This is a genomic window from Paenibacillus radicis (ex Xue et al. 2023), assembly GCF_024722015.1.
Lineage (GTDB): Bacteria > Bacillota > Bacilli > Paenibacillales > NBRC-103111 > Paenibacillus_S.
This window is the reverse complement of the sequence record NZ_JANQBD010000007.1, coordinates 1-115,343: the sequence shown is the minus strand read 5'-3', so window position 1 is coordinate 115,343 and position 115,343 is coordinate 1. Positions and strand designations below refer to the sequence as shown.

Genomic DNA, 115,343 nt, shown 5'->3' with positions numbered 1-115,343 from the left:
AAGATGAAGAAGTCCCGCAATGGAAAGGGGCTGCCGGTACCGATGATGGATTCTATCATTCCAAGCCGATGAAAGTGACGTTGGATAATGAAGGGAAGGATACGCTGTTTGTTCGTTGGAAGATGAAGCCGGTTACCAAGCCGGATCGTGGAAATACGGGACGAATCCCCTATTATGATTATTCGATGGATTGGAATGAAGCGGCTGGCATGATTACCATCAATGCTACAGTGCCTGTATCGCTGTTAAGTCCTCAGCAGCAGATCGAGTTTGCCCAACAATTCGGCTCAAAAGGCAGCCAGGATTATGTAATTAACTCTCTGCAGTTCATCGTTTCCAATGGAAAAGCTGCAAAAGCCCTCCCGATTGGTCCGTTGAACGGTCTAAGGACTTACGTAATGGACGGCTTGTCTTTAGCCAAGTACGCGGACGAATTGATTAAATTTCAGGATTACGTAATCAATAGTGAGTGTCATGTACCGACCGTTAATAATTATATTAAGGCAACCGATCTTCTTTTTGAGCAAGCTTCCAGAAATTTGGTTGTCAAAAATACGATGATGGGTCTAGGATTAATTGCCGGAACCTTAACGTTGGCAATACCGCCTGTAGGTGCTTTTGTGCTTGGAAGTACATTCAAGCTTATCGGTGATATCGGCATGAACAGCTGGAAAGAAAATTTAGACCAATTAAAGGCGGATTTCGAGAAGGACAAAAAATGGCGCGACGACATGGCTGCCGCTGGTGCCATCGATCGCTGCAAGAAGAAAGATGATGACGATAATAAAAAGAAACGTAAAGAAGATGATAAAGTTGCAGAACCGACATGGATTTGGGATCCAAGCGGCTATGTATATGAAACGCTGTCTGAAAACAGAGTGGAAGGTGTGACAGCTACACTGCTGCAGCAGGATAATGACAGCAAACAGTGGCAAGTATGGGATTCAGCATGGTTTGGCCAGCAAAATCCTCTTGTTACCGACCGTCAAGGCCGGTATGGGTGGGATGTTCCGGAAGGCAAATGGAAGGTGCTCTATGAGAAGGAAGGCTATTTACCTGCAGAAAGCGCGGAGCTAACCGTATTGCCTCCACACTTGGATGTGAATATTCCTATGGTATCGCTGCAGGCTCCACAGGTTACCGTTATAGATGCGGTGTACGGGGATGGGGTTCAAGTGAGCTTTACGAAGTATATGTTAGACGATACTCTAACCGATGCTTCAATCCGAGTGCAGACGGCTGACGGGGACATTATTGCCGGTACAGTCGTTCCTGTCGAACCGAAGACAGATGGCATGCAGCAAACCGTGGCCAAACGATTCCGCTTCATCCCGGATCCCAATGATGATAAGTTCAAACAGGGCAATTCCTACAAGGTTGTCATTGCCGCACAATCGCTAAGCTATGCACAAGTGGCGATGAAAGAGGATTACATTGCGGATGCGGTTGTTGTGAAAGCGGCCAACACAGCCCCAACAGAAGCGGCTTCTGGCTTGAGGGCAGCTGGAGGAAGCAGGCAAATAGCGCTGGAATGGCAGGCTGTAGACGGAACCGATTTCAAAGCCTATAAGCTTTATTGGCAGCCTCAAGCAGGCGGGGCAGCAGGCTCGAAGGTAATTGCTGCGAATCAAACCTTTGCCGTTCTAGATGGATTGGAGCGCAGCAAAGCTTATGAACTGAAGCTTGTGACGGTTGGCCGCAACGATGTGGAATCTGCCGGTGTAAGGGTAACAGCTGAAACGGCTCAGGAGGAAGCAGTGGTAGCGGATACTACCGCACCTGGTGCAGTAACGGAGGCCCGAGTAACGGCCGAGTTGACGGCCCTGAACCTTGCATGGGCGGATCCCGCAGATAACGATCTGCGTAAGGTGCTTGTTTCATGGAAGAAGGAGGACGATACTGGCTTTAGCATTCCGGAATATGTAGATAAAGGTGTTCAATCGATCCGTATCAGCGGCTTACTCCCAGGTACCGTGTATAAAATCCATTTAACAGCTGCGGATACGTATTGGAATGAATCGGATGTAGTGGAGCTTACAGCCCGTACCATGGATACTATAGCTCCTGGCAATGTTACCGCGCCTTCAGGTGTTGGATTAGCTAAATCTATTGCACTTAGCTGGAATGATCCGTCCGATGTTGATTTAAAGTATATTCTTGTTTCCTGGAGAAAGCAGGGAACAACTGAGTCGTTTAGCAGTCCGGTTACTATAGCCAAAGGTGTTAACAGCTACATCATTACAGGGCTCGGTGCGGCAACTGAGTATGAAGTCAAGCTTGTGGCTGTCGATGAGAGCGGCAATCAAGCTTCAGGTGTGACAGTAACAGCGCGTACACTTAGCGAAAATAGTTCAAGCTCCGGACGTGGCGGCGGTGGCGGAAGCGTGGTCCCGGTTGAAACGACAAATCCGGTTACAACGGAAAATACAATAATGGTTGATGTTACGGCTGATCCTCAGCAGTGGAAAGGTTTCGACGGCCGTATCGGGTTGGATATTCCTGCGGGTGCGTTTGCTAATGGACATAAGCTGACAGTTCAACAGGTCGGTGAAAATGAAATTGCGAAGCCGGAAACGAATAATCAATACAGCAGCGTATTTCGGTTGATGTTGGATTCTGGAAGCTTGGCGGGGCCGCTTAAGCTGACATTGAAATATGATGCCAATAAGCATCGTGACTTTGATGAACGTAAGCTGGGACTGTACCGTCAGGACGAAGCTGATCCAACGAAGTGGAGCTATGCGGGTGGAATATTCGATTCCAGATCCAGTTCGATTTCAGCAACGATCGGTCGGCTTGGTACCTATGCGGTCATGGATTATAACAAGCCATTTACCGATCTCGTCGGACATTGGTCGAAGCGGGATACCGATGTTCTCATATCCCGCCATATCGTTGATGGAATGACGGCAGATGAATTCCAGCCGGATCGTCCGGTCACGAGAGCACAATTTACGAAGCTTCTCGTGGAGATGACTATGTCCCAAGAGAAAGTCAATCCTTCTGTTGGAAGCTCTATTGAACAAGAGTCATTCGCTGATGTACCGATTGGCGCATGGCACTATCCGTACATTACAGCAGCGAAGAAACAAGGACTTGTTCAGGGTGGTGAGGATGGCATGTTCCGTCCCGAAGATCCATTAACAAGAGAAGAGCTTGCAGTACTGGTTGTACGCGCACTAGGTCTTGAGGCGCAAGTGAAGGAGCTGGAAGCATCGGGTTCATTGCCGGGCTTCAGTGATGGAAGAGCTATCGCATCATGGGCCGCAGCTTATGTCGAGACAGCACGCAGCCACAAGCTGATCGACGGCGTAGCGGAAGGTGTATTCGGACCGCAAGCTACGGCATCACGTGCTCAAGGCAGCGTTCTGATCCTACGGGCTATGAGCAAGCTAGGATTGATAGGTCAATAATACATCTCGAACGGAGACATCCTCTTTCTAAAAGGAGATGTCTCCGTTTGTTTATTTTCTAGTCTGCAAGCTGTCTAATAGGCTGCAGTAAAAAAGAAGCAAGATAAACGGATCTTGTTGTTTATCTTGCCTTCTTTCTTCCATATCAAACGTTATTTTCGGGAGACTGTTCTTTATCATCCATAAGTTCAAGACGATTTAATACAATTTGAACTGCAATGGCATCGTCCAGATAGCCTATCGGAAATACGTAATCAGGTATGATGTCAGTGGATAAAATGAAATAAAGCAAGGCACTTCCGATTATGGCTTGTCTTTCCGATGTAAGCTCACTTTCGCAAAACAATACATACATTTGCTTCAGCCTGTCAATAAAAGGACCGGTACTGTTCACACTTTCCACTTTCGTTCTAAAGTCCTCAAGAATGGTTCTCCGTCCTTCCTCCGTCAACGCATACTGCTCGTATTTGATCAACTCTTTCCGAACAAGCTCAGTTGTAAACTGAGCATCGAACAGGTTGTAAGAAAGGAGAACCTCATTGATGCTGTCTACGGATGCATGAAAGTCCGAATGCTGATCAACCTGCCTAGTACCGATGTCAAATCCTGCGATCTGAAATAATTGTTCCGTTGAAATGCCAAGATGAACAGCAAAAAGCTGTAAATGGTCCAGTTTGGCGTTTTGCTTCCCGCTAATAATTCGTGAAATTGTAGCTGTATCAATTCCGGTAAGCGAGCTCAATTTACGCATTGACAATGAACGTTCTTTTAGTAATGACTTTAGGGTAGCACCAAGGTCTCTTTGCTTTTGATTCTCATATATCATCTATTATTCACTCCTTGTTAGTTATTGTTGATCAAGGGTGTTGAGTTTTCTCAACAATTCTTGAGATGGATATGCACTTTTTCTCAACATCGTCAATACAATGACAGTAACAATACAGAGGAGTGAACAAATATGGCATGGTTTCTGATTCTGGGTTTTGCAGTTTCGTCGAGCCTGGATAATCTTGGTGTTGGCATATCCTATGGAATTAGGGAAATACGCATCCGTTTTTTATCGAATCTGGTTATGGCTATCATTTGTTTTCTTTTTAGCGAAATAGGGATTTTAGGCGGGCAATGGCTTTCCAATGTTCTGCCAGGAATATTTCCTGTCTTGGTGGGGGCATTTTTACTATTCATCATAGGAATTCGTATCATTTTATTAGCAGTTCCACGTAAAAAGAAGATACCTCTCACCAATGACTTGGGGAGGTCCGAAAGCAAATCGTTGAAGGGCATTTTACAAAACCCTGAAACGGCCGATTCTGATAAATCTGGAGAAATTGGAATAGGTGAAGCTCTGATCCTCGGTGTCGCACTATCTGCGAATGCTGTCACAAATGGTTTGGGAGCCGGTTTGCTTGGATTGTCACCATTGGCGATCTCCTTAACCGCTGCTATCGGCAGTTTCATAACCGTGTGGTTTGGTGTTGCTGTAGGCCGTAAAGTGGCGGGAATTCATATTGGTTCTTTCAACTTGGGCCAATTTGGTACGATGTTGAGCGGCATCATCCTTTTATTAATCGCATGTAATTCATTTTTTAATTGAGGTAAGTTCTGTAGTTACTTGTCTAGATATTTTACGATGTTAGGGTGCTCGTTATGACAAAATAGAAGGTGCTCCTCCTGCGGGCACCTTTTTTATTTCTGGATCATCATAAATACTTCCATGAAATCAATGAGCAATGAGGCCTGCAATTACGAATTCATTTGGCTTGAAGCCTTTTAGATACAAATTGTTTACAAGTTAGAGAAGTTTTATTAACATCTATGATCAAAAATAAAAGATGTTCACAAGGAACAAAGAGCTGGATCAAAGATAAGGAGAGAGATGAGCAAATGAGAAGAGCAGTGATTACATTATTGAGTTTTACTTTAGTTATGACTATGGCCGCTTGCAGCAGCAATCCGACTAACAGCGGCGGGGAAAAAGGAGGCAAGGGGAGCGGAAGCTCTGAGATAACGGAACAGCAGAAAGGCGCTCAATCCCAAGCAGACGAAAAGATTTCATCAAGCGGAGCCCAGCAAGGGAATGATCCATCTTCAAAAGATAAAGCATCGCTTGAAGACAAAACTTCACAATCCGTTGGAGCTGCGACTGAGAGCAAATCGCAACCGGAATTAAAGGGTGAAGCAGCAGCTGAGAACAAACAACAATCTCAGGCTGCAGGTGTCACTATTGAAAGCACAGTCCGAACACCGCAACCTGTAGAAGCAACGACACCTAATAAGGCTAGACCAATACCAGCCACAGAACCTGTACCGGAGAGCAGGCTTCGTCAAGCTCAAGTAGTTGAACCTTCGGCAGTGGCAAAGCCCCAGCCCCAGCCGTCTAGAGTGGAAGCTGTGACTCCAGAGATCAAGTCGCTGCCAACTTCACCTGGTGAGCAGCCTGCAGCTGAAGTTAAACCCCAGCCACAGCCTTCACAGTAAGAGACTCTCGCCTTTCTGATGAAAATGGAGTAATCTAGAGGTAAATCAGGAGGGAGTGAGTACATTTGGATTTAGGGTTACAAGGAAAGGTTGCTCTTATTACCGGAGGAAGTAAAGGGATTGGATTTCACACGGCTCTTACATTAGCGAAGGAAGGTGCCAATGTAGCCATTTGCGCTCGCAATGAGGATGATTTGCAGAAAGCTGCCGCGTACATTACCGAGAATACAGGTAAGGAGGCATTGGTTATTCAGGCGGATATGACCTCGCAGGAGGAATGTGAGCGGGCCGTAGCCGAGACTGCGGCTAGGTTTGGCCGATTGGATATTTTGGTCAACAATGCAGGTACCGCTGCCGCTGACTCGTTTGAAAAAGTAGAAACAGGAACATGGACACATGATCTTGATTTGAAATTATTCGGTGCGATCCATTGTTCTCGTGCGGCGATCCCTCATTTTCGTAAGGCAGGCGGAGGGGCTATTGTTAACTTGGCTACTTCTGCAGCCAAAACACCAGCGGCCTCATCCTTACCTACTTCTGTAAGCCGTGCTGCCGGTTTGGCGCTTACCAATGCTATGAGCAAAGATTTGGCGGCTGACGGTATAAGAGTTAATGCTGTATGTATAGGTACGATTCGAAGTGATCAGATTGAGAAAATGTGGAAGAAGATGGCGCCGGATATGACTTGGGAGCAATTCGCCACGGATCCGAAGCATGCTATTCCACTTGGTCGAATAGGAAATACAGAGGAAGCGGCTAATGTTATCGCTTTTCTAGTATCTGATGCAGCCTCCTATGTAACAGGAACCTCTGTGAATGTTGATGGAGGAAAAGGCGCGGCTCTATAAGCCGGATAAATTTTATTGCTGGCAGGCTTTCTGCTAGAGGTTACATATAAACAGACAAAAACCTTGCCGTTTGACGACAGGGTTTTTGTCTGTTTATATGTAACAAGCAAGGTAATTAAATCGGCAAGCTTTCTTGGATTGAACAGTTCAAGTACTGCTGATATGATTGAGATAGACCAGACTACCCATTGACATAACCGGGGATTAGATTAAGCTATAGCATACATGGATTGAATTGAAATCAAATAAGCGGTATTTTTTTGTATGAGGGGCGAATGTATTATTGAAGACATTAATTATTGCTGAAAAGCCTGATATGGGGCGCAATATTGCGGCCGCTATTGATCCTAAGGCCAAAAATTTCCGGACATATATAGAAGGAGAGCAATATATTATTACATGGGCTATTGGGCATCTGATTGGCTTGGCCGAGCCGGATGCTTATGCCGAGAAGTATAAGAAATGGAATTTTCAAGATTTACCGATCATTCCAGATCACTTCAAGCTGGTGCCCAATGCCAAAACGAAGGATCAATTAAAGGTGATAGCCGATTTGGCCAAGCGTAGTGAAAGGCTTGTTAATGCCTGTGATGCGGGACGAGAGGGGCAGCATATTTTTTCGCTCATTCAAAGGCATTTGAAATTACCGCAACCGGTAAAAAGGCTGTGGATTTCCGATTTGACACCGGAGACTATCCGCAAAGGTTTTGCCGAGCTTCGGGAAGGTGCGGAGTACGAGAATTTAACTAAAGCGGCCCGTGCCCGGAGCGAAGCGGATTGGCTAATTGGGATGAATGGCTCGCGGGCTTTTACTACCAAGCATCAGGTGCTGCTGTCAGTTGGCCGTGTGCAAACACCGGTACTGGCGATTTTGTATGATCGTCAAAAGGAAGTCGAAGCGTTTAGCTCCAACAAATTTTATGATGTAGAAGCGATTTTTACACAAGAAGAAACCGAATATAAAGGGATGTGGCAGGGGGATAGATTGACGGATCCTGAGAAGGCCCAGGCCCTTGTAGATAAATGCAAGAAAAAGCCTGGCACTATCGCCAGCTACGAAGTAAAGGATACGAAGGAATATCCTTTTAAGCTGTATGATTTGACACTTTTGCAGCGGGAAGCGAATGCGAAATTCGGGTTTTCAGCAAAAAAGACGCTGGATGTAGCGCAGGCGTTGTATGAGAAGCATAAAGTTATCAGCTACCCGCGGACCAATTCAAATTACGTGAATGAACAAAACATACCCGAGATGCATCGAGCGTTGGATCAGCTTCGCGGTACTTCTTATGACGAGCTGGTGGCTGGGGCGGAGAAACGTTTTGTGCATAAAAATAATAAAGCGGTTTGCAACCCGGCCAAGGTCGAAGATCACCACGCTATACTACCTACACATAAAAAGGCTGGCGGATTATCGGCGGACGAGCAGCATATTTATGACTTAGTTGTAAGAAGGTTTTTATCCCATTTCTATCCAGCAGCGGAATATAAGGTGCATACCGTTCTAACTTCTGTTGAGCAGGAGTCGTTCAAAAGCACGATCAAACAGCTGCTTTCTATCGGTTGGAAGGTTATTTATGCCGATCAGAAGAAGGATAAGCCTAAAGCAAAGGGCAAGGCTGAAAAAAATGAGGATGAAGACCAAGCCGCCGAAGAGGAGATTAGTACGCCCTTTAGCCTGAAGGAAGATGAAGGTGTACAATGCTCTAAAATAGCCGCCAAAGAAAAGGAGACGCAGCCGCCAAAGTCATATACGGAAGGAACTCTGCTGAAAGCTATGGAGGGCGCAGGCAAGCAGGTTGAAGATGAGGAGCTTCGCGATGCGATGAAGGACTCCGGTCTTGGCACACCTGCAACGCGCGCTTCGGTTATCGAGCGGCTCAAGCATGTAGGCTATATTGTGATGCAGGGGAAACGAATTGTCATTACCCAGAAGGGGCGCATGGCAGTGGAGCTGATCCGCCAAGCAGGCGTCGATCTGTTGACATCGCCGGAAATGACCGGCCATTGGGAACGCAGGCTTAATGAAATTGCGCGTGGTTTGGCTTCGGATGACACGTTCATGGCTAACGTGAAGAAGTTCACGAACCTGATCATCGAGAAGGTTCGCATCCAGTCGAGGGCGGCGAAGCAAGCCTTCGAAAGCGAGGCGCAGCCGGCGGCAGCTGCGGCTAAGCGTGCGCCGCGTAAGCGCAGCGCTGCTTCGGCGGATGCCGAAGCAAGCGAGGGCGACGCAGCCGCGCCTGCGAAGCGCACGCGCGCCAAGCGCAGCAGCGCCGGGCGCGTGCCCGAGCCGGGTGCTGCGCAGCGCGTCGGTATCGCGGCTTGCCCACGGTCGGGCTGCGCGGGCAGGATCATAGCCGGCAAGCGCGGCTATGGCTGTACGGAATACAAAGCCGGCTGCGGCTTTGTAATCTGGAAGGACAGCTTCGGCGCAGACCTGTCGGAGCGGGATGCCCGTCAATTGGTAGAGCAAGGAAGCAGCTCTGCAATGACCTTGACCGACGCTGGAGGCGGCGTTGTGCAGGGAAGGCTTATCTTAATAGATAAGAGCACCGGGAAGGTTGCGCTTGAGCAGGCATAAGCGCAGTGATGGACAATCTCATCATTTATGAAGAAGGTTTCAAATCTATAGCGTTTGATCATAATGAAGGAGGAGGCTAAGCAAAAATGCGTGAAATTCCTGTACCGTATGTTCGGGCGAATCAAGCTGGAATTGTGCTTTTTGTTGTTCTGGCCATCGTATTGCAGCAACCGGTGTTTATCGCCGCAATATGGGCAATTCAAGTAATTGGATTATGGAGAGGCTTTCGAGCTAACTTGATTGTCAGATTGGCAACACCGTTTTTAGCCTCACGTGTGGCAGGAGCCCAAACGGAATCAGCCGAGCTGCTGCGATTTAACAACTCCATTGCCGTTATCCTGTTGACCATTTCCTTATTTTGTTTTTGGGTGATTCATTCTGCTGTTGCTGGATACATTGCTGCCGCTATGGTGGCTATTGCCGCACTAATTGCAATTTGTGGCTTCTGTGTCGGCTGTTTTCTTTACTATCAGTTTAAAAAGCGTTTGCGTTGAAAATTCACTAATCGGGAAGGATTGACGATCTGATGACATCACCGATTTGTTTTCCAGACCTTTCATCTAGACCCTTTACTCTGAAAACGGAGCGTCTGATGGCTGCGTCACCTGACGTACTCTTCAAGGCATGGACCAAGCAATTCGACCGTTGGTTTGCAGCACCGGGTTCAGTGATCATGCAGGGTGAAGTCAATACGGTCTTCTTCTTTGAGACCATTTACAAACATGAGGCGCAAAGCGAGGCACAACGTCATCCCCACTATGGAAGATTTCTTAGACTTGAACAAGATCGTCTTGTTGAGATAACATGGGTTACAGGAGCTGGAGGAACAAAGGGAGCTGAGACGGTAGTCACCGTTGAGCTGGAGCCTAATAGCACCGGTACGCTGCTGCGTCTTACACATGCAGGATTCCCTGATGAGGAATCGAGGGACGGTCACGAATATGCTTGGCCGTTTGTGCTTGAACAGCTGGATAAGCAAATGAGCACAAATGCTCAATAAATATTTATCGGAGCCATTTTTTCGCTAAACGATAAAGGAAGAGCCGTTTGAATCTCATTCGGCTCTTCCTTTTGTGAATTAACTGCTCCTTAATCTTACAACACTTTACTCACTCTTCTTCTACAGTTAAATAACAAGGCTGTGCTGCTTCAGTGGCATGTTTACTTGGAAATAACCATAAGTTCGGCGTATCCTCAATATTAGAGATAGAAAGCTGAAATCTCTCAGGGGGGAAATGACTGCTGCGCAGCAGTATGTTGCTTCCGTCAACTCGGATTACTTCAACAGGCAGTGCGTTATCTGGCTTCCCGTTGCGAATAATTTGAACAGCTTTTACTGCATCTGAAACTTTAACGCGCTTTTGAAAATAAATCATAATTTGCTCTGCTCCAATACGTTTGGCACATAATGGAACGGGGGCCTCGTCATACATATATTTGCCCAAATGATATTCGTAAGCAGTCCAGGTTGAATAACCCAGCTTGGCTGCATTGGAGGCAAAGTCATTTAACCAGGTCCGACTGCGCCTCATTCGTTGAAGAGAGCCAATATCTGCCTGCACCCCAATCGGAATATGCGGATGAATGGCTCTAATTTTAGCGGCAAACGGCTCGTAATGCTTGCAGTAATCGGGTTTAAGAAACGGTCGCATCCAATCCGGCCAATGGGTTTGAATAAAATGTACATCAGGTCTTACCGTTGAGATCATTGCTGCAGCATCAAGTCCCTGAAATTCCCGCAGCTTTTCGACCGAATCAGGACCAGCGTGAATACCAAGTGACCAGGTTGCAATTCTAATGTCGGGCCGGGCCTCGCGAACTCCACCTGGAGCATTAAATAGCTCAAACAAGAATCGGTTCACAGTCCAAACTCTGAATTCGATCCATTGACGATACAGAATGGGATTGTTTTTATAATAATTCGGATTGGAGCGATGTTTGAAATCCGGTATCTCGGAGCCATATTGCTGTTTAAAAGCGGCTCTGGCGTAGGGACCCACGTCTCCGTAAACTCCGTTGGCAAGGCCATTCCACTCAGGAAAATAAGGTTCCGCCACTTCCAGGCCATCAAAGGGATACTTCCGTACCAGCTCTGCAAGTGCCTGCTTCTTCCAAGCCGTATATTTATAGCTGAATGGTGAAAAGCGGAAGTAGCCATCGTTTACAGGCTTAAGCAGCACCATCTGCCAGTCCGGCCAGTCCTTTGGCAAATGTTCAGTTGTATAGGCGCCATTGCCTAATACCATCGCCCACACAGCCATACCTCTATCTTGCAGCTGTTCAATCAGCTTCTGATTTACCTTCGTCTCATCGGTCACAAAGTAATGGATTACCCGGTACCCTGCAAGCTCCAGCTCATCAGCAATGCTTTGCTCAGAACGGTTTAGATAATAGGGGAACGACGGGTCGATTTGAATTGAGGGTCCTAGAAGACGGTTCATGGCATCCTCCTGCAATAGTTCATTAATAAAAGCCATTAGAGTTAAAATGCGGCCACCACTATGCATTTATGTTGTATTGTATCAAATTAGAAGGCTGCTGTTTGAATTGAGTATATAATTGTAAAAATTACTTTTAAATTGACATTTGATCAACACAGGACTACAATTTTCTACATATAAGTTATTGTAAATACATGAAGAAGTAAGTTTTGCTAAAAAAGCAAAACTCCAAGGAGAGGACCACAATGAAACAAGCTGTACCTGTGCATATTTTATCCGGTTTCTTGGGTAGCGGCAAAACAACTTTGCTAACACAAGCGCTGGATTACTACAAGCAAAGCGGTAAAAAGCCGGCCGTACTTATGAATGAGCTGGGTGATGTGAATCTGGATGGAATGCTTGTTGAAGAAGGCGTTCCTATGTCAGAAATGCTGAGCGGCTGTATTTGCTGCACGATTCGCGGTGACTTGGGGCTGGAACTGAGAGAATTGATTCAGGAGAATTCACCTGATGTTATTTTTGTTGAATGTACCGGAGCTGCAAATCCTATGGAAATGTTGGATGGGGTCACTGATGCTTCTTTGCTGACTGAGCTTGAACTCAAATCTGTAATTACCGTAGTAGATGCAGCTCAACTACTGGAGCAGCATCGGAAGGGTGCCGGGAAAACATACCGGCTGATGCAGGAGCAGATTCGCTGTGCCACTCATCTTATTTTAAATAAAACAGACTTGATAGCTCCGGCAGATCTAGGCGAGCTCGAAATTGTGATCCGCGGATGGAACGCTGTCGCTCCAATTACTGCAACGGTACGATGCCATATCGATTTGACATTGTTCGACCGATTGGAGGGGGAACCGGGAGATCTTGTTAATCGTTCCAATAATCCGGATCATTCAGAGTCAGACCACACAACCTGTTCGCATGATCATGAGCATGGAGCGGCATGTACAGATCCTGGCCACCATCATGAGCATGAGGGAGATAGTCCTGCAACCCACAAGGAAGCCGTGACGCATCATTCTCACGATCATGTTATGGTGTACACTCACTATTTTAAAGCCCCCATAGATAGTGAGCAGTTTGAAGCACTTGTCGGAAGGCTTCCTGCCAATGTATATCGTGCCAAAGGAATATTGCGCTTCTCAGATACAACAAGCCCATTTATGTTTCAATATGCTTACCGTGAAATGGATTTCGTTAAAATAACGCCTAAGGAAGAGCTCCCTAGCGTGGCTGTTTTTATTGGAGAGCATTTCTCCAAACAGCAGCTGGCATTGGAGTTAGAGGCTCTGGAGAAGGCGGTTGTAGAGCAAAAAGATTGACTCTCATACCTAGATAGGGCATTATTAAACTAAAGAATGCATAAATTGAGGGATAAATGATGGAAAATCATAATCATAATCATGAGCAGAGTATACAAGAAACCGTTCAAGATATGGTCAAAGCAATGGCATCCAAAGGGTGGAGAATAACCGATCAGCGCAAAAGCCTGGCAACCCTCTTTGCAGAAGCCGAAGGGTACTTGTCACCCAAAGACGTATATGATTCGATGCGCCCCAAATATCCGGGAGTCAGCTTTGATACTGTGTACCGTAACTTACGGCTTCTGAGTGAAATGGGTGTGCTGGAGCAGTTTTATTTGAATGATGGACTTAAGTTCCGCGCAAGATGTCAATCTCACCATCATCATCATATGATCTGTATTCAATGTGAAAAAACGGTTACTTTTGAATTTTGTCCAATGAAGCATGTGCCCCATCTGCCTGAAGATTTTGAAATCATGAATCATCGGTTTGAAATTTTTGGTTATTGCAGTGATTGCTCGAAACAGCCTCATCCTGCAAATAACTAGAACAATAGGGTGAGAACCAAGGCCTCCGTCAGGAGGCCTTTTTTTAAGTTTTTGGAGTTCCCCAAAGGAGTATTTTGAGATGAAGCATAAAGTGATCCCGGGAATTATTGCAGGGCTCCATATGTTTGGCTCGCAGCTGAATTTCAACCCGCATATCCATATGCTAGTGACAATGGGGGGAATGAAAAGTAACGGGGAGTAGAAAAAGTATGACTTCATTCCATTTGAAATGCTGCGAAAGCAGTGGCAAACGGTCGTATGGAAGCAGATAAGAAAGCATGTTAATGCCGAAGAAAAGAAAAAAATACAGCCGCTGTTACAGAAGGCCTATTCAGAAAATGAAAAGGGTTTGCCCTGAAGCAAAAGGGGGATGTGAAGATGCAGCTAGGGTATGCTGGCCGTTATATGCGTCGACCTGCGATCACGATAAGTCGGATCGAGGCCTATGATGGACAGTGTGTGACGTTTCGGTATACAGATAAAACAGATGGAGAAGAACAGCGAGAAACCGTTACGGTAGAAGAGTTTATACCGAGGGTGATTCGACATATTCGAGACGAACAATTTAAGACGATCCGACATTACGGTGTCTACTCACGTAGGACGAAAAGCTTGAGTAAAAAGCTTGTTACGGAATGGCAAAAAGAAGCGATGAAATGGATCGTAAAGGCGAAGAAGGGAGGATGGACGACGGGGATCCTGAGGTGCCGCCGCAGTTTAGGTGCGAAGTATGTGATGGAGAGATGTACCCGGAGTACTACCAAGGGGTACATGGCTATGAATACCGCCTGGCCGATAGGTTAGGAGCAGCAAAGAAAGAGGTAGCAGAAAGCAGTAAAGTAGAACCGTATAGAGGGAACGGGTGTGGGATGGAGGAGCGATAGCGTCCGCCTTTGAAGCTCGTGTTCCAACCGCTGCAAGCCATAAATTCAAAAGGAACACGACTTCAACAGCGGCCGGAATCCCATACCCGATTCCCTCCCAACGCACAAACGTAGATTGTACACCAAGGACCTGGCCATCGGCCAGGTTTCTATTATCTACCTTACTTAGATTAAAATATCGTTAAACCTCAGGATCTTTAATGTACTTAACGACGATCAAGGGAAGGGATTCTTATTATTTGTACAGGTGTGAACCCTAGTAAGAGCTTAGAAGGATTGAACGGAACAGTGAGTTCCATTATTTGATTCCATGCTTCAAATAGAAGGCGATAGCGGAAGACCAACTTCCGTTATTTGGATTAAATGGGGTCAATACACGCAAAACCAGAGAGATAACGGAACTAGCGGTTCCTTTGTTTCTCTGGTTTTTGATCTTTTCAGGTGATAACGGAACAAGTACTTCCGCTGATGTGAATAAAATCTGCAACTCCTGGCACAAAGCCTTTTTCTTGCACAACTTAAGTGAGCTGAGTTAAAGCACAGAGTAGAACAAAAGAGGGAATGGGTGTGGAGTGGAGGGTCCCCCCTACCCATCATCGGACACTGCTCGGGTATGTAACCTACCTTTGAAGCTCGTGTTCCAGCCGCTGCAAGCCTGTAATTCAAAGGAACACGACTTCAACAGCGGCTGTAATCCTTACCATACATCCCTCCAAACGCCACAAACATAGATCGTATCCCAAGGACGCCACAAGACGTTGTGTAGATTGTAATTTATTACAAAAAAACGATTGACACCTTTCGAAGGCGATGATAATATACTGTTTATAAAACATAGTAAACACATCGGAATAAGATTAAATCAACCGGACCACCGGAGATCAAACCAGGATTAACATCCTGATTATCGGATGCGAGTACTAGTTATCATGAGAACCGTATATTTGAGGGGAGAAATATTACATGTCAAATACAAGCCTATTGAATTGGAAAAAATGGTCCGTGCTTAGTCTCGTTAGTTTATCCTTATTAGGTCTATCCGCATGCGGCGGTGGAACAACTGCACCGGCAGCATCCGGAACAACTTCAGGAGCTGCTCCTGACGCTAAGCCTGCGACGACTGCTGCAAAGCCTCCAGTTGAACTACTAAATGTATCCTACGATCCTACTCGTGAATTATACCAAGAATACAATAAAGCTTTCTCCGCCTATTGGAAGGATAAAACAGGTCAAACCGTTACGGTAAAAGCGTCTCATGGCGGCTCCGGTAAGCAAGGCCGTTCAATCATCGATGGGTTAGAGGCTGATGTTGCTACTTTGGCGCTTGCCTATGATATTGATGCGATTGAACAAGCGGGATTAATCCAAAAGGATTGGCAAAAGAAATTGAAGCAGAACAGTACACCTTACACATCAACTATCGTTTTTCTAGTTAAAAAAGGAAACCCAAAAGGTATCAAAGATTGGGATGATTTAATTAAACCAGGCGTGGAAGTAATTACTCCGAATCCGAAAACATCAGGCGGAGCTCGTTGGAACTACATAGCGGCTTGGGGCTATGCTGATCAAAAGTTTGGAAAAGATGAAGCAAAGTCGAAAGATTTTGTGACTAAGCTTTTCAAAAATGTACCTGTACTTGATTCCGGGGCTCGTGACTCCACAACAACATTCGTACAGCGTGGTATCGGTGATGTTCTAATTGCGTGGGAGAATGAAGCTTACCTGTCTATTAATGAATTCGGTAAAGACAAATATGAAATTGTAACTCCATCTTTAAGTGTGTTGGCAGAACCACCGGTTGCTATTGTTGATAAGGTAGTTGATAAAAAAGGTACACGTGAAGTAGCGCAAGCCTACCTTGAGTACCTGTACACAGAAGAAGGCCAAACGATTGCTGCAAAAAATTATTACCGTCCGCGTTTGGAATCGGTAGCCAAAAAATATGAAAGCCAGTTTGGTAAAGTAAACCTGTTTACGATTGATGATTTCGGCGGTTGGACAAAAACGCAAAAAACACATTTCAGCGATGGCGGAGTGTTCGATCAAATTTATAAACCTTAAGAGTCAGAGGAGAGAAATCCATGGCAAAGGCTTGGAAAGAGCGCAGCATTTTACCCGGATTTGGTTTGACAATGGGCTTTACCGTGTTGTATCTCAGCTTAATTGTCCTGTTTCCGTTATCCGCCATTTTTATTAAAACCTCGGGACTTACGTGGGCTCAATTCTGGCATACAATCACCGATACCCGTGTAATTGCGTCGTACAAAATCAGCTTCGGTACGGCGCTCGGTGCAGCATTAGTAAATACAGTTTTTGGATTTATCGTGGCTTGGGTTTTGGCGAGATATACGTTTCCGGGTAGACGCTTTATTGATGCGCTTGTGGACCTTCCTTTTGCGCTTCCGACAGCCGTTGCAGGTATCGCCTTAACGACCATATATTCGAAGAATGGATGGATAGGCAGCTTTCTTGAACCACTTGGTATTAAGGTTGCCTATACTCCGCTCGGTATCATGCTGGCACTGACTTTTATTGGTATTCCATTTGTAGTACGGACGCTGCAGCCGGTTGTACAGGAGCTGGAGAAAGAGATCGAGGAAGCGGCAGTCAGTCTCGGCGCTCAGCGCTTGCGAACTTTTGTCCGAGTAATCTTTCCCCAGCTGCTGCCGGCCTTGCTGACAGGATTTACGCTTGCTTTTGCCAGAGCGGTAGGTGAATATGGCTCCGTTGTATTCATATCGGGCAATATGCCAATGAAAACAGAGATTGCCCCGCTGCTTATAATGACAAAGCTTGAGCAATACGATTATGCCGGTGCTACAGCGATTGCGCTTGTCATGCTCGTGATTTCATTCCTCATGCTGCTAGTTATCAATTACTTGCAGTGGCGTGCCAATCGATTCAACGCATCCGTATAGCATATGCTTACTTAGTAAGCTTCGCTAGAGTGTAATTCAGTAAATGCTAAACGCTAAGGAAGTAAACTTTCCTATGGAAAGTTCTCAGGAGGATCCTCAATGGCCGGATATGTGGCGACCGTGAAAGCAGGTTCGGTAGCGGTAGATAGACCCAAACATATTACTGAACCGACGGTAGTAAAATGGATTTTAATAAGTATAGCCTTACTTTTTCTTGGATTATTATTGGTGCTGCCTTTAGTTTCCATCTTTGTGGAGGCATTCAGGAAAGGTACTGAAATTTATTTCAAGGCGTTAGTTGAACCGGATGCTGCTTCAGCAATAAGGCTTACCTTGTTAACAGCAGCAATTGCTGTACCACTTAATGTAGTGTTTGGAGTTTGTGCAGCATGGGCTATCACCAAGTTTAAGTTTAAAGGAAAAAATTTGCTGATAACTTTGATTGATCTGCCTTTTGCCGTATCACCTGTTATATCCGGTCTTGTATATGTTCTGTTATTTGGTGCAAGAGGCTGGTTCGGTCCTTGGCTTGGAGAGCATGACATCAAAATAATTTTTGCTTTACCGGGAATCGTGTTGGCTACGGTGTTCGTTACTTTTCCTTTTGTTGCAAGAGAGCTTCTGCCTTTAATGCAGGCACAGGGAGTGCAAGAAGAGGAAGCTGCCGTAACTTTGGGGGCCAAGGGCTGGAGAATTTTCTGGAAGGTAACTTTGCCTAATATCAAATGGGGTTTATTGTACGGAATCATCCTTTGTAATGCGAGAGCGATGGGTGAGTTTGGAGCTGTATCGGTCGTATCTGGGCACATTAGAGGTTCAACGAACACGATGCCGCTGCACATTCAGATTTTGTATAACGAATATAATTTTGCAGGTGCATTTGCCATTGCTTCTCTTTTGGTTTTACTGGCTGTAGTTACGCTGATTGTAAAGAGTCTTATTGAGTGGAAGCATGAAAGACAGCAGCACCAGTTGGAAGGGGAGTAAGGGAGCATGCATATTATAGCCAAACACTTGATGAAAAGCTTTGGCAGCTTTCAAGCTACCAAAGATGTAAGCTTCGAGATTGAAAAAGGTAAGCTTATCGGTTTGCTTGGACCGAGCGGTGGCGGCAAAACAACCATTTTACGCATGTTAGCCGGGTTGGAGGATGCGGATTCTGGAGAGATTTTATTTCACGGAAATAAAGTGAACCACTTACCGCCGCAGCAGCGTGGAATCGGGTTCGTATTCCAGAACTATGCGCTCTTCAGGCATATGAGTGTTTACGACAACATTGCGTTTGGGTTAACGGTTCAAAAGCGTTCCAAGCAAGAAATTAAATCACGTGTCAGTGAATTGATTGAGCTTACGGGATTGAAGGGCCTGGAGAAGAGGCTGCCGCATCAACTGTCCGGCGGTCAACGTCAGAGGGTAGCTTTTGCCAGAGCGATTGCTCCTGAGCCGCAGCTGCTGCTGCTTGATGAACCTTTTGCCGCTATTGATGCCAAGGTCCGCAAAGAGCTGCGCACATGGTTGAAGGAAATGATAAACCGGGTAGGAATCACCACGATATTTGTTACACATGATCAAGAAGAAGCGGTCGAGGTGGCCGATGAGATTATGATCATTAACCAAGGAATTCTTGAGCAGAAAGGATCGCCGATTGAGATTTACCAGCATCCTGAGACGCCTTTTGTAGCAAGCTTTATTGGGGAATCGAACCAGATAGAACGAATTTCAGATTTTAGAGGCTTTGAACAAACCGAACATTTTAATTCCAAAGCTATCATTCGTCCAGAATTTGTGGAAATTGGGTACAAAAATGAAATAGCCTATCTATCGGCTGCTGAGATCGGTACAGTGAAGAACATCTATTTCCGGGGGACGAATTGGCAGGTAGAGGTTGAAGTCAAAGGGCAAAAGCTGTACGCATACCGTTCATTGGAATTGGAAACGTTAAAGCTGTCTGATCCCGTATATGTGTTAATCCATCGTGTTTACCTGTTCAATGGTCAGAATCACCGAACGATAGAAAATGGCCTGAAAATTGATCCATTACCTGTGCACATATAAACTTTGCTTACGATGCAGGCTTGCACTTGCAAAGCTTAGACGGCCGCTCCTGTGGCAAGCTTGCTTCAAAGCTCTCAGAAAGGAAGAGTTGCTATGGAACACCAGATTACGATAAAAAGCGATGATGCCGAACTTGCTGCGACTCTGCATTATCCCACATCCACGGGCTCTAAAAACCCAATCATTATTATAGCGCATGGCTTTGTCGGGAATAGAATTGGCGTGGACCGGTTGTTTATTAAATCAGCACGTGAATTTAGTGAGCAAGGCTATATGGTTCTTCGCTTCGATTTTGCAGGCTGCGGAGAGAGTACTGGAGACTACGGTTCTGGTGGACTTGATGCATTGATTGATCAAACGAGAAGTGTGATCGACTATGCGTTAGGAATAGATTGCGTGGATCCTGCTCGTGTTATTTTGCTTGGTCATAGTCTGGGTGGTGCTGTAGCCATTCTAACTGCTGCGCGGGACAAGAGAGTCAAAACATTGGTACTTTGGTCGGCAGTTGCCCATCCATTTAATGATATTGTTAAAATTACCGGAAAAAAGCTATATGAGGATGCTGTACAATTCGGGAACGCTGATTACTTGGGATATTCATTTAAGCCGTCCTTTTTCGAATCATTGCCAAGACATCAGCCTTTTGAGCAAACGAGAAGGTTTAGCGGGGATGTCCTGCTCGTGCATGGTACGAATGATGACGTGATTCCTGTCGATTATTGCTTCTTGTATCAAAAGCTTTTTTGGATGAGATCGCAAGGGCAATGCGACAAAGAAATCATTTTCCAAGCGGATCATACGTTTTCAACAAATCAATCTTATCAACAATTAATTGGAACTACAAAAAATTGGCTGAATTCATTAGAAAAGCAAAAGAGCGAGTGGCATGATTGGACGATATAGGCGTTAAAGGAATGACAGCAAATTTTTTTAAGTGTTAATCCGAGTATACACATAGGAAATATAAAAGCGCGGAGGGATCAATATGGCCAAACCATTAGAAGTAGATGAAATTTGGACAAAGAGAATTCTTGGCTCAGTGAATGGCTTGGAATACGGTACGGTTCAAATAGTTGTTCACGATGGAAGAATTGTCCAAATTGAACGTACTGAACGCAAGCGGTTTGAATCGGAGGTTGCGTTGCGTGACCGCGATTCTTTGGACGGCAAACAAGTGAAATCGAAGTAAAACTATAAATCATAATGGAGTGTTGTCAAATGGCTCGTATTGTTATTATTTCCGGCAGTCCTTCGGCTTCTTCAAGACTTCAAGGTGTATTGGATTTTGTCCAGCAAGCGGGTGTTCAAGCAGGTTTGGATGTTGAATGGGTGCAGGTCAGAGACTTGGCTCCAGAGGATTTAGTATATTCCCGCTTCGACAGCCCTGCTATTATTGAAGCTAATCGTGTAATTGCCGAAGCGGACGCGGTAGTAGTTGCGTCACCTATTTACAAAGCTTCCTACACAGGTGTTCTCAAGAGTTTTCTAGATCTGATTCCCCAAAAAGGTTTAGAAGGGAAGGTAGTTCTTCCCCTTGCGATAGGCGGAACGATAGCTCACTTGTTGGCGATAGACCATGCATTTAAACCCGTATTATCGGCATTAGGTGCACATCATATTTTGTCCGGAGCTTTTATTCTGGATACACAGGTGCAGCGTTTGGAAAATGGCAGCTTCCAGCTTAATGAGGAGATTGCACAAAGACTGTCACAAGTAGTAGAAACATTTATTCAAGAAGCTTCATGGCGTGCAGAAAGGAATCAAACTACCGGCCTATCCCAAGACGTTGCGCTTACATAGGGAAGGTCGGGGAAGCCGAATAAGGAATTATAAATAGATTATTGTTATATAAACTGACCGTCTCAACGGAGGTTCTGTATAGCTGGAGCTTGCTCTGGCTTTATAGGACTTTTTTTATACTTTCAGCGGGGCTGAATATTCTGATACTAATTTTAAGGAGCTGATGCAATTGATTCCAAATAATAACGTGGATCCGGCATTATCAGAGTCAGAAGTACAGCATTTGCCTGATATTCAGTTCGTCAATTACTGTTACCAAACATTCGGCCTAAACAGAGGGATCTACAATACAATTGATCAATGGTTATACGATTTTGGATTCCGGGATATAGTGAGCCGGCGTGAATTGACGATTGCTTTTTTGAATGATATTCAGAAAAAGAACGGGAAAGAGCGAACAGGCACTATTTTACGTTTTGGAAAAGGAGGCTTGACTAAACAGCTGTATGATTTTATCCATTTTCCTCAGCGTATTTTTTTTAAGGATTAATCCGACAAAACATATATGAATAAAAGGAGCGATTCGTATGAGCAAAAATGGTAATGGCAATGTTGAATTTGGATGGTTTATTCCAACGACGGGTGATGGCAAATACATTGGCGTAAAGCCTGAGAGGGAATCGACCTCAGAGTATATGATTCAAGTTGCGCAAACGGCGGAGAAAGCAGGATTTACATTTGCATTGATTCCAACAGGGGGGTCATGCATTGATTCTTGGATCGTTGGTTCAGCGATTGCATCCCATACGAAAATATTGAAGCCTCTTGTAGCGATGCGCCCCGGATTAATAGCACCTGTATTGGCGGCAAGAATGGCCGCTTCGTTGGATTATATATCCAATGGACGTGCATTAATCAATGTTGTTACCGGAGGGTCTCCGCAAGATCTAAAAGCAACTGGAGATCCATTGGCCAACTCCCATGACGACCGCTACGAAAGAACTTTGGAATTTTTACAAATTGTTAAGGGTGTATGGAATGGCTCCAAACAGAGCGGTGAGCGATTTCTGGCAGGCAGTCAAAATTATCAGGAGTCGGAGCCGGTTAACTTCAAAGGGAAATATTATGAGATTGAAGGCGGAGCCAGTCTTCCTGCCCCCGTACAGAACCCGCATCCGCCCCTATATTTCGGAGGAAGCTCGCCTGCCGGTAAGCGAACTGCTGTAGAAACAGCTGATGTTTATCTGATGTGGAGCGAACCGCTTGATTGGATTAAGGAACAGATTGCCGAAATGGAGCAGCTGCGGGCTAATTTGAAGACGGAGAAGGGTATCGATCGTGAGCTGAGATATGGCTTGCGGGCTCAGGTGCTCGTGCGTGAAACGGAGGAAGAGGCTTGGCGGGAGGCTTGGGATATTATAAGCAAAATAGACCGCAAGGCGATAGAGCAATCAGGACAGCGGTTTACACAAACAGATGCTACCAACCAGAAGCGTCAGAACGAGCTTCGCGAGCTGTCTAAGGAGAATGATTATATTTTGGGGCCTAATTTATGGGCGGGAATATCCCTTGTTCGCGGCGGTGGCAGTATGCTTCTAGTAGGTACACCGGAGCAAGTATCGGATCGACTCCTTGAATATATTGATGCGGGCATATCTTCGTTCGTCTTGTCCGGTTATCCGAATTTGGAGGAAGCTGAGACGACTGGACGACTGCTGCTGCCGGAGATCAAACGTAGATTATCGGAGCGGGCTGCTGGCTCGCAGCACATAGACTTTGTAGAAACTAATGCCTGACAGGCCTGATAGAGGCAAAGGAAAGGAGCGAAGTTGATGGCGGACTATACGATAGAAATCGACCAATTAAATAAAACATTTCGGACACCACAAGGACCCGTGCAAGCATTAAAGGAAATTCGGCTTCATGTGAAGCCAGGTGAGTTTGTTACAGTAATTGGTCCCAGCGGTTGTGGAAAAAGCACGCTGCTCAAAATTATTGCCGGCCTCGATACGGATCATAATGGCCAGGTGCTGCTGGAGAAGCACCGGATTGATCGGCCCAGCATTGAGAAAGGATTTATTTTTCAGGAGCATCGGTTATTTCCATGGCTAACTGTTGAGAAAAATATTGCGGCAGATTTACCGCTCAAAAATCCGGATGTGCGTAAGCGAGTGGATGAGATGATAGAGCTGGTAAGGCTGCAGGGTTTCGAGAAAGCTTACCCGCGTGAGCTGTCGGGAGGGATGTCGCAGAGGGTAGCGATTGCAAGAGCGCTTATGCGCAACCCGAAGGTGCTGCTGCTGGATGAGCCGTTTGGTGCTCTCGACGCGTTTACACGTTCCCATATGCAGGAAGTATTGCTGGATATTTGGGTAAGAAACAAAACAACGATGATTTTGGTTACCCATGATATTGACGAGGCGATCTTTCTTGCAAACCGTGTGGTCATTATGAATGCGCGACCGGGAACTATTCGTAAACTTGTACCTATTGATTTACCTTATCCAAGGAAGAAGGCAAGCTCGTCATTCCAAGAGCTTCGGCATCTGGTGTTGAGCGAATTTGAAAAGGTCGAGGAGCTCGAGCTAATTGACAGCTCCGGTATATAGGTACTACAACAACTAACCATTATCCCATGAGGTGAAAAAAATGAATAATTCTGAAGTGCTACAAGGGCGGCCTGCTGTAATTGCCAAAGAGACCAAACCGGCAATTTCCGTACCGGAGGAACCGGGGAAATCCAAGCAGCGGGAGAGGATGAGGACCATCATCCGCGGTAGTATACTTCCTGTGACTGTTCTGCTCGTATGGCAAATTATCGGGTCCACCGGTTTGGTTACTAAGACAATTCTTCCGACACCAGTTGAAATTACAAAATCCTTCATTGAACTGCTTGTTAGCGGAGAACTATACAAACATTTACAGATCAGTTTATTTCGAGCGGCACTGGGCTTTCTTCTAGGCGGAGGGCTAGGTTTATTATTCGGAGTACTGGTTGGGCTGTTTAGACGGTTTGAGGATAGCTTAGACCCAAGCATACAAATGCTGCGAACTATCCCTCATCTAGCCATTACGCCATTATTTATATTATGGTTCGGATTCGGGGAATTTTCCAAAATTTTGTTAATTGCTAAAGGTGCCTTTTTTCCCTTGTACGTAAATACGTTTCTGGGTATTCGAGGCGTTGATTCCAAGCTGTTTGATGTCGCACGCGTTCTGGAGTTCAGCAGGTTTAAGCAAATTACGAGATTGGTTTTACCTGCTGCTTTGCCGAATGTGCTGTTGGGACTGCGCCTATCCATAGGGGTTGCTTGGCTCGGATTGGTTGTTGCAGAACTTATGGGCTCGAGCGAAGGGGTAGGTTATCTTATTTTGGATGCTAGACAATTTTCACAGACCTCTATTGTGTTTGTCGGCATTGTGATATTTGCTTTTGTAGGAAAGGGTTCGGATTCAATTGTACGGTACTTTGAGAAAAAATTATTGAAATGGCGGGATAACTTTAACGGATAAACCGATCATAGAGACCGCTCACACTAATGTGAAGCGGTCTTTTTCGGTTGAATCGATGTCTCTTAAGCTGTTGACTTTTGTTTGCCGGGCCGAATGGCTAGTAGAGCCAGCAGAGCAGCAGCAACACCAGTTCCACTGACCGAATAGAACAGTGTACGGCTAGATATATCCATAAGAATTGAGGCGGCAGGGGGGCCAGCCGCAACTCCGATAAAGCGCATGCTGCTGTATAGGGAAGTGATGGTGCCGCGCTGTTCTTTTTCAATACCTTCGGTGATCAACGCGTCCAGACTAGGTAAAGCGGCACCTACGCCAATACCGGTCAAGCTTAATAAGAGCAGCAATAATATCAATGAGGACGGATTCAGCCATCCACACATAATTAAAGCTCCGCTCAATAACACAAGGCTCCCCAGAGTGATCCATTTCATTAAAGGCTTGTTTTCCCCAATGATTTTTCCGGTAATATAAGAGGATAAGCAAAGGGCAGCAAGTGGAACGGCAAGTAAACAACCCTTGTATACACCTTTTATCCCGTATTGATCTTCCAATAAATTGGACAAGTAAAACAGAGCAGAGAACACAACAAACATACAAATACCGCCTATCGCAAATACAGCTATAAGCCAGCGCCCTTTTTCTCTGAATATAGCTTGAATCGACTTCCAGAATTGAGGGAATTTCATAATCGAATTGGAGTTTTCGGTTTTTGGTACTTTTACCAAAAAGCCTACTAACAGGATCGAAATCAGGCACAGCACAGGGATAGCATAAAAAGGAGCGTACCAGCTGATGATCGCGAGTAATGAACCGAGAATAGGGCTAAGAACCTTGCCGAATGTATTGGAAGTTTCGATAATGCCTAAACCGGTGCTAATATCACTTTCCTTCTTAAACAAATCTCCAACTAAGGGTAAAACGATGGGGGCCGCACCTGCAGCGCCTATTCCTTGAAGAAGTCGGCCCCATATAATTAAACTGTACCCATTACCCGAGAAGAAAGAAGCCATCCCGCATATGGCTCCTCCAGCCCCTGCAAGTATTAGGCTTGGAATCATCACTTTTTTGCGTCCAAAACGATCGGATAAGTAGCCTGCAATGGGAATAAGCACTATAGCAACCAGGGAGTACACGGTAATGATGAGGCTTATTTGAAATGAGCTGACCTGCAGCTTATCGGCAAGCGCCGGAAGAATCGGAATGAGCATAGAATTCCCCAATGTCATTATTAAGGGAACGGAGGATAAGGAGACTAGCGCTCCAGTTTTTCCAGTTTCCATACGGAAGTTAACCACCTCTGCTGACTGTTCGGTTTGAAAGTCAATGCTTCCGGTGATCCGGTCAAACATTGTCAATAATCGTAAGATTCTCAAATCGCTGTTTTACTATACAACCTATTTACTTGGAATTATGGTCTGGACGATATTTGCTTAGTGTCAGCATGGGTTCCTTTAGCGTCCATTTGGATAGGAGCCCCGTCAAAAATAGCGGTTCCTTCTGTCTGACCTTCACAGATAGCTTTCATGGCACCTGTCTTGTCGAAATTAAAAACAAATACCGGCAGTTTAAAATCTCTTGCGAGAATAAAAGCCGATTGATCCATAACTTTGAGATTTTTGTTCAATACTTCATTATAGGGGAGAGAAACATAAGTGTTTGCGTGGGGATTCGTTCTGGGATCGCCATCCATCACTCCATCTACTCCTTGTTTGGCTACGAGGATGGCATCGCAGTTCACTTCAAGTGCTCTTTGAACAGAAGGATAATCAGTTGTTACATAGGGCTGTCCATTACCGCCGGCGAAAATTACTATGTATCCTTTTTCTAAATGATGAATAGCGCGCAAGCGTATATAAGGCTCGGCTACAGCACTTACCGGTATGGAGGACATAACCCGGACTTCCTTACCGGTTTTTTGCTTAAGTACACCCCGCAGCATTAAGCTGTTAATAACGGTTGCCAGAGTGCCTATGTTATCAGCTTCTGCTCGTTCTATGCCCCAATAATCTGCCATATTACCACGGAAAATATTTCCTCCGCCAATGACAATCGATACCTCGATGCCCATTTCTATAACCGAGAGTATTTCCTTGGCGATATGTTCCAGGCGTGCCGGATCAAATCCAAATTCATTACTGCCTGCTACAGCTCCACCGCTGAGCTTAATCAATATTCGCTTATACTGAATCATAATTACATTCGCCTCCAGTTCTTATACGTAAAATAAAAAGAACTAAAGCACAAAGTGCCTTAGTTCTTTCATAATAAATAGGAATAGGGGAGAGGGATACGATTGGCTTTGCAGGTATGTTTATGAGCTTCATCGTCCTCACTCCTTGATTACAATTTCATTTATTTCCCTTTAGAATACCGTAAATTGAAAAAACTTACAATATCTAAGAAAAATAATTGATTTTCATTGCCTCCCGTACTTCTTGCATCGTTTCTTTAGCTGCTGATCGTGCCCGTTGTGTACCTGCAATAAGGATTTCGTCTACATACTTGGCATTTCGGCTGAAAGTATCGCGTCTGTCCCGCATGGGATCAAGCAGAGCATTAATTCGGTCGGCGATCTTCTTCTTGCAATCCTTGCAGCCTATTGTGCCCTGTGAGCAGCTATCATAAATTTCGCTAGCCAGCTCAGGAGAAAACGCTTGGTGATAAGAATAGACAGTACAAATTTCGGGATGCCCCGGATCATGCTTTTGAATACGAGCAGGATCTGTTTTGGCCCTTTGAATTTTCTCGCTGACCTCATCGCAAGTTGAATCCAATAAAATGGCATTGTTTAAGCCTTTGCTCATTTTAGAGCTGCCATCTAATCCCAAAAGTCTGGGAGTTTCACTAATTAGCGCCTGAGGTTCGGGGAAAACTGGAGCATACAACTGATGGAAACGTCGAATAATTTTACATGTCTGTTCGATATGGGGCAATTGGTCTTCACCAACCGGGATAAGCTCTGCTTTGCAAATAGCTATATCTGCCGCCTGACTTACCGGATAACCTAGAAAGCCATAATACATTTGAGTATAGCCTCGCTCGGTCGCCTCCGATTTGATGGTTGGATTATGCCTTAGGGAATTGACGGTCACAAACATGGAGAAGTATACCGTTAGCTCAGCAATTTCGGGAATCATGGATTGAATGTACAGGGTTGATTGATTCGGATCGATGCCGCAGGCCAAATAATCCATAGCTACGTTTCGCAAATTTTCACTTACAATTTCAGGCTTTTCATAATGGGTGGTCAATGCTTGCACATCGGCCAATAAGACAAAGCAATCATACTTATGCTGCAGTTCAACGCGTTTTTTTAAACTCCCGACGTAATGTCCAAGGTGCAGCTTGCCGGTAATTCGGTCTCCTGATAAAAGTCTTGGTTTCATGAGATTGCCTCCTGTTAAATGTAAATTTGATATAACGTTTGTAATAACAGTTCCACCACCAGCCATCGTCCATGGACATCACCTCCTTAAAAAAATGCAAAAAAACCTCGCCGCAAAGGACGAGGTTATCGTGGTACCACCTTAATTCATCTCTACCAAGAGAGATGCACTTATATGTACGGAAAGACAGATTGATGCTTTCGATACAGCTCTCTTTGTTAACGGCGAGAGATCCCGGCTTCACCTACTTATCGTTTCGGCAAAGCAACTCCGAAGTCCATTCATACGTCGGCCGGAAAACGGTTTACACCAACCACCGTCTCTCTGAATTCCGGAAACAACGACTACTTACCCTTCATCATCGTCGATTCAATATTTTAATATTATAGGTTATCGGTCAGGACAACGTCAAGCTATTCTCTGTAGAGTATCATTTAGGTTAACTGAGTGAACTCATCTTTGATAGCGCTCAATAAATTTGGATTGACTATGACATCATAAGCTGTGTTGGCGAGCACCTTGGCTCCGAGCAGCATACCTTTGAAAGCACGGTCTGTCATAGCGAAATCGCGAAATTCCTTGGTGTGAAGCAGATGCTTCTCATCTGTAACCTTGATATAAGGATGGATTGTCGGACATCTTCTTGAGACATTGCCAAGGTCAAGCGAGCCGTGATCCTTACCGATTTGAATTTCATCTTCTTTTACACCCATAACCAGAAGATTTCGAGTGAATTGATCAGACAAATGCTCATTGCTTATAAGCTCGTCGTAAGAGTACTCGTAATTGGATGTTTTGACTGTGCACCCGGTTTGAAGCGCAGCTCCTTCGGCACAGCGCAATACCTTTTGTACAGTTTCGTCGGTGTAAGGCCGATTGGCCGAACGAATATAAAATTGGGCGACTGCATAGTCAGGTATAATGTTAGCCGCAGTACCGCCTTCCGTTATGATACCGTGAATACGTACATGGCTTTGCAGCTGCTGCCGCAGATGATTAATCGATTGGAATAGAAGCAGAACAGCATCTAATGCGTTCACTCCTTCATAAGGGCTTGCTGCAGCATGGGCTGCTTTACCAAAAAATTCAAATTGTATGGCGTCCATCGCTAGCGATTGTCCGGATTTTTCATAAGCATAGAATGGATGAGCCATAAGGGCAAAATCAACATCATCGAACAAGCCTGCCGCAGACATAGGCACTTTAGCGCCTTTGGTTTCTTCAGCAGGGGTACCATAAACGCGGATAGTACCGCCAATCTCGTCTATTACTGATTTCAGACCTATCGCAGCCGCTAGACCCATTGTACAAATTAAATGATGTCCACAAGCGTGACCTAGCTCAGGGAGTGCGTCATATTCACACAGAAAGGCCGCCACAGGACCGGGTTTAGCACTTTCATAGGTTGCAATAAAGGCAGTGGGCAAATCCAAAACAGGGCTTTGTATGCTAAAGCCATGGCTTGTAAGCTCCTCTTTGAGTCTGGCTGACGCTAACCACTCTTCGTGACCAAGCTCCGGATTTTCTCCAATAAACCGGGATAGTCCTACTAGTGCCTCTGTATGCTCATCTATGGTAGTCGCAATTCTTTGTTTCATGTTCGATGGACCTCCTAAGGGTAAGCATGGAATATGTTTATTATATACAAAAAAACCGCTACTGCTCAATTTGAGCGGTAGCAGCTGTGTTGTGGCATTTTATTGAATCGTTTTGCGGTTAGCTTCATGTATAATTTGATCTTCTAGAGAACGCTTTATTTTGCTCATGGCGTCAACTTCAAGCTGGTGGTTTTCACGGAAACGGACACCTGTTAAAGCAAGCGCCTCATTTATCGTTAATTCGACTGAAATCGTTTTTCCCTGTTGGTTCTGAGTCTCGTGAGTCATATTATATCGCTCCTTTACATGATCATTCTGCTGCACCAAGATAGGGGATTTGAGCTACGAGTGAAGGGCGTAAGTTGTGAAAAACCTTGATATTGCTTGATTTCAATATAACATACCATGTAATGTATTGCAAGGGCAAAAGCAGTAATTATATGGTTTATTTTTTAATAGTTATCGTATTTCCAAAACCTCATGAGTTCGAGAGGACGAAACAAAAAAAGCCATATCGTTCATGGGTGGAGACTGGGTGGTGGAGTAACGGGGGGAGGATGAAAGGAGAGTACAAGAAGGTTAAGGGGGAGCGGGTTTCTGATCTTGTCCCAAAAAGGATATTGCCAAGACATAAATGCATCTGCATTGAAAACTTCGAATAAAAGCTTTTCTTAAAAGTTAACCATTTACTGATATGGGCAAGTGAAGCTTTGATTAATGTGGGAGCTACATATCCGGGTACTTGTTCAGCATGCGCTGCATGGCAATGACTAAGTTATCAATTTCTTGACTTAATTCGATGACTTCTGGTGCCAGAAAGCTTCCCTTCTGCTCGACTAATTTATATAACTGATTTTGCATCCGTTCCATGTCTAATCGAAGTTCTATATTTTCTTTTATGTAGTTACCCAATTTATACAACTCCATTCAGTACATATTCAACGGTATCAAGCAATTATAATACGAATCAATCATGAAAAATGTAGCTTTTTGTCGAATCAAATGTAAATTTTATGTGACAAATGCCGAATAATAGAATTTTTACCTGAAATACTAAGTTAAGGGGAGGTGATCCAATCGATGGATGTAACAAAAGCAAATTCCAAAAAGAATCCTAATTATAAAGAAAATAAATTTATAGAAGAAGAAGCCGTTATGCATGCAGACAAAGCCGCAGAGCGATCAGCCAGCTTGAATCAAATTCCGAAGCAGTCGAATCGGCAGTAGAGTAAATCCTAACCAAATTGCCATACTACCGCCACTTGTGTGGCGGTTTTTGTCGTCTTTATATAGACTTGTCGATTTATTGCATGGTACTATTTCATAGAGGTATGCCGATTGTTTTCATCATATTAATTATTTATTCCATTAATTATGTACATAAAGGAGACTCAAAATGTATCGATTCCTTAGCGCTTCTGTGAAGCCTGCTATTCTGTTGAGCACAGCGCTGACAGCCTGTTTAATTATGCCTATGTCGTCGGAGGCGGTATCCGTTACTACCAACCAGCTCAAATTGTACGCTGAAAAAGCTCAAGCATCCTTAAATGGGGTACAAATTAATTTGGATGAGCCTGCTTCAATCATCAATGACCGCTTTTATGTGCCGGCGAAGTGGCTTGCGGATACATTGAACTTTTCGTTGGAGTGGGACAGCCAAGAGGAAAAGATCAAGCTGCTGACTCCCCGAGCTTTTATAGAATTCGATGCACCGCATAATACAATCAAAGTAAATGGGATCTCCATTCCTTTTGATACGGTGGCAGTAATACGAAATGACAGGCTAATGATACATTTATCCTGGCTTGCCCAATATGCGGATATACCTTTTCAATATAAGGAAGAGTCCAAAAGTGTGGTTATGAACTATATAGGAAAGCCCTATGCTCCCTATCCGGAATCTATACTTCATAAGGATGATTCTCAGCCTAATTCGAAGCCAGCGGCAGTATTTGCCTTCGGCAAACCAACATACCGTCTTGGAGAGCCCATAGAATATATCGATTTGAGCTATGACCCGGATGCTGAGGGATTGCCCGAATATGACTGGAAAGGCAAACAGGAAGCTTTTTTCCAACCCGGTGTGTATACCGTAACCTTGCAGGTCAGTGATCGACATGGGAACCGCAGCGAACCGTTCTCCAAATCAGTTACGGTGCTGAATGAGCCATTTGTCAGCAAGAATGATTATCCATTTTATTTCAAACCGGCCGGTACATTGGTAGAACTGAAGAAAGATTGGTTGAAGGGACTACAAACAGCTGCGGATTCGAAGATTCCTGTAGTAGTTCGTCAGCCAGAGGACAAGAAGCTCATAGTTGGCAGCAGTGTCAATCCTATAGTACAGAAGGGATTTCTATACCAGGATTCCTTTAAGCAGCGCGCGCGATTATCATTGCAATATACCAATGGGCGGGAGAAGCCAGCTCAGTTTGCGATTGTTCTGAGAAATGACAGCATTGAAAAGTCTGTACATATCACGACAACCCGAAAAGCGGAAACGCAAGCTTCCATCTACACTCCTATTCTTGCGCATAAGACGACAGAACAATTTCTTATCAGTGGTGCTTTAAATGATGAACTGTCAATTGAGCCTGGAAGGGCAGTGTTTTATACTATCAGCTCGGAAATAGCGCCAGGACAAGGCTACAACGGGATTTATGATTTGGAAACCGACGGCGAGGTGACAGTGTCCTACGTGATGATGGAGCCAGGTGAGACCTTGTATAATCTTGGAGCTTACACGAACAGTGGACAAACAACTGCTGGCAGCGGATCTTATCCTGTAGCAGAGGTTTCTTGGCAGGTTGAAGCCAAAGATATGAAATCTCCTACTGCAATAGGGATTGGAGACTCGGCAATTGAGCCCATTATCAAGGGCATTGACGCAAGGACCAGGAAGGAGCTCACAGTCCAGGGACTCGGGAGCATTCGCTATCGTATCCAACTGAATGTTGGTGATAAAACGACGGTAGCCCTTCACCCGCGATCGGGATTTTTTCAGGGAGCTATACGTGTCAATGGCAACACCATTCCTGTTCCAGCCGGTGGTTTAACATCAAATGACATTTTACTCTTGCATAGAACGCAGGGAACAGAGAAAAAGGTCGATATCGAGCTTATGGCCTCAGAGGGCAGCAGTGCTCCACTTGATCTGGTAATGATTCCGCTTAATAAAACCAAGTGATTTGATTTTATTCCAACAAAAAGGAGTATTTGAGCGAATATGTTTTTGTGCAAAAAACTGACTATAGGTTTAACAGCTCTTCTGGTTTGTTTGCTATCCCTATCTACTGCAGCTGCATCAGCGTCAACACCGGTACCGCAAAGTAAATCCTTTCTTTTATATTTTGGGAAGAACGAGGCCTACATTAACGGATCTAGGGTGATTTTAGAGGCTCCAGCAATTGAGTTAAAGGACAAAGCTTATATTCCTGCCGCCATACTGCAAGAAACATTAGGGATTTCTGTCAAGTGGGATTCTCCAAGTGGAAGCGTTCAGGTTACAACTCCGTCTGCTTTTCTTTCCTTTCAGTTATCAGGGAAAAAGCTATTTATTAACGGTGCTGAAGAGGATTATAGTAAAGCTGCCTTTATCCAAAATGATCGTCTGTACATCGGATTGGATTGGTTGAAACAGTATGTCGGTTATAAATTAACCGTTAATAAAGAGCTTCAGCGAGCAGAACTTGTATATGTCACTTTGCCTGGTTATACAGGTTTTTATAACGACACGATGCCTAACGCCAAGCCAATAGCCAAATTTTCAGTAAACAAAGAGCGGTACCGGTTAGGGGAGCCGATCTATTACTCAGATCTTAGCTACGATCCCGATGGTGATGCGATAACGAAGGTTGACTGGACGGGTAAGGCCGATACCATATTTGAGCCGGGTTTATTTAAGGTATCCTTGAAGGTTACTGATAGCAGGGGAACGGAAAGCAACGTTTTTTCACATAATGTTGAGATTATTAATGAACCGTTCCTCGATCCATTTGAACATAAAGTGTACTATGAGCCGGTAGGGACGTTCGTCAAGGATGAGGAGGCGACTCTGCGTAAATATTTACGCGGTATTCCACAGCTGCCGAATGTTACAAGTCTGTCGGTAGAGCGGCCTTTGATTGTAAGCGATAGCCCGGAAACGTTTGAAAAGAAGGGCTTTTTGTATCAGGAAAAAGTAAACGGAAAAGCAAGATTGTACGCGGATCATGTAAACGGTATGAAGGAAAAGGTACAGTTCGCCATTGTCGCTCGCAACGCCAATCCGAATGCGCCTGTACGAATTACAACGACACGACAAGGAGAGGTCTATCCATCGATTTATGCAAATCTGATCGGAAATGAAGCCTCGATTGAATTTCTGCAAAGCGAGATGGCTCCCGAAACGATGGTAGTAGAGCCTGCACAAACTGTTTATTATAAAAAGATGCCTGAATTTTTCCCGGACCAGGGGATGAATGTCATCTATGATGTGGAAACGGACGGTGAGGTTTATTTCTCCTTTGTTGCGATGGACGCAGGGGCTGGACTGGATACAATCGGAACGTATAAACAATTGGAGTATACAGGAAATGTAAGAGGGACGTTCTCTGGTTCAGATGTTAGCTGGAACGTTGATGCCAAGTCGTTTACGAAGCCTTCCAGTTTAGCTATTGGAGATGGTACAAGTGATATGTTTGTAACAGGGAAAGACTTCTTTACCAAACAGGACTCCTTAAACTTAGGTAATTATGGTGTGGTATATAAAATCCATGTGGATCGCCCTCGTAAAATGTCAGTGCTGCTGCTGCCGCGCGGCGGTGTATTCAGAGGACCGGTAGAGGTGAATGGCCAAATTGTTCAAACGCCTCCTTCTGGCGTCATGATGGACTATGAAGGCTATACCATATTGGCCCGGACGGACGGCACGGAGCCATCCTTGGACATTGAATTTACCCCTGCCGCTGGATCGGCATTCCCGGTGGATGTGATTTTCTACCCGCTGGAAGACAAGTAAACATCAAGAGTTGGTGGGAAGGGGCTGTCTCAAAAGTCATTTTTTTGAGACAGCCTCTTCTTGGCTATTCCCAGCGAAATGTGGAGATGTGGTCACTTTTCAACGCGTGCTAAGCCCTCTCTCGGGTTCGGGGATCGTAAATCGGGAATTGGTAATCGAAAATCGGAAATCGAAAATCGGAAATCGGGAACGGTAATCGGGAACGGTAATCGGGAATCGGGAACGGTAATCGGGAATCGGGAACGGGAATCGAGGATCGGTAATCGGAAGTCGGAAGTCGGTAATCTGGGTTCGGAAATCGGTTACGGGAATGGAAGGTGACCTTACGAGCCCCACCCCACACAAATAACAGGAAAACGTCCTGTTAATTGATCAGGAAAATAGCATTCCTAGCCCTATAGATGGAATTTCTCATGCTAATTTGTGCGTATTTTGGCTAATACCGTCCATATCACCTATATTAGAGTTAGTTTTTCCAGTTAAATTGATTTCAAGCGAAATCCAGGCTGGATTAACGTGAGGATTTCCATCTATTTCCTTTGTATAGGAGCTGCCGATTTTAGATTGCTGATGATACTGATACTGCTGCTGAATATGGGCGGCACCTGCAGTTGTTGTTAACAATAAAACGGTTGCGGACAAGGAGAGCAAAGCCTTAAGACCTGGTCGGTGCGTGATGCTGACTCATCCTTTCTGGATCCTTTATAGATTTACTTTGTGTTGTTAGATGGTTTGTATGTATCGATTTTTGCTTCATTTGCTTATTTTGGTTTTTTGTGGAGCCAAGATGTTATATAATACAAGATAGTGACCGATTAAGGCTGGAGAGGAAGAAGCGACCGAATGATTATTGTACGTAATTTATCGAAATCATTTCCGCCGGATCATCAAATTTTATCCCGGCTAAGCTTTCAAGCGGACGAAGGCGAGCTTATCGCTTTGATAGGAGGAAGTGGCAGCGGCAAAACTACTTTGTTTCGTTGTCTGTCTTTGAAGGATAAATGGGATGAAGGCCAGTACATATACGATGGTAAGGATATATCAGGAGTTGGCGGCCTTGAGCAGTTCAAATATCGTAAGGACTGGGCATTTCTTGAGGAGAAGCCGAATTTGAACCCGCGAAAATCTGCATTGAAAAATGTGTTGAGCGGATTGTTCTTCCATAAAGCATGGTGGCGTATTCTGACAGGTACTACTTCGAGTGACGATCATATGACGGCTATGGATTATTTGGACAAGGTGGGCCTGCTGGAGAAAGCTCACGAGCCTATTGAGAAGCTGAGTGGCGGAGAGAAACAACGTGTGGCCGTTGCGAAAGCGTTAATTCGAGGGGCTAAAGTTATTTTTGCCGATGAGCCGGTATCGGGTCTTGATCCTGAAGCGGCAATGCGCGTCCTGGAGGATTTGAAGTCTATTTGTGAGAAGGACAAGGTTATCATCTTTTGCAGCCTTCATCAAATTGAACTGGCCGAAAAATTCGGTTCAAGGATATGGGGATTGTCCGGTGGACGATTGGTAGTAGATATTGCAGGAAGACGTTTGACGCATCGTGAAAAAGAATTAATATTTTAAACTATAGAGGCTGTCCCAAAAGTCGGTTCTGGATTTTCGAACCCTCACTCTAATGGGAAATTATCTACAAAAAGACGCTTCCATCCCCACTTACATAGTGGTTTTGGAGGCGTCTTTGTACATAGTTTGGGATTGACTCATTCACTGACAACCTTTTGGGACAGCTCCTTATTGTGATCCAAACTACAGGGACGTCTTAGTGATATGGCGGGCAATCATGCCGCCGTGGAGCCGTCCGGTTTCGATGAAAACTTCATTGGCATTGCTTCCGGATGCGGCAACTCCTGCGATAAAAAGACCAGGGACGGTTGTTTCCATAGTTTCCGGATTGTGGACAGGTGCTGTAGAAGCTTCGTTCATTAGGGCGCCAGCTTCCAGCAGCATGGTTCTGTCAGGGCGGAACCCGGTTAGAGCAAGAACAAAGTCATTATCGAGCTCCCGTTCATTGCTATCATGTGCTATAGTGACTGTCCGTTGTCCAATCCGTACCACTCGGGAATTGAAGAGCATAGTAATCCGGCCTTTATTTACCATAGCCTCAAACACGGGTAGTACCCAAGGCTTAATATTGGGTGAGTAAGCTTCCCCACGATATACTACTGTTACTTCGGCGCCTGCTCTCAGCAAGTCCATCGCCGCATCGATGGCGGAATTGTTGCCGCCTATTATGGTCGTCCTTGTGCCGCTATAGGGATGTGCCTCACGGTAGTAATGCGTCACCTTGGGCAGCTCTTCTCCCGGTATACCGAGCAGATTAGGGTGATCGAAATAACCGGTAGCTACGACTACATTGCGGGCGTAAGCAACAGAGGCTTGTCCGAATTGATCAGACAGGCTTAACTCGAACGAGCCGTCAGCTTTTTTCTGTATCCGGTGAACCGTATGATAGGGCTTAACTCGGAGCTTGCTGCGCAATGCAGTATTCCGATAGTAATGCAGCGCTTCCAAGCGTGAAGGCTTCTCGTTTGGAGTTGTAAAGGGAATACCACCAATTTCGAGAAGCTCGGGAGTGCTGAAAAATTGCATATAGGTCGGGTATAAATATATCGAATAGGCGACGCATTGCTTTTCGATGATTAATGGATGGACGCCCAGTTTTTCCAGTTCAATAGCTGTAGACAATCCACAGGGCCCGGCCCCGATTATAATTACTTCCTCCAAAAAAACACCTCGTTTGTCGATTACATTAAGGAGCCCACGCTCCTATGTAAATAGTAACCGATTCCTGTCAGGGATTCCACTTTTCCGTGTTTAAAGATCTTTAAGGTTGAATACTTTTCGTGGGGTCTTTCTTCTTGCAAACATATACAAAAGCTGGAGGAACGTTAAGCAATACAAAATGGATCGTTTGGATGTCAAAATGGCGGCTTAACTGCTTCTTCATTTGCAAGGAGTACTGAAAAGCGACAAATAATCCATTAGGTTTAAGAGAGGCTACAACCTGCTCCATAATTTCATCGCGAAGTCGCTGTGGGAAATTAGCGAAAGGAAGACCGCTTATTACGCAGTCCAAATGCTCAAGGCCCAGCTGCTGGACGGAGCTGCTCAAAGCTCTTGCTTCTGAGTACGTGGTATACTCGGGGTACTGCAGCGCCAATTGTTCGCTAAGATGGCTGTCCTTCTCAAATAATAGGACGCGAGTACCCTTAACGGCTGCATGGTTAATTGCTTCTGTAATGACACCCGTTCCAGCGCCTAACTCGGCTACACTACAGGTATCCTGCCAAGAGATGGCTTCAATCATTTTCTTGGCAAGAAACCGTGAGCTCGGGGTTACGCTGCCTATTGTTTTGGGAGTTCTAATAAATTTATATAAAAAAATCATTTTATCCAAGGCTGATGTTTGGTTTAAACTCAAACTAATTTCCCCCTTTTAACAATTATTTTAATTCTATCATAGCGTATATACATTAAAACAACCTAATTTTTTTATAAAAAAATCCTTTTTATGGGATTTCTCATTCTATTTTTATATAAACTCTATCATGATTTTCTGTTATGATTCATAGAAATACTACTAGGATATGAAATGATTTACTACTCAAGAAGGAGGTTCTATCATGTCGGGGCAAAGCATGTTCACTTATTTGAAATCTATGAAATGGTTAGCAAAACCACGTTTCCAGCTCCTGTTGGCAGGATTTTTAATAGGCAATTTGATAGCCGTGTTTCTTACCGCACTACCGCCCTCATCTCCCTATTATTATCCCAAATATTATACATATCACGAAATGAAGGCTTCCAATGGAGTCAAGCTTCATACGCTGAATACCGTCCCGCAAAATATTGCCTTAAAGCCGATAACGAGCAATGTAACCCTTACTGATGAAACAGGCATAAACGGGGGTTTTTTCTGGAATGGAGATTTACTCAGTATTGCGGTTGTAAATGATCAGCCTCTCAAAGGACAACAGGAAGATTACGGCTCCGGCTGGTACAATATCGACTTGCCCAAAGGTACCTTGGTTTGGGACGAGATTACGAGACGGTTTACTGTACAAGTTGTACAAGACGCACATGAGCTCAAGGTCACCGATAAACAGCATTATTGGGCTCAAGGAGGAATCAGCATGTCATTGCAGGATGATTCTCATTGGGATTTGCAGGCAATTTCGGAGGATATGCCGGCCTTTGATGAGCAGCGGCTGCGATCGGGCGTTGTTTATGATAAACAGCAAACGGTTTGGCTTATTGTAACCGATACTCCCAGCACAGCGGAGCAATTTCGAACAGCTGTAGTTGAGATGATTGGCAGAGGGAATGCTGTAGACGGTGTTTTTTTAGATGGAGACGGTTCTTCACAAATGCGGAGTATGCAAAAGCAATTAAAAGGCGATTCACGTGAAGTGTATCAAATGCTTGCTTTGAAGCAAAAATAAACTGTCGTTTAATTAAAGCAAATAAATACATATGTAAAAATAAACGGATTCCTATAGCGAAAAAGGCGAGCTGCTGTCACATTTTCAGCAGTTTTTTGCTGTCCGCGGCATAGGAATTTTAGAAAAAAAGGAAATGATTTGCAACTTTGTCGCTTTATAAAGCGTATAGGTAAGTGTAGTCATAATGTTTTCAGACGGAGGAACGCTCATGCTGGAGCTGTATTGGGGATTATTAATCACGGGAGTGCTGTTTGCAATTGTAACTGTAATTTTCGGTGATTTACTAAGCAATGCGCTTGACGGCATGCTGGATTTCCTGTCAGGTGAACATTTGCATGCCTTTCAGCCGATGGTTCTTCTGAGTGCAATTACGGTTTGCGGAGGCGCAGGTATTTTGTTGACGCGATATACTTCAATGGGAACATATGCTGTGTTGATGATGGCTATTCTTGTTTCATTGGTTGTCGCGGTTCTGGTCTATTTTCTGTATATTAAGCCGATGGAAAACAGCGAGAACTCGCTAGCCTACTCCATGAAGGAGCTGGTTGGTAAAATCGCTGAGGTTTCTGTTCCGATACCGGCGCAGGGCTACGGGGAAGTGGTGGTTAAAGTGGGTGCAGGCAATACAAACCACATTGCTGCCAGCTTTGAACATGTAGATATCCAAACAGGAGCTAAAGTCGTTACTGTCGAAGTGGTGGATGGTACGCTTTACGTGGCTTGTTTAGATAAGCAGGTGTAAGTAAGAGTTCACCCAGAAATTGACTAACTTATAAAGGAGACATGTTGAATGCCGGATTCTTTGCTTATTCCCGCTATTGTGGTGGGGGTTATTATTGTGCTGGGGTTAGCCTTCTGGGCACGCTACAGAACGGTTAGTCCTGATGAAGCGATGATTGTGACGGGAGCGTTCCTGGGCTCAAGAAATGTAATGACCGACGAGTCAGGAAGAAGTATTAAGATTGTCCGTGGAGGTGGAGCATTCATTCTGCCTATTTTCCAGCAATCACAATTTTTATCCTTACTTTCCCATAAGCTGGATGTGTCCACACCTGAGGTTTATACCGAACAAGGAGTTCCAGTAATGGCTGACGGGGTCGCTATTATTAAAATTGGCGGTTCCGTGGAGGATGTTACAACGGCAGCCGAGCAGTTTATGGGCAAGCCAACCGAAGCGCTTAAGGGGGAAGCACAAGAAGTGCTGGAGGGTCATTTGCGCGCTATACTTGGTTCGATGACTGTCGAAGAGGTGTACCGCAACCGCGATAAATTCGCGCAGGAGGTCCAAGGGGTTGCTGCGAAGGATCTGAAGAAAATGGGATTGCAGATTGTCTCATTCACCATTAAGGATTTGCGCGACAAGCATGGCTATCTGGACGCGCTGGGTAAGCCGCGTATAGCTGCCGTCAAGCGTGACGCCGAGATAGCGGAAGCGCAAGCAGTGCGTGATGCGCGTGTGCAGAAAGCGCAGGCCGAGGAAGACGGGCAAAAGGCGGAGCTGCTGCGTGATACGAACATCGCGGAGGCGGGCAAGGATAAGGAGCTGAAGATTGCCTCCTTTAAGAGGGAGCAAGATCAGGCCAAAGCGGAAGCGGACCAGGCCTATCACATCCAGGAAGCACGCTCCAAGCAAAGCGTGGTCGAGGAGCAGATGAAGGTCGAGATCGTGCGCAAGGAGCGGGAAATTGACCTGGAGGCGAAGGAGATTCTACGTCGCGAGAAGCAATATGACTCCGAGGTCAAGAAGAAGGCGGACGCGGACCGTTACGCCGTCGAACAGGCTGCGGAGGCGGATAAGGCGAAGCGTCTGCGCGAAGCCGATGCGATGCAATACCGCATCGAGGCTGAAGCTAAGGCGATGGCCGAGCAGAAGCGCCTCAACGGGTTAGCTGAGGCGGACGCAGAGAGAGCCAGAGGTACGGCCGAGGCGGATGTCATCCGACTGCGCGGCTTGGCGGAAGCCGAAGCGAAGCAGAAGCTTGCCGAAGCATTCGAGAAGTTCGGCGAGGCAGCGGTGTTGGATATCATCGTCAAGATGCTGCCGGAATTGGCGGGGAAAGTGGCAGAGCCGCTTAAATCGATCGATAAGATTACAGTGGTTGACACTGGACATGGAGAAGGTGCTGCGCGCTTAAGTAATTACGTAACTTCTTTAATGGCTACAGCGCCCGAAATGCTGAAAAGTGTAAGCGGAATTGACCTGGATAAGCTGGTTAAAGGTCTCATTAATCGTGGCGATGACAAGCCAACCAAGGCCCCGGCTCCACAAGCTGAAACCATCGTAACACCCATCGTAACACCGTTGAAGCCGGAAGCATAATCAATACATGGCATAAATAAATGAGCCTGGAGCGAAGCAATTGTTTCGTTTTCCAGGCTTATTTTTTTTGCAGCTTTGTGGTTTTCCTTTTTTAACTATACCTCATCAGCCGCTCCCGCATCCATCATTTTTTCCGTAAATTATATGAACAAAATGAGGTTTATGCGCAGTATTCAACTTATGGAAATAAGCTATTCGATAAAAACGGTTTGATGCTACAATGATTTTGCTCGAGATATTGAAAGCGCATTCAAGCTTATATAAAAATTTGGGAGGTCGTTTTATGATCCAATTATTGACTCGTCAATCTCTGAAAGTAGCTCTAACCGGTCTGCTAGCTGTAAGCCTTACTGCCTGTGCCAGCAATGCGCCCAAGACGGATGGTGCTGCCGCACCTAAAGCAAATGATGCACCTGCTGCAAGCGCATCCAAATATCCCGATAAGCCGATTTCCATAGTTGCTCCGTCTGGAGCTGGCGGCGGCTGGGACTTAACGGCCAGAACGATAGCTAAAGTATTGACAGAAACTAAAGCCGTCAATAAACCAATTACAGTTGAGAACAAACCCGGTGGGGGAGGAGCAGTGTTTCTCGCCGAGTATGCAAGCGGTAAAAAGGATGATTATAAATTGTTCGTAAGCTCACCGCCAATTTTAATCAACAACTTGAAAAAAGAAGCTAACAGTCCATACGGCTATAAAAATTCAACGCCTTTGGCGCAGTTGACTAAAGATTTCGGAGCTATCGCTGTATCGGCGAATTCGAAATACAACGACCTGAAATCTTTATTGAACGATTTGAAAGCGGATCCTACGAAATTAACAATTGCAGGAGGCTCCGCTCCGGGCTCCATGGACCACTTGGTGGCCATTCTACCCGCGTATAAATTCGGCATCGATCCGAAAAAAGTGAAATACGTTTCATACGACGGCGGCGGCGAAGCGCTAACAGCACTGCTTGGCGGTAATGTGGATGTAATTGGAACCGACGCTTCTTCCTTGGACCAATATGTAAAAGCGGGCAAAATCAAAGTGCTGGCAGTAGCTTCTGCACAACGGCTTGGAGGCAGCTTGAAGGACGTTCCGACTATGAAGGAACAAGGCGTGGACGCAGAATTCAATATTTGGCGCGGTATTTTCGGTCCTAAGGATATGAGTGCAGACGCCAAGAAATATTGGGACGATACTTTGAAAAAGCTTAACGAAAACGATGTATGGAAAAAAGAGCTGCAAGCGAACAATTGGGAAAGCGACTTTAAAAATTCGAATGATTTCAATACGTTCCTTGGTCAGCAAGAAGTTATGATCAAAGACATGCTAACAGCATTAGGTATGCAGAAGTAAAGCTAGGCAACCACTATGAAAAACAAGGGAGAACAAAGTTTCTCCCTCGTTTTTATTAAGCAGGGAGGATTATCGTGAATAAAACATTTGACCGCTATGCCGGAATTGTATTCTTGGCCCTTGGATCATTGTTCGTGGTCGAAAGTCAAAAGATTACGGCAAGTGCCTATGGAAGTAACGTCGGATCGAACATATTTCCGCTAGGCTTGGGGATTTTCCTGGCACTGATGAGCGTTCGACTTATATATGAGACGTTTCGATACAAAGATACCGGAAGGGATAAGGAGAAGCTGGATTACAAGAGATTCGGTATTATTTTCTCCGCGGCTGTATTATATGCCTATTTCCTTGAGGATATAGGATTTGTCATCGCTACCTTCTTGTTTCTAATGATAGGTTTTCAAACAATGCAAAGAGGGAAAATTTGGCCCTCCATTATTATTTCAGCAGCATTTTCGTTTGGCGTTTACTATCTTTTTGTCCATGTCATGGATGGAACGCTCCCAGGATTTCCATCATGGTTAGGCTTAGAATAGGGGGTAGAACATGAGTACCGTTGATTATTTGTTACATGGATTAGGCACTGCCATGCAATGGCATAACTTATTGTTTGTTTTTTTCGGCGTATTAATCGGAACGGTTGTAGGAGTTCTGCCTGGTATCGGCCCCATGAGCGGGGTCGCACTTCTAATTCCTATTACTGCAACGATGACGTCTGGTTTAAGTCCTGAGGAATCGGCTACAAGCTCCATTATTTTGTTGGCTGGAGTTTATTATGGGGCGATGTATGGGGGCTCAACGACTTCGATTTTATTAAATACACCTGGGGAGTCCTCATCTGTAGTGACAACCCTGGACGGTTATCAAATGGCTAAACAGGGAAGAGCAGGAGCTGCGCTGGCCATCTCTGCAATCGGATCCTTCGTAGCTGGTATTGTGGCTATGGTCGGGCTTATTTTTCTGGCGAATCCTTTATCGGCAATTGCTATCAAGTTCGGTCCGGCCGAATATTTCTCTTTGATGCTGCTGGGACTTTTAGCTATAAGCGGTTTGGCTGGCAAGTCAATGACTAAAGCGTTGATGATGACGGCTTTCGGACTATTATTGGCAACAATAGGGATTGATAATGTTTCGGGCTCAGCGCGTTTTACTTATGATATTCCGGAATTATTTCAAGGGTTGGAATTTTTAACGGTTGCTGTCGGTATGTTTGCTTTGGGCGAAGTGTTCAAAACGATTTTGGAAAAAGATGAAAATGGCGAGGAAGTTGCTAAAATTACGAGGGTCATGCCGACTAAGAAAGACCTTAAAGACAGTGCAGGCCCAATTACAAGGGGCTCACTGCTTGGTTTCTGTATCGGACTTCTGCCAGGGGCAGGTGCGATATTGGCATCGTTCTTCTCCTACATTGTTGAGAAAAAAATTAGCAAAAATCCGGAGAAGTTTGGTAAAGGAGCGATTGAGGGTGTTGCTGCGCCGGAATCGGCTAACAACGCCGCGGCAGGCTCAGCGATGATCCCGCTGCTAACTCTTGGTATTCCCTCTTCAGGCACAACAGCAATCATGATGGGTGCTTTTATTATGTATAATATCCAGCCAGGTCCATTGTTATTTCAGGATCACCCGCAATTAGCGTGGGGTGTTATTGCCAGTATGTTTGTTGGAAACCTGATGCTTTTAATTCTTAACATGCCTATGGTTAGAGTATTTGCGAAAGTAATCGAGACGCCAGCTAAATATTTACTGCCATTAATTATTGTTTTTTCAGTGTTTGGTGTCTATGCCGTTCAGTACTCTACATTTGATTTGATGATGATTATGGGATGCGGAGTTGTAGGTTACTTCCTGTCTAAAAACGATTTTCCGTTAGCTCCTCTAGTTCTGGGACTCATCCTGGGACCCATGATGGAGAACAATATGAGAAGAGCGTTAACTATTTCCAACGGAGACTTTATGATTTTTCTGCAAAAGCCGATATCTCTTGTTTTCCTCATTATTGGCCTCTTGTGGCTGGCTATTCCGTTAATCTTGAAGATGAAAGGCAAAAAAGTACTTGTCAATGAGGAAGCATAACTATAATGCTGCCTGGCCCCGTCTCCGTTATGCTGCGGGGTCGGGTGTTTTCTTGTTCTTGGGGTTCTGCTACAATGTTACCAACATCTGAGTGGGAGGAAATCCGGTGCGTCTGCAAACAAAGCTGATTCTGATCATCTGCTCCTTGTTATTTCTAGTAATTTCCTTGCTGTGGGCAGTGTTTCAATATATGCTGGTTAATGCACTTGAGGAGCAGACCGGCATACGTGCTTTGGCCGTTGCGGAAGCGTTTGCCGCTATGCCCGAAGTAAGCAAAGCATTCTCGGATCCGGATCCTTCCAAAGCCATTCAACCTATCGCCGAAACGGTGAGGGTAAAAACAGGAGCGGAGTATATTGTTGTCGGCAATCGTGAAGGTATTCGTTATTCCCATCCCTTAACGGACCGGATTGGCAAGGAAATGGTAGGGGGCGATAATGGTCCTGTGCTGGAAGGGCAATCCATCGTATCTGAAGCGATGGGCTCCCTGGGATTGTCGCTGCGTGGCAAAGCGCCTATTCGGGGGAATAATGGCGAGGTAATCGGGATCGTGTCTGTCGGCTATTTAATGGATGAGATTGAGAAACGGGACGATGATTACCAGCTGGAAGTAATGCTGATCTCTTTAGTTGCCTTAATTATAGGCAGCAGCGGAGCCATTATAATCTCACGGGGAGTTCGCCGCTCCATTCATGGACTTGAGCCCGAACAAATCGGAATGTTATATATGGAAAAACAAGCGATTCTTGAATCGATCCGCGAGGGAATTCTATCAATTAACAGCAGAGGGTTTATTACGATGGCCAATAAGCAAACGCTGCGAATGCTGGGCCTGCCAGAAGATACAGATATTACAGGCCGATTGATTGATGAAGTTGTCCCGACGACTCGTCTTCATGAAGTAATCCAGACGGGGGAATCCCAATTCGATCATGAGATGATCTTTGGCGAGCATGAAGTTATTGCCAATCGGGTACCTATTATGGATGAGCATCAGCAGGTTATAGGAGCAGTTTCGAGCTTCCGAAGCAAATCAGAGCTGTATCGGCTTGCAGAAGAGCTATCCCAGGTTACCAGGTTTGCCGAGGGGCTTCGCGCTCAAACCCATGAGTATTCTAACAAGCTGTATGTGATTTCCGGGTTGATTCAATTGGAATCATACCAGGAAGCGATAGAAATGATTACCCGTGAATCGGATGTGCATCAAAATTTAATCCAATTCATTATGCGAGAAATTCCCGACCCGGTTATCGGAGGATTATTAATAGGGAAATACAATCGCGCACAAGAGTTGAAGCTGGTTTTGGAAATCGATAACGAAAGTACTTTTCGTGATGTTCCGGCAACAATAGATAGGGATATGCTAGTAACTATAATTGGCAATTTGATCGATAACGCAATGGAAGCTGTAATTGAATGCGAGCGAGCGGTGGAGAAAAAGGTTAAATTGTTTGTGACTGATGCCGGCAACGATCTGATTGTTGAATGTGAGGACAGCGGCTGTGGAATTTCTGATGAGGTGGCCACACGTATTTATGAAAAAGGGTATTCGAGTAAACAAGGCGAGCGGCGCGGCATCGGGTTGGCGCTGGTCCGGCATGCCGTAGATAAGCTTGGAGGCTATATAACTCATCAACCCAGTGAACAAGGTGGAACTGTGTTTACAGTGGTGCTGCCCAAAATGTCGAAAGATCGGGAAGAGGAATCCTGAAATGACAAAAGAATTACTTGAATTGATTCGAGTGTTAATTATTGAAGATGATGAACGAATTGCTGAAATTAACCGCCGATTTGTTGAGAAGGTCTCTGGCTTCACAGTAGTTGGAATAGCAACAGACAGGCCTCAGGCGATAACTCTTCTTGAAGTTCTTGAACCGGATTTAGTTCTTCTTGATATCTATTTCCCTGATGCTAATGGATTGGAGCTTCTCCAGCATATAAGACAGCTCGATCGTCAGCCTGATGTCATTATGATTACTGCAGCGAAAGAAGTGGATGCAGTAAGGGCGGCGATTCGCGGTGGCGTGTTTGATTTCATTATGAAGCCGCTTTTGTTTAATCGTTTGCAAGAAACACTGCTTCGTTTCAAGGAATACCATAGAACGTTGGAGCGGCTGCATACAGGGCCTGGCCAAGTGAACCAGGATGAGGTTGACCAGCTTCTTCAGGGAACAAGCAAGAAGGAAGCCGTGATCACTTATTTACCCAAGGGGATTGATAAGTTGACACTTGATAAAGTAATTCAAGCCATGAATGACATTATTATACCATTAACCGCGGAGCAGGCCGCGGGACTTATTGGAGTAAGTCGTTCAACCGCTCGTCGTTACTTGGAGCATTTGGTGTCGCAAGGCCAGCTGCGCGCTGATTTGTCCTATGGAGATGTGGGGCGTCCGGAGCGTGTATATAGAAAAATGTAATGTTGCTCCCAGCCTTCTTTGGCCGGGAGCATTTTTTTTCCAGCTGATTAAGAAAGTACTAGAAAGATCGATTCAAACAGGCTATCATTGGAGGTGCACAGGTTAGTAGCTTACATAAAATACTAATTGAGATGGTTTTACTATCAGCAGAGAGGGATGAAGGGTCAGATGTCGGTAAATTTTTGTTCGTCCTGCGGTCATTCGATGGAAACACGCAGTATGGACGGCGTCGAACGGCGTGCATGCACAAATTGCACTTCGGTTCATTGGGGCAATTATAGCATTGGTGTAGGTGCTCTTGTTGTTAAGGACAATAAGGTTCTTCTTGTACGCCGTGCGCAAGAGCCCGGTAAGGGGAATTGGACAAATCCAGGCGGGTATATTGAGCAGTTGGAGCCGATAGAAGAGACCATTGTCCGGGAAGTTCTTGAGGAGGCTGGGGTGCATGCCACAGTTAAAGGAATTGTGGCTGTACGTGATCAGCCGCGTGCAATCCACAATGTTTACATTGCATTTGAAATGCAATATGTAAGTGGGGAACCCATTCCTGACGGCTACGAGGTGGATGAAGCGGGCTTCTTCTCACTGGAGGAAATGAAGTCGATGAAAGTGGCGAGCTTCACCCAATGGCTGGTAGATATCGCATTAAATGGTCAAAGTGACGGTTTGTTGGCGGACCGTGAACCCATCGTGCCTTCGCCAGGAAATGGATTTTTCCGGATTCCTTAAGAAAAAAAATTTTTTACTATAGAGGAATTTGTCGCTCAATTCAGAATATAATAATACATTTGGTAAATTACTTATTTGTTTGAGCCTGGGTTGTCCTTATAGGGACGACCGGCTTCTTCAAATAAAGACCAATTACTCGCAGCAGTTTATTCTCGAAAGGAGTTGTGCAATGGTTACATTACCGAAAAAAAATGAGCTCGGTTTTTTTGAAATTCGACTGGAATCCATAGGGGGTCTTGGAGCCAATCTGGCCGGTAAAATGCTGGCAGAGGCCGGAGTCGTTGGTGCCGGGTTAAATGGAGTCAGCTTCTCGTCATATGGATCCGAGAAGAAGGGCTCAGCAGTTAAGGCTCATATCCGTTTTTGTGATATTAACACAAACATTCGCGATACATCGCCTGTTGAAAGACCTCATGTCGTAGGTATTTTTCACGAGTCTTTGTCCAAAACCGTCAATGTAGTCAGCGGTATTTATGAGGATAGCCTGGTGTTGGTCAATTCGACTAAATCTCCCGATGAATTAAAGGAGAAGCTGAAGATGAGAGGCGGCACAATCGCTGTTATCGATGCTATCGGAATCTCTCTGGAAGAGAAGAACCGGGTTAACATGGCTATGTTGGGTGCATTATTCCGGCTTTGTCCTTTCCTTGATCCTGAAATCATGAAAAATGTTATCCGTAAATCATTGGAGAAAAAGTATCCGCAAGCCGTGCAGCCGGCATTGAACACCTTTGAAAGGGGTTACAACGAAGTTAACTTTCAAACCTTCGTGCTTCCAGAGGGTGAAGAAATGCCATCCTTTATTCGTCAAGATACGCCTGTGCTTGGTTTTGCAACGCAACCAATGGGTGGTGTAATCGTAAATCCAGGGAACAGCATTCTAAAGGATTTAAGCATCTCACGCGCTGGGATGATGCCCAAATTCGAGGATGACAAGTGTATTCATTGTGCCGCTTGCGATAATGTATGTCCGGATTTCTGCTTTGTTTGGGACGAGCAAGCAGACAAGAAAGGCCGCCCGCAAATGTTTCTTCAAGGAATCGACTATCAGTATTGCAAAGGCTGTCTTAAGTGCGTGCAGGCCTGTCCAACGGAAGCACTCTCTAGTTTAAGAGAACCAGATGGTTACGCAGATGAACATCGTGTGCCGCACAGATTCGACTTAGCCGTAAAGTAAGAGCCCACAATTCTCAACAAAAGCAAACTGAAAGGTGGAATTCCAGTTGGCAATCGAGATTAATAAAGAGATTTCTCAAGGTACGGTGGAGCAACGTATTGTTTATGAATCCGGTAATGAGATGGCTGCCTATGCAGCGCACCAAATTAATTATCATATAATGGGGTATTTCCCGATTTCTCCATCAACGGAGGTTGCCCAATTTCTGGATCTGATGAAAGCCAATGGACAGCATGATATTAAGCTGATTCCGGCGGATGGAGAGCATGGATCCGCAGGCGTTTGTTACGGAGCCTCGACAGCAGGCGGACGGGTATTTAATGCAACAAGTGCAAATGGGTACTTGTACATGCTTGAGCAGATGCCAGTACAATCCGGCACTCGGTTCCCAATGGTAATGAATCTGGTGTGCCGTTCCGTATCAGGTCCGTTAGACATTCACGGTGACCATTCTGACTTGTATTATGCATTGAATACCGGCTGGCCGATCTTAATGTGCCGTGATCCGCAAGCCGTCTATGATATGAACATTTTAGCGCTGAAGCTGGCTGAAGATCCTGAGGTTCGACTGCCTGTACTGGTCGCTTCAGACGGTTACTTCACGTCACATCAGAAGCGCCGCGTGCAAACGTTTGCAAAACGTGAAGATGTGCAGGCCTTTGTCGGCGCACAGCCTCCGATGGGCTTCCCGGACACATTGGATCGGAACAATCCCATCACCGTAGGCCCTTACATGAATGAGCCGGATTATATTAACAACTGCTACCAACAATCTGTAGCCATGTACAATGCAGAACATGTATACGACCGGATCCGTAAAGAGTATGCCGAATTGACAGGCCGCGACTATCCGATTCTGGATCAATACAGAATGGAAGATGCAGAGGTTGCCGTATTTTTGATGAACTCAGCTTCTGAGATTATTAAAGACGTTGTTGATCAGCTTCGTGAGAAGGGGATCAAAGCAGGGTCGATTGCACCGAATATGATTCGTCCATTCCCGCAAAAAGCGATTGCTGAAGCATTAAAACACGTTAAAGCAGTAACCGTTTGCGATCGTGCGGACTCTTACGGCGGACACGGCGGTAATATGGTTAATGAGATCAAGGCTGCTTTATTCACATTGGGCAACCATACTACGATGGTTATTAGCCGTATTTATGGACTTGGCGGTAAAGACTTCTACAATGAAGACGGTCACCAGATGTTCCAATTTGCAATTGATGCCGTTGAAAAGGGCAAGGTAGAAGTACCCTTTGATTATTACGGACACACGCCAGGCGATCCTGAGAAGAAACCTAAGCGTGTACTGAATCCGATGAAATATGAAGACCTGAACACCGGTTTGATCACCGTTAAAAAGGATGAAGAAACAGGTAAGCTGAACGTTCGCGTTCCGCCACTGAGAGCTTTGACGAAAAAGCCTAAAAGAATTGCGCCAGGACACGGAGCATGTCCGGGCTGCGGTATTTTCTCTGGGCTTGAGCTGTTCTTCAAAGGAATAGAAGGTGATATCGTTGCCTTGTTCCACACGGGATGTGCGATGGTTGTAACTACAGGTTATCCTTATTCAGCTCATAAAGCGACTTATATCCATAACCTGTTCCAGAATGGTGCAGCTACATTGTCTGGCGTTGTGGAAATGTTCTGGGAGCGCAAGCGCAGAGGCGAGTTGGATTCCTTGAATTTGAAGGATGACTTTACATTCGTTATGATTACAGGCGACGGTGGTATGGATATTGGTATGGGACCGGCGATCGGTGCAGCATTGCGTAATCATAAGATGATTATTTTGGAATATGATAATGAAGGATACATGAACACAGGAGCCCAATTATCATACTCAACTCCAATGGGACATAGAACTTCTACCTCCAACGTTGGTTCCAAGCAAGGCGGTAAAGTGTTCCACCATAAGGATACAGCGCAAATTATGGCTGCTACACATATTCCCTATGTATTTACAGGCTCTGAAGCATTTCCGCAGGATTTGGTTCGTAAAGCAGCCAAAGCCCAATGGTACGCTCAGAACGAAGGACTTGTATTCGGAAAAATTTTGATCGCTTGTCCATTGAACTGGTTATCAGAGGATGAACAGGGCTCTAACATCGTGGGTGCTGCAGTTGACTCCTGTTTCTTCCCGCTCTATGAGGTAGAGCATGGTGTAACGAACATAACCTACAATCCGGAAGAGAAGAGCAAGAAGGTACCTCTTTCTGATTGGCTCGTAACGATGGGCAAAACTAAGCATATGACCAAACCGGAACACGAGGAGACTTACAAAATGTTCGAGACGGAAGTTGAACGCCGCTGGAACATGCTAAAAGCAAAGCATGCCAATGAGTTCCTATAAAATTCGGTCAAATAGCAACGGACGCTTGAAATAGAAACAAGGTACCATCTCCGATGGAGAGGGTACCTTTTCACCTTTTTACAGGAAGTGGGGGAAAGCAATTGCCTTTCGTGCTGAAGCATAAGGAATCGAACCAGCTCTTTACTTGTACTTTGGTTAACGGGTATAAGCTTGCTTATTACGGTACTAAATACTGGGATTACGAAGATGATGCGGCAGAAGGACAGCAACCGTTTCTGGAGTCCCAATCCATTGAAGATAGTAAATTATGGGAGCTTCTGGAGCTAACGGAAAATCAACTTAAAATGTGCAATGTTAAGCTTAAGAATGATCCGCGGCTGTCCTTATACTGGGATGAAGCAAATCGTTCGATTCGTGTAGATGCTTCTCAGTCAGAATCGTGAGCAGGTTAATGCCGACTTCATTATGTCCGCCCTCGGGGATGATGATGTCGGCATATTTTTTGGAAGGCTCGATAAAGGCATCGTGCATTGGCTTTACGGTAGACATGTATTGGTCATATACCGATTGAACAGAGCGGCCTCTTTCTTGTATATCACGCAGTACGCGGCGTAAAATCCGTACATCCGGATCCGTGTCCACAAATACCTTTATATCCAGCATACTTCGAATGGGCTCATCCGACAATACATGCAGACCCTCCAAAATAATAATTGGATTTGGAAGAAGCTCGAGGGTCCGGGCAGAACGCGAGTGATTAGAGAAATCATACGTAGGTGACTGTGTGCGGGTCAATTGCTTTAGCTCGATTAACTGCTGCAGCAGCAAATCATTGTCAAAGGCAAGTGGGTGATCATAATTGATTTTCTCACGCTCGCTAAATTCCAAGTTACCATGGTCTTTATAATAATTGTCCTGTGAAATAAAAGTGACCTGATCACTGCCAAGCTTTTCGATGATGGAACGAGCTACGGTAGTTTTACCGGAGCCGGTACCACCTGCAATACCGATAATAAGCATAATTGTTATTTGATCCTCCTGCTAAATGCTGCGATTAAGCTTCAATTCAAGTATTGTAGCATAATCACAGCGGGAACTCTAGATTGGAATTGTGGCGGACAGGCATAGTTTGTGGTATGCTCTTGAACAAGCAATCCCATCCTGCAACTGTATGCCTTACGAAGCCAGCCTTCTATGGAAAGCTCTGTAAAAGCTTATGAGGTTAGTTTCGCTACAACGAAACTCTCAGGAGGTAATCTATCATGAATGAAAATTTCATTGCTATTAAGACCTATCAAGGAGAGCTGAAGCTTTCTCATAAAAAGGGAGACTTCGGCATCACGGTGTCAACTAAGGAATTGATCTATCAAAAGCCTCACGCCAATTATTACATCAAGCTGGAGGATATTATCAGTATTGTTCCGTTCGACAATTCTAATGTAAAAGCTATCACCTTTCATAACCGCCGCTCCTCCGGTGAGGAAATAATTAAAATGTCCTCCGGAAGTTCACATTACCGTATTTATGTTCGCAGTGTAGTCCTTCATAACCGCAGTGGAATATTCGCAATGGGGACAGCTCAATTTATACTTCCTATTCATAACGAACTGCTAATGGCAATCTCCAAATATGGCGGTTTAAGTGCAGTTATCTGAAGAATAGCATCCCAAAGGTACGAATTACGCTTGTTTCCTTCATAGGGCAGGCGTTTTTTATTGTGCACATTTACCAGGAATTATGATAATCTGGATTTATTGCGTGTAAAAAAATTACATATTAGAAACGCAAAAGAAGGGAAGAGGATGTACGATGGCAGTTGAAGCATCATCAGTAGTTCGCGTAGCGGCTAAAAGCAAGCTTCCGGTTATGATCAGTATTGTGCTGGCTATGCTGGTTGCATCAATGGATACAACCATTGCTAATACGACGATGCCTGTAATCGCCAAAGAACTGGGCAATTTCAATTTGTATGCGTGGAGCTTCGCCTCATACATGATTATGTCTACAGTCATTGCACCTGTGGCAGGAAGAATATCGGATTTATTCGGTCGTAAAACTATTTTTGGTGCAGGAATTATTTTATTTTTGCTTGGATCCATATTGTGCGGCTTTGCCAATTCTATGGTGCAGCTAGTTATTTATCGGGCTGTACAAGGGATAGGAGCAGGCGTAATGATGCCGTTTCCTTCAATTATTGCAGGTGATTTGTTTGCTGTAGAGAAGAGAGGCAAGATTCAAGCCCTATTCACAGGAATGTGGGGATTATCAGCTATATTGGCTCCTATGCTTGGCGCGTTTTTCGTTGAATATGCGAATTGGCGTTGGATCTTTTTTATTAACATTCCGATTTGCCTTGTTTCGTTCATTTTGTTGTCGGCTTATAAAGAAGTGTATGAACCGAAAAAATCAAAGGTAGATGTATTGGGGGCATTGATTTTTGCCGTTGGGATCAGTTTGCTTCTGCTAACTACGATTGTGGAGCAATACACTTTTGCTTATGGTATAGCAGGTATTGTCGTAATGGTCGGCTTCTATCTGTATGAGAAAAATCATGAGTCACCTATTGTTCCTTTAACCTTGTTCCAGAACAAGCCCTTTGCTTGGATGAAGGTGAATACCTTTTTGGCTTGTGTCTCCTTGTTTGGAGCTTCCAGCTTTTTACCATTGTTTTTGCAAGAGGAAGGATATTCTTTGTTTATTAGCGGTGTCGCTCTGCTGGGGATGTCATTCGGATGGATGGCTGTATCGGTGCCCGCCGGGAAATGGATTATGCGTTACGGTTATTCAAAGTTAATTATAGCGGGGAATATTCTCTTGGTGGTCTCGGGATCATTTCTGCTTATGTTGAAGCAGGGCTCGGGCTTCTGGTTTGCCTTCTTTGCAATGGTAGTTCAAGGATTAGCCTTTGGCTTGATTTTTACGGTTTCTACCATTGGTTCCCAACAGCTTGTCGAGCCTCATCAAAAAGGGGTTGCGACTTCGATTCAATTGTTCTCCTCCAACATAGGAACGGCAATTGGGGTAACGATTATGGGAGCCATACTGGCTAAAGCAAGCAGCTTTTATGCCGGGTTTGAGCATTTATTTCTATATGGGTTTATCGTCTGCTTGTTTGCTTTCGCTTCATCCTTTATGATTCGTAAAGTTTAATATGCCTGATGTTTGAAGGGCAGCTTCGGCTGTCTTTCATTCTACATAGAGGAGAGATGAGCATGGCCTATAAGATGAACACTTCACTAACAGATGGTCCAATTGGTAAAAAGTTGATTTTATTCGCGCTGCCAGTGTTAATGGGGAATGTTCTGCAGTCGCTAAACGGTACAATCAATGCTATATGGATTGGTAACTTTCTTGGTGAAAGCGCATTCGCGGCTACCTCTAACGCAAATAACATTATGTTTTTTTTGCTGAGTCTTGTGTTCGGTATCGGTATGGCCGCGACAATATTAATTGCTCAAAGCGTGGGAGCGGGGGATGAGCAGCGGGCTAAACGGGTTGTTGGTACGAGTGCGCTCTTTTTTATTGGAATTGCGGTTAGCATTACGGTTTTGGGTTTTATTTTTTCGCCATTGATTCTTGAGGGAATGCACACACCACCAGATGCACTAGCATTCGCAACAGATTATTTACGGATTATATTTATCGGCCTATTGTTTATGTATGGTTATAATTTTGTGATGATGATCATGCGAGGGGCTGGAGATGCGAAGACACCCTTCTACTTTTTACTGATTTCAACCTTCCTGGATATAGTGTTGAATCCGTTATTTATATTCGGTCTTGGTCCTGTTCCTGCTCTCGGAATTGCCGGTTCTGCGGTAGCGACTGTGATTGCGCAATTCGTCAGCTTAGTTTGCTTGATTATATTTCTATATCGCAAAAAGCATTTCCTGCGCTTAACTCGTGCAGATCTGCCCTATGTCCGATTTGATCGCGCGATTATCGGGTCACTTGTAAGAAAAGGTGTTCCAATGGGCTTACAAATGTTAATTGTGTCTACAAGCGCTCTCGCTTTTATTAATTTGGTTAACAGTTTTGGCTCTGTTGCTACAGCAGCCTTCGGTGCAGCTATGCAATTGTCCAGCTATATCCAGATGCCTGCAATGGCGATTGGAGGAGCAGTCTCTACTGTAGCGGCTCAGAATGTGGGTGCCGGCAAATGGGATCGGGTACATAAGACAACAATTATGGGCATTGTGATTAACTTCCTCATGACCGGTGCGCTTGTGGGCTTGATATACTTGTTTAATCGCCAAGCATTAGGATTATTTCTGCAGGATCAAGCGGCAATAGAGATAGGCATGCGAATTAATTCTATAACGCTGTGGGCATTTATACTATTCGGCATTACCTTTGTGGTATCTGGCGTTGTGAGAGCCACCGGAGCTGTAATGGTACCTCTGCTTACAACCTTTCTGTCGCTGTGGTGCATACGGATTCCACTCTCTTATTATTTAAGCGCCAAATATGGTTTGGATGCGGTATGGTGGAGCTTCCCTATTGCTTTCAGCATCGGAATAATGTTATCTATCAGCTATTATGTGTGGGGCAATTGGCGAAATGCCAAGATGCTGGGGGATAAGCCGCAGCAAGCAGCAGGATGAAGGCTGGAGTGAAGATGGAGCTAATTGGTTAGCTAATAAAGGCGATGAGCGAGCATTCTTCGTCTATGCATAATCAGGGAAGAGTTTTATGAGGCTAGCGGCGCGGTGGCGTAACTACTATGAGGCTTTGAGGAGCTGAACGGAACGGAGATTTCCGTTATTGTATCTGCCTCCTCCAATATGAGGCAATAGCGGAAGTTGGAATTCCGTTATTACCGGAGGATAAGGGAATTATGCACAAAAACAGAGGGATAACGGAAAAGCCAGTTCCGTTATCCCTCTGTTTTTGTGGCTTTCCAGGTGATAGCGGATAAGTTCTTCCGCTATTTTCCATCACTTCTATGCGGCATTAGTTACCATTTTATTTACTTTGGATTTTCTGAAGGTGACAAAGGAATAGACAATCAAGGCGAGCCAGATACACGAAAAGCTTATCAATTGGGCTTCGGCAAACGGTTCGTGAAAAATAAAAATAGCTAACAGCAGGCTTGTTGTCGGAGCAATATACTGGATGAATCCAACCATCGATAAAGGCAGCAGCTTGGCAGCCTGAGCAAACCAGAATAAAGGCAAGGCAGTCGCCGCTCCCGATAGTAGAAGAAGTGCAAGCGAATAGCCGGATAAATTAGAGAGTGTGCCTGTACCGGAACCTTGAATGTAAAATAAATAGCCTAATGCAGCGGGAAAAACAATGATGGTTTCCCAAGTCAGGCTCAGCAGCACATCCAAGCCTGCTATTTTTTTGGCAAGGCCATACAGAGCAAAAGAAATGGCTAAAGAAATTGCAACCCACGGGACAGTGCCGTATTGAATGGCCATAATCAGAACACCTAGGCCTGCAAGTAAGATGGCAATCCATTGGCCTGCCGAAAGTCGTTCTTTCAAAAAGATGACAGCGAAAACAACGCTAATAAGCGGATTCATATAATAGCCTAAGCTCGTCTCGATCACATGACCATTATTCACTGCCCAAATGAAAAGAAACCAGTTGCAGCTTATGAAGATGGAGCAAAGCAATACGGCCGCTTTGCTTTTAAGATTGGGAACAACCGATTTAAGCTGCTTCCAGCGTTTGGCTGCAGTCACCAAAATGGCTACAAAAACTAAGGACCATACAATTCGGTGGGCAAGAATCTCCCAAGCCGGCATCGATTCGAAGAGACGCCAATACAAGGGCAATAGTCCCCAAGAAAAATAAGCTAATATTCCATAAATAACTCCTTTTTTCATTTACACCTGACTCCTTCTTTAAAGTAAGTCTTAGTGTATCAAACTTACCGAAAGAAAGTAACCCTACCTTAGTAATTGATTACGAGAAGGCGGAAAATTACGAAAGGCAGAAGCCGCTTGAAGAATTTGTAAAGGAAATGATTACGCAAAATGTATCGGCAGATTTCTTGTTAAATCCGTTGTGTTCGCGTTATACATGTTTAATTTGCGTTATTTCAGGGGATTTTAAAATGGTTTAAGCTATACATAGAGATCGAGCAGACGATCGCAAGCATATACTAGGAGGGTTCTTACTAATGAAAATAAACAAAAAACGTTGGTTAACTGCTGGAGTGGCAACCATTCTTGCCACAAGCATGCTCGCTGGCTGCGGTAGCAGCACAACACCTGCAAAGCCAGATGCAGGCAATGCAGCAGGAGGAGCAGCAGCCAAGCCTTTTGATGGCAAGAAATTGACTGTGGTTACAGCCAATCATCCATGGGGAGAAGCCATTAAGCCGTTAATCCCTGAGTTCGAAGCCAAAACAGGCATGAAGGTAGAACTGCAAAGCTTCTTCGAGGATCAATTAACGCAAAAGCTGACCGTTCAATTCACTTCAAGCTCAGCAACGCCGGATGTATTCATGTACCGACCTTTGCAAGAAGGCAAGCTGTTCTACAAAAACGGTTGGGTAGCAGCATTGGATGAATACCCGCAAAAGGATGCGAGCTATGATTTCAACGATTTCTCCAAATCAGCTATCGGCTCGACAACTGTAGATGGCAAGCTAGCTGGAATCCCTATCATTACGGAACAGGAGATCTTGTATTACCGTAAGGATTTATTGCAAAAAGCAGGAATTGCGGTACCTAAAACATTGGACGAGTTAACAGCGGCTGTCAAAAAGCTTCATGATCCAAAAAATGAAATGTACGGATTTGTAGCACGTGGACAGCGCTCGCCGCTTGTAACACAAGTATCCTCATTCCTGTTCTCTGAAGGCGCTGACTTTACAACGGGAGATAAAGCAACTGTAAATACACCAGAAGCTATCAAAGCTTTCACAACATACAGCTCCTTGCTTAAAGACTATGCTCCTCCAGGAGTATTGAATATGTCTTGGCCGCAAGCTTTCGGTATTTTTGCTCAAGGCAAAGTAGCTTTTCTAACGGATGCAAATTCACTATATAAAAATGTGACCGACAAGGAGAAGTCAACGGTTGCCGATAATGTAGGCTTTGCTTTATTCCCATCCGGGAAAGCAGGCTCGAAGCCGTACAATATCACTTCATGGGGACTGGCTATGAACTCCAAAACTGCCAACAAAGATGCGTCTTGGGAATTCATCAAATGGGCGACAAGCAAAGACGTTGTTCTGAAAACTCAAAAGCTTGGCAACCCTGGCGCACGTGCTTCTGTGTGGGATAATGCTGAAGGCACGTCAGGCTTCCCGGCAGAAATGGTTCAGGTTATTAAAGAATCCGCCAAAGGCGGCGTAGACCATGACCGCCCGGTATTGATCGGAGTTGGTGAAGCGCGTGATGCGGTAGGTGCTATCGTCTTGCAAGGTATGACCGGAGGCGATATTAAAGCAGCCGCAGACAAAGCGAATTCAGAGCTTCAAACGATCATGGATAAAGAAAAGGGCAAGTAAGCGGTGGAGAGAAGGATCGGTGCTCAAGCCGATCCTTTCTTTTTTCCAGAGACCCATTCGCAATAGAGAAAGGTAGGCCAAGGAAATGAATCATAGCTGGTTTGACCGCAACATCAAATGGATTTATACGATGCCGGCGCTGTTATTTGTTTTGATCATGATGGTATTCCCCATCGTTTACACATTTAGAATCAGCTTTTATGAATGGAGCATGTCTGCAACAACACCACCCAAATGGGTAGGATTGAGCAACTACACAACTTTATTAAGTGAAGGACGCTTCTGGGACTCGGTGTTCAACACGTTTTATTTTACCATCGTTGCACTTGTACTGGAGACAGTACTCGCAATTGCAATAGCGATGCTGCTGTACCGGGAATTTCGCGGTAAAAACATTGTAAAAACAATATTTCTGCTTCCTATGGTGGCCACCCCTGTAGCGATGGGTCTTGTGTGGATGTTAATCTATGAACCGACTATTGGTGTTGCCAATTCGCTGTTGAAAGCTATGGGTCTTGAACCATTGTTATGGCTGGCTTCGCCTAATCAAGTAATTCCATCTCTAATTATCGTGGATGTCTGGGAATGGACGCCAATGATTGCTTTAATCGTTATGGCTGGCTTATCTACTTTACCGAGCGATCCGTATGAAGCGGCCGATGTGGATGGAGCATCAACCTGGCAAAAGTTCACCAACATCACACTGCCGTTGTTAAGACCAACGATCGTTGTTGCCGTAATGCTTCGTCTGATTGATGTACTAAAAACGTTTGATATCATCTACGCAACAACTCAAGGCGGACCGAATTTAGCCTCGGAGACATTGAATTTGTACGGGTATGTGCTAGGCTTCCAGTATTTCAAGCTGGGTATGGCGTCCTCTTTGCTCGTAATCTTCTTTGCTATTGTTATGGGTCTTACACTCGCTTTGATTTATGTTCGCAAACGCATGGAGGTGCAGTAACCTTATGAAAAAGAATGGTGCTCTAAGGTGGGTGTATCCTGTTTTGACGCTGCTCGTCATTATGGTGTTTGCATTTCCGTTTATATGGATGCTTCTTGCGTCCTTTAAGACACAGGCTCAGATCATGTCAAAAGGGCAGTTTCTGTTCTTTACACCAACTATGAAAAACTACGTAAACGTCTTCGGTCAATATGAGTTTATGCGTTTTATTGTGAACAGCTTCATTGTAGCGGTAGGTTCTACAGCCGGATCTCTTCTGTTAGGCTTGCCTGCTGCTTATGCGATTGCCAGGTACAGGCTTCAGGGGCTCGGTTTGGTTATTCTCGTGGCGAGAATTGTACCGGGTATTACGTTCCTGATCCCATGGTTCATCTTGTTTTCCAATCTAAAGCTGGTGGACACCTATCTGGCGCTAATATTAAGCCATATGCTGGTCGGGCTGCCTTTTATAATCTGGATCATGATTTCCTTCTTTGAAGGATTGCCTACAGAAATTGAAGAAGCTGGCTTGATTGACGGCTGCACGCGCTCGCAGGTTTTTCTCCGTATTATTTTGCCGATTTCCGGACCTGGAATCATTACGTCGTCACTTTTGTCGTTTATTTTCTCTTGGAACAACTTTATGTTCTCGATCATTCTGGCGGGAGACAAGACCAAAACATTGCCAATCGCTGTATTTAACTTTATGTCGTACTCAGAAATCAATTGGGGCGCCTTGATGGCCGCGGCTTGCATAATAACACTGCCCGTACTTATAATAGCATTGCTGGCACAGCGTTATATCGTAAGTGGATTGGCAGCTGGAGCGGTGAAAGGATAACCATGCAAGGGCAAACTATACGTATACAGCAAGAATGGGGTGGAGTGGTTAAGATGGCAGCTAAAAAAAACACGTTTCGTAAAATGGTGCTGATCATCTTTCTACTTCTGGTCCCTATTGCCTGCGTGTATATGTATTCGCATCAAGTTAGTATTAATGTGCTGCGCAGTGAGATTCAAGGAAATCTGCTGAACCGTCAGCAATTTTTTATATCACAAGTGGATGCGGCCGTCGATCAATTGGCAATGTTCCCAGTTATTGTCGGCCACGATCCTTTTATACGCGAGTATGTAGGGAAGAAGTACAGCACTGCATTAGATAGACTTCTTTTACAATCAAGAGTTATAGAGAAGCTTGGCTATCAAAGCGCATCCAGTGAATGGACGAATGAATTAAACATATACTTGGCGGAAGAGAAGCAGGTTTTGTCGTCCAACATTTTTGTCACTTACAATGATGCCTATATGAAACAGCCGATTAAAGCTAATTGGACTTATGATCAAGGCAGCGGCAAACCATTATACGACTCATTCGTCCGTCAAATCGCAGAGCCTGCTTCAGCATTAGGATTAGAGAAGACCCACGTCATCTATGAGGTCCGGTTTTCCGCAGAAAATCTCCGGCTAATGCTGGATCATTTTAAAGCGGGGGGCAAAGGGGACCCTTTTTTATATATTCCGGGAATGCCAGGTGTTTATAATCATAGCGTTACTTCACCGCTTGCTGCCATTGTTACACAACAGCTGGATAAGCAGAAGATAGAAGCGGATTCTGGCAACCGTATTCTAGAGCTGGATTCCAAAAAATATTTAATTAACTTCGTTAAATCCAATACTTTAGGCTGGTATTTGGTTGATTATGTTCCGTTAGAGCAAACACTGCTGCCTATCAATAAAAGCAGGAACTTCTTCTATGTAGCCATTAGTTTGCTGCTTGTTGCCGGTATGGTTGCAGCATATTTGCTGTATCGCCATGTTCAAAGGCCAATCGCCAAGCTGCTTCAGGGAGTCATGCTGCTCAAAAGAGGGGTTTATTCAGCGCGAATTGATTATAAGCCGAATAATGAGTTTGATTTCTTAATCCGCCGCTTTAACGAGATGGCCGAAGAAATTCAAGAATTAATTGAGAAAGTGTACGCAGAACAGCTGCGGTCACGGGAGGCAACGCTGAAGCAGCTTCAGGCGCAGATTAATCCTCATTTTTTATATAATTGTCTATACTTTATAAGCAATATGGCGATGCTGGAGGATAAGCAATCCGTCGTAGCTATGGCTAACAATCTGGGAGATTATTATCGGTACACGACCCGGGTGGAGAAGCAGCTCGTAAGCGTTCGAGAGGAGCTGCAGCTTATCACCAATTATTTGACGATTCAAAATTTAAGAATGGAACGGGTTTGTTATGAGATAGATGTTCCAGAAGCCATACTCGCTATGACAATACCAAGACTGCTGCTGCAGCCGTTGGTTGAAAATGCCGTTATTCATGGGCTTGAGCGAAAAGCGGGCAAAGGATTGATTCGGATTAGTGGAGAGTCCGACGGTTATGAACATCGGATTATTATAGAAGATAATGGAGTTGGAGTGACGACTGCACAGCTGGCCGAGCTGCGGCAAACATTGGACGAGCCGATGAGTGAGCAGATGGGCTGTGGGGTGTGGAATGTGCACCAGCGGCTGCAGCATTATTTCGGACCTGCTTCCGGACTGGAATTAATGACAGCCGACGACAATGGGGGCTTTAAATCTATCTTAAAATGGAAGGAGCCCATGAATGTATCAGCTGTTGATCGTAGATGATGAAATGCATGTGGTGGAACGGTTATCAACCACAATGGATTGGTTCGCCATGGGTATTGACACTGTGCACAGAGCATACTCTGCTGATGAGGCATTGGCTATTTTGAGTACAACAACCATAGATATACTGATTACCGATATCCAAATGCCTGGAATGACAGGCTTGGAACTGATTGCAATAGTTCGGGAGAAATGGAAGAAGACCAAATGTATTCTGCTATCCGGTTACGCGGATTTCAGCTATGCACAAGAGGCAATTCAGCATGGAACCGTTGATTATTTGTTGAAGCCTGTGTCTGAAGAGCAGGTTCAGGAAACGGTGCAGCGAGTGCTGGATCAAATCCAGTCCGAATGGCAGGTGGTTCTCTCACATCAGCGTATTCAGCATACACTTAAGGAGCATCTGCCGCTGTTGAAGGGAAACCTGTTGAATGAGCTGCTCCAAGGCCGCCGATATGGTGTGGAGCGTTGGCGGCAAAAGATGGAGGAGTTGAATGTCCCCATCTTCGATAATGGAGTTATTGCGCTCGTATTGGTGCGGATGGAAGAGTATTTCCTGCACTATGATGCGCATAGTTTATCGCTATTTGAATATGCGGTCGGCAACATAGCAGAGGAGCTGTTCGCTCCGCAATATGAGCTATGGCATTGCAAGGATGCCCACGATTATCTGGTATTTATGCTGAAGTGGAAAAGTGTATCTGTGGAGGAGGTTCGGACCCCGATATCCACAAACTTATCTTCCGGAGAATTTGAGGAACGGCAGCAGCATTTAGAGCGTACAGCAAGCGAGCTGCAAAAGGCCGTTAACACTTTTTTGAAAGGAAAGGTGTCTGTGCTTGTAAGCGGATGGGGATCCTTCCCGAGCGACGTCTCAGCGATCTATAATCAAGCCTTGTCATTATTCCGTAAACGGATTGGCAGCGAGCATGATATCTTTATGACTACACATGAGAAGCCTGCTGCCGAATCGTACCGGACCTTGCAGCGGCTTTACGAGCTGCCTTCCTTAACTCAGCTGTTAGAAGCAGGGAGATGGAAAGAGGTCGAAGATAAGCTCAGAGCAGTGTATGAGGAAATCAGCGAAGAATGGGCGCAGTCCCAAGAGCATGTCCTGGAAGTTTTTTATGCAATATCCTCAGCCTACTCGTACATTACTCATAAAAATGGCCGCCAGCTTTCTGAATTAATCGGAGTGGATTATTTAAAGCTAACGGAAGGTGTTCCATTCCGCTCGATTGGTTTGTTAAGAGATTGGAGCTTTCGGGTGCTAGGACAATTAAAGGCTGATATGGACAAAGAAGTACAGGATTCCCGTACGTCTGTAGTGCATCGGGTACAGCAGTTTGTAGAGCTTAATCTGAGCGGGGATGTTTCCTTACAGGCAATTGCCGATCATGTCTATCTCCATCCGGTCTACTTGTCCAAAATATACAAGCTTGAAACCAAACAAAACATCACCGACTATGTATTCCATCTACGGATGGAGAAAGCAGCTTATTTGCTCAAAAACAGCCACGATAAAATATATGAAATTGCAGAAAAGCTGGGTTATCAGCGGGCGCATTCGTTTAATCATGTTTTTAAAAAGCATTATGGCATGACACCTCAAGAATACCGCGACCAGAATGCTGGGACTGGGACGGCTGCAACTGTTAATGGATTGCCTCCTACAGTGTAATTAACAGAGGCAACAATACTTTCTGACATTAAATAAACAGCTCCTGAAATGATTTTTCAACGGGGCTGTTTTTGTCTGTATAATCTGTTTATCACAGAATGCTTGTTCGCATTTTGGGTGATCTCATGTTATGATTAAGTGAACTACTACTTGCTTATAACATCATACGTTCATGAAAGGAAGAATAGCGAGCTTATGACGGGAAGAACCCATTTGATTGTTGGTTCGGGTGTAACGTTGTCTGTATTGAGCTTGATAGGACAGCCTATCACTTTGCCTGCAGCTGTTGTTGCTGTTGTCAGTTCACTGCTGCCGGATATTGACGAACCCAATAGTCTGCTTTTGCAGAAGACCATGCCCAAAGCGGTGCTGAATAAGATTAAGCTTGCTCTAGTCGCAGCTGGCGTTGGATTTATGATTTACTGCTATTTTCAATCGTTTTATGTCCCTTATAGCTATGGTGTCGGCGTACTTATGATCGGCGCATTCCTTATTCATCAAAGGCTGTTTAGGCAGCTGCTAATGATTATTTTAGGGGGATTACTGCTCTATCTTGGTGCTGAAGCGGGACCCTGGTGGGGTACCATAGGGGCGCTGCTTATGGTGTGCGCTGTACTTCCGCACCGCGGATTAACCCATTCTGTTTATGGAGTAGCTATCTGGGGAGCTGTGCTATACTTCGCTTCCATCAGGCTGGGGGAATCGATGTGGATTTCTGGTGTAATGGCTTATACGCTGCATCTGTTGTGCGATATGCTGACTAAGCATGGTATTCACCCGCTGCCTCCGTTCAAGTGGAAATTTCGCCTGCCGCTAATGAGCACAGGGAAATTCAGTGGCTTTCTCGTGGAAAGCATATGCATTACGTTGACTTTTGTTTTGGTATGGCATGCCTTTATAGCGCCGATGGGCGATACGATGTTTGGATTTTTTACACATATTAAAGACAGGGTAAGTGCTTTGTGGAATACATAATTCTGAAAGCAAGTAACGTCAAGGTAAGTTTGTGAATGTTTTTTCAGTCATTTTCTATTAGAGGGTTGAAAGCTATAATGAATCTGTATATGTAGTATCTATATAGCACAGCTTAATTGAGTGCAGAACTTAATGAATGGATGGAGGACCACCTTATTATGAATTCGTTTCAATTTCAAAATCCGACTAAATTATTGTTTGGCCCTGATAAGCTGAACCAATTGGGACAAGAAATTTCTGCTTACGGCAAAAAGGTTCTATTGGTCTATGGCGGAGGAAGTATTAAATCAACAGGTCTATATGACCGCATCTTGCAGCAGCTGCAGGAAATTCAAGCAGAGGTGCATGAGCTCGCAGGCGTTGAACCTAACCCGCGTCTTACGACGGTAAAGAAAGGGATTGATCTATGCCGTCAGCATGGCGTCGAATTTATATTGGCAGTCGGTGGAGGAAGCGTGCTTGATGCTGCCAAAGCAGTAGCGGCTGGAGTACCTTATGACGGAGATGTGTGGGACTTCTGCATAAGAAAAGCACAGATTCAAACTGCTTTGCCGCTTGGTACGGTTTTGACGTTATCGGCTACAGGCTCTGAAATGAATGGTAACTCGGTAATAACGAATTGGGAAGAGAACCTGAAGAAATCGTTCGGAAGCATTCACGCGTATCCGAAATTCAGCATTCTTGATCCTACATTAACGTATTCAGTACCTGCAAACCAGACAGTCAATGGTATCGTTGACATGATGTCGCACGTATTCGAACAATATTTTAGTCCGACTACAGATACTCCTTTGCAGGAGAGATTGTGCGAATCTATTCTTCAAACCGTCATTGAAAATGGCGAGCTAGCCTTACAAAATCCGAACGACTATGCTTCGCGTGCAAATATTATGCTCTGTGGTACCTATGCATTGAACGGCGGCATGATCAGTATTGGTATGCAAAATGATTGGGCGACCCATATGATTGAGCATGAGGTCAGCGCTATTTATGACATCGCACACGCTGAGGGGTTGTCGGTCCTATTCCCGAATTGGATGAAATATGTGTATCAAGAACGAATCGACCGTTTCGTACAGTATGCCGTACGGGTGTGGCAGATAGATCCTAATGGTAAGACGGACAATGAAATAGCATTAGCTGGTATTCAAGCAACTCGTGATTACTTTACTAGAATTGGAGCACCGAGTCGTTTAGGTGATTTGAACATTGATGGCAAGGAGCTGGACCGGATGGCGAAGGAAACAGTCAGATTCGGACCTGTAGGCTCTTTCAAGCCACTTAACGAAAGTGATGTTCGCCAAATTCTAGAGATGAGTCTGTAGAAGTTTATGTGAGCCATCCAAATAAAGAGCCCAGCTATATCAATAGCAGGGCTCTTTATTTGGATGGAAATCATTTAAACTATGCAGGAAATATATAATCATTTCCCGGGCAAGCGCATAACTCGCTAAAATCAGAATTCCTTCGACATATATGTGAGGATGCTTGACAGTTGTAAATCTTATTGTGTCGAGGAAGTCGAACTGTGCGTCCGTTAATAGTACCAAGGACACATAGATGGCTATGATCCAACCTCTATGAACATGTTTTGGATTTTTTGCAGTCGAATATACTCGTTTTTCTCAAGTCCAGGACGGAAGTAGCTGAACAAATAAGCGGCATGGTCAAAGGTCAAGCTCGGATGGCATACAACCTCTTGTATCGTATGCGGATTGTCCAGAATGACCTGCCATTCCCCGTTTCTCTCTTCGACTGGAACTGCTTCCATTAATTGAGTCTTTATCGAAACCATCTCGGACAGCTCTTTCCAAATATGCAGCCATGAAGGGCTAAACAGACCAGGATCAGGAAATAGCCGCTCAGCGGTTTGAAGCCATTCCAATACATTCTGAACCTGTGTTTCGTTCATTTCCTTTATCTGCAGCTTAAAGCCCTCCAGAAGCTGATGAAATGCAGAGTAACCTCCATTTTGAATAGAGACTTGAAGCTCAGCAAGCTCCTGTTCGGATTTGGCTTGAACTAACCGCTCCAGTGCATGTTCATTCATTGTTAGCATTCATCCTCCTGAAAAAAATGAAAATGATTAGATTTTCTTTAATTTAGCATAAATGTTGAATTTAAAAAAGCCAATATGTTATTGTTTTTGATCAACCGTATTATTCCTCTGAGCCGTTTTCTGTATCCGATTGGTTAAGTATACTCCAGCTAACACAAGCACAGCGCCGACCCAATGGTATAGGTGTAAACGTTCCCCTGTAAAAACGGTAGCAAAAAGAGCACTGAAAACTACAATTAAATTCAGAAATCCTGCACATCGGGAGGGTCCGATCAATGCTATTGCCTTATTCCAGGCTGTAAAAGCTACGAGAGATGCAAATATCCCTATATACAGCAGGCCCAATATGAGATTGGCTGAACCGTGAATGACAGGCTGACGTACCGCATACTCGATAATAGATGACGGAATCAAAACGATTATTGTAACGACTATTTGCCAAAAAAATAACGCTTGTGCAGGAAATTGTCCAGCTGCTTTTTTCATCCAGACCGAATACAAAGCCCAGCAGATGATCGCAGCTATCATCCACATATCGCCTTTATTGAATGATAAATGAACAATTGCATCCCAGCTGCCGCGGCTAATAATCCATAGAACACCAACCAGCGACAGAGCAATTGCAGGCAGCACTGCAGCTGTAAAAGGCTCACGCAGCACAATGGCTGAAATTAAAACGATAAGAACTGGTGTAGCAGAATTCATTAGAGCTGCATTAATGGATCCCGTATATTGAATCGCTATGTAGGTTAATGTATTGAAGCCGGCAACGCCAGTCAGTGAAAGGAATAAGAGTGGCTTCCACTTGGCAAACATAAGCGAGCGCTGCTTCCACATGTCACGTCCGATAAACGGCAGCATAGCCAGAAGTGCAATACACCATCGAATGGTAGCCAGTAAAATAGGAGGGATTTCTGTAACCAGTACTTTGCCTACAACAAAGTTTCCTCCCCAGAGGCAGGTGGCCAGCACTAAAAGAATGTAGGGGGAACGCCAAAGCATACAACATCGTGCTCCTTTGTATTTAAAGTCAAGTGACATCAGTTTACATGGGATGCGTATAGGTTACAAGGCCATAATGAATTAAATTGATTAAGTATTAATACGATTAACTAAATTCAGCTGCAAATGAAGCAAATCCAGTTTGATATAGAACGTCATCTGTTTTGACATCTTTAACCATTTTGTGTAGCATTAGTAGTGCAGACAAGCTTATAGACATCATGATTCCAATACTGAGAGGAGATATCCCAAATGTACGATATTGTTGTGATTGGAGCAGGTCCGGCAGGAGCAAGCGCTGCATTGTTTGCGGCCAAAGCTGGAAAGAAAACATTAGTTATAGACAGCGATCAAAGCATTACGAAACGGGCGTGGGTAGAGAATCATTATGGAGTATTGGAAATTAGCGGTCCTGATCTCGTAGAGATTGGCAAGAAGCAGGCTGTCAAGTTTGGGGCAGAGCTGGTTCAGGGTAAGGCTGTGCAAATTACTAAAGGCTCCGAGGGTTTCACCGTTTCAACAGATGCAGGCAGCTATGAGGGAACGCATGTGATTCTCGCTACAGGTGTAATGACGGATCTTGCTGAACAGCTTGGAATTAAGACGAAGCCCGCAACTGAGCCACGGATTAAAACTGTATTCGATGTAACGGCTGATGGCAAGACGTCGGTAGAAGGCATATGGGCTGCTGGAACGGCAGCTGGGGTAAGCGTGCATACGATTATTACATCAGGCGATGGAGCGAAAGTTGCGATAAATATCATCAGTGAGCTGAACGGCGAACGTTATGTTGATCACGATATGATGAAGCAATAATAATTCAACAGTTGATAGTATATAAAAGGGTCAACAGCTTCCGCTGTGATCTAGTAGGGTTGATCCATTCAAAAAAAAGAGGGTGTCTCAAAAGATCAGTTTAAAACGATCTTTGAGACATCCTCATTTTTTATAATATCAGGCTTCTTCAGCTCCGCTGAAGAAGCCTGATATTGCAAGAAAAGCTACAACTAATACACGAATGTATCTTCCTCGAAAGGGCTTCGATCAGAAGCTTTTCTTACGCTGGAAAGTCACTTGCTACCACAGACTCGGAAGTACCTTGATTCGTGAATCCAGCTTAGGCAGGAAGGCATAGCTTGGATTAAATGTAAATATACGTTTGATCTGATAGGTGATCATCACTACAGCCGTAACAGCTTCGCTCAGCGATAGCTGTAAATCCGGACAATCCATAATAAGACGTTTGGATTCATTCTCGAACTCGGGTCTACCAGAAATAACAGTCAGCTTTGATTGAGCGGCGGCTGTCTCCATGGTATCAAGAAAAAATTGCGCATGTTCAAATCCATAGCTGTTTCTAAGCCACTGATGGGTATCAAACATTACATAATTCGTTGTAACCAAGTTACGGTCCAGATCATCCAGATCTATAAATATGGACCTGGCTTTGGAATAGTAGGAAGCCTGCGGATCCATAAAGGAAGTAAGGGCTGATTGATCTACGAACACAGCTTGCTCCAAATTAATTTGTTCATGATTATTCATAATTATTCTCCCCGACTCCGAATGGTTTAAAATTTCGGTGGGCTAGCGCATCCAACAGGAATATTGGGTTTCGATCTATATGTTCCCTCGAAATAGGAGTGGAAAGCTCGTTAGTGCGCTGAAGCCAATATTGTTCCAGTATTTGTTGAACCACATCATCCACGGTAGTTTGTTTATCCTCGGCGAGTACTTTGCATTTCTCCAGCATCACCGGACTAAGTTCAATACGTTCATCGATTTCCTCAGTGCCGGAGATCAGATGATTTGCTTTGTGCTTCCAATGCTCCAGCTGTTTTTGCCAAACTCGTTTCGTAGTACTCAAACTTTATTGCACCTCCGTCGCTAATAATCATTTATTGAGTCGGAATAGCAGGACATCCTACATATTTCGAGTCGAAACGACAATTTTGAGGGGATAGCTGGAAATATAGGCAAGGGAGGGCGGTTACCGTCCTCCCTTTCATTGTGGTCGCTTTTTCAAATAAGCCTGCTTCATTTCTTCTACCATCTGTAGAATGCCTGGCTTAATATCGTTTTCCTTTGCGTTAGAAGCCGTGATCTTCAGAATAGGTAACTTAGTAAATGAGGTTAAATAATTTTTATGGACGGATTCAAGCAGAATTGACTTCTTATGAAGCCGGTTAATGAGCTGAGGAATCGAAACTCTGCTGTCTAGTAAGATATGAGCATGAATACACGGTTGTTTAGGTGAAGGGTAAGTTAATAATTCCCCATTAAGCTCGGATTGCTGCTGCAAAGCATCATTCAATAATCGAGATCTACGGGAATAAGAAGAGCGGATCTTAAGTTTGTGGCGCTCAAACATGCCGCTTTTTAAATAAATGTCTAAAGCTGCTTGCGAAAGCATAGAGCTGTCGATATCGAGAAGACGCTTGTAGCGGTTGAACAATTCCATCAGAGCATCAGGGATCACCGCTATTCCTATCCGCAGCCCAGGGAAGATGATTTTGGAATAGCTTTTGAGATAAATAACATGTGACGAATTATCGTAGGCATATAGAGGATCAGCTTTACTATCTTGCTCGAAATCAGCCAAATAGTCATCCTCGACAATATACACATCATAAGCTTGAGCCAGCTCCACAATTTTCTTTTTTTCCTGCTGAGTGAGCGAACTGCCTAACGGGTTATGGAACCGTGGCATCGTGTAAAAGAATTTAATAGATTCCGTACGAAATAGATGCTCCAGCTCGTCTAAATCAATTCCTGCAGCCGTTCGTTGGATTCCTAAGACAGGAAGCTGCCGCGTTTCCAGATGCTCGATGAACAAGTGATAGCCGGGCTGTTCAATCAAAATCTTTGATTTTCCATTTGGAAAAGGAATGGCCGTCAGCAGAGACAGCGCCTGTTGAATGCCGGAAGTGACGATAATATTGCGTTGATCTGCAAAAACTTGATGATTGGCCAATTGTCCTTTTACCGTCTGGATGAGAGAGGGAAGCCCTTTGGGTGTCCCGTAGACGAACAGATCGTTTTTGTACGTATCTATCGCCTTGTTAATGCAGTGCTGGAAATCCAAATAAGGGAACACGTCGGGGTCAGGAGCGTAAGTGGCAAAATCGATGATACCAGTTTCATTATCTTCCTGAAGATTTGTTCTTTTGACCACGTAATATCCACTTTTGGGAACCGAATAAATCAGATGCTGTTTTTCCAACTCACTTAAAGCACGGATTATAGTGCTTTTATTGCAGCTATATTGTTCAGCCAACGCTCGTATGGAAGGAAGCCGCTCTCCCTCTTTGTAAGGGCGGCTATGGATCAAGCTCTCAAGGCCGTTTAATATTTGCAAATACTTATGCACGAATTCACCTCAATCATTTATTTGTACCGGTACAGATCATCTTTTTTAACATTGTATCATACGGATGTGGGGGTTACTATGAGGATACAACTTCCGGTTAGTTATTAACTTTGCATGCATGCATAAAGTTTGGGGGGGAATACAGATGGAGCTCAAAAACAATAAGCAAACTCAGTACGCGTATCTTGCTGCTGGTTTATATTCTCTGTGCATTGGCTTTTCATTTATTTTTGTTAAATTAGCGTTGCTTACTGCTCATCCTATCGACATTCTGGCGCATCGTTTCACTGTTTCATTCGCGGCTGCTTCGATTCCGGTATTAATGGGGTGGGTACGGATAAATATAAAGCCTAAGGCCATATTGCCTATTCTTCCGTTGGCTTTATTATATCCGGTGTTGTTTTTCACATTTCAAACGTTCGGCTTATTCTATATTTCATCTTCAGAAGCAGGGATCATACAAGCTACTGTACCCATCTTTACGATGATAGCAGCCGCTTACTTTCTTAAGGAGCACTCGAGCCGCAGTCAAAAGCTGTTTGTTCTGCTCGCCGTTGCAGGAGTTATTTATATGGTGCTTATGAAAGGAGTCCGGTTTGAATCTGCCAATATGCCGGGAACGATACTTATGCTTTTAACATCACTATCGTTAGCCGGATATACAGTGCTGACCAGAAAAAAAGCAAAGCTCGGAAATGTACTGGAAATCACTTATCTGATGACAGCCTTCGGCTTCGTAATCTTTAATAGCTTATCTGTTATCCGGCATCTATCGGCAGGCACCTTGAACCTGTACTTTGAGCCTTTTACAAGCCCTTCATTTGTTGTATCCATCCTGTACTTGGGTATATGCTCATCACTCGCTTCATCCTTGCTGTCGAATTATGCTTTATTGCAGATTGAAGCTACCAAAATAAGTGTGTTCAACCATATCGCGACATTAATCACGATTGCAGGCGGGTATTTGTTTTTGCAAGAGAGTCTGGAATATTATCATCTAATTGGAGCCATAATGATCATTGCTGGAGTGGCCGGTACGAACAGCCGTTTCTCAAGAGCCAAGCCCACGCCAAAAAACATTCCAGCCGCATAAGCCGAAATGTTGGTTAACTTATTCCTTAGGGTTGTCGATAGCTTCTGCCATCGTCTTGTCTGTCAAATGAGCATAGATTTGTGTAGTTTCCGGTGAAGCATGGCCCAGCTGCTCCTGGGTTTTGTATAGATCGTTACGCATATAATAGTCAGTGGCGAACGAATGGCGCAGCTTGTGAACGGAAAGGTAAGGCTTGCCGAACCGTTTGGCATACTTGATGACCATTTCCTGAATGGCTCGCTTGGTCATACGTTCTCCCTCTTTTTTGCCGTTTGCAATGGCGAGGAAGAGGGCTTTTTCCTTACGAGGAGCTTTATACTGGGACTGCCGCAGCTCCATATATTTTTTCAAAGCTTCAATGGCTTCCTGGCGGAAATAAACCGGCGTTTTGAAAGAATCGTCATTTTTACCTTTTCGATACACATGTGTCAGCCGCTTTTTCATATCGATGTCATCGACATTCAAATTGAAAACCTCCGACACGCGTAACCCGGAGTTGAGAATAAGACTTACGATACAGCAGTCTCTGACCTTATTTCTTTCAAAGGAAAATAAAGCCTGCTTGTTGTTGACAACCTCTTGTCCGTAACCGGTTTGAATATATTCGAGAAATTCGAGAATTTCTTCCTCCTGCAGCAGTTTTCCCTCCAGCTTGGCGGCCGTATCCTTTGGCTTGTGCATGCGCTTAATCTGTACCTTAGCCATTACGTTTCTCTTCAATAAGGGGTAGAATTGCTCATCCTCCGCTATTTGACTCAAGTAATGAAACAAGGAGCGAAGAGAGGACAGCTTACGGGAAATCGTCGTTCGGCTGTTTGTATTTTCGGTCCGCGTCATCAGAAACATCCGGAAATTATCCACGCTTTCCATGTGCAGCTTCTCTAATGCTTCAATTGGGATTTGTCTTATCGAATCCGCTTCTGCCAAGCCTTCGGCAAGCATCCAGGAGAAAAAGATTTCGTAATCGCGTACATATTCCAATAATGAAGAAGGAGAGAGATCCGGCAGCTTGAAATTAATAAATTTTTCCACATACCAGGGCATAGACGGGATTTTCTTATCAAGCTCCTGCCGGTCTTTCACTTTTATTATATTCATGGGTATGCACCTCAAGATAAATTTGGTTGACGCAAGCATTGTAAATTCAAGTATAGTACAGATGTTCGCTTATGGAAAGAGAACGTTGGCGGTACGCGTAGCTTTTTGACCTTGTGCTGTGGTAAAGTGAAATGAAAACGATTGCAATAAAAATGATTTGATCAAATTTCAAAACTGTATGAAAATGGTAATGAGTTCTTATTAAATAATCAATCATTCACGTAAATCGGGTAGAAAGAGGGACCATGATGGAGCTCTTGCAAATTAAAGAACTGGCAATGAAGATTAAAAGCAATGTCAATCAGGTAGTAGTAGGAAAAGATGATGTGATCGATAAGCTGCTAATTGCAATTATTGCTTCCGGACACGTATTACTGGAGGATGTACCAGGTACTGGGAAGACTTTGCTGGCCAAGGCTATGGCGAAGTCAATCAATGGGAGCTTCAAGCGGATACAGTTTACACCGGATTTACTCCCATCCGATTTAAGCGGAATTAATTTTTATAATCAGAAGCTGTCCGAATTCGAATTCCGGCCGGGGCCGCTGTTCACGAATTTTCTGCTTGCCGATGAAATCAACAGGGCAACTCCGCGGACGCAGTCCAGCCTGCTGGAATGTATGGAAGAGAGGCAGGTCAGCATTGATGGAGAAACGCGGCTGTTGAATCGTCCGTTCATAGTGATTGCAACGCAGAATCCGGTGGAGAATCAAGGCACATTTCCATTACCTGAAGCCCAACTGGATCGGTTTTTATTTAAAGTGAATATGGGGTATCCCAGCACCGAAGAAGGTATCAATATCTTGAAAAGGTTTAAGGAACACAACCCTCTGGATGTGATTACCAGTGTAGCTGAAGCAGAGGAGGTGGCTGCGGCTCAGCAGCATTATGCTAAGGTCGCTGTCAGCGACGACTTGCTTTCTTATTTGCTCGCTATTGTTGAGAAGACACGAACACACGCGGATGTAGCGACAGGGGTCAGTCCCCGTGGCAGCCAAGCCTTGCTGAAGGCGGCTCAAGTGCACGCTGTACTGCGTGGAAGAGACTTTGTAACTCCTGATGACGTAAAAGCAATGGCTCCTTCCGTGCTGGCCCATCGTATTATCGTTAAGGGCTCCTACCGTTCCCGCAATGAGGCGGCGGAAGCTGTAGTTGCCGCGGTACTGCGGGAGGTTGCCGTACCCGCTGAAGACAACCTGCTTTACAGATAGGATGTGACGTATGGCGATCCATTGGTTTCTTATTGTTGCATTCATCATTATTGTCATACAAGCAGCGCTGTTTCGTTATTTTGGCCAGCGTGGACTTAGCTACAAGCGTTATTTTAGCAAAACGGCATGTTATCAAGGCGAGGAAGTGGAGCTGGTGGAACGGATTGCGAATCGCAACTTCATTCCGGTGCCGTGGCTTAGACTTGAATCTTTAATACATGCAAGCCTTAAGTTTCAAAGCCAAACAGGCCTCGATATCAATGATGGAGCGATGTTTCAAAACCATAAAAGCCTGTTCAGCTTAATGCCATTTACCCAAATTACTAGAAAGCACCGGATTGCTTGTACAAGAAGAGGCTGTTATAGACTAAATACAGCAGCTTTAACATTCGGTGATTTGCTGGGGCTGTATCGAAATACGCTGCGGCTAACGCTGGATGTCGAGCTGTTGGTATATCCGAAGATAGCGGAGCTTAATCAGATATCGATTCCGTCTCACAGCTGGCAGGGGGATATGACCGTTCGCCGTTGGATTGTAGAAGATCCTTTCATGATTTCAGGAGTCCGGGAGTACCGTTATGGTGATCCATTGAACGGGATCAACTGGAAGGCGACGGCACGAAGCGGCAGGCTGCAGGTTCACCAGCATGATTATACGGCGGATCATCGCCTTATGATTCTTCTCAATGTGGAAGATCATGAGAAGATGTGGAATCAGGTGAACGATGAGGCATTATTCGAGCAAGGTGTTTCCTATGCTGCCGCATTCGCCCAATATGCCATTGGGCAAGGAATGGAAGCAGGTTTTGGTTCGAATGCCTATTTGATCGATATGCCTAAGCAAACGGTTCATATTGAACCGAGAAGCGGCCCTGAGCAGATGACCTTCATTCTGGAAACTATGGCCAGGCTGGTTGTAGCCCGCAGCATTCCTTTTGATGATTTGCTGGAACAATTTGCTGCACATAATCGTGGAGCCTCGCGAATGGATCTGGTCATTATTTCTGCTTATGTGAGTGCGAAGATGCAAACGGCAATTGAACAGCTTGAGTACAATGGGAATGGTATTCAAGTGGTGCTTCTTCAAAAGGAAGAGAATCATTCGGCCTCAGTGGAACAGGCAGGTGCTGGAGCATGAAGCAATCCTTTTGGAAGGGTATGGGCTCGTGTGTCATAAAGGGTGGCGTGGAGCTGCTGATGGGGCTTCCGCTGCTCATTATGATGGCGGTCTATATTGTGCCAGGTGGTATCAGTATGTGGCTGTGGTTTCTTTTATTGCCGCTATGCTATGCGGCCGGTTACACAGGTGGAAGCTTGCTGTCATTGCGGAAAAGATACCAGCTCTTTTTATTCATTGGCATTATTGGCGCCTTGGCATCGTTTGTGGTTTTTGATACATCTTATGGATTTTACTTGGGACTGCCGATTGCTGCATGGCTCGCAGCACGTGGAGTAAAGCTCGTTACAGTACCCTGGTATGTGCTTTTTCCAGTAACCTTTTATGGGATTGCTCTGGTGGTGTACTTTTTATGTTCTTTGATTTGGTCGTATGTCCCGATTCTTCAACCCTATTCATACTTGTTGTTATGGGGAGGGCTCGCATCGCTTGCAATTACATTGCTTATGACGAATCAGTCGAATATGAAGCAGGAAACTTTATCCGGGGATAAAGAGCCGGTGCTTGCGACTGCCGTTGTTTGGCAGAACCGTATCCTTATTTTTATCGTAATGGCTTTGATTCTTATTGTTGTAATGTTCCGTAAGCTGCAGCAGGCGGTTATATGGCTAAAGGAGCTATTGCTAGCATGGCTGCGGGAGCTGCTTGCCCGAAATCCGGAGCCGCCACCTGTCGATAAGGCCGAGCAACCTCCAATGAATCTCAGCGGGCTAGGGGAAGGTGGTCAAGCTGCGCCTTGGCTATTATGGCTGGAGAAGGCATTCATGATTTTGATTGAAACGGCATTAGTTCTGCTGCTGCTGTATATCCTTTATTTGATTGTCAGAAAGCTTCCAGGGCTATTGAAAGCCTTGTACTTAAAGCTGATGGGCATACTGGCGCGAAAGGAAACTCACAAAGGCGCTGGAGGTTATGAGGACGATGTCGAAAGCTTAATGGATTGGAAGTCGCTTCGTGATCAATTGGCTGCTCGGTTGAAGGGCTGGCTGCCGCATAAGTCTGAGCCGCTTGAGAAATGGGAGGAATTAAAAGATAACAAGGAGAAAGTTCGGTATTTATATCGGGCCTGGATACTAAAAGCAGTTGGTGAAGGCTATCAACTCAAGCGTCACCAAACACCTTTGGAGAATACGAAGGACATACAGAAATGGGATCCTATAAAAGGGCAATCACCCGAATCATTGATTTCATTGTATGAACAAGTTCGCTATGGCGGGAAAGCTGCCGAAGATAGGGAAGTTAACGATTTGAAGAAATCAGTTGAGAAGAAGCAATAAAACAGAAGAAGCACGGAAGTGATGCTTAAAAACGATAACGGTATCCTATGATCATTCATAGGCATACCGTTTATTAATTTCTTATTGATAGTTTAATATTTTAACTAAAGGATTTTGAGCGGATAAATAGAATTTTCTATAGTAGAGTGGTGATAGAGAATACACTAATGAAACCGTAGAGGGATAAAACATGGATATCAATGAGCAGTTGCTGAGCGAGGCCGGTCAAATAGTAACAAAGCAGCCTGGAGAAGTTATTTTTCGTTCGGGTGAGCCAGGTGTGGACATGTATGTTGTACTTAACGGGGAAGTCGATGTTTTTTTGGAACAGGACGGAAGGACGATTCCGGTTGCGAAGCTGGGTAAAGGTGATTTCTTTGGCGAGATGTCGCTGCTCGAAGAGATGCCCCGGAGCGGGACGGTTGTAGCTTCCCGTGCATGTACACTTGTGTTGCTCCAACAAGATTCTTTTCGCAAGCTGATGCAGGAGGACAGCATGCTGGCCTGGCGGGTGATGAAGGGGCTCTCGACGCGAATCCGCGGGTTAAACAGAGAACTGGCGCAAAGGATTGGACATGATTTGCAGGAGGTCTCGAAGCTGCTGCATGAGAATGCGCAAGGTTTGTCAGCAAGCATTACCCATATTGCGGCTTCAGCTCAAGAAATTGATACCAATGAGAAGCATTTGGCAGGACAAATTCAAGAGGTACAGACTATTTCCAAAAACATCAGCGAAATGTTACAATTTATTCGCAACGTAGCGAGTCAGACCCATATTCTAGGCCTGAATGCAGCGATAGAAGCAGCACGAAGCGGCGAACACGGCAGGGGCTTTGGAATCATCGCAGAAGAAATCCGTAAGCTGTCTGCGGTGTCTAAACAAAATGCTGAGAAAATTGCTGAGTTAACGGAGCTGATTAGCATCAAGATGGACGCGGTTACAGCGGCTTCACAGGACAGCGCGAGCAAAAGCAACGAGCAGGCTGACGCCACTCAGAAAATGGTAGCCTCAGTAGGTAAAGTTACAGGTTTAGCTGAGCGCTTAACAGGCATTGCGAACTCTTTGGCCTAATAGGTAAAATGATTTGTAAAAGTTGCATGTTTTGTATGATTAGTAAATGAAAGAAGGATGATTTTGTTGATTACCATTTTGGAATCCAGCATGACGCACAGCAAGGAAGATGGCTACGTAGGTAAAGTAGAATTCCGCGTAGATAACCATAAACAGCCTTATGAGATTACCCTGTACAGAAAGAAAGGTAAAGAGTGGAGCTACAGCTTGAATTTCCTGAAAGACTCCGGTGGGGAAGAAGAGATCGAAGCTGTAGAAGAGCTTCTTGAAGAGAATGATGAAATTTACGAGCTGTTGGTTGAGGCTGCAAAAAGCAAGCTGCAGGAATAGCATAACCCCCGAAGATTCTCTGATGCCGGTTGGCTCAGGGAATCTTTTTTTAACATACAAGAAAGTTCACTCAGATTTTTGGACTTTTCAGGTGATAACGGAACAATTACTTCCGCAATGCCCTTCACTTCCGTGTGGAGCAGTACTGGCGCCGTATGACGCAGCTTATCGGAATTATCGAGTTGACTTGAACTGGAGAAACAGCGATGAGCAGAGGAATGGGGTGGAGCGGATAATTTCATTTAAAGAAAATAATAATAAATGGCAGCGGTTTCTTCTACTTCTCATCTGACGAAATCTGTTGTAACATGTGGATAAGCGCTAGCGAATAGTTTAGTTATTCAACAGGAAGTTACGAACGGAGGCATACAGATGAGAGTACATGAGATTCAAATTTGCAATGACTTGCAGCCCCAATACTTGCAGGAGGTCGCTCATCAAGCAGCGAGGTTCAGCTCGGATATCAAAATTAAGTTTGATCATGACAACTTGCAACTGGATGTGAAAAGCATTCTGGGCATGATGATGATTCCATTGCGTTCTGGTACCAAAATCACTATTCAAACGAAGGGCAGAGATGAGAAAGAAGCAATTGACATTATGTCCGACCTGCTCGAAAACAAATCTTAGAAAAAGGTTCATCAATCAACTACAATAAACTTCAATCGGGGTCGATTAGAAGAAACATGCGGAAGCCTGAGCATTCAGGCTTTTTTTGCACCATAAACTTATCAGGAAGGTGAGACAAGGATGAAAATTTCATTTAAGAACACTGATACGGGCAAGTATGTAAAAGATTTCAAGTTTGTTGTAAAGCATGTATATAAGGTCGTTTACACTGACGATTTACAAGAGGCCTATATTTACAATAAGGAAGACTTTGAAACCCCTAAAGGGGATGAAGCGGAAAGCAAAATGCAGGTTCAATTGAAATGGTGCAAAGAAAAACTTAATCAAAATATTGTGCCGCTCGACGTCACGATCAGTCTATAAGAAAAGCTTCTATTCGAAGCCCTTTCGAGGAAGATACATTCGTGTCTAAGTTGTAGCTTTTCTTGCAATATCAGACTTGCTCAGCTCCGCTGAAAACTTATAAAGTCTGGTATTATAAAATAGTCGACGAAGAACAGCCTTCACCTCTTACCTGGCCTTATGTTAGTTACTCTTACTTAACTAGCGTACTTTTTTTTCATTTCTTGTTGACTTTTGGAAACTCTTCTATAATGAATCAGGAAAGAGGAAAATCCAAATGCTGGGCTAAGGAGCTGACGATTCATGAAATATCGCAGACTGGGGAAAACGGAGCTAAAGGTTTCGGTAGTTGGTGTAGGAACATGGCAGTTCGGGGGAGCTTGGGGGAAGGATTTCACTCAGGATGAAGTGGATGCGATTCTTGATAAAGCTTCGGATGTCGGTATTAATCTGATTGACACAGCGGAATGCTATGGTCATCATCTGTCAGAAAGCTTTATTGGGGAATATGTGGCTCGTCGCAAAAGCAGGGCGGAGTGGATTATTGCAACGAAGTTTGGACATAACCACTCGGATCGGAATAATCCAACAAGAAATGATTGGTCGGCACAAGAAGTGCTTAAGCAGCTTGAAGCCTCTTTATCGGCATTGCAAACGGACTATGTAGACTTATATCAATTTCATTCCGGTTCTAATGAAGAGTTTGACAATGATGAGCTGTGGACCATGCTGGACAAGCAGGTGCAGGCAGGCAAAATAAGGCATCTGGGCATTTCCATCGGCAGCAACGATAATCTGCATCAGACAGATGCAGCATCAAGTGTAGACGCAAAAGCGATTCAAGTGGTTTATAACCGGCTTGATCAAACACCTGAAAATCGCGTGTTTCCTTCCTGCGAACGTCAGGACTTGGGCGTGCTGGCCAGAGTTCCACTTGCTAGCGGTTATTTAAGCGGCAAATATAAGCCTGGAGCTCAATTTGCCGATAATGACGTCCGTTCCAGGCATGATAAGGAAGTCACGGCTTTGAAGCTGCAAAAAGTACAGGAGATCCAGCAGAACGAGCTACCGCAAGGCGTTAACATGGCTGAATGGGCTCTGGCTTGGTGCTTGCAGCATTCTGCTGTTGCCACAGTCATACCGGGCTGCAAAAGCCCTGAGCAGGTAGAAGCGAATGCAAGCGCGGCCAACCTGGAGCTGGTGAGCGAGGAACATCCTTCTGCCTGGAAGGATACGAAATAAAGCCCCTTGAATCAACAAACAAACAAGCCTCTATTCCCACTGTCACAGTGGATATAGAGGCTTGTTTATTTAAGATATTGGGACTGTCTTGTTAGTAGCGGTTCAATGACTGGCCTTCTTTTAAGGCTGACGGCGCAATCTTGCATCGAGCACAAAGGTACCGAACGGTAAAAGAGAAGCAATAAGTGCACCAAGCACACGAAGAAAGGACCAGCGGTTCGTAAGTGTTACATGAGCAAGGGTGAGAATGTAAAGAACAAATAGCAAGCCATGGAGCATTCCGATAATTTTAACCGGCTGCGGAAAACCTGCGTAATATTTTAGCGGCATGGCAATTCCAAGGAGAAGAATAAACGAAATTCCTTCGTACAGACCGATAAGACGAAAGCGCCCTAGCGCAGTTTTTAACATAGCATTCACACCTCTTCTAAAATTATCGACTCTATCCGTATACAGTATATATGAAATAATCAATTTACTATACAGGTAGAAGAGTTTGTTCGAAAAAGGTTCACGTTTCTTATGTTCACAATTTATGATTTTACTCCATTTGCCTGCCGTGCTAAGGTGATAGTAGAGCTAATTTAAGAAAAGTTAGGAATGATATTGTTGAGAGACAGGATTGTATATCTAATTGCAGTTTGCGCTACGATAGTTTTAGGCCTTGGTTCAAGAGCTTACTCGGATCTATTGCCTGTTTTTGTTTCAAGAAATTTTGGAGACGGATTATGGGCAAGTATGATCTATTTTGGCATTCGTGTATGGACGGTCAATAAGAAATTATCGTTGGCTTTTATACTCAGCTTCCTATTTTGTTTCGCCATTGAATTTAGCCAGCTATATCAAGCCGAGTGGATAAATGGGATTAGAAGCAGTTTAATAGGTTCTTTAATTTTGGGAAGAGGGTTTTTGGTAGAGGATTTAATAAGGTACAGTATTGGCATTTTAATTTCATTTTTGATAGATAGGTATGGATTTAAGCGTGTTAAATAAATTATATAGAGGTTATTCCGTCAAAGATGGAGTGTGCATAAAAAGTTAAATATCAAAGGGAAAGTGCAATTTATGCAGCGCTTACAAGATGATGTAAGTGCTTCTATAACAGCCGATTAAGCGCTTTACCTAAAATTTACGCAGAGTTTACAAAAATGGGTTGTAAGAATAATAATACGTATGTATAATAGGAAATGTGAACCAGTTAAACCGGTTTAACGATTTGATAAATCGGTGGATTAAACCAGTTGTAGGAACTGGTTTTTATTGGGAAAATCATTAAACCGGTTTAATGATTTCTTAATAATATCAGGCAGTTTAAGTTTCAGCAGGTGAATGAAAGCTTTTCTTACAAATAACTGAAGTGGGGGATCGTGTGGCAACAATTGATGATGTAGCTAAAGTAGCTGGTGTTTCTAAAGGAACGGTCTCCAGTGTATTCAGCAAGAAACGTCCAATCAGCAAGCAAGTAACGGAAAGAGTGCTTGAGGTAGCTAAAGACATGGGGTATTTTCCAAATCATGTAGCACGAAGCTTAGCCATCAAGAAAACGATGATTGTTGGATTGAAAATGCCTATTTCCAAAGACAGCACAATGTCGGGTTTCGAAATTCAAATGATAAATGGTGTGATTAGAGAATGTTCGAAGCAGGGATACCGAGTATTGCTTGATTCGTTGCCTGAGCACGATGATCCGACCCAATTCTCAATTGATCCCATTGATGGCGTTATTATGCTGAATCCGAGGAAGCATGATCCCCGAATTTCTAGATACAATCAAATGAACATTCCACTGGTGCTGATCGGCAGACCCGATCCCGAGGATGCATCCATCTGCTATGTGGATAATGACAACACCAACGTGAGCCTGCAGGTTGGAAACTATTTATTGCAGAACGGCCATACTTCGATTTTGTTCCTCAATGCTGCAGCAGATATGACGGTGTCAACTGACAGGCAGAACGGATTGTATCAGGCCTTTACCCAGCATGGGAAGCCTCTTAGCAACGTACATGTGGTGAATTATTCGAGAAAGCATCATAGCCACGCAACAGATTACGGGTATAGCGCTCTTAAAGCACTATACGGCAAACAGGAGTTTACAGCCGTAATCACTGACACGGACCGAGTTGCACTTGGGGTACTGAGAGCCGCGAGGGAGTTGGGTATCGATATTCCGGAAGACCTCTCGGTGATTGCATTAAGTAATGATGCGACGTTGGCTCAGGAGATTACACCCAAATTGACTTCTGTCGAGCTATCGGCGGAACGGCTTGGTGCAGAAGCAGCGCAAATTCTTATACAAAAAATGAATGACCTCAGCGTCGTAGAGCAAAGGATCATTGAAGCCAGACTGGTGATCCGTGAATCATGCCGCAAGCTGATCTAAAGCCTCATATTGGGGTGGGCACTTTTTGAAAGCGCTTTATTAAGGAATTGTAAAGGCGGTGATGCCTCAGATTGAATTGGGTTATCAGTTTATCATTAGCCATAAAACAGAACTGTCCAAGAGTAATTAATATTGGGAGGTTAATATGATTAAGAAAACTAAAGCGGTTAGTTCGATGGTAGCATTCATGCTTCTTGGTGGAGCACTTGCAGGCTGTTCCGGTGGAGATTCACCAGCAGCCAATAATTCAGGCACCAGCAATAACAACACCACGACCCCTCAGCCTAAGGCGGATGCCAAGAAAGAAGATAGAGCACTGCGTATGATGTCATCCGTAATCGGCGGTAAAAATCCGGATGAGAATACGCTTTTCGAGAAAGAAATCGAACGGTTAACCGGCATTAAAGCCAAGCTTGATAAGCCTGCATCCGATTACGATCAAAAGCTGATGGCCGCTATTTCATCCGGTGAAAAGTTCGACCTGCTGCAAGTAAGTAAAGAAAGAATGAACCTTCTGGTCGATCAGGGTGTATTAACTCCGCTGACGGATCAAGTTAAGGCTTCCAAAGTATTGCAGGATCCGGATGTACTGCCGACACAGGAATGGGATCAGGTAAAGACGAAGGATGGTAAAATATTCGGCGTATTTACTAAATTCCAAGGCGGCACCATGCCCACAGTACGGAATGACTGGTTGAAGAAGCTGAATTTGCCGGAACCGAAAACATTGGATGATTACTATAAAGTACTCAAGGCTTTCACAGAGCAGGATCCTGACGGTAATGGCAAGAAAGACACGTATGGCTTATCAACTGCGGGCATGTATGAACTGCAAGGATTTTTCAGTGCAGCAGGCTTGAAACAGCGATATGTGGAGAAGGATGGCAAGAAGGACGTTCCTTATTCCACAGATGCTGCTATTCCAGTATACGAGTGGCTGAACAAGCTGTATAAGGAAGGTATCCTTGATCCTAACTTTGCAACTAATGATACCGGCAAAATGCGCAATCTGTTCCTGACGGACCGTGTTGGCATGATTACTTATTGGGATGCATGGGTTGGTATGCTGAACAATACGAGATTGGAGCAGGACCCGAAAACAACATTTGAAGCAAAAGGTCTACCGGGTGCTGCTGGCCCCGATGGTAAATATATGCTGCGTCGCGGAGATCCGGATGTATGGGTAATTCCTGTCAATGCAGAGCATCCCAAAACAGCGTTTGAATTTATCGAATGGTGGCATTCCAAAGATGGAATCATTCTGGGCAGCCTTGGTATTAAAGACAATGACTACACAGAAGCTGGGGGCAAATATGAGCTGACCAAAGCAGGTAAGGAACATGCAATGGATCATGGCGTACCGTTCTGGTACAACAAAAAGGTTCAACCGCCATTCGGCTTGCTGCCAGGAGTTAAAGAAGCTCAGGAGCTTGTTATCAAATATGCTACTTTAGAATTGACGCCGCCAAAATGGGCTGACGCAGAAAAAATTATTAATGAATTTTCCTTTAAAGCAATTCTCGGAGAAATGCCTGCTGCTGAAGCAGTTAAGAAAATGCGCGAGCAATTAAAAGCGAAGCAACTTATCGATTAATAGCATTAAATGCATGGACGAACGGATAAGCTGTTATATCAGCATAAGAGGGGGAGTATGGTTAGCATACTCCCTCATCAATCAACTTCGAATCGGATAAGGTGGTGGCTATCGTTTGAAAGCCGTCTGGAAATATAAAACTTTGTATTTAATGATGGTGCCTATTCTCGGTTATTTCTTGCTCTTTTCCTATTATCCGCTTGTTAGAGGGTTCATCATCAGCTTTCAAAACTTTCGATTAATTGGAAATCGGCCATTCGTTGGCTTCGACAATTACATGGAAGTACTTAAAGACAGCTCTTTCTGGGATGCGCTGCAGAATACGCTCATTATCGGCTGCAGCTCGCTAGTTGTTGGATTTATTATGCCAATCGTATTGGCACTGTCATTAAGCGAAATTTTCTCTACCTGGTTTAAAAAAGTGACGCAAATGGTCGTATACCTTCCTCATTTGTTCTCATGGGTCGTCGTGGGCGGTATGTGGATTATGATGCTCTCACCTGATACGGGGATTGTGAATCAGCTGTTAATGGCGTTAGGGGCAGGCAAACCGATCAGCTTTATGTCCAGCACCATCTATGCGCGAGGGATTATGGTATTCACCTCGGTATGGAAAGAGATGGGTTTTACATGTATTTTGTACTTGGCTGCAATCGTTTCGGTCAATCCTTCGCTTTATGAAGCTGCAAGAATAGATGGTGCCAATCGTTGGCAGCTGGTGCGCTTTGTGACGCTTCCTTCTCTGGTATCCACCATGAAGGTTGTCATTATGTTAAATGTGTTAAGCATCCTTCGTATGTTCGATCAGATTTTCGTCATGAGAAACGGGGCTATTGCCAAGAAAGTGGATGTAATCATGATGTATACGTATCAGAAAGGGATTCTTGAATTCAAAGTTGGTCTTGCGACAGCCTCCGGATTTTTGGTTATTTTTGCAACGTTAATCCTGACATTTGTAACCAGAGCGCTAATTCGTTATGACGATGGGGGAGACAAATAAGATGAATAATCAGTATACAAGTTTGTCGAGCCGCGTATTCGACGTTTTCAATATATTATTCCTGCTCCTGCTGGTTTCAACCATGATTATTCCCTTTATGAATACATTTGCGTTAGCCTTTTCCACGAATTTTGCTTCCATGCAGCCAGGCATTGTTTTATGGCCGAAGGAATTGAGCATAGAGGGGTTCAGTACCGTATGGAACCGGATGCAGCTGTATTTACCTTTTACCAATAATGTCATTGTTACCGCAATTGGTACATTTGGTCATGTGCTGCTGTGTGCAATGGCGGGATATGTGCTGGTTCAACCGCTGCTTCCAGGTAAAAAGCTGATGGTATCGCTTATATTGATTACAATGATGGTTCCGGGAGAAGCGATAATGATCCCGCTCTATGTGGTGAACAAAGAGCTTGGCTTATTAAATACATTGTCAGCGCTCATTATTTCAGGTCTCGTCTCGGGCTTCAGTGTGTTATTAATGCGCAACTTTTTTGCTACAGTTCCTATTGAAATGTCGGAATCGGCGCGAATGGACGGGGCTGGAGATATGCGGATATTCGCTACCATGTATTTGCCGCTAGCAAAGGCAGGTCTGGCGACAGTCACCTTATTTGAATTTGTAAGCCGTTGGAATCAATTTACCCCAGCGCTGCTGTACATTAGTGACCATGCCAAATATACGTTACAAATTGCTTTGAAATCGCTTATTATCGATACGGATGCTACCTCCAGTAACTTTATCATCACCACAAATGTACGTATGGCAGGCATTGTTATTGCCCTAGTTCCGCTCATTATTATTTATCCTTACGTTCAGAAGTATTTCGTCAAAGGGATTATGATAGGAGCTAATAAGGAGTAAGGGTCATTATTGCTTATAAGGAGAGAACCATATATGAAAAAGGTTGAGCCGAAACGTACTATATCTATTTTCTCGCTTTTTATAGAACATGCTCAGCAGGGCACTTATGTAGAGCTTCCTTTTGACATGCCGAGCGATGTAGAAGAAATTCGGGTTGGCTACATAGTGGAAGCCAAGGAGGGCTCGGGCGCCGTTATCGATCTGGGAATTCGCGATTCTCATAGAGTCAGGGGCTGGAGCGGTGGCGCACGCACTTATTTTAACTTGGGACTGGAAAAGGCAACGCCAGGATACTTACCCGGTCCATTAAGTGCCGGCAGCTGGGCTGTACTGCATAATGCTTATAAAATACCTCAGGATGGCTGCACAGTTAAAGTAACGATTGAATTCACCTATGCAACGCAGCGTTGGCTCAAAGGCGATTTACACACACATAGCATTAATAGCGACGGGTCATATACATTGGAGGAAAATGCGGGAATCATGGAGCAGCTTGGCTGCGATTTCATTGCAATGACCGATCACAATACATCCAGCCAAAATCTATCTTACCCGCGTGACACAAGTGTGGTTATGATTCCAGGCTATGAGTTTACAACGAACTTTGGCCACAGCAACTTTCTTGGGGTTACAGATCCTCTTGATGATTTTCGCGTTTCCAATCAAGCTGATGTTAATGATAGATTAGGCGTAGCCAGAGAACGTGGAGCCAAGATTGTGTTGAATCATCCGCATTGCGATTATTGTCCATGGGAATGGGATTTTCAGGTGGACCATGATTGGGTTGAGGTTTGGAACGGCCCTTGGACTATGCGTAATGAGCATACCTTAAACTGGTGGCAGCAGCAGCTCGTCTCCGGAAGGCGATTGACCGCGATAGGAGGCAGCGATGTGCATAGGCCTGATCCATTTGTGAAACATGCGATGCCTTGCACATGGGTATTTGCGTCATCCAAGACCGTAGAAGGGATTCTGAATGGTGTTGATAAGGGACATGTATTGATAAGCTATTCCCCTGAGGGTCCGTTTGTAGAGCTGGAATGCGGGAGCTATAAGATCGGTGAGGTTGTACCGGAGTCTGAGCGCAGTAGAACGATCCGGTTGCAGGCAGAGAATCTGAAGGCAGGGGACAAAGTAAAGCTGATCAGCAGCAGAGGGGTTGAGCAGGAAGTGATAGCCCCCGATGGTGAAAATGGAATGGTCGAGCTTAGGTTTGAGGCGGATCATGTGACATTTGTGCGGGCAGAGGTGTGGAGGCATTTTAAAGAGACCGACTCTTTATTGATGGCTGCATTAACGAATCCCATTTATTTTGATTAATAGACTAACTTCTTGAGGTGATTTAGTTGAATATAACGGTCATGTCTTTTAATTTACGATACAATACGCCGAATGACGGAGATAATATTTGGCCTAACCGAGTCGATCGTGTTGCAAGCATCATTAAAGATCATAATCCGCTTATCATCGGTACTCAGGAAGGCTACCACATCATGCTGACCGGACTTAACGAGCGGTTAGAGGATTACGCATGGGTAGGCAATGGGCGGCTGGGGGAGCATGAGAATGAACATTGTGCTGTTTTTTATAAAAAAGCAGAGCTTACCGTACGGCATCATGGGCAGTTTTGGCTGTCGGAAACGCCCTATGAAGTAGGCTCCAAGAGCTGGGACAGTATGCTGCCGAGAATATGCACCTGGGTGCACTTTAAGCATCATGAGAGCGGCAGGGAGTTTCTCGTTTATAATACGCACTTGGACCACTTTGGCCAGACAGCCAGAGATCGGGGTTCCGTACTCATCTGGGATACTATCCGCTCACATAGAACTGAGTTTGGTTTACCGCTTATTCTGACAGGAGACATGAACAGTCATCCCGATCATTTTCCAATCCGCTTTTTGCGGGGGGAAACGGACTATCAAGGCCGCCAAACTTGGCTAAAGGATGCTTATGCAGCACTACCGGGTACTATTGGACTAACCGCTCACGAATTTAAGGGCGGTGATGAGGGAGAGCCGATTGACTATATTTTTGTATCACCCGAAATGGAAGTTATGGAAACACAGGTTGACCGCAGAGAGATCAATGGAGGGTACCCTTCTGATCATTACCCGATTGTGACATTCATTCAGATTAATGATGATGTCTTCAAGCAGCAGGCATATGCCGACAATTAGACCGACAAGAAGACAGACTGGTTCGGTGCTAAGCAGAGAAAAGGAGACAGAGCCCATGAACGATCGTTTGGAAAAAATATATGTGGTTTTTAAAACACATTTTGATATCGGTTTCACGGGTTTGGTATCGGATGTAGTTCACAAATACAAAACCGAGATGTTGAAAGATGTCATTGCAATTTGCGATAAAACGAAAGATAACGAACCGAATGAAAAGTATGTGTGGACAATGTCGGCATGGCCTTTGCTGCAATCCTTGCAGGGAAGCGATGAGCAGGATAAGGCCAGCGCTTTGAAGTTTCTGGAAAGTGGTCAATTAATATGGCATATGCTTCCCTATACGACCCATACCGAATTTTGCGGCCTTGAAGAGTGGATTCGGGGAATGTATGTTTCTCGCGGCTTAAGCGAGAAGTTTGGATACCGACCTATGGATGCAAAAATGACTGATGTTCCAGGACATACCTGGATCGTCCCTTCCTTATTGAAAAAAGCGGGCGTAAACATCTTGCATCTGGGCTGCAACGGGTTCTCAACGCCTCCCGATGTACCGCCGGTATTTTTCTGGGAAGGCCCGGATGGGGAGAGGCTGCTCACCTTTTATTCCAAAGGCGGTTATGGTACCGGCATATTGCCTCCCGAGGAGTGGACGCATCCGATATGGCTCGCTTTGATTCATACAAGCGACAATCATGGGCCGCATGAAGCATCGGTAATCGAAGATATGAAAGCTTCGATTGCCGAAAGCGGGCTGCAAGCTGAGCTGTATATCGGCAGCTTGACCGATTTCGCCGCGGATTTCTTGTCAAGAAATCCGGATCTGCCTGTAATCCGCGGGGATTTAGCGGATGCGTGGATTCACGGCGTTGGCTCGGCGCCGCGTGAGGTTTCCCGCGTGCGGGAGCTGAGAAGCCGCATCGCGGCTGCTGAAAGCGCGCTGGCGCTCAGTATGCTTAGCGGCGAGACAAGCGATGTTGGCGGAGCTGCAGGCCATTCACAGCAGATCAAGGGCAAAATAGACGAGAGCTACGAGCATTCTCTCTTGTTCGGTGAGCATACGTGGGGGATGGATTGCAAGAGCTTCTTATTCCCCAGAACTTATGATAAGAAGTCGTTCCTCAAGGATAAGAGCAGTGAACGGTACCTCAAGATGGAGCACTCCTGGCAGGAGCAGATCGATTATTTGAATAAAGCGGAAGCTGCGCTTGATGCTGCGGTCGAAATGCTTAGCGGCAGCGGCAGTAATATTGTGAGAGAAGCCAGCGATAAAAAAACGTATCGGGTATACAATTATTTGGGCTGGTCACGCGATGCGCTAGTTCTACTGGAGAACCTGGAAAGCCCAGAAGAAGATGAAATCTTTATCGACTGCATCAGCGGTGAGAAGCTTGTTTGGAGCCATGCCAGCAACGGTATTATCTTAGAAGTGAAGCAGCTGCCAGCTCTGGGTTATAAAACGATTGCTTGTATCAGGCAAGCAGAGCTTCAAGCAGCGTTCAAAGGTTCGGCGGTTGAGGTTGCTGCAGCCGTTGATACGCGATCAAACCTGCTAAAGGGGTTCATTAACCATCAGGAGGCTGTAATAGAAAATGCATTTGTCAGGGTGCAGGTAGACTGTCAGACCGGATGGATCACCAGCTTATATGACAAGAAGCAGCAGAAGGAATGGGTAGAAGAAACGTCCTCCTTTGGCTTCGGGCAGTATGAATACAATATTTATTCCAGTGAAGAAATTACCCGGTATATTAAGAAATATGCATACCGGTTTCATGATTGGGGAGTTCATGACTTTGGTAAAACGGATTATCCTGAGCAGCAAAAGCGGTTATCATTTACAACTGAGCTAAGTGAGATACGTCTTATTGAAGAATCGGATTACGTACGATTGGTATGTAAAGCTTCAAGCGTTCCATCATCCGTTAAGGAGTATGGCAATGCCAACGAGACGGTATGGAGCATCACCCTAACAGAGGATTCACCTAATATTGATATGGAGTGGAAGCTGACCGGCAAAGAAGAAACGCCTATGGCTGAATCCGGTCATATCCTGTTTCCATTTAAGCTGGATAATCCAAGCTACCGAATTAACAAAATGGGCAGTGTTATAGATCCCTGCACGGATATTGTACGTTCGTCCAGCACATTGCTGCAATGCTGTGAAAACTTTGTGGATGTGTCGGACGGAACCGTGGGAATGGCAATTGTACCGCTCGATTCACCTTTATTTTTCATTGGACGGAACGGGATGTGGGATTATGAGCATGATTACAAGCCCGAGAAGCCCGAGATCAACTTCAATCTATTCAATAATTGGTGGGGAACCAATTTCCCGCAATGGGTTGGCGGCAGCTTGAGTTATCGATACAGGCTTATCCCGCATAAAGGGGACTGGGTTGAGGGCTCCGTTTGGAAGCAAGCCCAAGAAGCAATGACGCCTGTTTCTGGCGTACCTGTTAGCGAGGAACATTCGCAAACCGCATTTACCGATTTTTTGCCTAATGGATTGGAAGGTATGGCAGTAACATGCTTAAAGCCTGCTGAGGATGGAGACGGATATATTCTACGCCTTCGTGATTGGTTAGGGCAGAGCCGCGAGGTTACAGTTGGTATTGCAGTACAAGCCAATGAGGTTCTTAAAACAGATTTACTAGAATATGAGACCAAGGGAAACAGATGTGTATTAATCGAAAGTGAAGATGCAAGCATGAATCAAATTCGCTTTCAAACACGGCCGTTTGAAATCCATACTTTCCGAATTCGTTAATTTCATAATTTTCCTAAATCTATTAGAACCCTTGTCGAGGCTTGCTAAGCAGGCGGGACAAGGGTTTTTTATAGTAAATATTTGGTTCTGATTGGACTGGTAACGAAAAGCTCTATTGAAATTCCTGCTGTACATGGTATTGTTGTAGTAGTGGAGGTTGATAGTTATGAGCTATATAGTAATAGATCTAGAGTTTAATGGAAGAAAGCATTATGATATTTATCCAATGGAAATTATTGAAATAGGTGCAGTAAAGCTGGACCGTCATTTAAATATTGTAGACACATTCCAAAGCTATGTGAATCCAAATTTTGAGTTGAACCGGTTTGCTTTGAAATTTTGCGGCATTGAGAAAGAGACTTTGCATGCGAGTCCATCGTATCAGGAAGTGATTAGCCGTTTTATAACGTTTTGTGGTGAAGATTATAAGATGTTTGCTTGGGGCGGCAGCGATTTCTTTAATCTATTCGTAGATTGCAAAGTAAATAAAGTTAATAATGAATGGCTTGGCCAGTTGATTGATCTGACACAATTTTTTGACGGGGGTTTACAGCAAGCTTTGGAAGCCCACGAGCTGATACCAATCGGACAACATCATTCTGCACTTGACGATGCCTTAAACGCTGCACAGCTTTTAAAATTGAAGCCGGAAGTCGTAGCATCGGAACAGTATTTTGCACCAAATGAATTTAAAATATGTACAGGCGGTATCAAGAAGTGGATTGCGCTATCGCATGATCATGCTGTTAAAATTGGTAATAAGCTAACTTGGGAGCAATTTACGAATAATGAAAAAACTAAGGCCTATTTTAGAGTGATGAATTTGACTGTCTCAGAGATTGCCATGGTTGAAACCTTATTTCACAAGTATGGCTCTCAGAAGTTTGGACGTAAATACAATAAGCTGCAGCTTGCCTAACGATTAGGAGCTGCGGCTTTTTTTTTGATATGATTGGAGAGGATTGGCTTAATATTCCACTCTATATAGGTTATAATAATAATTAACTTCAATCGACAGCACACATTTTGTAAATCCGTTAATCAATACGTAGGAGGGATTCAAGTATTATGGAAAAACGTCAATTTGGTAAAACCGGTTATGAATTCCCTATTTTAAGCTTCGGCGCTCAACGAATTGTCGATGAGCATAACTGTACAGAGGACGAGGCCATACAAATTGTTAACCGCGCTATTGATGAAGGTATTACTTATTTTGACACTGCACCTACTTATTCCAAAGGTCAATCGGAGGAACGTCTCGGCAAGGCATTAGGTGACCGTCGTGATCAAGTATGGATTGCTACAAAAACCGGTGAGCGCACCAGAGACGGCTCTTGGAGAAAGCTCGAAGAGAGTCTTAAAAGACTTAAAACAGACCACGTAGAGGAATGGAGACTTCACGCGGTAGGTACAATGGATGAGCTGGATCGAATATTTGCTGAAGACGGGGCGCTCAAAGCACTTATTGAAGCTAAAGAGCAGGGAATTATTAAGTATTTAAGTATTAGCGGCCACACTAACCCGCAGGTTCAATTGGAAGCGATTAATCGATTCCCATTCGACAGTGCACTTGTAGCCTTGTCCGCGGCAGATCATTTCATATACAGCTTTGCACATGAATTTCTACCCAAGGCCAATGAAAAGGGAGTAGCCGTTGTCGGTATGAAGCTGCTGGGACTAGGTCGGCTCGCTGACTGGTATGAGCAATCCATTAGATATACATTCAGCTTGCCTGTATCCACATCCATAATTGGCATTTCATCCATGGAAGAGCTGGAGAAAAATTTGGCCGTAGCCCGAAACTTCAAGCCTATGTCGGATGTGGAGATGCTGACCTTCTTGAAGGAAATTATGCATATGTGTACCCCGGAGATATTACGCTGGAAAGCGAAGGATTGGAATAACAAAGAAGAATGGGCAGTTCGATAATCGACTACGATTGCATTACCAAGAGGAGCAGCGGCATTATGAGGCCGGATGCTCCTTATTTTCTGTGGTGGGAGACTAAAACAATCCTTTTTCGAGAAAAGATAGGATAATAGGGGGATAGCTCATCCATACTATTCTAAAGTCGTAATATTGCTTTCAGCGGATATTCGGGGAGTGAGACCTGATATGAATAATGCAGCTTTATTAGAGGGGCCAAAGAAACGCAAACTACTGGTCAGTGTTGGCCTAAGCTGGCTATTTGATGCCATGGATGTGGGTATTATCTCATTCATAGTTGCAGCGCTAGCTGTAGAATGGAAATTAGGGGCAGAACAGATTGGTTTTTTGACCGCGATTAATTCGGTTGGAATGGCTGTAGGGGCAGTGGTTGCGGGCTCGTTAGCCGATCGGTACGGACGACGGTCAGTATTGCTCTGGACCCTTCTTATTTTCTCAGCTTCAAGCGGGCTATCCGCACTGGCTGCAAGCTTCGGCGTATTATGTGTGCTACGCTTCTTTACCGGGTTCGGCCTCGGTGGCGAGCTGCCGGTTGCCTCAACGCTTGTTTCGGAGTCAGTTCCTATTGAGGAGAGAGGACGTACTGTCGTGCTGCTAGAAAGCTTCTGGGCAGCAGGCTGGATTCTTGCGGCCTTGATAGCTTACTTCGTTATTCCTGCATATGGCTGGAGAACCGCCTTTGTTATCGGGGCTTTACCCGCTCTATACGCTTTGTACCTTAGGAGAACCGTTAAGGATTCTCCTCGCTATATGGAGCAGTCGCATGTAAAGCTGACGTTTAGAGAACGTGCAGCCTCCGTATGGTCTGTAAAGTATCGCAAATCCACGATTACACTATGGATTCTATGGTTCACCGTAGTATTCTCCTACTATGGCATGTTCTTGTGGCTGCCGACTGTTATGGTGCTGAAGGGGTTCACTCTTGTCAAAGGCTTTCAATATGTACTTATTATGACTCTGGCACAGCTCCCAGGATATTTTACGGCGGCTTACTTTATTGAGAAATTCGGGCGCAAATTTGTACTCGTCACGTATTTATTACTGACAGCGGTAAGCGCGATCTGGTTCGGTAGTGCGGAAACAGTAGGAATGCTGATTGCTGCAGGGATTAGCCTTTCCTTTTTTAATCTGGGGGCATGGGGGGCGATATATGCTTATACACCAGAGTTATACCCAACCGCGGTACGTTCTACCGGAGTGGGGCTTGCAGCTTCCTTCGGACGACTTGGCGGGGTTATCGGTCCTTACCTTGTAGGGATGCTGGTAGCACGGGAAGCCGCAATAGTTTCGATATTTATTATATTTTTCGTGGCAATCGTTATTGGGGCTCTTGCTGTGTTTTTCTTCGGCAATGAAACCAAAGGTACGGACGTCGGTTGAATTAGTAATTAGCAATGCTGGAAGGTCTGGCAATGAATACATAGTTATATTAAATCAAATAATAATTCGGATGCTTGGACAAACATCTTAACATCTTAACTATTAAAGGAGATTAACTATGTCTAATGTCAAATTAGCAATCGTTTATTACAGCTCAACAGGGACCAACTACCAATTAGCGCAATGGGCTGCAGAAGGCGGTAAAGCAGCAGGGGCAGAGGTCAAAGTGGTGAAAGCTCAAGAACTGGCGCCTCAAGCGGCTATTGACAGCAACCCGGCTTGGAAAGCACATGTGGAAGCAACCAAGGATGTACCGGTAGCTTCACCAGACGATCTGGATTGGGCGGATGCTATTATTCTCAGCGTTCCTACCCGCTTTGGCAATATGCCTTCGCAGATGAAGCAATTTATTGATATAACAGGCGGACTGTGGGCCCAAGGTAAATTAGCCAACAAAGTGGTAAGCTCGATGGCCAGTGCCGGCAATCCTCATGGCGGTCAAGAAGCAACCATACTTGCACTCAATACTACCTTTTATCATTGGGGAGCAATAATTGCAGCACCCGGGTACACCGATCCAGTTCTCTACGGGGCTGGGGGGAACCCATACGGGACCAGCGTAACGGTTGAACAAAATGGCTCTATGCGGGAGCAAGTGAAGGAAGCGGTTATTCATCAGGCCAAGCGGACGGTAACGGTAGCCGGATGGGTGAAAAAAGGGCTTGAGGGCTAATATCCAGGATAGCAAGGAGAGAAGGCCTAGCAGGTGCTTCTTTTTTTTCACATATAAATATTTAACGCACTCCATGATCAAAGGGGATTTTTATAAGGATAGCAGCGAAGCTGCGCTGCGACGAGCTTTGGAGGAAAACGAGCCTTGAAGGAACGAGCTTTGAAGGATTTTGTACGGAACGGAGAGTTCCGTTATTCCATCAGTTGGCCCTAATCTAAGGAGATAGCGGAAGTGAGAATTCCGTTATGCTGGCTGAATTGGACATTTATGCACTAAAACAGAGCAATAACGGAACTAGCGCTTCCGTTATTGCTCTGTTTTTTAGGCTCTCCAGGTGATAGAGGAAGAATTACTTCCGCATTGCCCTTCGCTTCCGTGGATGCAGTACTGGCGGGTTGTATAGGGTCGTATGCAGGTGATCTCTCTGCAAAGGTGTTCATTGTTATGAATAGCGGCTTAGTGGCATAGGGAAGTAAGGAAACGCAAAACACAAAGTAGAACAAAAGCGGGAACGGGTGTGGGTTGGAGGAGCGATAGCGTCCGCCCTGGTCGTGACCTCCGGTGACTGCTCGCAACCTACCTTTGAAGCACATGTTCCAACCGCTGCAAGCATTCTATGTAAAGAAACACGACTTCAACAGCGGCCGAAATTCCATACCCCAATTCTCTCCCAACGCACAAGCGTAGATTGTACACCAAGGACCTGGCCATCGGCAAGGTTTTCTTATTGAATGAGTGAAAACGGTGCATAATACGACGATTTGGTGATATTCAAATGAGAGCCTATACTTTATACTTAGGCTGCCTAATTGTAGCATCTTTACCTAACTACCTTCAGCCAGTCGAGAGGAGCTGCATGAATCATGAAATCATTTCAAATTAGCTCTTATATTCCAATAAAAAATAAATTATTTCTTCGTATCTTGCTTTACTTTTTATCTTTCCTTTTGCCTATTCTTATTATCGGATCGTTTTTGTATATCCATTTCCACGACCAGGCAAAGGATGATTTTAAACAAAAAATTCAGCTCAACCTTCAAGCCTCCGCAGATTTTATTGACGTTTATCTTTTGACGGCACAACGGAGCAGCCTCAGCTTTTATTCGGATAAAAACGTGATGTCTTATTTACTCCCTTACAAACTCTATGCCCCTGCCGATAAAGTAAATTTGCCGAATATTCCTTATACACTGGCCCGTATTTCCAATAACATCGGTGAGTTGATTGATAATATTTTTGTTTTTGTCGATGATGAGAAGGTTTATACGAAGGATGGGCTGGAAAATTTTAATTATTTCTTTAATAGCATTTATCAGTTTGCCGCTTATGATCAAAGCTTTTGGAGAAGTAAAATTAGCACGGATAAATATTTGGAGCAATTGAATCCTTCCAAGGTGACGGTCACTAATTCTATGGAAAAAACCGCGATCCCATTTGTGTTTGCCAGAACGGTCAATGGTCATCAAGCGGCCATGGTAATGACCGTATCTGTAGAAAGAATTGCCCAGACGATCCAGAACAACGGTGGCTATTCATCCACTCATTATCTTATTTTCGATAGCAGCAATGATATTATTTGGACCAGCATTAAAGATCTGGACCCTTGGAAAAGCAGCATAGAAGGATTTACAAAGGAGCAGATCAACAGCGGGGAGCTTCGTATTGACGGCAATAAGTATGTGTTAACAAATGTAAAGTCAGGTACCTATGGATGGACCTATTATGCGGTTACGCCTTATGCCGAGTTTACGGATCAATCCACGCAAATCTTCGCAACAGTTGCTTCGATATGTATCATTTTATTAATCGCAGGTTGTGTATTGTCATTTGTTTTTGCTTATAATCTTTACAGCCCGATCCAAAAAATACGCGATATTTTAATGCAGGATGGATATGAAAGCGATTACACAAATCGTCCGTTAAAGAAGGGTAATGAGCTAGAGTGGATCGGGATGGGAATTCATCAAATCATAGAAAAAAACAATACATTTAAAAGAAGCTGGATATCTTCTCCACAGACTATCTCGATTATGTGCTGCTTAACGCAGTTCTCGGGACCAAGCCGGTTAATGAACAGGAGCTATCCAAGCTTTTGAAGGAGGATCTGCAGTTCAGGAAGGATTCTTTTGTATGCTGCAAAGTGACATTTTCGTATAAACCGGCGTTTTATGAAGAGATCCAGGATGTGGAAAGGCTGCTTATTATTAATAAAATCAAAAAAATTATTGAGGGTTTTATTGCCCAATATGTGCCGGCCTATATTCTTGAATCAAAACAAAATGTATTCATTTGTGTGGTCAATATCGATGAGAGCGAAGGGCTAGATGAGTTGAAAAGCGCCATGCTGAGCATTGTGCAAACCTTCCGGCAAGATTCCAGGTATTGCAGCATTCATATCGGTATCGGTAAAATCTACGCGGGTTTAAGTGGAATTGCAAAGTCTTTTCAAGATGCGGCAACGGCGCTGGAGCATGCGGGTACACGGCAGGATTTTCTTATTACGGAGCTGACGGATATGTCCAAAGAGAAAAATAACTACTCCTATAAAGCGGATCAGCTGGTATCGACTATTGTAACTTATATTGAGGAGAATTACGGGCAAGATCTTTATTTGGAAAAAATAGCGGAGCAAATGGGTGTCTCCTCCAAGTACATATCGAAGGTGTTTAAAGAAAAGAAAGGTATTAATCTGACCGACTATATAAGCTTAATCCGAATTACGAAAGCGAAGGAAATATTGATGAACACCGACCGGAACATTAGTGATATTTCGGAGCAAGTGGGAATTTACAGCAGAACGACTTTCATTCGGTTGTTTAAGAAATTCGAGGGCTTGCCTCCCAATGAATTCAGGAAAACCAAGGGCTACAAGCCGGAAGCGGAAGAATGAAACAGGGGCGGAAAGCTGAAACAAATGCAGCACGTTCCCAAAATGGAACAAACGAAGCGCGGAATGGACGTTTATTTAAGCGCTTGTGCCGTGATACAAATAGAACAGCTTAAGAGAAAGGAGGTTTTGGTATTAAACAGACCGGCTATATGGGTGAAAGAAAAAAATTAATACTGCAGAGCAAATACCTTTATCTGATGTTGATTCTCCCTATGGTGTACTTTGTGATCTTTAAATACGGTCCATTGTTCGGGCTGTTAATAGCATTTAAAGAGTACAATGTGTTTCAAGGCATTTGGAAAAGCGAATGGGCGGGCATCAAATATTTCCAGCAATTTTTAGCGGATCCTTATTTCTGGACTCTGGTGCGAAATACGGTTCTCATGAATGTCTACCTGATCTTTTTCTTTTTTCCTGCTCCTGTTCTATTAGCACTATTATTGAATGAAATGAAAAGCAAGCTGTTCAAGAAATTTGTACAGACGGTCAGCTATTTGCCGCATTTTCTATCGACAGTCGTTATCTGCGGGATGATTATTAATTTCTTAACCAATGAAGGCTTAATTAACCGCATCATTGCCGGTCTTGGTTATGAGCCGATCCAGTTTTTGATGCAGCCCGGATGGTTCAGGACGATCTATGTCAGCTCCGAGATATGGCAAGGGGTGGGTTGGGGCGCTATTATTTATTTGGCCGCACTTACATCCATTGATCCGCAGCTGTATGAAGCGGCTACTATGGACGGTGCGAACCGCTGGAAGCAAATGCTGCATGTGACGCTTCCCGGCATAGCGCCTGTAATTACAATCATGTTCTTACTGAATTTAGGCAACATCATGTCAATCGGTTATGAAAAAATTCTGTTGTTGTACACAGGGCCAACTTATGAAACAGCGGATGTTATATCGACCTTCGTTTACCGCAGGGGCCTTGTTGGCAGTGATTTCAGCTTTGCTACAGCGGTTGAATTTTTCCAATCGATCCTTGTTTTATGCTTTGTGGTCACTGCGAATACCATTGCAAGAAAAGTTAGCCAAACCAGCCTATGGTAGAAATGAGAGTGGCGTTGTGAGAACTAACAAATGCATCGGCCCTTGGCTTTTTGACGGGTTCAATTATTTGCTCTTATCGGTGCTTGTAATAGTGACTTTGTATCCGATTTATTACATGGCGATTATATCTGTGAGCGACGGTTTGCTGGTGTCTCGGGGGGATGTGAGGTTTTTCCCCGCCGGTTTCAATTGGGAAGCTTACAAAACAGTACTCGAGGATCCTGCGATCATCCGCTCCTACGGAAACACCTTCGTCTATACGTTTCTTGGAACGCTGATTAATGTTGGATTGACAGCACTTTGCGCGTATCCCTTATCCAGAAATAAGCTGTATGGGAAATCGGTATTTACCTTTCTAATCATCTTAACGATGTTCTTTCACGGCGGCATTATCCCGAACTATTTGGTTGTAAACAATTTGGGCTTGCTCGATTCGATGTGGGCAATCCTGCTGCCTCCGGCGATTAATGTATGGTATATGATCATGATGCGCACCTTTTTCTCAGGAATTCCTAATGAGCTTCATGAATCCGCTTTCATCGATGGAGCTAATGATGTGCACATTTTCCTGCGTATCGTATTGCCGCTCTCGATGCCTGTATTGGCTACCATGACGATGTTTTATGCGGTGTGGCATTGGAATAGCTTCTTCCCGGCGATGATCTATCTGAATGATCAAAAGCTGTTTCCGGTACAAATCATTATGCGCAAAATTGTCGTAGCAGGACAGATGGGCAATCAGAGCATGGCTGCCAGTGGCTCGGAATTGACTGTACTGGTCTCTGCAGAGAACATCAAATATGCTGTCATTATCATTACGATCTTTCCAATATTGGCCATCTATCCGTTTATCCAGAAATATTTTGTAAAAGGGGTTATGGTGGGGTCTTTAAAGGGATAGCGATGCTTCAATTGCGATTGGAAAAATAGGAAACGGAGTGAAAATATATGGCCGCTAAACAGAAAAAAGTGATCTCCTTAATTTCAAGTATGGTGTTAACCGGGGCCGCGTTAATAGGCTGCAGCACGCAAGGTACGCCCCCCGCAGGGTCACAAAAAGCGGAAGGACCCGGGCAGAAAAGTGCGGAAACCAAAACTCCGAGCGGCGGCAAGCTATTCGACCAGCCCATGACCCTAAAGGTTATGCTGCCCGATGGTGCATCCCAGCCTATCGTAACAGATTCTCCTTCTATACAAGAAATATTTAAGAAGACGAATGTCAAAATCGAGCTTCAGCCTTCCCCTGACACGAATTATGCGGAAAAGGTGCAAACCTTGCTTGCAACCAATAATATTCCGGAAATTATCCGTATTCCCAAAACGAATTTCTTAGACGCGGCTCCTTTGGCTAAAGCGGGTATGTTTGTTGCTGTCACAGACTATTTGGACGTTGCTCCCAACTTTAAAAAGGTGATGGAGCAAAATCCCGAGATCAAAAAATTGATGGTAGATGGAAAGTTGTACGGATTCCCGGTTATGGGGAAATGGAAGGTGCGTTACGGTCAGTTGCCTCTCATCCGTGATGATCTGCTTAAAAAGCTTAATTTGCAGGCTCCTACTACATTCGAAGAGCTGTACCAAGTGCTGAAAAAATTTAAGGAAGCTTATCCCGAAACTTATCCTATTACTTTCCGGAATGGAATTGCGAACTTTTTACCTTATATGGCTTATACGCTTGGTTCGGGGTATCCGACTTACTATGATCCGGATGTTAACGGAGGCAAGTATGTATACGGGCCAGCCCACTCCGCTGATTTCAAACCGGTGTTGACCTATTTGAACAAGCTGTACAGCGAGAAGCTGCTGGATCCGGATTATGCGGTGAATACAGGTCAAACGTGGCAGGAGAAATTAAGCTCCGGTAAGTCTCTGTTCTACTATGATAACAATACCTTTGGGCTCACTTTTACAAAGGCGCTGCAGGCCAAAGATCCTCAGGCTAAATTCGAGCAAATCCGCATTCTGAAAAACGATAAAGGTCAGACGCGTAACTACGAGTATCCGAAGGATTGGTGGCATATGTTTGCTATCAGCTCCAAAGTGAAGGATCCGAAGGCCGTTGTGAAATTTATGGATTGGATGTACAGCGATGAGGGAGTTATGGTAACCAACTTCGGCATAGAAGGCGAGCATTACAAGATGGACAACGGCAAGCCTGTCGTTCTGGACAGTGTCCTGCAAAAATTTACGGATAAAAAAGACCCTTTCCATGCCATGCAGTCAGCTCTCGGTACTGGATTGTTAGCCTTTGCAACCTATGTGGATGAAAAACCGCTGATTGCTATTTCGCCGCCGGAATTGGATAAGTGGAGTAAATTGATGGATCAGGATAAGGGATATTTTCAAAATATAATGGATCCGCCTTTTAACAAAGAAGAGATGGATAAATTGAAGCAGCTGAAAACTCAGGTGGATACACTGGTTCAGCAGGAAATGGATAAGTTCATCATGGGCACAAGAAAGCTCAGTGAATATGAAGATTTTGCCAAGCAGTTGGAAAGCAAAGGCGCTTTGGAAATTGAGAAAATTTATAATGATGCCAACGCACGATTGAAATAAACAGGGAGAAGAGATGAGACAGGATGATTATCGATCATATTAACAATGCTTCGCTGTATTACGGGTTGAACGGGAAATTTGCTGCAGCGTTTCAATATTTACAAGAGCATGCGCTGGATGGAATGGATCCCGGTAAATACGAGATTCAAGGCTCGGAGTTATTTCTTATGATTCAAAGCTACGACACGAGAAGACAGGAGGAGGGCTTCTGGGAAGCGCATCGCAGTTATATCGATATCCAGATTATGCTTGAAGGTACGGAGAGGATGGGATATGCCTATGCCGGACACTTAACTACCACGGAAGACCATCTGGACGAGAAGGATTACAAGGTACTGGAAGGTGACGGAGGCTTCGTGGATGTTAAGGAGCATTGCTTTGTAATCTTTTATCCCGATGATGCCCACATGCCTTGTCTGGCTGCCGCTTACGGTTCGGCTCCTGTAAAAAAAGCAGTTTTTAAAGTGAAAATTTAATGTTAAAAGTTCAATGGCTGGCTTTTGGAATAGCCTTTATAAGGAGATGAAAGGATGAACAGCACTGAATTATTGGCCCATCTGAAAGACGGGGGCAGAGCTTACGGAACGTTGATAATATCAACGTCTCCCCGTTGGCCGGCTGAGGTGAAGAAGCTGGGCTTGGATTTCGTGTTTCTGGATACCGAGCATATGTCCATGGACAGGGATCAGCTTTCCTGGATGTGCCGTACGTATGGAGCCCTCGGAATGGCGCCGATCGTCCGGATTCCGTTTCCGGATCCCCATCAAGCAACCATCGCGTTGGATGCCGGTGCCGAGGGTATTGTAGCACCTTATGTAGAAACGGTGGAGCAAGTGCAGGCTTTGCGAGGGGCAGTGAAAATGAGGCCGCTTAAAGGCCGGAAGCTGCAGAACATGCTGGACGGTACAGAAGCAGCTGAACCGGTTCTAGCTGAATATTTAGAAGAATACAACCGTAAGCATATATTGATCGTGAACATTGAAAGCCAGCCTGCGTTGGATGTACTTGACGATATACTTGCAGTTCCTGGGCTGGACGCTGTACTTATCGGACCGCATGATCTTTCCTGCAGCCTTGGCGTTCCAGAGCAGTACCGGCATCCTGTGTTCGTGCAGGCAGTGGAAACGATTATTAAGAAAGCCCGTGCAGCTGGTGTTGCCGCAGGCATCCATTATTTTTTCGGAGTCGATCAGGAGATTGGATGGGGCAAGGATGGGATGAATCTGTTCATTCATGCTTCTGATATGACGGCATTTATGGAGAGTATGTCCCGTGATCTGTTGACGATCAAAGAAGGACTCGGGGATAAAACAATGAATACCACTAACAGAATCCATATATAAACCTTAACTTATAAAAGGATAGCAGGAGGATGCGAAATGAAACCGGATCAAGAGGCAGTTAATATAAGATTGGATGCATGGGACTTTTCGGATGCTGTACTTTTAGTGCCGGAAGGGCTTGAGGGTGCAGAAGCTAAAGCAATAACCGTGTTAATTGAAGAAACGGAGAAAAGAACCGGGATTGCTTTAGCTGTGACGCATGAATGGCCTGCTGACAATCAACCTGTAATTGTCGCAGGGACGGCAGCTTCCTTACAGGATATGGTTAAGGACTATTCGGTAGAGCTTGAGAAATTGTCCCTTCCAGGGAAAGAAGGGTACAGGCTTCTTGGATGTAAGGACGAAAGAACGGTCGTACTGATCGTGGGCGCAGATTCAAGGGGTATGCTTTATGGGATTGGCAAATTTCTGCGTAAATCAAGCTTGACGAAGCAGTCGCTGCAGGTACCTGCGAACCTATCCATATCCAGTACACCACGTCAATCCTGCAGAGGTCATCAGCTCGGCTATCGCCCCAAAACGAACGCTTATGATGCTTGGTCATCGGCCCAATTTGAACAATATATTCGGGAATTAGCGATATTCGGCGCAAACAGCATCGAAATAATGCCTCCCAGGACGGATGATGATGCGACCGGGCCACTAATGCAGGAGGACCCATTGAAAATGATGATCCGATTATCGGAAATCATCGATTCTTACGGTCTCGACACCTGGGTATGGTATCCTAACATGGCTGAAAATTATGCGGATCCGGCAACGATTCGTGAGGAGCTGCTGGAACGTGAGGAGATTTTCAGCAAGGTTCCCCATATTCATGCTGTGTTTATTCCGGGGAGTGACCCGGGGGAACTCGAGCCGGATCTCTTGTTCGAATGGGCTGCACAAGTAGCGGAGCTGCTTCAGAAATATCATCCTGAAGCCAAGCTATGGATTTCACCGCAGGTGATGTCGCATGAACCAGCGAAGTGGCTGGAAGGCTTTCTTGCCAACGTGGACAAAGAACCGGAATGGTTGGGAGGTTTAGTTTTCGGTCCTCATGTGGATATTACATTGCCGGATTTGCGCCGTCGCATTCCGGACAAATATCCGATACGCCGCTATGAAGATATTACTCATAATTTCCATTGTCAATATCCCGTTGTCAATTGGGATTTGGCGTTTGCACTAACTTTGGGACGGGAGAGCATTAATCCGCGCCCACTGGCTGAGAAGTATATTCATAACCTGCTCGAATCCTATGCTATCGGTAATATCTCATATTCCGAAGGCATTAACGATGATGTGAACAAATTTATATGGAGTGATCAGGACTGGGATTCGAAGACGGAGGCTATAGAAACATTACGAGAATTTGCCCGCTTCTTTATAGCCGATGCTTACACAGAGGGGATTGCGCAAGGATTGCTAGCTCTGGAGAAAAACTGGGAGGGGCCATTAGCGGTCAATGAAGGTGTGGATCAAACTTTTAATCAATGGCGGATGATAGAGCATTCGGCTCCTCCGGAAGTTTTGAACAATTACCGTTTCCAAATGGGGCTTCTCCGTGCTTATTATGATGCTTACATAAAGCGCCGGCTAATCTACGAAACGGAGCTGGAGTTGGAGGCGATGGACGCATTGAAATCGGCTCCTTCTCTAGGCGCACTTGTCACGCTGGAACAGGCGGAAGCCGCCTTATTACGAGCGAAGACCCATCCTGTCGCCGAGTCCTATCGGCAGCGCTGCTGGGAACTGGCTGACGAGCTGTTCAAAAACATCGGAGCACAGTTATCCGTAACCAAGCATCAGGCAATAGCCTTAGGCCGCGGTGCGTTTATGGATGCTATCGATTTTCCGCTGAATGATTCGAGATGGCTATCTGCTCAAAATGCTATTATCCGTGAAATGGATAACGAACAGGATAGGCTGAATGCTATTGATCAAATTGTGAATCGTACCAACCCGGGGCCTGGCGGTTATTATGACAATTTAGGCTCCTATAAGGGATGGCAGAGGGTCGATAAGGGCAAAGGCTGGGAGAATGATCCCGGCTATCTCGAATCCCCGCGAATGGCTCATGGAATTTATTTACTGCAAACCGAACGGGAGATCGATAAGAGCGCTATTCCTCCGATAGCCTCAACACGCCATGTCAATACGTTGGCCGATACACAGTTGACGCTTCAATATGACCATCTGGATCCTGGATCATCTTACAGTGTGAAGGTTACATATGTTGGGGATACCGCAAGTGAATTATCGCGGGATTACAAGGTGACGCTTAGCGCACAAGCTGGAAGCGTCTTACACGAAAATGTGCTGGTCAAACAAGGCCAGTGCACGCAAATTGAATCGCCAATTCCCCAGGAGGCTTTTGCTGATGGGAAACTTAGGCTAACTTTTACAAGAGTCAGCGGTTTCAAACGTTTGAATGTGTCCGAGATTTGGATTATCCGTAATGGAGCATCGTGAATGAAATATTCGGTTATACCGAGTGCATAATAATGTCGTACCTGAAGAGTTCAATGCTACGGGGTATTCATAAAACTAGGAGGTAACACATGAGTACAACTCTCGTCCTTTATGAGGATGGGAGTTTTTTTGTTGTACAGAGGAGGTTCTCCTGCCTAAAGATCTAAGCCTTCTTGAAACTACCACAGTAGTCTGGCTGGGAAATGAATCAAAACACTAACTGTATTTTTATTTCCAAAATATGCAATACCGGATATAATCATTGAAAGGACCAGGGGATAGCATGAATCCAAAATCAAATGAGGGGTGATTTCATAATGGTTAATGATATTAATTTTATTGAATTTGTAAAGCCTTTTTACGAAAAAAAGGATATTATGCATGACTTGTCTCATATTGATAGAATGATGAACTCCGCCCAACGCCTATTAATACATTACCCTGAAATAACGGATCATGAATTAATCAGGTATGGTTGTTATTTTCATGGTTTTATTTATTTGGAGGAGCAGTTGATTAGAGATTATTTATACCAGCAAGGATTAAAGGAGCCCTATGTAGAGAAAATTATCCGGATTTCCTGGGAATCCCAGAAGGATGAGGTTCCCGAATCATTGGAAGGCAAATTATTGCATGATGCTCATATGATTGAAGGCGGCAAAACGTATTTAATCGTCAAATCTTTATGTACGGGTACTGCTAGAGGCCAAAGCTTAGAGCAAACACTGGAATATTTTGAAACTAACGTTCTCGGAAAAGGTGCATGCTATCTGCCTGAAGCCCAGCCTCTATACAAGGAAATGCAGCAATTTGCGAGAGATTTCATTAACGATTTACGGCAAGGACTACATGGAGTATAGTGGGTACTTGATCCCAATTAATTTCAAAACGGAAAGAGTGATCGGGTTTGCTTAAATTATTTTTTTCTTACTACCGACCTTATAAGAAGCTGTTTTTTTTGGATTTTACATGTGCTGTTGTTGCCGGTCTTCTGGAGCTGGGATTTCCCCTTGCAGTGCACCAATTTGTTGACAAGCTGCTGCCGAGTAAAGATTGGTCGTTAATAGTGTGGGCTTGCGCGGGGCTGCTGGCGGTTTATATTTTGAATACCGTGCTGCAGTTTGTTGTAACTTATTGGGGACATATGCTGGGCATAAATATCGAGACGGATATGCGAAAAAAATTGTTCGAGCATATTCAGAAGCTATCGTTCCGTTTCTTCGATAATAATAAAACCGGTCATTTGATTTCCAGAATTACCAATGACCTGAATGAAATTGGGGAAATTGCCCATCATGGACCCGAAGATATTTTTATTGCGATTATGACTTTGGTTGGCGCTTTTATCCTAATGCTCTTTATCAATTGGAAGCTGGCTATCCTAACGTTCCTGATCATTCCGTTTATGGCTTGGCTGGCGATTTTCTTCAGTCGCAAAATGACGACTACATACCGCCGTTTGTTCGGGGATGTTGCTGATTTTAATGCGCGTGTTGAGGATAATGTTGGAGGTATTCGTGTTGTGCAGTCCTTTGCCAATGAAGAATATGAGAAGGAATTGTTTGCGATCAACAATAAGCGGTTTCGTGAAACAAAGCTGCTTGCCTATAAAATTATGGCCAAAAGCATGTCCGTCAGTTATATGATGATGCGCTTGGTATCGATGTTCGTCATGATTTGTGGGACATGGTTCGTTATTCAGGGCGAGCTGAGCTATGGTGGTTTTGTTGGGTTCCTGCTATTGTCCAATGTTTTCTTCCGTCCGATTGAGAAAATTAATGCTGTTATTGAGAGTTATCCCAAAGGTATTGCAGGCTTCAAAAGATATGTGGAGATCCTTCATACAGAACCGGATGTGTCTGATGCTCCGAATGCAATCGAAGTCAAGAAATTAAACGGGGATATTCGGTTTAACTCGGTTACTTTTGGCTATGAAGCTGAAAAGAAAATTATAAGCAATATCGATCTTTCCATTCGAGCTGGAGAAACGGTTGCTTTCGTAGGGCCATCAGGTGCAGGTAAAACTACGATATGCAGCTTGCTGCCGCGCTTTTATGAAGTCAACAGCGGAAGCATCCTGATAGATGGCATTGATATTCGAAACATGACTTTAACCTCACTGCGCAGACAGATTGGCATCGTCCAACAGGATGTTTTTCTATTCTCAGGTACCATTAAAGAAAATATCTCCTATGGCAAGCTGGATGCAACCGACGCAGAAATCTGGGACGCAGCAAAAAGAGCACAATTGGAGGATTTCATTAAACAGCAGCCTCAAGGAATGGAAACGGTTATTGGTGAGCGTGGTGTTAAGCTGTCAGGAGGTCAAAAGCAGCGTCTCGCGATAGCACGGATGTTTCTGAAAAATCCGCCGATATTAATTTTGGACGAAGCAACTTCAGCGCTTGATACAGAAACAGAAGCAGCGATTCAACAATCGCTCGCCGAGCTTTCAGCTGGTAGAACTACCCTAGTTATTGCACATAGACTTGCAACTATTAAGAATGCAGACCGGATAGTAGTTGTCACGGAAAAAGGAGTTACCGAGCAGGGCAGACATCAGGAGCTTATTGCAGCAGGCGGAGTGTACAGTCGGCTTCACAAAGCCCAATTCGGGTCCTGATGAACGGAATTATATAATCGGTTAAACTGTTGCAAAGTACCTTCATTTTGAAGGTGCTTTTATTTTTGTAATCAAAACTTTATAATGGGTGTATCAAAATGCAACGAGGTATAAATGATGAAAATACATGCACTAGTAATAGCGCCCTATAAGGGTTTAATAGAACTTACATCTAGCTTGAAGGAAGAGTTGCAAGATTTCCGGATATCCATGCTGCAAGGTGATCTATCCGAGGTGCTGCCGATGGTCACGCACATTGAAGAGGGAAAATATGATGTAATTATTAGCCGCGGTGGAACTGCAAGGCTATTGCGCCAGCATGTCAGCATTCCGGTTATTGATATTCAAGTCTCTGGTTATGATATCATGCGGATTATTACGTTGGTAAAGGATACCCAATCCAAAGTGGAAATGATCGGATTTCCTAATATTATCGATGGATTTATTGCTGTATCGCGTATTATGGATATCCAGATTCAGCATACCGTTATCGAACATGAGAATGAAGCAGGAAAAGCGTTGGTTAAAGCTAAGGAAACAGGCGTCAGCATGGTGCTGGGAGATACGGTCACAGTAAGAATGGCGCAGGAGCTTGGTCTTGAGGGTGTCCTCATCACTTCGGGAAAGGAATCTGTGCTGGAGGCTTTCGCGCAAGCCCGGTATATGCAGACCATCGTCAAAAGGTATCAGCAGAAATGTTCACTGTATGAACAACTGCTGAATAATCTGGACACAGGCTTTGCTGTTTTTGACGAAAATAACATGTTTCAATATGGAAATAATACGTTCTTCTCGCAATGGGACATATCCCCGGAACATTCAAAAAGAGAGCTTCGCGAACAAAATCCTAACATCACTCGTTTACTCGATTGTTTGAAACAAGGAGTAGTGTTTGATGAGGTTATTACGATTTGCGAACCTTTACAGCCTTTTGTATTGAGTGCAGGTCCGTCTACGACAGAATCAGGGCCGGGTTTTTACATGAAAACGAACTCTCGTCCTTCAATGGATAGTGAACTGAAAGTAAGCTTTTCTATGGGGGACATGCTTAGTTATCCGCTTCTTTTATCACGTGACAATGCTGCAAACACTGGCACTGAGGGAATAGGCAAAGAACATGGCGATTTTCCAATAGCCTTATATGGTGAGAAAGGCACAGGGAAACGGCTGTGGAGTTTAACTCGGATACAAAGCGATCAGCCGGTTAGAGACAAGCTTTTCATTGAAATAGAGCTGTTGAAATCGGGCAAGCGCTCTGTGGAAGGACTTCAAAATATATTGCTGCAGGTGGACGAATCGATTGTACTGTACCTGAATGGGATAGAAAACATGGAGCCTGTTCATCAAAAATCGTTAGCAGCGTGGATAATGGCTTCACATGCCCAAGTAATCTTGTCCTTCGAACAAAATCCGGCCGTCTTATTAGGTGAGGGAAACTTGGAAGCAACCCTGTATGAGCTTATTAAAGACAAAGCTGTATTCTTTCCCCCACTTCGTGAAAGGCGCGAGGATCTGGAGACGCTGATCCGGTCCTTTATAGCTAAATCAAATGAGACGACTGGCAAGCAGATTGTAGGTATGAGGGCCTCTGTGTTGAATGCGCTGCTGCAGCAGCCTTGGACAGGCAATCTCATTGAGCTTAAAGAAACGATTGATTGGCTCGTTCAAATCTCAGATGGAGATTTTATTGAGGAGGAAGCTCTACATCTATTGGCAGCTCAGAAAATTAACCGTGTTGTAAATGGTGCGGATACACAAGAGAACAGCAGTAAAATCAATCTTAATCAAACACTTGAGGAGATAGAGCGGGATATTATTCTAGTTATTATGGAGGAAGAGGAGATGAATCAATCCAAAGCAGCAAAGCGTCTCGGGATTAACCGATCAACTTTATGGCGGAAGCTGAAGCAAACTGAAAGTTAAAGCTAACAATTTTATGAAATGGATCACTTAATTATGCAACACACAACGCTAAGTTATTATATTAAAAATTAATTGTTGCAAAATAAGATGTAATGTACTACATTTTAGAGGGAGTAATGAAAAACAAGTGAGTTTTGAGGTGATATGTTGAAAATTGCAATAATTGCGGATGATTTGACAGGAGCCAATGATACGGGAGTGCAGTTGGCGCGCCGTGGTTTGAAGACATCTGTACTTCTCAAGTTGGAAGAGACCGCTGCAATGAGTGATGCTGGGTTAGAAGCGATTGTTATTGATACAGATAGCAGAGCCGCTAGTCAAGAAGAAGCTTACAATGAGGTCCGAGCAGCTTCTGAGTATATCAGGCGTCGTGGTTGTAAAATCATTTATAAAAAGATGGATTCAACGCTAAGAGGCAATATCGGTGCAGAGCTTAATGCTGTTTATGATGCACTTGCCCCTGATTTGATTATTATTGCACCGGCCTTTCCACAAAGCGGCCGATTGGTTAGAGAGGGCATCCTTTATGTAAACGGTAAACCTGTCCATGAAACAGCTGCAGGAAGGGATCCAAAAACACCAGTGAGCGAATCCCATATTCCGACGCTGCTCCAATCTCAAACAAACCGAACAATTGGACTTGTCGATCACAAGGATATAGCTGAAGGCAGCGACTACATGCAGCAGAAGCTCAGTCTATTTTATGACCAGCAAATTCGTTATGTAGTATTCGATACTACTTCAGATGCGGATTTGAAAGCTATCGCGAATTGTTTAGAGCAAACCCGATATGATGTAGTTTGGGCTGGGTCTGCCGGCTTAGCCAATTATGTGCCGTTCCTCAAGGCAGAGGTTCCATCAATGAGTATTGACCAAAATGATGAGCTTGCTGCGAATCCGAATCATTCGGTACTTCTGGTTGTCGGCAGCGTGAACGAACAGTCCAGAAAGCAGCTGGATTTCCTGTTGGAACATCATGATTCCATTAAGGCGGTCGAGCTTCAATCCTATACTGCGGTTGAAGGAAGCGTGAAGAAAGAGACGGAGGTTGCCCGAATTTGTGCGGAGGCGGAACAAGCCCTGCGGGAAGGCATGGATGTGGTGCTATTCAGTTCAGGCGATAAGGCAGACATCGATCAGGCAAATCAAGTGGGCAAAGGTTTGGGTCTGAATCCCACCGCAGTTAGTCAACGGGTTGCGGATACATTGGGCGAAGCAGCGGTTTACCTGATGAATCACATCCCACTGCAAGGTGTTGTTATGACCGGAGGAGATACAGCCAAGCAAGTATGCTTGCATTGGGGCGCTTTACGATTTGAATTGCTGGATGAGGTAGAAAGTGGTGTGCCCAAAGGGCTGTTGATTGGCAGCAATTCGAGCATTCATGCGATAACAAAAGCAGGCGGGTTTGGTACAGAGCAGGTGCTGCTTCATGCAATCGAACATTTACGACAGGGGGATACAATTGGATGATTAAACCGATCATTGGAATTACGATGGGAGATGGGGCGGGTGTTGGCCCTGAGATTATTGTGAAGGCGCTTCAGCATCAGTCCTTATATGATATTTGTAAGCCGGTAGTAATAGGCGACGCTAAAATGATAGAGAAAGCTATTCGAATCGTCAATAGCAGTGCTATTGTTAGGGTTGTTGATAATGTTTCGGAAGCGAGATATGAGTATGGAGTCATAGAGGTAGTTGATTTGGATTTGCTGCCGGCGGACTTGGTTTTCGGACAGGTACAGGCTGCGGCGGGTAATGCTGCTTTCCATTATTTGGCCAAAGCTATAGAGCTAGCCTTAGGCAATCAGATTGCTGCAATATGCACCGCTCCACTAAACAAGGAAGCACTGCATAAGGGTGGGCATCTATATCCGGGTCATACGGAGATATTGGCCAGCCTGACGGATACTGAGGATTATTCGATGATGCTGTATACACCCAATTTGAAAGTCATTCATTTGACCACTCATGTAGGTTTATTGAAGGCTATCGAAATGATCAATCCAGAAAGAACGTATAAGGTCGTAAAGCTTGCCCACGACACTTTAGTCCGGGCGGGAATGTCAGCACCGCGTATCGCTGTTTGTGGTATTAACCCTCATGCAGGCGAAAATGGATTATTCGGAAATGGCGAAGAAGAAGAGAAGCTCATTCCCGGGATTAAACGCGCAGAAGCGGAAGGCATTTGTGTGACGGGACCTTATCCTGCAGATACTTTGTTCTATCGCGCTGTCCGAGGCGATTTTGACATGGTGGTGGCATGTTATCATGATCAGGGCCATGCGCCGGTGAAGGTGCTTGGTATTGAATCAGGAGTCAACATTACCGCGGGACTTAAAGGAGGCGTTATCAGGACCTCCGTAGATCACGGTACGGCTTTTGATATAGCAGGTCTCAATAAAGCGGATGAACAAAGCTTGTTAACTGCGATTCGAGTGGCGGCCGAAATGGCACCTAAACCAAGTGTGGACAAATCGCTTCTAGGATAACGGGGTGAAACAATGAAAACGTATCAATTTCAGACGGCTGGAAAAGTTGTTGTGGGCAGCCACTCATCGCAGCACACAGTATCTTATGTAAGGGAAACTATCGGTACCGTTAAGTCTGCATTAATTATTTCCCAGCCTTCTATTCTGAAATCAGGCTTTTTGGACAACTTGGTACATGACTTGAAGCAGGCGGGGATTGGCTGTCAGTTGTTTACAAGCATAAAACCTGAGCCGACAGAGGCTCAATTAACTGAGATTTATAATCAATTTTCTGAAGAAAGCTTCGACGTATTGATTGGGGTTGGCGGGGGCAGCGTGCTGGATGCAACTAAGCTGCTTTCCGTAATATTCACAAACTCAAGTGGAATTCGCGATATGTTAGGGGCGGATTTGGTTGGTCAAGCCGGTATTCCGATGGTGCTCATTCCTACGACATCCGGCACAGGCTCCGAGGTTACGCCGAACGCCATCGTCACGCTTCCGGAGGAAGAACTGAAGCTGGCAGTGGTCAGCAGACATCTGTATCCGCAGCTTGTGCTTTTGGATCCCGTGCTGACATTAAGTTTGCCGCCCTCGATCACTGCTGCTACCGGAATGGATGCTTATACGCATGCACTTGAATCTTATATCTCGAATAAAGCTAATCCGATTAGCGATATGTTCGCTCTAGAGTCTATTCGTCTTATTTCTGATAGTTTGGTGGAGGTTTATGAGAATGGTAGTTCTCTTGTGGCCCGTGAAAGGATGCTGCTAGGCTCCATGTATGGAGGAATGGCGTTAGCCTCCTCGGGAACTGCTGCAGTGCATGCACTTGCATACCCATTGGGCGGCAAGTTCGGAATCACTCATGGAGTAGCCAACTCCATGCTGTTAACACATGTAGTGGAATACAATATGGATTCCATTCAAGACCGTCTGGCAGTTGTTGCTTCAGCAATGAAACTGCCTGAGGCTTTGGAGCCGTCGAGCTCCAGGGCGGCGGAAGCGGTTGTTGCGCGTATCGCCGAATGGACGCGCGTGCTCAATATCCCGCAAAATTTGCGGGATTACGGAGTGCAAGAGGAGCATATCGATTCTCTGACACTCGCTGCGTCTAAAGTGACTCGTCTTTTAAATAATAATCCCAAGCCTCTAGGACTGGATGATATTAGTGGGCTGTATCGCAAATTATTGGCTGCTCCTTGCTGAGATAATAACCGTCACGAATGTAAGGTGCGATAACTGAGTCGGGTTTGAGCGGCCTTTAGTGCGCTATCCGTAAGGCGCTCGGGATTTGCGCGCGCTGGAAAGGCTGTAAGCGGGTTTCTGATAATATTAGTATAAGTTTGGGCCGGAGGTTCACCATTCTAATATTGCAAGAAAAGCTACGGCTAAGACACGAATGTATCTTCCTCGAGAGGGCTTCGATCAGAAGCTTTTCTTATTTCTGTTTGAATTGAATAATATCATTTATATAGTAAATAAATGGAAGGAATCCGGGTGGAACTGGTTATCGCATTTAAGAAATAGTGCGGAGAGCTCTTTTTGATCAGCAAGCTTTGATATCTTGGGGGTAAGCCCTTGCTTACCCCTACATAACTTTTTCTCGACATCACACGAGAACTGAGTCTTCAGTTTACTCTTGACATTAAACGTTCTAAAGCTACTCTCAAACTTAAATCCAAAACTCAAACTCCAATTCCCAATTCAATCTAAACTCAAATCCAAATTCAAATCCAAATTCAAATCCAAATTCAAATCCAAGTTCAAATTCCAAAACTCAAACCCCAAACACAAATCCCAATTCAATTTAAACTCAACCTAAACTCATATCCAATTTCAAGCTAAATTCAAATTCAAATCAAACCCAACCCAACCCAACCCAACCCAATTAACGGGACGGAAAAAAGAATTATATAAAACGCACTTAACATTATAACTGAATAAGTAACCGATCGATGGTATCCTGAGGATACTTGTTGATTCTATTCATAAACGCTGTGACATGGAGTCGAATGCGATAAAATTTGTTGAAAAACA

The 115,343-nt window shown here is 44.6% G+C and carries 103 protein-coding genes, 1 pseudogene and 1 other annotated feature (1 of these 105 running past the window's edge); of the genes and pseudogenes, 84 read left to right on the top strand and 20 right to left on the bottom strand.

From position 1 onward, the window contains the following. A protein-coding gene (locus NV381_RS11265; RefSeq protein WP_258213384.1) for an S-layer homology domain-containing protein crosses the window boundary here: on the top strand, positions 1–3,413 show its final stretch. The gene continues 4,741 nt to the left of window position 1, outside the view; only the last 3,413 of its 8,154 coding nucleotides appear in the window; its start codon lies off the left edge, out of view; it ends in the stop codon at positions 3,411–3,413. 145 nt (positions 3,414–3,558) lie between these two features. Here NV381_RS11265 and NV381_RS11260 read toward each other — a convergent pair whose 3' ends face one another. Next, positions 3,559–4,239, bottom strand: coding sequence for a DUF1232 domain-containing protein (locus NV381_RS11260; protein WP_258213383.1), 681 nt, complete (start codon positions 4,237–4,239; stop codon positions 3,559–3,561). Positions 4,240–4,371: 132 nt separating this feature from the next. On the opposite strand from NV381_RS11260, the gene ytaF reads away from it, so the two are divergent. From ytaF to NV381_RS11230, 6 genes are all read left to right on the top strand, one after another. Next, a complete protein-coding gene (gene ytaF / locus NV381_RS11255) occupies positions 4,372–5,007 on the top strand; it encodes a sporulation membrane protein YtaF (RefSeq protein ID WP_258213382.1) in 636 nt (211 codons plus the stop codon). 290 nt (positions 5,008–5,297) lie between these two features. Continuing rightward, positions 5,298–5,891 carry a hypothetical protein gene (locus NV381_RS11250; protein WP_258213381.1) on the top strand — a complete coding sequence of 198 codons (594 nt, stop codon included), beginning with the start codon at positions 5,298–5,300 and terminating at the stop codon, positions 5,889–5,891. Between the two features lie 65 nt (positions 5,892–5,956). Beyond that, on the top strand, positions 5,957–6,739 hold the full coding sequence (locus tag NV381_RS11245) for an SDR family NAD(P)-dependent oxidoreductase (RefSeq protein WP_258213380.1): 783 nt from the start codon (positions 5,957–5,959) through the stop codon (positions 6,737–6,739). 283 nt (positions 6,740–7,022) lie between these two features. After that, positions 7,023–9,320: a DNA topoisomerase 3 gene (locus tag NV381_RS11240; RefSeq protein WP_258213379.1), complete on the top strand. Its 2,298-nt coding sequence runs from the start codon at positions 7,023–7,025 to the stop codon at positions 9,318–9,320. 86 nt (positions 9,321–9,406) lie between these two features. Further along, positions 9,407–9,814: a DUF4395 domain-containing protein gene (locus NV381_RS11235; RefSeq protein ID WP_258213378.1), complete on the top strand. Its 408-nt coding sequence runs from the start codon at positions 9,407–9,409 to the stop codon at positions 9,812–9,814. A gap of 32 nt (positions 9,815–9,846) precedes the next feature. Beyond that, entirely contained in the window at positions 9,847–10,320 is a 474-nt protein-coding gene (locus tag NV381_RS11230) for an SRPBCC family protein (RefSeq protein WP_258213377.1), read from the top strand. Positions 10,321–10,429: 109 nt separating this feature from the next. On the opposite strand, the gene NV381_RS11225 is transcribed toward NV381_RS11230, so the two are convergent. Continuing rightward, positions 10,430–11,761, bottom strand: coding sequence for an N-acyl-D-glucosamine 2-epimerase (locus tag NV381_RS11225; RefSeq protein ID WP_258213376.1), 1,332 nt, complete (start codon positions 11,759–11,761; stop codon positions 10,430–10,432). 245 nt (positions 11,762–12,006) lie between these two features. On the opposite strand from NV381_RS11225, the gene NV381_RS11220 reads away from it, so the two are divergent. From NV381_RS11220 to NV381_RS11150, 14 genes and pseudogenes are all read left to right on the top strand, one after another. Beyond that, on the top strand, positions 12,007–13,086 hold the full coding sequence (locus NV381_RS11220; RefSeq protein ID WP_258213375.1) for a CobW family GTP-binding protein: 1,080 nt from the start codon (positions 12,007–12,009) through the stop codon (positions 13,084–13,086). 59 nt (positions 13,087–13,145) lie between these two features. Next, positions 13,146–13,616 (top strand): Fur family transcriptional regulator, encoded by a 471-nt coding sequence (locus NV381_RS11215; RefSeq protein WP_258213544.1) that lies wholly within the window; start codon positions 13,146–13,148, stop codon positions 13,614–13,616. A 64-nt stretch (positions 13,617–13,680) separates the two neighbouring features. Then, a pseudogene (locus NV381_RS38425) lies at positions 13,681–14,294 on the top strand (IS91 family transposase); the annotation flags it as partial. A 1,169-nt stretch (positions 14,295–15,463) separates the two neighbouring features. Beyond that, positions 15,464–16,561 (top strand): sulfate ABC transporter substrate-binding protein, encoded by a 1,098-nt coding sequence (locus tag NV381_RS11200; RefSeq protein ID WP_258213372.1) that lies wholly within the window; start codon positions 15,464–15,466, stop codon positions 16,559–16,561. Positions 16,562–16,581: 20 nt separating this feature from the next. Further along, the gene (cysT, locus tag NV381_RS11195) at positions 16,582–17,418 is read left to right on the top strand and encodes a sulfate ABC transporter permease subunit CysT (protein ID WP_258213371.1); all 837 of its coding nucleotides are present in this window, start codon (positions 16,582–16,584) and stop codon (positions 17,416–17,418) included. A 99-nt stretch (positions 17,419–17,517) separates the two neighbouring features. Next, positions 17,518–18,405: a sulfate ABC transporter permease subunit CysW gene (cysW, locus tag NV381_RS11190; protein ID WP_258213370.1), complete on the top strand. Its 888-nt coding sequence runs from the start codon at positions 17,518–17,520 to the stop codon at positions 18,403–18,405. A 6-nt stretch (positions 18,406–18,411) separates the two neighbouring features. Beyond that, positions 18,412–19,473 (top strand): sulfate/molybdate ABC transporter ATP-binding protein, encoded by a 1,062-nt coding sequence (locus tag NV381_RS11185; RefSeq protein ID WP_258213369.1) that lies wholly within the window; start codon positions 18,412–18,414, stop codon positions 19,471–19,473. A 93-nt stretch (positions 19,474–19,566) separates the two neighbouring features. Continuing rightward, positions 19,567–20,376: an alpha/beta hydrolase gene (locus tag NV381_RS11180; RefSeq protein ID WP_258213368.1), complete on the top strand. Its 810-nt coding sequence runs from the start codon at positions 19,567–19,569 to the stop codon at positions 20,374–20,376. 82 nt (positions 20,377–20,458) lie between these two features. Further along, positions 20,459–20,662 carry a YezD family protein gene (locus NV381_RS11175; protein WP_258213367.1) on the top strand — a complete coding sequence of 68 codons (204 nt, stop codon included), beginning with the start codon at positions 20,459–20,461 and terminating at the stop codon, positions 20,660–20,662. A 29-nt stretch (positions 20,663–20,691) separates the two neighbouring features. Next, on the top strand, positions 20,692–21,273 hold the full coding sequence (gene ssuE, locus NV381_RS11170) for an NADPH-dependent FMN reductase (protein WP_258213366.1): 582 nt from the start codon (positions 20,692–20,694) through the stop codon (positions 21,271–21,273). A gap of 169 nt (positions 21,274–21,442) precedes the next feature. Then, complete coding sequence (locus tag NV381_RS11165; protein ID WP_258213365.1) at positions 21,443–21,763, top strand: RNA-binding protein; 321 nt, start codon at positions 21,443–21,445, stop codon at positions 21,761–21,763. Positions 21,764–21,800: 37 nt separating this feature from the next. Continuing rightward, positions 21,801–23,009 carry an LLM class flavin-dependent oxidoreductase gene (locus NV381_RS11160; protein ID WP_258213364.1) on the top strand — a complete coding sequence of 403 codons (1,209 nt, stop codon included), beginning with the start codon at positions 21,801–21,803 and terminating at the stop codon, positions 23,007–23,009. Between the two features lie 36 nt (positions 23,010–23,045). Further along, positions 23,046–23,822 carry an ABC transporter ATP-binding protein gene (locus tag NV381_RS11155; protein ID WP_258213363.1) on the top strand — a complete coding sequence of 259 codons (777 nt, stop codon included), beginning with the start codon at positions 23,046–23,048 and terminating at the stop codon, positions 23,820–23,822. Between the two features lie 40 nt (positions 23,823–23,862). Continuing rightward, positions 23,863–24,726 (top strand): ABC transporter permease, encoded by an 864-nt coding sequence (locus tag NV381_RS11150; protein WP_258213362.1) that lies wholly within the window; start codon positions 23,863–23,865, stop codon positions 24,724–24,726. Positions 24,727–24,788: 62 nt separating this feature from the next. Here NV381_RS11150 and NV381_RS11145 read toward each other — a convergent pair whose 3' ends face one another. The 6 genes from NV381_RS11145 to NV381_RS11120 all read right to left on the bottom strand — a co-directional run bounded on the left by NV381_RS11145 (position 24,789) and on the right by NV381_RS11120 (position 30,622). Next, entirely contained in the window at positions 24,789–26,006 is a 1,218-nt protein-coding gene (locus NV381_RS11145) for an MFS transporter (RefSeq protein WP_258213361.1), read from the bottom strand. 128 nt (positions 26,007–26,134) lie between these two features. Then, positions 26,135–26,917, bottom strand: a complete 783-nt coding sequence (gene pyrH / locus NV381_RS11140) for a UMP kinase (RefSeq protein ID WP_258213360.1) — start codon at positions 26,915–26,917, stop codon at positions 26,135–26,137. 205 nt (positions 26,918–27,122) lie between these two features. Next, positions 27,123–28,112: a tryptophan--tRNA ligase gene (gene trpS, locus NV381_RS11135; protein ID WP_258213359.1), complete on the bottom strand. Its 990-nt coding sequence runs from the start codon at positions 28,110–28,112 to the stop codon at positions 27,123–27,125. A 112-nt stretch (positions 28,113–28,224) separates the two neighbouring features. Then, positions 28,225–28,483: a binding site (T-box leader), on the bottom strand. A gap of 63 nt (positions 28,484–28,546) precedes the next feature. Next, entirely contained in the window at positions 28,547–29,710 is a 1,164-nt protein-coding gene (locus NV381_RS11130; protein ID WP_258213358.1) for a M20 family metallopeptidase, read from the bottom strand. 99 nt (positions 29,711–29,809) lie between these two features. After that, positions 29,810–29,998 carry a hypothetical protein gene (locus NV381_RS11125; protein WP_258213357.1) on the bottom strand — a complete coding sequence of 63 codons (189 nt, stop codon included), beginning with the start codon at positions 29,996–29,998 and terminating at the stop codon, positions 29,810–29,812. A gap of 438 nt (positions 29,999–30,436) precedes the next feature. After that, positions 30,437–30,622 (bottom strand): aspartyl-phosphate phosphatase Spo0E family protein, encoded by a 186-nt coding sequence (locus NV381_RS11120; protein ID WP_258213356.1) that lies wholly within the window; start codon positions 30,620–30,622, stop codon positions 30,437–30,439. Between the two features lie 168 nt (positions 30,623–30,790). Here NV381_RS11120 and NV381_RS11115 point away from each other — a divergent pair, with 168 nt between their 5' ends. The 4 genes from NV381_RS11115 to NV381_RS11100 all read left to right on the top strand — a co-directional run bounded on the left by NV381_RS11115 (position 30,791) and on the right by NV381_RS11100 (position 35,030). Further along, a complete protein-coding gene (locus NV381_RS11115; RefSeq protein WP_258213355.1) occupies positions 30,791–30,937 on the top strand; it encodes a hypothetical protein in 147 nt (48 codons plus the stop codon). Between the two features lie 169 nt (positions 30,938–31,106). Further along, positions 31,107–32,897 (top strand): copper amine oxidase N-terminal domain-containing protein, encoded by a 1,791-nt coding sequence (locus tag NV381_RS11110; protein ID WP_258213354.1) that lies wholly within the window; start codon positions 31,107–31,109, stop codon positions 32,895–32,897. A 39-nt stretch (positions 32,898–32,936) separates the two neighbouring features. Next, positions 32,937–34,709 (top strand): copper amine oxidase N-terminal domain-containing protein, encoded by a 1,773-nt coding sequence (locus tag NV381_RS11105; protein ID WP_258213353.1) that lies wholly within the window; start codon positions 32,937–32,939, stop codon positions 34,707–34,709. Positions 34,710–34,769: 60 nt separating this feature from the next. Then, on the top strand, positions 34,770–35,030 hold the full coding sequence (locus NV381_RS11100; protein ID WP_258213352.1) for a hypothetical protein: 261 nt from the start codon (positions 34,770–34,772) through the stop codon (positions 35,028–35,030). 90 nt (positions 35,031–35,120) lie between these two features. On the opposite strand, the gene NV381_RS11095 is transcribed toward NV381_RS11100, so the two are convergent. Beyond that, positions 35,121–35,351, bottom strand: a complete 231-nt coding sequence (locus tag NV381_RS11095; RefSeq protein WP_258213351.1) for a hypothetical protein — start codon at positions 35,349–35,351, stop codon at positions 35,121–35,123. A gap of 201 nt (positions 35,352–35,552) precedes the next feature. Here NV381_RS11095 and NV381_RS11090 point away from each other — a divergent pair, with 201 nt between their 5' ends. Further along, complete coding sequence (locus NV381_RS11090) at positions 35,553–36,281, top strand: phosphonate ABC transporter ATP-binding protein (protein WP_258213350.1); 729 nt, start codon at positions 35,553–35,555, stop codon at positions 36,279–36,281. A 183-nt stretch (positions 36,282–36,464) separates the two neighbouring features. On the opposite strand, the gene NV381_RS11085 is transcribed toward NV381_RS11090, so the two are convergent. Together NV381_RS11085 and NV381_RS11080 are read right to left on the bottom strand one after the other, a co-directional pair. Continuing rightward, on the bottom strand, positions 36,465–37,442 hold the full coding sequence (locus NV381_RS11085; RefSeq protein ID WP_258213349.1) for a YpdA family putative bacillithiol disulfide reductase: 978 nt from the start codon (positions 37,440–37,442) through the stop codon (positions 36,465–36,467). 100 nt (positions 37,443–37,542) lie between these two features. Then, positions 37,543–38,106, bottom strand: a complete 564-nt coding sequence (locus NV381_RS11080) for a class I SAM-dependent methyltransferase (RefSeq protein ID WP_258213543.1) — start codon at positions 38,104–38,106, stop codon at positions 37,543–37,545. Positions 38,107–38,341: 235 nt separating this feature from the next. Here NV381_RS11080 and NV381_RS11075 point away from each other — a divergent pair, with 235 nt between their 5' ends. From NV381_RS11075 to NV381_RS11020, 12 genes are all read left to right on the top strand, one after another. Beyond that, positions 38,342–39,160, top strand: a complete 819-nt coding sequence (locus tag NV381_RS11075) for a phosphodiester glycosidase family protein (RefSeq protein ID WP_258213348.1) — start codon at positions 38,342–38,344, stop codon at positions 39,158–39,160. A 208-nt stretch (positions 39,161–39,368) separates the two neighbouring features. Beyond that, positions 39,369–39,902: a protease gene (locus tag NV381_RS11070; RefSeq protein ID WP_258213347.1), complete on the top strand. Its 534-nt coding sequence runs from the start codon at positions 39,369–39,371 to the stop codon at positions 39,900–39,902. A gap of 48 nt (positions 39,903–39,950) precedes the next feature. Beyond that, positions 39,951–41,480, top strand: a complete 1,530-nt coding sequence (locus tag NV381_RS11065) for a flotillin family protein (RefSeq protein WP_308861771.1) — start codon at positions 39,951–39,953, stop codon at positions 41,478–41,480. Positions 41,481–41,763: 283 nt separating this feature from the next. Next, on the top strand, positions 41,764–42,822 hold the full coding sequence (locus NV381_RS11060; RefSeq protein WP_258213346.1) for a Bug family tripartite tricarboxylate transporter substrate binding protein: 1,059 nt from the start codon (positions 41,764–41,766) through the stop codon (positions 42,820–42,822). 74 nt (positions 42,823–42,896) lie between these two features. After that, positions 42,897–43,358 carry a tripartite tricarboxylate transporter TctB family protein gene (locus tag NV381_RS11055; protein WP_258213345.1) on the top strand — a complete coding sequence of 154 codons (462 nt, stop codon included), beginning with the start codon at positions 42,897–42,899 and terminating at the stop codon, positions 43,356–43,358. Between the two features lie 10 nt (positions 43,359–43,368). Next, a complete protein-coding gene (locus NV381_RS11050; RefSeq protein ID WP_258213344.1) occupies positions 43,369–44,895 on the top strand; it encodes a tripartite tricarboxylate transporter permease in 1,527 nt (508 codons plus the stop codon). A 106-nt stretch (positions 44,896–45,001) separates the two neighbouring features. Then, positions 45,002–46,606 (top strand): ATP-binding protein, encoded by a 1,605-nt coding sequence (locus NV381_RS11045; protein WP_258213343.1) that lies wholly within the window; start codon positions 45,002–45,004, stop codon positions 46,604–46,606. Position 46,607: 1 nt separating this feature from the next. Then, the gene (locus NV381_RS11040) at positions 46,608–47,315 is read left to right on the top strand and encodes a response regulator (RefSeq protein WP_258213342.1); all 708 of its coding nucleotides are present in this window, start codon (positions 46,608–46,610) and stop codon (positions 47,313–47,315) included. Positions 47,316–47,483: 168 nt separating this feature from the next. Then, positions 47,484–48,044, top strand: a complete 561-nt coding sequence (locus NV381_RS11035; RefSeq protein ID WP_258213341.1) for an NUDIX hydrolase — start codon at positions 47,484–47,486, stop codon at positions 48,042–48,044. Between the two features lie 169 nt (positions 48,045–48,213). Next, positions 48,214–49,221 (top strand): 2-oxoacid:acceptor oxidoreductase family protein, encoded by a 1,008-nt coding sequence (locus tag NV381_RS11030; protein WP_258213340.1) that lies wholly within the window; start codon positions 48,214–48,216, stop codon positions 49,219–49,221. 46 nt (positions 49,222–49,267) lie between these two features. After that, the gene (locus NV381_RS11025) at positions 49,268–51,574 is read left to right on the top strand and encodes a thiamine pyrophosphate-dependent enzyme (protein WP_258213339.1); all 2,307 of its coding nucleotides are present in this window, start codon (positions 49,268–49,270) and stop codon (positions 51,572–51,574) included. A 101-nt stretch (positions 51,575–51,675) separates the two neighbouring features. Next, entirely contained in the window at positions 51,676–51,978 is a 303-nt protein-coding gene (locus NV381_RS11020; RefSeq protein ID WP_258213338.1) for a hypothetical protein, read from the top strand. Here the strand turns inward: NV381_RS11020 and udk are convergent. After that, positions 51,896–52,555, bottom strand: coding sequence for a uridine kinase (gene udk / locus NV381_RS11015; RefSeq protein ID WP_258213337.1), 660 nt, complete (start codon positions 52,553–52,555; stop codon positions 51,896–51,898). The genes NV381_RS11020 and udk overlap by 83 nt on opposite strands. A 242-nt stretch (positions 52,556–52,797) precedes the next feature. Here udk and NV381_RS11010 point away from each other — a divergent pair, with 242 nt between their 5' ends. From NV381_RS11010 to NV381_RS11000, 3 genes are all read left to right on the top strand, one after another. Then, positions 52,798–53,190, top strand: a complete 393-nt coding sequence (locus NV381_RS11010) for a hypothetical protein (RefSeq protein WP_258213336.1) — start codon at positions 52,798–52,800, stop codon at positions 53,188–53,190. Between the two features lie 154 nt (positions 53,191–53,344). Continuing rightward, a complete protein-coding gene (locus tag NV381_RS11005; RefSeq protein WP_258213335.1) occupies positions 53,345–54,685 on the top strand; it encodes an MFS transporter in 1,341 nt (446 codons plus the stop codon). Positions 54,686–54,741: 56 nt separating this feature from the next. After that, positions 54,742–56,139 (top strand): MATE family efflux transporter, encoded by a 1,398-nt coding sequence (locus NV381_RS11000; protein ID WP_258213334.1) that lies wholly within the window; start codon positions 54,742–54,744, stop codon positions 56,137–56,139. A 339-nt stretch (positions 56,140–56,478) separates the two neighbouring features. Here NV381_RS11000 and rarD read toward each other — a convergent pair whose 3' ends face one another. Further along, the gene (rarD, locus tag NV381_RS10995) at positions 56,479–57,369 is read right to left on the bottom strand and encodes an EamA family transporter RarD (protein ID WP_258213333.1); all 891 of its coding nucleotides are present in this window, start codon (positions 57,367–57,369) and stop codon (positions 56,479–56,481) included. A gap of 296 nt (positions 57,370–57,665) precedes the next feature. Between rarD and NV381_RS10990 the strand changes: the two genes are divergently transcribed. The 7 genes from NV381_RS10990 (at position 57,666) to NV381_RS10960 (ending at position 66,567) form a co-directional block, all read left to right on the top strand. Continuing rightward, complete coding sequence (locus NV381_RS10990; RefSeq protein WP_258213332.1) at positions 57,666–59,003, top strand: ABC transporter substrate-binding protein; 1,338 nt, start codon at positions 57,666–57,668, stop codon at positions 59,001–59,003. An 85-nt stretch (positions 59,004–59,088) separates the two neighbouring features. After that, complete coding sequence (locus NV381_RS10985; RefSeq protein WP_258213331.1) at positions 59,089–59,967, top strand: carbohydrate ABC transporter permease; 879 nt, start codon at positions 59,089–59,091, stop codon at positions 59,965–59,967. A 4-nt stretch (positions 59,968–59,971) separates the two neighbouring features. Next, positions 59,972–60,787: a carbohydrate ABC transporter permease gene (locus NV381_RS10980; protein WP_258213330.1), complete on the top strand. Its 816-nt coding sequence runs from the start codon at positions 59,972–59,974 to the stop codon at positions 60,785–60,787. Between the two features lie 53 nt (positions 60,788–60,840). Beyond that, positions 60,841–62,586: a sensor histidine kinase gene (locus tag NV381_RS10975; protein WP_258213329.1), complete on the top strand. Its 1,746-nt coding sequence runs from the start codon at positions 60,841–60,843 to the stop codon at positions 62,584–62,586. Further along, positions 62,561–64,267, top strand: coding sequence for a response regulator (locus NV381_RS10970; RefSeq protein WP_258213328.1), 1,707 nt, complete (start codon positions 62,561–62,563; stop codon positions 64,265–64,267). The genes NV381_RS10975 and NV381_RS10970 overlap by 26 nt, the downstream gene beginning before the upstream one ends. A 195-nt stretch (positions 64,268–64,462) precedes the next feature. Beyond that, complete coding sequence (locus NV381_RS10965) at positions 64,463–65,242, top strand: metal-dependent hydrolase (RefSeq protein WP_258213327.1); 780 nt, start codon at positions 64,463–64,465, stop codon at positions 65,240–65,242. A gap of 158 nt (positions 65,243–65,400) precedes the next feature. Next, a complete protein-coding gene (locus NV381_RS10960; protein ID WP_258213326.1) occupies positions 65,401–66,567 on the top strand; it encodes an iron-containing alcohol dehydrogenase in 1,167 nt (388 codons plus the stop codon). 239 nt (positions 66,568–66,806) lie between these two features. Here the strand turns inward: NV381_RS10960 and NV381_RS10955 are convergent, their stop codons facing one another. Further along, positions 66,807–67,292, bottom strand: coding sequence for a hypothetical protein (locus NV381_RS10955; RefSeq protein ID WP_258213325.1), 486 nt, complete (start codon positions 67,290–67,292; stop codon positions 66,807–66,809). Positions 67,293–67,379: 87 nt separating this feature from the next. Beyond that, complete coding sequence (locus tag NV381_RS10950) at positions 67,380–68,303, bottom strand: DMT family transporter (RefSeq protein ID WP_258213324.1); 924 nt, start codon at positions 68,301–68,303, stop codon at positions 67,380–67,382. 252 nt (positions 68,304–68,555) lie between these two features. Here NV381_RS10950 and NV381_RS10945 point away from each other — a divergent pair, with 252 nt between their 5' ends. After that, positions 68,556–69,119: an FAD-dependent oxidoreductase gene (locus NV381_RS10945; RefSeq protein WP_258213323.1), complete on the top strand. Its 564-nt coding sequence runs from the start codon at positions 68,556–68,558 to the stop codon at positions 69,117–69,119. 261 nt (positions 69,120–69,380) lie between these two features. Here the strand turns inward: NV381_RS10945 and NV381_RS10940 are convergent, their stop codons facing one another. The 3 genes from NV381_RS10940 to NV381_RS10930 all read right to left on the bottom strand — a co-directional run bounded on the left by NV381_RS10940 (position 69,381) and on the right by NV381_RS10930 (position 71,673). Continuing rightward, positions 69,381–69,848, bottom strand: coding sequence for a type II toxin-antitoxin system VapC family toxin (locus tag NV381_RS10940; protein ID WP_258213322.1), 468 nt, complete (start codon positions 69,846–69,848; stop codon positions 69,381–69,383). Beyond that, complete coding sequence (locus tag NV381_RS10935) at positions 69,841–70,170, bottom strand: hypothetical protein (RefSeq protein WP_258213321.1); 330 nt, start codon at positions 70,168–70,170, stop codon at positions 69,841–69,843. Before NV381_RS10935 ends, NV381_RS10940 begins: the two co-directional genes overlap by 8 nt. Positions 70,171–70,308: 138 nt before the next feature. Further along, complete coding sequence (locus NV381_RS10930) at positions 70,309–71,673, bottom strand: PLP-dependent aminotransferase family protein (protein ID WP_258213320.1); 1,365 nt, start codon at positions 71,671–71,673, stop codon at positions 70,309–70,311. A 145-nt stretch (positions 71,674–71,818) separates the two neighbouring features. On the opposite strand from NV381_RS10930, the gene NV381_RS10925 reads away from it, so the two are divergent. Further along, entirely contained in the window at positions 71,819–72,766 is a 948-nt protein-coding gene (locus NV381_RS10925) for a DMT family transporter (protein WP_258213319.1), read from the top strand. An 18-nt stretch (positions 72,767–72,784) separates the two neighbouring features. On the opposite strand, the gene xerS is transcribed toward NV381_RS10925, so the two are convergent. Continuing rightward, positions 72,785–73,864 carry a tyrosine recombinase XerS gene (xerS, locus tag NV381_RS10920; protein WP_258213318.1) on the bottom strand — a complete coding sequence of 360 codons (1,080 nt, stop codon included), beginning with the start codon at positions 73,862–73,864 and terminating at the stop codon, positions 72,785–72,787. A 245-nt stretch (positions 73,865–74,109) separates the two neighbouring features. Here xerS and NV381_RS10915 point away from each other — a divergent pair, with 245 nt between their 5' ends. The 8 genes from NV381_RS10915 to NV381_RS10880 all read left to right on the top strand — a co-directional run bounded on the left by NV381_RS10915 (position 74,110) and on the right by NV381_RS10880 (position 81,145). Continuing rightward, positions 74,110–75,075, top strand: coding sequence for an AAA family ATPase (locus NV381_RS10915; protein ID WP_258213317.1), 966 nt, complete (start codon positions 74,110–74,112; stop codon positions 75,073–75,075). A gap of 10 nt (positions 75,076–75,085) precedes the next feature. Further along, entirely contained in the window at positions 75,086–76,213 is a 1,128-nt protein-coding gene (locus NV381_RS10910) for a DUF58 domain-containing protein (RefSeq protein WP_258213316.1), read from the top strand. After that, complete coding sequence (locus NV381_RS10905; protein ID WP_258213315.1) at positions 76,210–77,529, top strand: hypothetical protein; 1,320 nt, start codon at positions 76,210–76,212, stop codon at positions 77,527–77,529. The genes NV381_RS10910 and NV381_RS10905 overlap by 4 nt, the downstream gene beginning before the upstream one ends. 190 nt (positions 77,530–77,719) lie before the next feature. Then, complete coding sequence (locus NV381_RS10900; protein WP_258213314.1) at positions 77,720–78,601, top strand: methyl-accepting chemotaxis protein; 882 nt, start codon at positions 77,720–77,722, stop codon at positions 78,599–78,601. A 66-nt stretch (positions 78,602–78,667) separates the two neighbouring features. Continuing rightward, entirely contained in the window at positions 78,668–78,931 is a 264-nt protein-coding gene (locus tag NV381_RS10895) for a hypothetical protein (protein ID WP_419182259.1), read from the top strand. 372 nt (positions 78,932–79,303) lie between these two features. Further along, positions 79,304–79,561: an HPr family phosphocarrier protein gene (locus tag NV381_RS10890; protein WP_258213312.1), complete on the top strand. Its 258-nt coding sequence runs from the start codon at positions 79,304–79,306 to the stop codon at positions 79,559–79,561. 120 nt (positions 79,562–79,681) lie between these two features. After that, a complete protein-coding gene (locus tag NV381_RS10885) occupies positions 79,682–79,924 on the top strand; it encodes a hypothetical protein (protein ID WP_258213311.1) in 243 nt (80 codons plus the stop codon). Positions 79,925–80,206: 282 nt separating this feature from the next. Continuing rightward, complete coding sequence (locus NV381_RS10880; RefSeq protein ID WP_258213310.1) at positions 80,207–81,145, top strand: aldo/keto reductase; 939 nt, start codon at positions 80,207–80,209, stop codon at positions 81,143–81,145. Positions 81,146–81,265: 120 nt separating this feature from the next. Here NV381_RS10880 and NV381_RS10875 read toward each other — a convergent pair whose 3' ends face one another. Beyond that, positions 81,266–81,556 carry a DUF3817 domain-containing protein gene (locus NV381_RS10875; RefSeq protein WP_258213309.1) on the bottom strand — a complete coding sequence of 97 codons (291 nt, stop codon included), beginning with the start codon at positions 81,554–81,556 and terminating at the stop codon, positions 81,266–81,268. 189 nt (positions 81,557–81,745) lie between these two features. Here NV381_RS10875 and NV381_RS10870 point away from each other — a divergent pair, with 189 nt between their 5' ends. The 26 genes from NV381_RS10870 (at position 81,746) to NV381_RS10745 (ending at position 114,512) form a co-directional block, all read left to right on the top strand. Next, positions 81,746–82,138, top strand: coding sequence for a DUF2809 domain-containing protein (locus tag NV381_RS10870; protein ID WP_258213308.1), 393 nt, complete (start codon positions 81,746–81,748; stop codon positions 82,136–82,138). 376 nt (positions 82,139–82,514) lie between these two features. After that, entirely contained in the window at positions 82,515–83,528 is a 1,014-nt protein-coding gene (locus NV381_RS10865) for a LacI family DNA-binding transcriptional regulator (protein WP_258213307.1), read from the top strand. Between the two features lie 145 nt (positions 83,529–83,673). Beyond that, complete coding sequence (locus NV381_RS10860; RefSeq protein ID WP_258213306.1) at positions 83,674–85,122, top strand: extracellular solute-binding protein; 1,449 nt, start codon at positions 83,674–83,676, stop codon at positions 85,120–85,122. 115 nt (positions 85,123–85,237) lie between these two features. Then, complete coding sequence (locus tag NV381_RS10855; RefSeq protein ID WP_258213305.1) at positions 85,238–86,122, top strand: ABC transporter permease subunit; 885 nt, start codon at positions 85,238–85,240, stop codon at positions 86,120–86,122. 1 nt (position 86,123) lies between these two features. Beyond that, positions 86,124–86,987 (top strand): carbohydrate ABC transporter permease, encoded by an 864-nt coding sequence (locus NV381_RS10850; protein WP_258213304.1) that lies wholly within the window; start codon positions 86,124–86,126, stop codon positions 86,985–86,987. 33 nt (positions 86,988–87,020) lie between these two features. After that, positions 87,021–88,307 carry a CehA/McbA family metallohydrolase gene (locus tag NV381_RS10845; RefSeq protein WP_258213303.1) on the top strand — a complete coding sequence of 429 codons (1,287 nt, stop codon included), beginning with the start codon at positions 87,021–87,023 and terminating at the stop codon, positions 88,305–88,307. A gap of 26 nt (positions 88,308–88,333) precedes the next feature. Next, entirely contained in the window at positions 88,334–89,164 is an 831-nt protein-coding gene (locus NV381_RS10840; RefSeq protein WP_258213302.1) for an endonuclease/exonuclease/phosphatase family protein, read from the top strand. A gap of 55 nt (positions 89,165–89,219) precedes the next feature. Beyond that, positions 89,220–91,928 (top strand): DUF5054 domain-containing protein, encoded by a 2,709-nt coding sequence (locus NV381_RS10835; protein ID WP_258213301.1) that lies wholly within the window; start codon positions 89,220–89,222, stop codon positions 91,926–91,928. 166 nt (positions 91,929–92,094) lie between these two features. Beyond that, the gene (locus tag NV381_RS10830) at positions 92,095–92,847 is read left to right on the top strand and encodes a 3'-5' exonuclease (RefSeq protein ID WP_258213300.1); all 753 of its coding nucleotides are present in this window, start codon (positions 92,095–92,097) and stop codon (positions 92,845–92,847) included. Positions 92,848–92,996: 149 nt separating this feature from the next. Then, positions 92,997–93,857 carry an aldo/keto reductase gene (locus NV381_RS10825; RefSeq protein ID WP_258213299.1) on the top strand — a complete coding sequence of 287 codons (861 nt, stop codon included), beginning with the start codon at positions 92,997–92,999 and terminating at the stop codon, positions 93,855–93,857. Positions 93,858–94,043: 186 nt separating this feature from the next. Beyond that, positions 94,044–95,255, top strand: a complete 1,212-nt coding sequence (locus NV381_RS10820; RefSeq protein WP_258213298.1) for an MFS transporter — start codon at positions 94,044–94,046, stop codon at positions 95,253–95,255. Positions 95,256–95,373: 118 nt separating this feature from the next. Next, positions 95,374–95,988, top strand: coding sequence for an NAD(P)H:quinone oxidoreductase (gene wrbA, locus NV381_RS10815; RefSeq protein WP_258213297.1), 615 nt, complete (start codon positions 95,374–95,376; stop codon positions 95,986–95,988). An 863-nt stretch (positions 95,989–96,851) separates the two neighbouring features. Then, entirely contained in the window at positions 96,852–98,084 is a 1,233-nt protein-coding gene (locus NV381_RS10810; protein ID WP_258213296.1) for a cache domain-containing protein, read from the top strand. After that, positions 98,081–98,878, top strand: a complete 798-nt coding sequence (locus NV381_RS10805) for a helix-turn-helix domain-containing protein (protein WP_258213295.1) — start codon at positions 98,081–98,083, stop codon at positions 98,876–98,878. Before NV381_RS10810 ends, NV381_RS10805 begins: the two co-directional genes overlap by 4 nt. A gap of 149 nt (positions 98,879–99,027) precedes the next feature. Continuing rightward, entirely contained in the window at positions 99,028–99,930 is a 903-nt protein-coding gene (locus NV381_RS10800; RefSeq protein WP_258213294.1) for an ABC transporter permease, read from the top strand. 16 nt (positions 99,931–99,946) lie between these two features. Continuing rightward, positions 99,947–100,831 (top strand): carbohydrate ABC transporter permease, encoded by an 885-nt coding sequence (locus NV381_RS10795; protein WP_258213293.1) that lies wholly within the window; start codon positions 99,947–99,949, stop codon positions 100,829–100,831. A gap of 47 nt (positions 100,832–100,878) precedes the next feature. Next, positions 100,879–102,489: an extracellular solute-binding protein gene (locus tag NV381_RS10790; RefSeq protein ID WP_258213292.1), complete on the top strand. Its 1,611-nt coding sequence runs from the start codon at positions 100,879–100,881 to the stop codon at positions 102,487–102,489. Between the two features lie 23 nt (positions 102,490–102,512). After that, positions 102,513–102,965, top strand: a complete 453-nt coding sequence (locus NV381_RS10785) for a YhcH/YjgK/YiaL family protein (protein ID WP_258213291.1) — start codon at positions 102,513–102,515, stop codon at positions 102,963–102,965. Between the two features lie 54 nt (positions 102,966–103,019). Beyond that, a complete protein-coding gene (locus NV381_RS10780) occupies positions 103,020–103,832 on the top strand; it encodes an HpcH/HpaI aldolase family protein (protein WP_258213290.1) in 813 nt (270 codons plus the stop codon). Between the two features lie 36 nt (positions 103,833–103,868). Beyond that, positions 103,869–106,286 (top strand): hypothetical protein, encoded by a 2,418-nt coding sequence (locus NV381_RS10775; protein ID WP_258213289.1) that lies wholly within the window; start codon positions 103,869–103,871, stop codon positions 106,284–106,286. 317 nt (positions 106,287–106,603) lie between these two features. Then, a complete protein-coding gene (locus NV381_RS10770) occupies positions 106,604–107,146 on the top strand; it encodes a hypothetical protein (protein WP_258213288.1) in 543 nt (180 codons plus the stop codon). A gap of 47 nt (positions 107,147–107,193) precedes the next feature. Then, positions 107,194–108,909 (top strand): ABC transporter ATP-binding protein, encoded by a 1,716-nt coding sequence (locus tag NV381_RS10765; protein WP_258213287.1) that lies wholly within the window; start codon positions 107,194–107,196, stop codon positions 108,907–108,909. Positions 108,910–109,023: 114 nt separating this feature from the next. After that, the gene (locus NV381_RS10760) at positions 109,024–110,832 is read left to right on the top strand and encodes a sigma-54-dependent transcriptional regulator (protein WP_258213286.1); all 1,809 of its coding nucleotides are present in this window, start codon (positions 109,024–109,026) and stop codon (positions 110,830–110,832) included. A 144-nt stretch (positions 110,833–110,976) separates the two neighbouring features. Beyond that, a complete protein-coding gene (locus NV381_RS10755) occupies positions 110,977–112,305 on the top strand; it encodes a four-carbon acid sugar kinase family protein (RefSeq protein WP_258213285.1) in 1,329 nt (442 codons plus the stop codon). Beyond that, entirely contained in the window at positions 112,305–113,324 is a 1,020-nt protein-coding gene (pdxA, locus tag NV381_RS10750) for a 4-hydroxythreonine-4-phosphate dehydrogenase PdxA (RefSeq protein WP_258213541.1), read from the top strand. Before NV381_RS10755 ends, pdxA begins: the two co-directional genes overlap by 1 nt. Positions 113,325–113,336: 12 nt before the next feature. After that, the gene (locus NV381_RS10745) at positions 113,337–114,512 is read left to right on the top strand and encodes an iron-containing alcohol dehydrogenase (RefSeq protein WP_258213284.1); all 1,176 of its coding nucleotides are present in this window, start codon (positions 113,337–113,339) and stop codon (positions 114,510–114,512) included. Positions 114,513–115,343: the final 831 nt, after the last annotated feature.

Coding starts and splice junctions, on each gene's coding strand:
- NV381_RS11075 (WP_258213348.1), top strand. CDS start 38,342: ATGTCGGGGCAAAGCATGTTCACTTATTTGAAATCTATGAAATGGTTA.
- NV381_RS11250 (WP_258213381.1), top strand. CDS start 5,298: ATGAGAAGAGCAGTGATTACATTATTGAGTTTTACTTTAGTTATGACT.
- NV381_RS11125 (WP_258213357.1), bottom strand. CDS start 29,998: ATGACTCACGAGACTCAGAACCAACAGGGAAAAACGATTTCAGTCGAA.
- NV381_RS11050 (WP_258213344.1), top strand. CDS start 43,369: ATGAGTACCGTTGATTATTTGTTACATGGATTAGGCACTGCCATGCAA.
- NV381_RS10825 (WP_258213299.1), top strand. CDS start 92,997: ATGGAAAAACGTCAATTTGGTAAAACCGGTTATGAATTCCCTATTTTA.
- xerS (WP_258213318.1), bottom strand. CDS start 73,864: ATGAATATAATAAAAGTGAAAGACCGGCAGGAGCTTGATAAGAAAATC.
- NV381_RS11235 (WP_258213378.1), top strand. CDS start 9,407: ATGCGTGAAATTCCTGTACCGTATGTTCGGGCGAATCAAGCTGGAATT.
- NV381_RS10755 (WP_258213285.1), top strand. CDS start 110,977: ATGTTGAAAATTGCAATAATTGCGGATGATTTGACAGGAGCCAATGAT.
- NV381_RS10905 (WP_258213315.1), top strand. CDS start 76,210: ATGAAGCAATCCTTTTGGAAGGGTATGGGCTCGTGTGTCATAAAGGGT.
- NV381_RS11010 (WP_258213336.1), top strand. CDS start 52,798: ATGAATGAAAATTTCATTGCTATTAAGACCTATCAAGGAGAGCTGAAG.
- NV381_RS11150 (WP_258213362.1), top strand. CDS start 23,863: ATGAATAATTCTGAAGTGCTACAAGGGCGGCCTGCTGTAATTGCCAAA.
- rarD (WP_258213333.1), bottom strand. CDS start 57,369: ATGAAAAAAGGAGTTATTTATGGAATATTAGCTTATTTTTCTTGGGGA.
- NV381_RS10745 (WP_258213284.1), top strand. CDS start 113,337: ATGAAAACGTATCAATTTCAGACGGCTGGAAAAGTTGTTGTGGGCAGC.
- NV381_RS11115 (WP_258213355.1), top strand. CDS start 30,791: ATGGATGTAACAAAAGCAAATTCCAAAAAGAATCCTAATTATAAAGAA.
- NV381_RS11175 (WP_258213367.1), top strand. CDS start 20,459: ATGGCCAAACCATTAGAAGTAGATGAAATTTGGACAAAGAGAATTCTT.
- NV381_RS10985 (WP_258213331.1), top strand. CDS start 59,089: ATGAATCATAGCTGGTTTGACCGCAACATCAAATGGATTTATACGATG.
- NV381_RS11130 (WP_258213358.1), bottom strand. CDS start 29,710: ATGAAACAAAGAATTGCGACTACCATAGATGAGCATACAGAGGCACTA.
- NV381_RS11145 (WP_258213361.1), bottom strand. CDS start 26,006: ATGGAAACTGGAAAAACTGGAGCGCTAGTCTCCTTATCCTCCGTTCCC.
- NV381_RS10820 (WP_258213298.1), top strand. CDS start 94,044: ATGAATAATGCAGCTTTATTAGAGGGGCCAAAGAAACGCAAACTACTG.
- NV381_RS11185 (WP_258213369.1), top strand. CDS start 18,412: ATGCATATTATAGCCAAACACTTGATGAAAAGCTTTGGCAGCTTTCAA.
- NV381_RS11260 (WP_258213383.1), bottom strand. CDS start 4,239: ATGATATATGAGAATCAAAAGCAAAGAGACCTTGGTGCTACCCTAAAG.
- NV381_RS10830 (WP_258213300.1), top strand. CDS start 92,095: ATGAGCTATATAGTAATAGATCTAGAGTTTAATGGAAGAAAGCATTAT.
- NV381_RS10885 (WP_258213311.1), top strand. CDS start 79,682: ATGAAAATTTCATTTAAGAACACTGATACGGGCAAGTATGTAAAAGAT.
- NV381_RS10880 (WP_258213310.1), top strand. CDS start 80,207: ATGAAATATCGCAGACTGGGGAAAACGGAGCTAAAGGTTTCGGTAGTT.
- NV381_RS11200 (WP_258213372.1), top strand. CDS start 15,464: ATGTCAAATACAAGCCTATTGAATTGGAAAAAATGGTCCGTGCTTAGT.
- NV381_RS10860 (WP_258213306.1), top strand. CDS start 83,674: ATGATTAAGAAAACTAAAGCGGTTAGTTCGATGGTAGCATTCATGCTT.
- NV381_RS10785 (WP_258213291.1), top strand. CDS start 102,513: ATGATTATCGATCATATTAACAATGCTTCGCTGTATTACGGGTTGAAC.
- NV381_RS10800 (WP_258213294.1), top strand. CDS start 99,028: ATGGGTGAAAGAAAAAAATTAATACTGCAGAGCAAATACCTTTATCTG.
- NV381_RS11005 (WP_258213335.1), top strand. CDS start 53,345: ATGGCAGTTGAAGCATCATCAGTAGTTCGCGTAGCGGCTAAAAGCAAG.
- NV381_RS10990 (WP_258213332.1), top strand. CDS start 57,666: ATGAAAATAAACAAAAAACGTTGGTTAACTGCTGGAGTGGCAACCATT.
- NV381_RS11230 (WP_258213377.1), top strand. CDS start 9,847: ATGACATCACCGATTTGTTTTCCAGACCTTTCATCTAGACCCTTTACT.
- NV381_RS10780 (WP_258213290.1), top strand. CDS start 103,020: ATGAACAGCACTGAATTATTGGCCCATCTGAAAGACGGGGGCAGAGCT.
- NV381_RS10960 (WP_258213326.1), top strand. CDS start 65,401: ATGAATTCGTTTCAATTTCAAAATCCGACTAAATTATTGTTTGGCCCT.
- NV381_RS10770 (WP_258213288.1), top strand. CDS start 106,604: ATGGTTAATGATATTAATTTTATTGAATTTGTAAAGCCTTTTTACGAA.
- NV381_RS10775 (WP_258213289.1), top strand. CDS start 103,869: ATGAAACCGGATCAAGAGGCAGTTAATATAAGATTGGATGCATGGGAC.
- NV381_RS11000 (WP_258213334.1), top strand. CDS start 54,742: ATGAGCATGGCCTATAAGATGAACACTTCACTAACAGATGGTCCAATT.
- pyrH (WP_258213360.1), bottom strand. CDS start 26,917: ATGATTCAGTATAAGCGAATATTGATTAAGCTCAGCGGTGGAGCTGTA.
- NV381_RS11215 (WP_258213544.1), top strand. CDS start 13,146: ATGGAAAATCATAATCATAATCATGAGCAGAGTATACAAGAAACCGTT.
- NV381_RS10835 (WP_258213301.1), top strand. CDS start 89,220: ATGAACGATCGTTTGGAAAAAATATATGTGGTTTTTAAAACACATTTT.
- NV381_RS10925 (WP_258213319.1), top strand. CDS start 71,819: ATGGAGCTCAAAAACAATAAGCAAACTCAGTACGCGTATCTTGCTGCT.
- NV381_RS11105 (WP_258213353.1), top strand. CDS start 32,937: ATGTTTTTGTGCAAAAAACTGACTATAGGTTTAACAGCTCTTCTGGTT.
- NV381_RS11180 (WP_258213368.1), top strand. CDS start 19,567: ATGGAACACCAGATTACGATAAAAAGCGATGATGCCGAACTTGCTGCG.
- NV381_RS10980 (WP_258213330.1), top strand. CDS start 59,972: ATGAAAAAGAATGGTGCTCTAAGGTGGGTGTATCCTGTTTTGACGCTG.
- trpS (WP_258213359.1), bottom strand. CDS start 28,112: ATGAAACCAAGACTTTTATCAGGAGACCGAATTACCGGCAAGCTGCAC.
- NV381_RS10790 (WP_258213292.1), top strand. CDS start 100,879: ATGGCCGCTAAACAGAAAAAAGTGATCTCCTTAATTTCAAGTATGGTG.
- NV381_RS10970 (WP_258213328.1), top strand. CDS start 62,561: ATGTATCAGCTGTTGATCGTAGATGATGAAATGCATGTGGTGGAACGG.
- NV381_RS11225 (WP_258213376.1), bottom strand. CDS start 11,761: ATGAACCGTCTTCTAGGACCCTCAATTCAAATCGACCCGTCGTTCCCC.
- NV381_RS10975 (WP_258213329.1), top strand. CDS start 60,841: ATGGCAGCTAAAAAAAACACGTTTCGTAAAATGGTGCTGATCATCTTT.
- NV381_RS11070 (WP_258213347.1), top strand. CDS start 39,369: ATGCTGGAGCTGTATTGGGGATTATTAATCACGGGAGTGCTGTTTGCA.
- NV381_RS10955 (WP_258213325.1), bottom strand. CDS start 67,292: ATGAATGAACATGCACTGGAGCGGTTAGTTCAAGCCAAATCCGAACAG.
- NV381_RS11030 (WP_258213340.1), top strand. CDS start 48,214: ATGGTTACATTACCGAAAAAAAATGAGCTCGGTTTTTTTGAAATTCGA.
- NV381_RS10810 (WP_258213296.1), top strand. CDS start 96,852: ATGAAATCATTTCAAATTAGCTCTTATATTCCAATAAAAAATAAATTA.
- NV381_RS10915 (WP_258213317.1), top strand. CDS start 74,110: ATGATGGAGCTCTTGCAAATTAAAGAACTGGCAATGAAGATTAAAAGC.
- NV381_RS11080 (WP_258213543.1), bottom strand. CDS start 38,106: ATGATTTTTTTATATAAATTTATTAGAACTCCCAAAACAATAGGCAGC.
- ssuE (WP_258213366.1), top strand. CDS start 20,692: ATGGCTCGTATTGTTATTATTTCCGGCAGTCCTTCGGCTTCTTCAAGA.
- NV381_RS10845 (WP_258213303.1), top strand. CDS start 87,021: ATGAAAAAGGTTGAGCCGAAACGTACTATATCTATTTTCTCGCTTTTT.
- NV381_RS10870 (WP_258213308.1), top strand. CDS start 81,746: ATGATATTGTTGAGAGACAGGATTGTATATCTAATTGCAGTTTGCGCT.
- NV381_RS10760 (WP_258213286.1), top strand. CDS start 109,024: ATGATGAAAATACATGCACTAGTAATAGCGCCCTATAAGGGTTTAATA.
- NV381_RS11065 (WP_308861771.1), top strand. CDS start 39,951: ATGCCGGATTCTTTGCTTATTCCCGCTATTGTGGTGGGGGTTATTATT.
- NV381_RS11035 (WP_258213341.1), top strand. CDS start 47,484: ATGTCGGTAAATTTTTGTTCGTCCTGCGGTCATTCGATGGAAACACGC.
- ytaF (WP_258213382.1), top strand. CDS start 4,372: ATGGCATGGTTTCTGATTCTGGGTTTTGCAGTTTCGTCGAGCCTGGAT.
- NV381_RS11155 (WP_258213363.1), top strand. CDS start 23,046: ATGGCGGACTATACGATAGAAATCGACCAATTAAATAAAACATTTCGG.
- NV381_RS11220 (WP_258213375.1), top strand. CDS start 12,007: ATGAAACAAGCTGTACCTGTGCATATTTTATCCGGTTTCTTGGGTAGC.
- NV381_RS10950 (WP_258213324.1), bottom strand. CDS start 68,303: ATGCTTTGGCGTTCCCCCTACATTCTTTTAGTGCTGGCCACCTGCCTC.
- NV381_RS10945 (WP_258213323.1), top strand. CDS start 68,556: ATGTACGATATTGTTGTGATTGGAGCAGGTCCGGCAGGAGCAAGCGCT.
- NV381_RS10900 (WP_258213314.1), top strand. CDS start 77,720: ATGGATATCAATGAGCAGTTGCTGAGCGAGGCCGGTCAAATAGTAACA.
- wrbA (WP_258213297.1), top strand. CDS start 95,374: ATGTCTAATGTCAAATTAGCAATCGTTTATTACAGCTCAACAGGGACC.
- NV381_RS11090 (WP_258213350.1), top strand. CDS start 35,553: ATGATTATTGTACGTAATTTATCGAAATCATTTCCGCCGGATCATCAA.
- NV381_RS10850 (WP_258213304.1), top strand. CDS start 86,124: ATGAATAATCAGTATACAAGTTTGTCGAGCCGCGTATTCGACGTTTTC.
- NV381_RS11110 (WP_258213354.1), top strand. CDS start 31,107: ATGTATCGATTCCTTAGCGCTTCTGTGAAGCCTGCTATTCTGTTGAGC.
- NV381_RS10910 (WP_258213316.1), top strand. CDS start 75,086: ATGGCGATCCATTGGTTTCTTATTGTTGCATTCATCATTATTGTCATA.
- NV381_RS11060 (WP_258213346.1), top strand. CDS start 41,764: ATGATCCAATTATTGACTCGTCAATCTCTGAAAGTAGCTCTAACCGGT.
- NV381_RS11040 (WP_258213342.1), top strand. CDS start 46,608: ATGACAAAAGAATTACTTGAATTGATTCGAGTGTTAATTATTGAAGAT.
- NV381_RS10965 (WP_258213327.1), top strand. CDS start 64,463: ATGACGGGAAGAACCCATTTGATTGTTGGTTCGGGTGTAACGTTGTCT.
- NV381_RS11160 (WP_258213364.1), top strand. CDS start 21,801: ATGAGCAAAAATGGTAATGGCAATGTTGAATTTGGATGGTTTATTCCA.
- NV381_RS10875 (WP_258213309.1), bottom strand. CDS start 81,556: ATGTTAAAAACTGCGCTAGGGCGCTTTCGTCTTATCGGTCTGTACGAA.
- udk (WP_258213337.1), bottom strand. CDS start 52,555: ATGCTTATTATCGGTATTGCAGGTGGTACCGGCTCCGGTAAAACTACC.
- NV381_RS10890 (WP_258213312.1), top strand. CDS start 79,304: ATGAGAGTACATGAGATTCAAATTTGCAATGACTTGCAGCCCCAATAC.
- cysW (WP_258213370.1), top strand. CDS start 17,518: ATGGCCGGATATGTGGCGACCGTGAAAGCAGGTTCGGTAGCGGTAGAT.
- NV381_RS10940 (WP_258213322.1), bottom strand. CDS start 69,848: ATGAATAATCATGAACAAATTAATTTGGAGCAAGCTGTGTTCGTAGAT.
- cysT (WP_258213371.1), top strand. CDS start 16,582: ATGGCAAAGGCTTGGAAAGAGCGCAGCATTTTACCCGGATTTGGTTTG.